Origin of the sequence: Blautia sp. MSK20_18, from assembly GCF_020553125.1 — a bacterium.
Lineage (GTDB): Bacteria > Bacillota > Clostridia > Lachnospirales > Lachnospiraceae > Blautia_A > Blautia_A fusiformis.
On the sequence record NZ_JAJCGR010000002.1, the window covers coordinates 115,344 to 230,686 of the forward strand.

General features: G+C 43.4%; 100 protein-coding genes and 1 riboswitch (2 of these 101 cut by a window edge). Of the genes, 19 read left to right on the forward strand and 81 right to left on the reverse strand.

The window, feature by feature from the left end:
- The 16 genes from pglX to LI091_RS01935 all read right to left on the reverse strand — a co-directional run.
- On the reverse strand, positions 1-2,000 hold the 5' portion of the coding sequence (gene pglX, locus LI091_RS01860; RefSeq protein ID WP_265190721.1) for a BREX-1 system adenine-specific DNA-methyltransferase PglX. It extends 1,585 nt beyond the left edge of the window; only the first 2,000 of its 3,585 coding nucleotides appear in the window; its start codon is at positions 1,998-2,000; the stop codon falls past the left edge of the window.
- A 10-nt stretch (positions 2,001-2,010) separates the two neighbouring features.
- A complete protein-coding gene (brxC, locus tag LI091_RS01865) occupies positions 2,011-5,559 on the reverse strand; it encodes a BREX system P-loop protein BrxC (RefSeq protein WP_265190723.1) in 3,549 nt (1,182 codons plus the stop codon).
- Between the two features lie 14 nt (positions 5,560-5,573).
- Entirely contained in the window at positions 5,574-6,134 is a 561-nt protein-coding gene (locus LI091_RS01870) for a DUF1788 domain-containing protein (RefSeq protein WP_148444865.1), read from the reverse strand.
- Between the two features lie 11 nt (positions 6,135-6,145).
- On the reverse strand, positions 6,146-6,751 hold the full coding sequence (locus LI091_RS01875) for a DUF1819 family protein (protein WP_265190724.1): 606 nt from the start codon (positions 6,749-6,751) through the stop codon (positions 6,146-6,148).
- A 14-nt stretch (positions 6,752-6,765) separates the two neighbouring features.
- Complete coding sequence (locus tag LI091_RS01880) at positions 6,766-6,984, reverse strand: helix-turn-helix domain-containing protein (protein WP_002578407.1); 219 nt, start codon at positions 6,982-6,984, stop codon at positions 6,766-6,768.
- 130 nt (positions 6,985-7,114) lie between these two features.
- Entirely contained in the window at positions 7,115-7,603 is a 489-nt protein-coding gene (locus tag LI091_RS01885; RefSeq protein ID WP_265190726.1) for a hypothetical protein, read from the reverse strand.
- Positions 7,569-7,970 carry a hypothetical protein gene (locus LI091_RS01890; RefSeq protein WP_265190727.1) on the reverse strand — a complete coding sequence of 134 codons (402 nt, stop codon included), beginning with the start codon at positions 7,968-7,970 and terminating at the stop codon, positions 7,569-7,571. The genes LI091_RS01885 and LI091_RS01890 overlap by 35 nt, the downstream gene beginning before the upstream one ends.
- A 120-nt stretch (positions 7,971-8,090) precedes the next feature.
- A complete protein-coding gene (locus LI091_RS01895) occupies positions 8,091-8,438 on the reverse strand; it encodes a TnpV protein (RefSeq protein ID WP_265190728.1) in 348 nt (115 codons plus the stop codon).
- Between the two features lie 43 nt (positions 8,439-8,481).
- Positions 8,482-8,814, reverse strand: a complete 333-nt coding sequence (locus LI091_RS01900) for a hypothetical protein (RefSeq protein WP_265190729.1) — start codon at positions 8,812-8,814, stop codon at positions 8,482-8,484.
- Between the two features lie 249 nt (positions 8,815-9,063).
- Positions 9,064-9,648 carry an AAA family ATPase gene (locus LI091_RS01905; protein ID WP_265190730.1) on the reverse strand — a complete coding sequence of 195 codons (585 nt, stop codon included), beginning with the start codon at positions 9,646-9,648 and terminating at the stop codon, positions 9,064-9,066.
- A gap of 13 nt (positions 9,649-9,661) precedes the next feature.
- Complete coding sequence (locus LI091_RS01910) at positions 9,662-11,029, reverse strand: MATE family efflux transporter (protein ID WP_174088525.1); 1,368 nt, start codon at positions 11,027-11,029, stop codon at positions 9,662-9,664.
- A gap of 210 nt (positions 11,030-11,239) precedes the next feature.
- Positions 11,240-12,553, reverse strand: a complete 1,314-nt coding sequence (locus tag LI091_RS01915) for a sedoheptulokinase (RefSeq protein ID WP_174088527.1) — start codon at positions 12,551-12,553, stop codon at positions 11,240-11,242.
- Between the two features lie 59 nt (positions 12,554-12,612).
- Positions 12,613-13,365 (reverse strand): response regulator, encoded by a 753-nt coding sequence (locus tag LI091_RS01920; RefSeq protein ID WP_114002165.1) that lies wholly within the window; start codon positions 13,363-13,365, stop codon positions 12,613-12,615.
- Complete coding sequence (locus tag LI091_RS01925; RefSeq protein WP_059086038.1) at positions 13,358-14,941, reverse strand: ATP-binding protein; 1,584 nt, start codon at positions 14,939-14,941, stop codon at positions 13,358-13,360. Before LI091_RS01925 ends, LI091_RS01920 begins: the two co-directional genes overlap by 8 nt.
- Before the next feature lie 85 nt (positions 14,942-15,026).
- Positions 15,027-15,674: a potassium channel family protein gene (locus LI091_RS01930; RefSeq protein ID WP_015527248.1), complete on the reverse strand. Its 648-nt coding sequence runs from the start codon at positions 15,672-15,674 to the stop codon at positions 15,027-15,029.
- Positions 15,675-15,693: 19 nt separating this feature from the next.
- On the reverse strand, positions 15,694-17,031 hold the full coding sequence (locus LI091_RS01935; RefSeq protein WP_114002166.1) for a TrkH family potassium uptake protein: 1,338 nt from the start codon (positions 17,029-17,031) through the stop codon (positions 15,694-15,696).
- Positions 17,032-17,344: 313 nt separating this feature from the next.
- On the opposite strand from LI091_RS01935, the gene bioB reads away from it, so the two are divergent.
- Complete coding sequence (gene bioB / locus LI091_RS01940; protein ID WP_110102912.1) at positions 17,345-18,316, forward strand: biotin synthase BioB; 972 nt, start codon at positions 17,345-17,347, stop codon at positions 18,314-18,316.
- Positions 18,317-18,417: 101 nt separating this feature from the next.
- On the forward strand, positions 18,418-18,963 hold the full coding sequence (locus tag LI091_RS01945) for a biotin transporter BioY (protein WP_015527251.1): 546 nt from the start codon (positions 18,418-18,420) through the stop codon (positions 18,961-18,963).
- Between the two features lie 80 nt (positions 18,964-19,043).
- On the opposite strand, the gene LI091_RS01950 is transcribed toward LI091_RS01945, so the two are convergent.
- The 8 genes from LI091_RS01950 to LI091_RS01985 all read right to left on the reverse strand — a co-directional run bounded on the left by LI091_RS01950 (position 19,044) and on the right by LI091_RS01985 (position 27,429).
- Positions 19,044-19,931 (reverse strand): putative ABC transporter permease, encoded by an 888-nt coding sequence (locus tag LI091_RS01950; RefSeq protein WP_174088529.1) that lies wholly within the window; start codon positions 19,929-19,931, stop codon positions 19,044-19,046.
- Between the two features lie 124 nt (positions 19,932-20,055).
- A complete protein-coding gene (locus tag LI091_RS01955) occupies positions 20,056-21,408 on the reverse strand; it encodes an MATE family efflux transporter (RefSeq protein ID WP_092068479.1) in 1,353 nt (450 codons plus the stop codon).
- On the reverse strand, positions 21,398-21,850 hold the full coding sequence (locus tag LI091_RS01960; protein ID WP_092068482.1) for a MarR family winged helix-turn-helix transcriptional regulator: 453 nt from the start codon (positions 21,848-21,850) through the stop codon (positions 21,398-21,400). The genes LI091_RS01955 and LI091_RS01960 overlap by 11 nt, the downstream gene beginning before the upstream one ends.
- 251 nt (positions 21,851-22,101) lie before the next feature.
- Positions 22,102-22,251, reverse strand: coding sequence for a hypothetical protein (locus LI091_RS01965; RefSeq protein ID WP_173733115.1), 150 nt, complete (start codon positions 22,249-22,251; stop codon positions 22,102-22,104).
- A gap of 145 nt (positions 22,252-22,396) precedes the next feature.
- Positions 22,397-22,705, reverse strand: a complete 309-nt coding sequence (locus tag LI091_RS01970; protein WP_015527257.1) for an MGMT family protein — start codon at positions 22,703-22,705, stop codon at positions 22,397-22,399.
- A gap of 107 nt (positions 22,706-22,812) precedes the next feature.
- The gene (locus LI091_RS01975) at positions 22,813-23,346 is read right to left on the reverse strand and encodes a methylated-DNA--[protein]-cysteine S-methyltransferase (RefSeq protein WP_044960460.1); all 534 of its coding nucleotides are present in this window, start codon (positions 23,344-23,346) and stop codon (positions 22,813-22,815) included.
- Between the two features lie 601 nt (positions 23,347-23,947).
- On the reverse strand, positions 23,948-25,633 hold the full coding sequence (locus LI091_RS01980) for a formate--tetrahydrofolate ligase (RefSeq protein ID WP_092068491.1): 1,686 nt from the start codon (positions 25,631-25,633) through the stop codon (positions 23,948-23,950).
- 73 nt (positions 25,634-25,706) lie between these two features.
- Positions 25,707-25,788: riboswitch (ZMP/ZTP riboswitch) on the reverse strand.
- Positions 25,789-26,028: 240 nt separating this feature from the next.
- Positions 26,029-27,429 (reverse strand): sodium-dependent transporter, encoded by a 1,401-nt coding sequence (locus tag LI091_RS01985; protein WP_114002172.1) that lies wholly within the window; start codon positions 27,427-27,429, stop codon positions 26,029-26,031.
- A 221-nt stretch (positions 27,430-27,650) separates the two neighbouring features.
- Here LI091_RS01985 and LI091_RS01990 point away from each other — a divergent pair, with 221 nt between their 5' ends.
- On the forward strand, positions 27,651-28,379 hold the full coding sequence (locus LI091_RS01990; protein ID WP_114002173.1) for a helix-turn-helix domain-containing protein: 729 nt from the start codon (positions 27,651-27,653) through the stop codon (positions 28,377-28,379).
- Between the two features lie 63 nt (positions 28,380-28,442).
- Here the strand turns inward: LI091_RS01990 and LI091_RS01995 are convergent, their stop codons facing one another.
- Genes LI091_RS01995 through LI091_RS02005 form a run of 3 tightly spaced genes read right to left on the reverse strand, consistent with a single transcriptional unit; the run spans position 28,443 to position 30,627 of the window.
- Positions 28,443-29,291, reverse strand: coding sequence for a 4Fe-4S binding protein (locus tag LI091_RS01995; RefSeq protein ID WP_110102924.1), 849 nt, complete (start codon positions 29,289-29,291; stop codon positions 28,443-28,445).
- 7 nt (positions 29,292-29,298) lie between these two features.
- Entirely contained in the window at positions 29,299-29,451 is a 153-nt protein-coding gene (locus LI091_RS02000; protein ID WP_015527265.1) for a CD1871A family CXXC motif-containing protein, read from the reverse strand.
- 27 nt (positions 29,452-29,478) lie between these two features.
- Positions 29,479-30,627 carry a TlpA family protein disulfide reductase gene (locus LI091_RS02005; protein WP_265190731.1) on the reverse strand — a complete coding sequence of 383 codons (1,149 nt, stop codon included), beginning with the start codon at positions 30,625-30,627 and terminating at the stop codon, positions 29,479-29,481.
- A gap of 205 nt (positions 30,628-30,832) precedes the next feature.
- On the opposite strand from LI091_RS02005, the gene LI091_RS02010 reads away from it, so the two are divergent.
- Together LI091_RS02010 and LI091_RS02015 are read left to right on the forward strand one after the other, a co-directional pair.
- A complete protein-coding gene (locus tag LI091_RS02010; protein WP_021977033.1) occupies positions 30,833-31,510 on the forward strand; it encodes a response regulator transcription factor in 678 nt (225 codons plus the stop codon).
- A complete protein-coding gene (locus tag LI091_RS02015; RefSeq protein WP_186582429.1) occupies positions 31,507-32,673 on the forward strand; it encodes a sensor histidine kinase in 1,167 nt (388 codons plus the stop codon). Before LI091_RS02010 ends, LI091_RS02015 begins: the two co-directional genes overlap by 4 nt.
- Positions 32,674-33,112: 439 nt before the next feature.
- On the opposite strand, the gene LI091_RS02020 is transcribed toward LI091_RS02015, so the two are convergent.
- The 4 genes from LI091_RS02020 to LI091_RS02035 form a co-directional block, all read right to left on the reverse strand.
- Positions 33,113-34,384, reverse strand: a complete 1,272-nt coding sequence (locus LI091_RS02020; RefSeq protein WP_173739315.1) for an MFS transporter — start codon at positions 34,382-34,384, stop codon at positions 33,113-33,115.
- A 441-nt stretch (positions 34,385-34,825) separates the two neighbouring features.
- Positions 34,826-35,950, reverse strand: coding sequence for a DUF362 domain-containing protein (locus LI091_RS02025; RefSeq protein ID WP_015527270.1), 1,125 nt, complete (start codon positions 35,948-35,950; stop codon positions 34,826-34,828).
- A 140-nt stretch (positions 35,951-36,090) separates the two neighbouring features.
- Entirely contained in the window at positions 36,091-36,558 is a 468-nt protein-coding gene (locus LI091_RS02030) for a DUF2284 domain-containing protein (protein ID WP_015527271.1), read from the reverse strand.
- Positions 36,559-36,623: 65 nt separating this feature from the next.
- A complete protein-coding gene (locus LI091_RS02035) occupies positions 36,624-37,496 on the reverse strand; it encodes a LysR family transcriptional regulator (protein WP_015527272.1) in 873 nt (290 codons plus the stop codon).
- A 155-nt stretch (positions 37,497-37,651) separates the two neighbouring features.
- Here LI091_RS02035 and LI091_RS02040 point away from each other — a divergent pair, with 155 nt between their 5' ends.
- The 3 genes from LI091_RS02040 to sdaAA are packed head-to-tail and all read left to right on the forward strand — an operon-like array spanning position 37,652 to position 40,436.
- Positions 37,652-38,872: a dicarboxylate/amino acid:cation symporter gene (locus tag LI091_RS02040; protein WP_021652178.1), complete on the forward strand. Its 1,221-nt coding sequence runs from the start codon at positions 37,652-37,654 to the stop codon at positions 38,870-38,872.
- 5 nt (positions 38,873-38,877) lie between these two features.
- A complete protein-coding gene (gene sdaAB, locus LI091_RS02045; protein ID WP_015527273.1) occupies positions 38,878-39,546 on the forward strand; it encodes an L-serine ammonia-lyase, iron-sulfur-dependent subunit beta in 669 nt (222 codons plus the stop codon).
- Between the two features lie 20 nt (positions 39,547-39,566).
- The gene (gene sdaAA, locus LI091_RS02050; RefSeq protein WP_015527274.1) at positions 39,567-40,436 is read left to right on the forward strand and encodes an L-serine ammonia-lyase, iron-sulfur-dependent, subunit alpha; all 870 of its coding nucleotides are present in this window, start codon (positions 39,567-39,569) and stop codon (positions 40,434-40,436) included.
- A 569-nt stretch (positions 40,437-41,005) separates the two neighbouring features.
- Here the strand turns inward: sdaAA and LI091_RS02055 are convergent.
- The 3 genes from LI091_RS02055 to LI091_RS02065 form a co-directional block, all read right to left on the reverse strand.
- Positions 41,006-41,365, reverse strand: coding sequence for a P-II family nitrogen regulator (locus tag LI091_RS02055; protein WP_092068522.1), 360 nt, complete (start codon positions 41,363-41,365; stop codon positions 41,006-41,008).
- 54 nt (positions 41,366-41,419) lie between these two features.
- On the reverse strand, positions 41,420-42,658 hold the full coding sequence (locus LI091_RS02060) for an ammonium transporter (RefSeq protein ID WP_265190759.1): 1,239 nt from the start codon (positions 42,656-42,658) through the stop codon (positions 41,420-41,422).
- Between the two features lie 234 nt (positions 42,659-42,892).
- Complete coding sequence (locus LI091_RS02065) at positions 42,893-43,618, reverse strand: conjugal transfer protein TraX (protein WP_265190733.1); 726 nt, start codon at positions 43,616-43,618, stop codon at positions 42,893-42,895.
- Between the two features lie 227 nt (positions 43,619-43,845).
- On the opposite strand from LI091_RS02065, the gene nudC reads away from it, so the two are divergent.
- A complete protein-coding gene (gene nudC, locus LI091_RS02070; protein ID WP_022426711.1) occupies positions 43,846-44,682 on the forward strand; it encodes an NAD(+) diphosphatase in 837 nt (278 codons plus the stop codon).
- Positions 44,683-44,886: 204 nt separating this feature from the next.
- Here nudC and glgP read toward each other — a convergent pair whose 3' ends face one another.
- Both glgP and LI091_RS02080 read right to left on the reverse strand, forming a co-directional pair.
- Positions 44,887-47,154, reverse strand: a complete 2,268-nt coding sequence (glgP, locus tag LI091_RS02075; protein WP_265190734.1) for a glycogen/starch/alpha-glucan family phosphorylase — start codon at positions 47,152-47,154, stop codon at positions 44,887-44,889.
- Between the two features lie 215 nt (positions 47,155-47,369).
- Positions 47,370-48,287, reverse strand: coding sequence for an AraC family transcriptional regulator (locus LI091_RS02080; RefSeq protein ID WP_250789342.1), 918 nt, complete (start codon positions 48,285-48,287; stop codon positions 47,370-47,372).
- A 285-nt stretch (positions 48,288-48,572) separates the two neighbouring features.
- Between LI091_RS02080 and LI091_RS02085 the strand changes: the two genes are divergently transcribed.
- Positions 48,573-49,787: an iron-containing alcohol dehydrogenase gene (locus LI091_RS02085; protein ID WP_250789344.1), complete on the forward strand. Its 1,215-nt coding sequence runs from the start codon at positions 48,573-48,575 to the stop codon at positions 49,785-49,787.
- Between the two features lie 70 nt (positions 49,788-49,857).
- Entirely contained in the window at positions 49,858-51,237 is a 1,380-nt protein-coding gene (locus LI091_RS02090) for an aldehyde dehydrogenase (RefSeq protein WP_237971885.1), read from the forward strand.
- Between the two features lie 57 nt (positions 51,238-51,294).
- Here the strand turns inward: LI091_RS02090 and LI091_RS02095 are convergent, their stop codons facing one another.
- The 8 genes from LI091_RS02095 to trpE all read right to left on the reverse strand — a co-directional run bounded on the left by LI091_RS02095 (position 51,295) and on the right by trpE (position 60,333).
- Entirely contained in the window at positions 51,295-53,388 is a 2,094-nt protein-coding gene (locus LI091_RS02095) for a glycoside hydrolase family 3 C-terminal domain-containing protein (protein WP_265190736.1), read from the reverse strand.
- 185 nt (positions 53,389-53,573) lie between these two features.
- Positions 53,574-54,347, reverse strand: a complete 774-nt coding sequence (gene trpA, locus LI091_RS02100; protein ID WP_059086055.1) for a tryptophan synthase subunit alpha — start codon at positions 54,345-54,347, stop codon at positions 53,574-53,576.
- Positions 54,340-55,524, reverse strand: coding sequence for a tryptophan synthase subunit beta (trpB, locus tag LI091_RS02105; RefSeq protein WP_015527286.1), 1,185 nt, complete (start codon positions 55,522-55,524; stop codon positions 54,340-54,342). Before trpB ends, trpA begins: the two co-directional genes overlap by 8 nt.
- A 1-nt stretch (position 55,525) precedes the next feature.
- Positions 55,526-56,173, reverse strand: coding sequence for a phosphoribosylanthranilate isomerase (locus LI091_RS02110; protein ID WP_021652161.1), 648 nt, complete (start codon positions 56,171-56,173; stop codon positions 55,526-55,528).
- A 107-nt stretch (positions 56,174-56,280) separates the two neighbouring features.
- Positions 56,281-57,075, reverse strand: a complete 795-nt coding sequence (gene trpC / locus LI091_RS02115) for an indole-3-glycerol phosphate synthase TrpC (protein WP_118753060.1) — start codon at positions 57,073-57,075, stop codon at positions 56,281-56,283.
- Positions 57,076-57,199: 124 nt separating this feature from the next.
- Complete coding sequence (gene trpD / locus LI091_RS02120) at positions 57,200-58,213, reverse strand: anthranilate phosphoribosyltransferase (RefSeq protein ID WP_173741438.1); 1,014 nt, start codon at positions 58,211-58,213, stop codon at positions 57,200-57,202.
- A gap of 57 nt (positions 58,214-58,270) precedes the next feature.
- Positions 58,271-58,849, reverse strand: coding sequence for an anthranilate synthase component II (locus LI091_RS02125; protein ID WP_173741437.1), 579 nt, complete (start codon positions 58,847-58,849; stop codon positions 58,271-58,273).
- A complete protein-coding gene (gene trpE, locus LI091_RS02130) occupies positions 58,846-60,333 on the reverse strand; it encodes an anthranilate synthase component I (protein ID WP_173722421.1) in 1,488 nt (495 codons plus the stop codon). Before trpE ends, LI091_RS02125 begins: the two co-directional genes overlap by 4 nt.
- Before the next feature lie 531 nt (positions 60,334-60,864).
- On the opposite strand from trpE, the gene LI091_RS02135 reads away from it, so the two are divergent.
- Positions 60,865-61,542, forward strand: coding sequence for a GTP pyrophosphokinase (locus LI091_RS02135; RefSeq protein ID WP_015527292.1), 678 nt, complete (start codon positions 60,865-60,867; stop codon positions 61,540-61,542).
- A gap of 17 nt (positions 61,543-61,559) precedes the next feature.
- On the opposite strand, the gene LI091_RS02140 is transcribed toward LI091_RS02135, so the two are convergent.
- From LI091_RS02140 to LI091_RS02160, 5 genes are all read right to left on the reverse strand, one after another.
- On the reverse strand, positions 61,560-62,543 hold the full coding sequence (locus LI091_RS02140; protein ID WP_092068556.1) for an AraC family transcriptional regulator: 984 nt from the start codon (positions 62,541-62,543) through the stop codon (positions 61,560-61,562).
- Positions 62,544-62,757: 214 nt separating this feature from the next.
- Complete coding sequence (locus tag LI091_RS02145) at positions 62,758-63,825, reverse strand: substrate-binding domain-containing protein (protein WP_265190737.1); 1,068 nt, start codon at positions 63,823-63,825, stop codon at positions 62,758-62,760.
- A 98-nt stretch (positions 63,826-63,923) separates the two neighbouring features.
- A complete protein-coding gene (locus tag LI091_RS02150; RefSeq protein ID WP_092068559.1) occupies positions 63,924-64,931 on the reverse strand; it encodes an ABC transporter permease in 1,008 nt (335 codons plus the stop codon).
- 3 nt (positions 64,932-64,934) lie between these two features.
- Positions 64,935-65,927, reverse strand: a complete 993-nt coding sequence (locus LI091_RS02155; protein ID WP_059086065.1) for an ABC transporter permease — start codon at positions 65,925-65,927, stop codon at positions 64,935-64,937.
- Positions 65,927-67,432, reverse strand: a complete 1,506-nt coding sequence (locus LI091_RS02160; protein WP_265190738.1) for a sugar ABC transporter ATP-binding protein — start codon at positions 67,430-67,432, stop codon at positions 65,927-65,929. Before LI091_RS02160 ends, LI091_RS02155 begins: the two co-directional genes overlap by 1 nt.
- Before the next feature lie 257 nt (positions 67,433-67,689).
- Between LI091_RS02160 and LI091_RS02165 the strand changes: the two genes are divergently transcribed.
- The 3 genes from LI091_RS02165 to LI091_RS02175 are packed head-to-tail and all read left to right on the forward strand — an operon-like array spanning position 67,690 to position 71,506.
- The gene (locus tag LI091_RS02165) at positions 67,690-69,255 is read left to right on the forward strand and encodes a response regulator transcription factor (protein WP_265190739.1); all 1,566 of its coding nucleotides are present in this window, start codon (positions 67,690-67,692) and stop codon (positions 69,253-69,255) included.
- Positions 69,252-71,075, forward strand: a complete 1,824-nt coding sequence (locus LI091_RS02170) for a sensor histidine kinase (RefSeq protein WP_265190740.1) — start codon at positions 69,252-69,254, stop codon at positions 71,073-71,075. Before LI091_RS02165 ends, LI091_RS02170 begins: the two co-directional genes overlap by 4 nt.
- A gap of 47 nt (positions 71,076-71,122) precedes the next feature.
- On the forward strand, positions 71,123-71,506 hold the full coding sequence (locus LI091_RS02175) for a DUF3783 domain-containing protein (RefSeq protein ID WP_265190741.1): 384 nt from the start codon (positions 71,123-71,125) through the stop codon (positions 71,504-71,506).
- A gap of 147 nt (positions 71,507-71,653) precedes the next feature.
- On the opposite strand, the gene LI091_RS02180 is transcribed toward LI091_RS02175, so the two are convergent.
- The 15 genes from LI091_RS02180 to LI091_RS02250 form a co-directional block, all read right to left on the reverse strand.
- Positions 71,654-73,072, reverse strand: coding sequence for an arabinose isomerase (locus LI091_RS02180; protein ID WP_118368701.1), 1,419 nt, complete (start codon positions 73,070-73,072; stop codon positions 71,654-71,656).
- Positions 73,073-73,090: 18 nt separating this feature from the next.
- Positions 73,091-74,494, reverse strand: coding sequence for a rhamnulokinase (gene rhaB, locus LI091_RS02185; RefSeq protein ID WP_015527297.1), 1,404 nt, complete (start codon positions 74,492-74,494; stop codon positions 73,091-73,093).
- A 271-nt stretch (positions 74,495-74,765) separates the two neighbouring features.
- On the reverse strand, positions 74,766-75,935 hold the full coding sequence (locus LI091_RS02190; RefSeq protein ID WP_265190742.1) for a substrate-binding domain-containing protein: 1,170 nt from the start codon (positions 75,933-75,935) through the stop codon (positions 74,766-74,768).
- Between the two features lie 145 nt (positions 75,936-76,080).
- Positions 76,081-77,058 (reverse strand): ABC transporter permease, encoded by a 978-nt coding sequence (locus tag LI091_RS02195; RefSeq protein WP_118608415.1) that lies wholly within the window; start codon positions 77,056-77,058, stop codon positions 76,081-76,083.
- 11 nt (positions 77,059-77,069) lie between these two features.
- On the reverse strand, positions 77,070-78,581 hold the full coding sequence (locus LI091_RS02200; RefSeq protein WP_118608416.1) for a sugar ABC transporter ATP-binding protein: 1,512 nt from the start codon (positions 78,579-78,581) through the stop codon (positions 77,070-77,072).
- A 21-nt stretch (positions 78,582-78,602) separates the two neighbouring features.
- Positions 78,603-79,577, reverse strand: a complete 975-nt coding sequence (locus LI091_RS02205) for an ABC transporter permease (protein ID WP_021652142.1) — start codon at positions 79,575-79,577, stop codon at positions 78,603-78,605.
- Positions 79,578-79,734: 157 nt separating this feature from the next.
- A complete protein-coding gene (locus LI091_RS02210) occupies positions 79,735-80,742 on the reverse strand; it encodes a substrate-binding domain-containing protein (RefSeq protein WP_022427197.1) in 1,008 nt (335 codons plus the stop codon).
- Positions 80,739-82,526 carry a cache domain-containing sensor histidine kinase gene (locus LI091_RS02215; RefSeq protein ID WP_195656875.1) on the reverse strand — a complete coding sequence of 596 codons (1,788 nt, stop codon included), beginning with the start codon at positions 82,524-82,526 and terminating at the stop codon, positions 80,739-80,741. The genes LI091_RS02210 and LI091_RS02215 overlap by 4 nt, the downstream gene beginning before the upstream one ends.
- Positions 82,523-84,139: a response regulator gene (locus LI091_RS02220; RefSeq protein WP_173733394.1), complete on the reverse strand. Its 1,617-nt coding sequence runs from the start codon at positions 84,137-84,139 to the stop codon at positions 82,523-82,525. Before LI091_RS02220 ends, LI091_RS02215 begins: the two co-directional genes overlap by 4 nt.
- A gap of 291 nt (positions 84,140-84,430) precedes the next feature.
- Complete coding sequence (locus LI091_RS02225; protein ID WP_015527305.1) at positions 84,431-85,432, reverse strand: aldo/keto reductase; 1,002 nt, start codon at positions 85,430-85,432, stop codon at positions 84,431-84,433.
- Between the two features lie 46 nt (positions 85,433-85,478).
- Positions 85,479-86,408, reverse strand: coding sequence for a 1-phosphofructokinase (gene pfkB, locus LI091_RS02230; protein WP_022427200.1), 930 nt, complete (start codon positions 86,406-86,408; stop codon positions 85,479-85,481).
- A 1-nt stretch (position 86,409) separates the two neighbouring features.
- Complete coding sequence (locus LI091_RS02235) at positions 86,410-87,462, reverse strand: galactitol-1-phosphate 5-dehydrogenase (protein ID WP_186582442.1); 1,053 nt, start codon at positions 87,460-87,462, stop codon at positions 86,410-86,412.
- Between the two features lie 2 nt (positions 87,463-87,464).
- Complete coding sequence (xylB, locus tag LI091_RS02240) at positions 87,465-88,982, reverse strand: xylulokinase (protein ID WP_265190744.1); 1,518 nt, start codon at positions 88,980-88,982, stop codon at positions 87,465-87,467.
- Entirely contained in the window at positions 88,982-90,007 is a 1,026-nt protein-coding gene (locus LI091_RS02245) for a LacI family DNA-binding transcriptional regulator (protein ID WP_147602915.1), read from the reverse strand. The genes xylB and LI091_RS02245 overlap by 1 nt, the downstream gene beginning before the upstream one ends.
- 34 nt (positions 90,008-90,041) lie before the next feature.
- Entirely contained in the window at positions 90,042-90,893 is an 852-nt protein-coding gene (locus LI091_RS02250; RefSeq protein WP_015527310.1) for a class II fructose-bisphosphate aldolase, read from the reverse strand.
- Between the two features lie 332 nt (positions 90,894-91,225).
- On the opposite strand from LI091_RS02250, the gene LI091_RS02255 reads away from it, so the two are divergent.
- Positions 91,226-91,672, forward strand: coding sequence for an RbsD/FucU family protein (locus LI091_RS02255; RefSeq protein ID WP_015527311.1), 447 nt, complete (start codon positions 91,226-91,228; stop codon positions 91,670-91,672).
- A 117-nt stretch (positions 91,673-91,789) separates the two neighbouring features.
- Here LI091_RS02255 and LI091_RS02260 read toward each other — a convergent pair whose 3' ends face one another.
- From LI091_RS02260 to glf (LI091_RS02270), 3 genes are all read right to left on the reverse strand, one after another.
- A complete protein-coding gene (locus LI091_RS02260) occupies positions 91,790-94,717 on the reverse strand; it encodes a C1 family peptidase (protein WP_265190745.1) in 2,928 nt (975 codons plus the stop codon).
- Positions 94,718-94,756: 39 nt separating this feature from the next.
- A complete protein-coding gene (locus LI091_RS02265; RefSeq protein WP_092068603.1) occupies positions 94,757-95,629 on the reverse strand; it encodes a hypothetical protein in 873 nt (290 codons plus the stop codon).
- A gap of 122 nt (positions 95,630-95,751) precedes the next feature.
- The gene (gene glf / locus LI091_RS02270) at positions 95,752-96,867 is read right to left on the reverse strand and encodes a UDP-galactopyranose mutase (RefSeq protein ID WP_059086081.1); all 1,116 of its coding nucleotides are present in this window, start codon (positions 96,865-96,867) and stop codon (positions 95,752-95,754) included.
- A gap of 249 nt (positions 96,868-97,116) precedes the next feature.
- Here glf (LI091_RS02270) and LI091_RS02275 point away from each other — a divergent pair, with 249 nt between their 5' ends.
- Entirely contained in the window at positions 97,117-97,443 is a 327-nt protein-coding gene (locus LI091_RS02275) for a hypothetical protein (protein ID WP_265190746.1), read from the forward strand.
- Between the two features lie 93 nt (positions 97,444-97,536).
- Positions 97,537-98,055 carry an Rpn family recombination-promoting nuclease/putative transposase gene (locus tag LI091_RS02280; protein ID WP_331463600.1) on the forward strand — a complete coding sequence of 173 codons (519 nt, stop codon included), beginning with the start codon at positions 97,537-97,539 and terminating at the stop codon, positions 98,053-98,055.
- 91 nt (positions 98,056-98,146) lie between these two features.
- Here LI091_RS02280 and LI091_RS02285 read toward each other — a convergent pair whose 3' ends face one another.
- The 14 genes from LI091_RS02285 to LI091_RS02350 form a co-directional block, all read right to left on the reverse strand.
- Positions 98,147-99,154: an acyltransferase family protein gene (locus LI091_RS02285; RefSeq protein ID WP_175442932.1), complete on the reverse strand. Its 1,008-nt coding sequence runs from the start codon at positions 99,152-99,154 to the stop codon at positions 98,147-98,149.
- A gap of 148 nt (positions 99,155-99,302) precedes the next feature.
- Positions 99,303-100,205: a sugar phosphate nucleotidyltransferase gene (locus LI091_RS02290; RefSeq protein WP_265190747.1), complete on the reverse strand. Its 903-nt coding sequence runs from the start codon at positions 100,203-100,205 to the stop codon at positions 99,303-99,305.
- 24 nt (positions 100,206-100,229) lie between these two features.
- On the reverse strand, positions 100,230-101,345 hold the full coding sequence (gene glf / locus LI091_RS02295) for a UDP-galactopyranose mutase (RefSeq protein ID WP_334301024.1): 1,116 nt from the start codon (positions 101,343-101,345) through the stop codon (positions 100,230-100,232).
- Positions 101,346-101,407: 62 nt separating this feature from the next.
- Entirely contained in the window at positions 101,408-102,469 is a 1,062-nt protein-coding gene (locus tag LI091_RS02300; RefSeq protein ID WP_092068621.1) for an acyltransferase family protein, read from the reverse strand.
- Between the two features lie 50 nt (positions 102,470-102,519).
- A complete protein-coding gene (locus tag LI091_RS02305) occupies positions 102,520-103,962 on the reverse strand; it encodes a flippase (RefSeq protein ID WP_173745888.1) in 1,443 nt (480 codons plus the stop codon).
- A 43-nt stretch (positions 103,963-104,005) separates the two neighbouring features.
- Positions 104,006-105,043, reverse strand: coding sequence for an NAD-dependent epimerase/dehydratase family protein (locus tag LI091_RS02310; RefSeq protein WP_092068627.1), 1,038 nt, complete (start codon positions 105,041-105,043; stop codon positions 104,006-104,008).
- Positions 105,044-105,093: 50 nt separating this feature from the next.
- Positions 105,094-105,822 (reverse strand): IspD/TarI family cytidylyltransferase, encoded by a 729-nt coding sequence (locus tag LI091_RS02315; RefSeq protein WP_092068630.1) that lies wholly within the window; start codon positions 105,820-105,822, stop codon positions 105,094-105,096.
- 76 nt (positions 105,823-105,898) lie between these two features.
- Positions 105,899-107,278, reverse strand: coding sequence for an O-antigen polymerase (locus LI091_RS02320; protein ID WP_092068633.1), 1,380 nt, complete (start codon positions 107,276-107,278; stop codon positions 105,899-105,901).
- A 48-nt stretch (positions 107,279-107,326) separates the two neighbouring features.
- On the reverse strand, positions 107,327-108,409 hold the full coding sequence (locus LI091_RS02325) for a hypothetical protein (protein WP_265190749.1): 1,083 nt from the start codon (positions 108,407-108,409) through the stop codon (positions 107,327-107,329).
- A 24-nt stretch (positions 108,410-108,433) separates the two neighbouring features.
- Positions 108,434-109,123, reverse strand: coding sequence for a LicD family protein (locus LI091_RS02330; RefSeq protein WP_237971833.1), 690 nt, complete (start codon positions 109,121-109,123; stop codon positions 108,434-108,436).
- Between the two features lie 333 nt (positions 109,124-109,456).
- Positions 109,457-110,581 carry a glycosyltransferase family 1 protein gene (locus LI091_RS02335; RefSeq protein WP_173761169.1) on the reverse strand — a complete coding sequence of 375 codons (1,125 nt, stop codon included), beginning with the start codon at positions 110,579-110,581 and terminating at the stop codon, positions 109,457-109,459.
- Positions 110,582-110,612: 31 nt separating this feature from the next.
- Positions 110,613-111,647 (reverse strand): glycosyltransferase family 2 protein, encoded by a 1,035-nt coding sequence (locus LI091_RS02340; RefSeq protein WP_265190750.1) that lies wholly within the window; start codon positions 111,645-111,647, stop codon positions 110,613-110,615.
- 11 nt (positions 111,648-111,658) lie between these two features.
- A complete protein-coding gene (locus LI091_RS02345; protein ID WP_059086096.1) occupies positions 111,659-112,483 on the reverse strand; it encodes a DUF4422 domain-containing protein in 825 nt (274 codons plus the stop codon).
- Between the two features lie 329 nt (positions 112,484-112,812).
- Positions 112,813-114,048 carry a zinc ribbon domain-containing protein gene (locus LI091_RS02350; RefSeq protein ID WP_265190751.1) on the reverse strand — a complete coding sequence of 412 codons (1,236 nt, stop codon included), beginning with the start codon at positions 114,046-114,048 and terminating at the stop codon, positions 112,813-112,815.
- A 311-nt stretch (positions 114,049-114,359) separates the two neighbouring features.
- On the opposite strand from LI091_RS02350, the gene LI091_RS02355 reads away from it, so the two are divergent.
- On the forward strand, positions 114,360-115,343 hold the 5' portion of the coding sequence (locus LI091_RS02355; RefSeq protein WP_021652266.1) for a tyrosine-type recombinase/integrase. The gene runs 126 nt beyond the window's last position; only the first 984 of its 1,110 coding nucleotides appear in the window; its start codon is at positions 114,360-114,362; its stop codon lies beyond the right edge, outside the window.

A 115,343-nucleotide genomic window follows, 5' to 3' on the forward strand; every position in this document is an offset into this window, starting at 1 on the left:
ATATTTATTCCAGATTCAAAGGCATCTGCAAAAGATTTTGTTGCCCAATACGCAATAATATCGTTTGGTAAAGATAAATATAACTCTTGTACCGTTGCATAATCTTTAGTTCTATAAAAAAATTTCTTTTGTTTTGCCTCTTCTGTTTCAACCGCACCTTGTCTTTCGAAGAATTTTTTATAAAATCCCTTATATCTATTAAGTGAAGTGTTAGAAACGACAAATGCCGTTGTTCCATAGTCAGAACCAAACATACCTCTTCCCAAATGAAGCATATTCACAATGTATTCGTTACATAGCATTTTATTTCTCAGATTTGAATAGCTTGCCAAAGACATCCATACTGGTATATTTATCATTGCATAATAGCCGTTCTTCGTTGTAAGCCTGATACATTTTTCCATAAAAACTGTACTCAAGTCAGAGCATGAATCTGGATATTTTTCTTTTACAAAATCTTGCAATTTAGCTTCTACATCACCTATACCTCGGTAAGGGGGATTTGTAACAACAACTGAATACTTTTCAGATATTATTTCTGCCACCTGTACCAACGGCAATAATTCTCTCAATGCCGTCTCACGGGACATATTTATATCTAACGTAATCTCAGCGAAACGGTCATACAGAACAGACCAATCCTGCGGTGTTACGGTTACAATCGAACCATATTCCTTTGCATCATGCAATTCTTTGATAATGGTATCCATAGCGACTGTGAGCTTCACATCGCCATTACAGAAATAGTCCACGGCAAATTTATCTACATGATTACTCTCCACGATGGCATAAACATGGGGCTGAATACCACGGCTGAAGAAGCGGCGGTCATACTGACGGGCTTTCATCATTACCGCAAAGTAAGCCAGCTGTGCCGCACGGTCATCAATATCCAGACCGTAAAGATTGTTCTCTACAATACTTGCCACCGCTTCACGGGTGGTATATCCGTAGGATTCATAAATCTTCATCAGCACATCAAACATATACGCAAGAATATGACCGGAACCGGAGCAAGGGTCAATGACTTTCAGCTGATCCGGTGTCAGTGCAGCGTATTCCTTGCGAATCTCTGCAAGCTGTGTCTGCACTTCCGGCTCCTGCTCGGCTTCTTCCAGATAGTAGTGCCATTTGGTATCTTCCGGGTCACGGTTTCCAGCAGCATAGGCAGACTGTTCTTCCTCTGTCGGTAAAAGCTGTTCTTTCACATCCGGGTGTCCTTCCAACCACAGGCGACCAAGGCTGTTCTCTACCATATAGCGAACAATCCAGTCCGGTGTGAAAAGCTGGGTTGCTGCAGGAATGTTTTCTTTTGTAATTTTCACATTCTTTTTCAGAGCTGCGAAAACATCGTCTTTTTTCTCGCTGTTATAATACTGATACAGCCAGCCAATGATCTGGACAGCATCTTTCCAGTCCTCCTCCGGTATCAGCTCAATCATCTGCTGAATCACACTGCCTTCTCGGAGCAGATTGTCCGGCAGAAGAAGCTCGGTGTAGTCCGCAATCTTCTGGAACATTCCCGGCAGAATCTTATTCAAAGCGTTACACTGCACAATCAGCAGATATTTATACAGTTCTTCGGTCTTTTCTGCATCTTTCAGCTCATAGACCTTTTCCATATCCAATCCATCCAAATCCATATGAATAGCTTCGGTTATAATCTGCGGCTTAAAATTGTTTTCCTCGTCCGTGAACACACGTACATGAGAGGGAAGATAGCCGTTGACTTCCATGAATCGCAAAGCAGAGAAGCGGTTGAACCAAGTGTAGGCAACCTCCTCCATGACCTGCTCATATCCTTTATCGTTAATCTCAGCAATCAGGGCCTGACGCTGTTTCTTTTCATCAGTAGTGAGGACTTTGCCGCCAATGCTGTCCGCATTGGCATCCTCAATGCTATCCTCTGTGATACCATATTCCACACCTTTCAGGGAAACACGGGCGATCAGCTCTGTTCTTGCCCAGACAGCAAATTTTTTAATTGCATTCTTGTCCATACTCGTCTCCTTAATTCAGCTTAATTTCGTCGCAATTCTTCAGCAACTGTTTCAGCTGTGAACGAATCTTCTCTACATAATCATCAATATCCGCATCCGTCTGTAAGGTCTTTGCCTGGAATACAACCTGACGGTTATAGGCACGGACAACCTTTTTCTTTGCCGGAGCAGCTTCTTTTCCTGGCTGTGTCGGCTGTACTGGTGGCTTCGGTGCAGGCGGAGCCAGAACAGACTCGATATTGCTGACCGTATCATCCTTGTACTGGCACATCGGCAGGAACATGGCATCCAGAAGGGCAAGGCTCTTTAATTCTGCGATTTTCTCCTTACACTGGCTAAAATACCGATCTGATTTTTCAATCAGATGGGATGCCTTGGAATCGCCGTTTGCGGCAGTGTGGGTGGCTTCCATACACTGACGAACCGTTTCCAGAACCTCGGCACGTTTTTCTTCCAGCATCTTATCATGGGCAGTACGAACCGTATCCATCAACGGATTTAATTCACGAATCCGATTATAGTTGAACTTGCTTCCGGTCTGAACCATGGTAATCAAACGGATGGTATTCAGTGCCTTGTGTGCTTCCTCATTTTCTGCAATACGGTCAAGGTCATCATGCAGAGATTTTTCAAACTGCACAGCCTGGTCGAATACTGTTACCTGGGTTTTGAAGAAGTTTTCAATGCCGTTGCTCATGGCTTCTTTATTGTCGAATAGAGCATCCTCTTTTTTCAGCACACGCTCAATCAGGGCAATATTGTCTTTCTTCTGAGAAAGTACATCATCCATCAGATGAATAGCTTCCTGCACCAATGCACGATCCGGGTATTTATGTCCGTCATAACAGGCATCCAGAGAAGCATAATAATCACGCTGTTCGGTAAACTTCTCCGTCACAAAGCGAATCAGACCATCTTCATCGTCCGGTACATCCATGATGTCGAAATACTCTCGGAGCATCGCTTTTACATCACGCATCATCGTAGCAGAAATGGTTTTACGCTTACTAATGGAAGTCTTGCCAATTTCACTCTTTTTACGAAGCATATCCAGCAATTTCGGGTCATCTGGCTGAATGGTATTGCCTGCATACTTGATGGTTACTTTCTGGGAATAAATCAGCTGTGCCGCAACCGCAGCAATGTCGATTTCTTTCCAGCCATACGGAATCGCACTGTATTTACTCTGAACATCTGCCATAGAAGTCGGCAGCTTTTTCGCATCCTGCATTTCCAGATATTCTTCCATAGCAGAAGCAGCATCACGGTTTGGCTCCATGCCCGGAAGTGCTGTTACCGCACCTGTCAGAATCGCAATAATATCTGCATCACTGCCTGCATTATCTGTAATCAAGTTGAGCTTGCTATACACATGGGCAACCAGATATTCAAGTGACTGGTCAATCTTACTCTTTGCATTTCCGGCTTTGATTTCCAGATGCTCACCGTCTACATAGAACTGTGCCCCCTCGATAGCATTTTGCAATTCGCTCATTGCACTCAGCTCATATTTTCCGGCTTCGTCCTGCTGGTCACTTATGATTTTCTGCACAGTTTTTGGAAGCTGGCTTACATTTCTCTGCTTTACATACTTGCGAATTTTCATAGCAGATTCCAGAGATTCATAGTAAGGTGTGTCAGCCAGGACCACGATTGCTTCGTTGCCTTTGGATTCTGCCATCAGACGATAATCCGTTTTTTCAATAGCATCGGTAGCAACAGTCAGGAAACGTAGACGCATACCGCCTGTTGCCACACCGACAGTAATACCATCTACCATTTGATCGAAGGCAAAGTCATATTTTCCATAACGGAACTTCTTAGTTGTGAAAATATCACCGTAAATCATCTGAGCAATACGCTCTACGATAGAAGCAGTATCCACATTGGTATCTCTAATTTCACGCTGAATGTCCTGTTCTTCGTCAGTCAGGAAGTTATAAGTATCACCGGTTCTGCCGATATAGTTCTGGCTCACCAGACGATCAAGACATCCACGAACAGCTTCGCGCATGATAATCTTATCCGCACGAATATCGTCTGCCATAAGGATTACGATATTGTCTAGATTAGAAGGAATATCATCAATATATCGGATCAAGTACAAAAGTTTCAGTACATCTACATCCTGCTGTTCGATGCCATCGCCGTTGTCAGCAGCTTTCTGGCAACGTTCAATTACTCGGCGGATAGAACCGTCCAGGAACGTGTGTACGGTATCATAAAAGCGAAAGAACGGCACAAGTGCATATTCATCCTTCTCCTGAATTTTCTGTGCAGCTTCCTGGAAACCGGACAGCATGGAACGCTCACCACCAGACAGGTGCTTACCGGAATTTCCATGTTTCCGGATTTCAGCAAATACCTTCTGCATGATGATAAACTGATACGGCACGAACGGGAAGTTCTCGGTAAATTCCCTTGGGCCGGAATAACCTTTAATATCCAGAATGGAACCGCTAAAGCTGAACAGGTTACGAAGAACAGAATCATTCTGCTCATAAACATCTTCCAGATTTTTAGCTGCTTCTGGTTTCTTTTTCAGAATACGTTTCTGGATGACTTCATCCACAGAGGAAGATGATAAACTCAGTCTTGTCTTAAAACGAGCCTGAATACGGGAGAACTCATCGGCACGAACTTTGATGATTTCATCAATCGCTTCCTGTCCGGTGCAGATCACCCAAATCTTTCCTTCACACTCACTTCCGATTTTTTCTGTCAAAGACTGGAGGTTCAAAAGCATATCGGTGTCTGTGCCGACATACTGACCAACTTCGTCGATCATAAACAGCAGACGGAAGTTCGCAGGTTTAGTATCCACATAGGCTTTCATATCTTCCACAAGCTGAGCAATAGATATTTCTGTTGCAGTTTTATCATTGAACCATGCCTTGGCATCGTCCTCACTCATATCCAGAACTTCCATTAAAGTCGGAATAATAAACTTTCCATTGAATGCAAAGGCACGGCGCATTTCCATCCAGGACTTGCCTTTCTTTTCTTCAAAAACTCTGCGGAACTTCTCCGTTTTTCCCTGCTGGTCGATATAACGCTCCATCATGGCAACTTTCAGATTTTCTCCGTAAAATCCCAGATGATTATAGAACATCTTTGCAAAAACACGAAGTACAGCTGTCTTGTTTTTATTGCTGAATCCCTCAATATCAATATTGAACAGAATTGTCTCCGTTGTTCCCTTTGTAGCACGGTCGATCAGCATAAAGGTTGCCGGATCGTCCTCAAACTTTTTACGGAAACGCTCTACACTGCGGATGCCTTTTACCTCTTTATTTTCCAGAAGGTAGGAAAGCATTTTCAGGAAGTGAGATTTACCACTTCCAAAGAAACCGGAAATCCAAACACCCATATCAGCAGTTGGCTGGTCGAAAGCATCACCGTAATAATTGAAGAACGTAATGAAATGTTTCTTCAATTCTCTGGTAATGACATATTCATTTAACTCCTGCTCGATTACATCATCAGCAGCCTGATCAACTTTAATAACACCATTGATTTTGCGGTTAATGTCATCCGCAAACATATCTCGAATCATCATAGCTTTATCCCCCCTTAATCTATGACATTGAACGCCCGGTAATAATCATTTGATGTCAGACGATTGAACAGTTTTACATGACGACCATCAAATTCACCCGGATACATCACCAAAATCGGAACATCCGAAAAATACGGTTGCAAGGCTTCCAGTAATGTATGGATTCTCATAAATGGAAATACCTCACCTACCCCCATCAGCATCAGCACATCACCCGGTTCGTGTGGCTCATACTGGATTTTATCAATGAACTCTCCATTGCCGATTGCGGAGTTAAGCTGCTCCAGAAGATAAGCACTTCCGTCAGCTTCTTCCATATCGGGAATCGCATCTGTGATGTCCATATCATCGCAGATAGAGAGAAATGTTTTATATAAATTACAAACGATCAAATGGCAATCTAAGGACTGATCGGTTTCCAGCTGATTCACAAAATGGCGGACAACCATTTCGTTCTCTGGTTCATAACAGAAGATTCTGATATTCACCTCATTGCTGAGTCCCTTGCCTTCCAGGAACTCTGGTTCCTGAATCAATGCCCGAACTTTGTCCAGGCGCTCTTTTATTTCACTCATCTGGTTACCTCCTACACAAAGCAATTAAACGCTGGCAGTACCGCCGTGTCGCCATTGCTTCTGATGGCATTCTCCAAAATAGGATGCAGCCATACTGGATTCAAATGATCTGCCCCCCGGTTGTCGAGATATTCTGTTTCAACAAGCACTCTGGCAATAATCTGTTTTAATTTTGTTATCGTACTATCGCTCCAGGAAGCTACGGTATCATTTTGTTCCTGTAAACGCATAAAAAATGTATTCAAATCTATCTTACCAAAAGACGTATCCCTTAATCTGTACTTCTCACCAATGACGGTCAGCATAAATTCCCAAACCAGTCGGCTCTGCTTCATCAATGCATACAGACAAATCTGTTTTGCTACATCCGTTGGCTGTGACGCAATCGCAGCAACCAATGAATCATCTTCCAGTGCATGAAGCCGTTTGATACAGGCTTTCGCCATGCGTGTAATAGATTTTTCAGTTGGATACTGAAAAAGATTCTGCTCTACAATTTCTTTTACAATCGCATCATCGGAATTTCCTTCTACCATTAGCTTTGCGGTAGAACGCATTTCGTAGAAAAGGAACGGCTCTCTGGTCAAAGACGCAATATAAGGATAAGAATGATCCATGTTCCCGTACCCCCTTACTGCTCCTCTTTTTTATCAGGAACAAATTCCATGATGTCTCCTACATCACAATTCAAAGCAGAACATATCTTTGACAGAATCTCTGTACTTACATTTTCATCTTTTGATAATCGAGACATCGTTGTTGTACTAACTCCTGTCATTGCACGCAAATCTTTCTTCATCATTTCTTTATCAATTAACAATTTCCACAATTTCTTGTAACTAACTGCCATTTTTTCACCTCAATCTTATTTGCTTGAAATACCTGTTCACATGGTATTTATCATCATATCATAGAAATGCGTTTCAAACAATCTAATCCATCAAAAATCATAATTAAATTCTGAAATATCGCATTTAAAATCACAAGAAACACATCTTAACAAGACAAGCTGAAAGTACAAATGCCACTATATATCCAATTCCACAGAAAAATTTTATCTCGTTTATTTTCTCTGATTGCAATTTTATTCTTTTTTTCAGTTTTTGCACTTCCTTCTCAGCTATCTTTCTATTCTGTTCCGCCTGATGCTTTAATGACCGTAATTGTTTTTCTGCTTCTTTTTGTTTTCTATATGCCTCATCAACAGCTTGCACAGATGATTTATTCACCTGTATCTGCAATTTAGAGTTCTGGTCCTGAACGTCTTTTATTTCTTCTTCGAGCTGCTCTTGCTCTCTCCTGCTCTTCAATCCGTTTCTGTTCCTCAAATCGTCGTTGTTCTTCTGAAGCGATTGATTCAGCTTCTGCGTTTCGGACAGTTCGGTTGTCAAATGATGAATTTCGTCGTTTAACTTCCGAATTTCGTCTTGCATTTCATGATTCTCGAAAAATAGCTTCTGTTTTTCCATTTTCAGCTTGTGTGTCCTTTCCTGAAATTTCTGGATAAACTCGTTCATCTTCTGATTTCTCACCTGTAATTCGTCCCTCTCCACCGTCACTTTCTCCAGCGTTTCTGCCTGCTTCTTCGCAAGCAGCTTCCACTTGTCGGTAGTAGGCACACTGACAGCTGCCAGTAAACTGAATAGCTCTCATTTCCTCTATAAAAGAATCTGCACTGAAATAATCCCCGTCATCTTCCTGCACCAGACAAAGTGCCTGATAACCTGACATTACAATATTTAACGCTATATCCTGATTGTCCACCAGAAAGATATAGGTCTGTGCTATCCCTTCTGGATTGTTTTCCATATAATGCTTCAAAAACTTCTTGTTCAAACTTATCACTTCCTTTCAGACAAAGAAAAAGACGCAAGCCATATTTTATGACTCACGCCTTACTTCGCTCACAATATTCTATTTTTATCAGTTATCTGCCAGATTGATTACTGGCAATCCTTATACATAAATCAATTCTTTCAGGATAATCTCTTCCGCAATCGCTTTGTGTTGATTAGCAGCTCTTACCCATGCCATCTGATCTACTTCTTTATCCGGCAGTGGTTCTTTTTCTTCCAACTGTTTCAGAATTACCTCTTCCCGTTCTCTGGCTGCCTTGTCCACTTCCAGAAGATGCTCTCCAATGGTATCCTGTAAAAGCATCACCTGATACGTTGAATTTCGATGGTTCTTCAGATAATCTCTGCGTAAGAATCCATATTTGCCAAGCTGCACCATCTGCTCACCGGATTTATAGGTGAGATTCGGGATCAGATATCCATTTACATTTGTATACGTTAATTTCATTTCATTAGCACTCTCCATTTCTCATCATTTTTTGATCACAAATTTACGACAAATCTGACACTGCTTTACAATACCAGGCAAAATGACTGATGCCCCGGAAAGCCTGTAAAATAGCCACTTTCGTGATACACAAGACAGGACAAAAACCGACTTCCATTATCAAGAGGTGAGTGCTAATTTTTTGTAAAGAATTTCGCCATGGAGATGAATTATACTGTTTCTTAATTTCAATCACCATAGATCCATCCTCTTTTGTTTTTTCTGATAAAATTTTGTACTTTGTTCCACTCTTTTTCAGCTGTGCTTTATACTTTTCATACTCCTGTACAGCTAACGCTTTTCCCAAATCCTTCTGATTGATTTCTTCAACTCCCATTGACTCCGAACGACTTAACTCGCCCAGTACTCTCAACTGTACAGCAGTTAATCACATCCGATCTACGCGTTCTTCCAGTTTCTTCTTAAATTCTCTGTCCAATATACTTTCGATTTCCATTAATTAATCCTAGATCATTCATGGCAAAGTCACGTACAATCCAGGATTACAAAGTCATCTGCTTTCGCTACTTACTCATGAATGCTCTCATCACATTTTCTTTAATCCACTTTCACCATGAGGATTTCATTATTTACATTCCATAACAAGCTTCTCACATCTGTCGTATCCAAGCTGTGAACTATTCAGACACAACGTATAATTACTGGCCTTTCCCCATTTCTGATCGGTGTAAAAATTATAATTCGTCATACGCCTTTTATCTGTATCTGCCATCATTTTGACAGCTTCCTTCTCTCCTACATTATACAAACCCATAATACGCTGTGTTTTTTCCGGCATATTCCCATGGATAAATACATTCAGTACATCATCCCTATCTTTCAGAATATAATCTGCATTTCTTCCGATAATTACACAAGATTCCTTATCAGCCAGTTCTAAAATAACCTTTCTCTGTGCCTCATACACCATGTCTTCTACTGATTTTCCTGTGATATCACGTCCGGCAAATGCATATGCAAACAAGCCTTTTTTCGGAGACAGTTCCGCACTTTCCTGAATATATTCCGGAGATAAACCAGACTTTTCTGCGATCTCATTGATAATGTTTTTATCATAATAAGCGAGTCCCAATTTTTTCGCTAATTCTTCTCCGATAAAGCGTCCGCCGCTTCCAAATTCTCTACTGATCGTAATGATTCTTTTTGCCATTTCCAATTCCTCCTTAATTCAAAACATCTACTTTATTTTTTCTGATTCTCTTTAAAAACACATATCCTACAAAACAGGAAACTATTTCCGTGATCGGAAATGCCCACCAGATCAGTGAAACTCCCATCTGTACATTTCTGACAAGCATAGAAAAGATTCCAGCCAGCGGCAGGATAATAATAAGCTGTCTCAAAAGCGAAATAACCAGCGATTCCACACCACCATCCAGTGCCTGATAAATGCCCTGATAAGCAACATTGATTCCTGCGAACAGGAAACTTATAGAAATCACTCTCATTGCTCCGATAAAATATTCTCTCGACTGTCCCGCATTAAACAGCGTTGCAAATGCCCCAGGGAAAATCTCTGTGATTGCAATTCCCAGAATCATTAACACAATTGTATAGATCAGACCATATTTGATTCCATCCTGAATTCTCTTCTTACTTCTCATTCCATAAGCAAATGCAATGATTGGGGTGATTGCATCTCGCAGACCAAAAGCAAGAAACAAAACAAACTGCTGTACCTTATAGAACAGACCATAGGCCGTCTGTGCTGACGGATCGAACTTCAGGATCAGGTTCATTACATAAACCATAATGGACATCAGCGCCTGAGCAATGATTGCCGGAAGTCCGATTGCATAGATCTCCTTGATAATTTCGCCATCTGGCTTCATATATTTCGCCCCATGCTCGAATTCCTTATTTAATTTGATATGAAAAATGAACAGTAATACTGCTGACGCTACCTGTCCAATTACAGTTGCGTAGGCTGCGCCTTTCACTCCCATTTCCGGACAAGGTCCAATACCGTAGATCATGATCGGATCAAGGATGATATTTACAACCGCTCCAACCACCTGACCAATCGTGGAATAAAGAGAACGGCCTGTTGCCTGAAGTAACTTTTCAAATAGAGAAAAGAAAATAATACCAAAAGAAATCACGCAGCATATCCTCAGATAGCTGATTCCCATCTCAAGTACTTCTGTATCTACTGTCTGCGATGAAATATATGCTTTCACCCCAAAGATACCAAACAATAAGCAAACCACATAAATGATCACTCCCAGAAACAGACTGTTTCCTGCTACCTTTGCAGCTTTTTTACTGTCTCCCTGTCCAAGTGTCCTTGCAAGAAGTGCATTGGTTCCTACACCGGTTCCGATCCCCACTGCCACCATAAGCATCTGCACCGGAAATACCAGTGTCAAAGCATTTAGTGCTGTCTCACTGCCTGCTTTCATATTTCCCACAAATGCACTGTCTACAATGTTATAGACTGCCTGCAATGCCATAGATAGGATCATCGGGATTCCCATTTGGACCATCAGCTTATTTACCGGCATCTCCTTCATCTTGTTGCTTTCCGCCATTTTGTTTTAACTCCTTTCTTTTTAGCACAAAAAAAGTGCGCACCTTGTCATATAAGCTGGACTTACGCTGACACGCTACACACTTTTTCATGGCGATATTCATTTTTACAAAATGAAAACGAGTAGCCGGTAAACTGGATTTACGCTTACTTGCTACTCGTTTCTTGTAATTATATTGCCTCTTTTTCAAAAAGTCAAACAAAATTTTTCTTACATTGCCGCAACCAACTTTCCCGCAGTAAGTGCAGCTCCATATGCAGCCTCTTCTTCATATTCAGGAATCTCCATCGGCATTTTGAACATTTCTTCTGCCAGTCTTCTCATCAGCGGGTTTCGGCGAATTCCGTTTCCGGAGCCAGTCAGGCGTGTGGCCTTTTTTCCGGTGAGCTGACACATCTGCTCATACTGCTCATGCAGTTCGTTAAGGATCCCACAGATCACACCGACCGTCAGTGCACCAGGATGAAAATTCTCTACACCGATCCCTGCGATCATGCCCCTGTGAGACGGATTACTTCTTGTCCCTGAAAAAGCTGTATCTACTTTCCATGCAGCTTCTTTTCCGTATTTTTCAATAAATTTTTCTGCCTGCTCCTGCATCCGGGAATACAGTCTTTCTTCAGTTTCTGCAGCTTCTCTGTAAAACTGTTCCAGCATCGCATACGCACGACCACCACACAGGGAAGCTCCCACGAGGATATAGCTGTTTTCGGTACAGGGGCGAAGCTCCACACTGCCGCTGCATTCTATAAACTTCTCTGTCACTAAGGAAACCTGGCTGCCGGTTCCTACATTCAGGAGCACGGTATCTTTAAGATTCCGGACGGAACCAAACAGACTCGCCTGATTGTCACCGATCGATCCCATTACCGGCACACCGGCTCTTGTTTCTCCGACTAAAAAATGTCCCTTTCTTACTTCCGGCAGATAAGAAGTATCTACGCCGGCCTGCTCCAGGGCTTCATACAGAAACTCCTGTTTTCGCAGGTCAAAGCAGCCCCAGCTTGCCGCCATGTCAAGTCCGATAACAGGGACAGTATTTTCACACAGCCGCATGGCAATATAATCACTGATCGTCGTCATCCTTACAGCATCCTTCGGGATCTGATCTTTCTTCTGAAGATAAAAATGTGTCACTAAACCATATCCGGACGCCGCCGCACCTACTCCCTGCAAAAGCTCTGCACAGGTTTTTCCGTTTTCCAGCGGAATCTCTCCGCTTCCATCCTGCCAGGTATAGAGAGGACTCACTGCCTTGCCGGAAGCATCCACATACAGCATTCCATGCATCTGCCCTGTAAACCCTATTCCATCTGGCAAACCATTCTCCTTCTGCTGCTTTATAAGAAACTCCCGGACGATCTCATAGATCCGTTCCGGATCCTGCAGCTTCTGTTCCGGCTTACTGCTCCGCAGAAAAGAATTATGCTCCACTGTTTCCTTTGCAAGCAGCTTTCCCGTTTCTGTGTCTGTCATTACGACACTGACTGTTGTTGTGCCGATATCAATCCCCATGATCTTCATCGTCTGTTTCCGTCCTTTTCTATGCTTTTTACTATAGAAACTGTCATCATATGAGATGATTATATTATCGTTTGAGGATTAATGCTATCTTTTTTGGTTTCCTGCTCAGGTTTCTCGATTCTGAGCATGCGATATCCAATTCCTATGTGCGTCTGGATATATTGTACACCGTTTTTTTCAGGCTCCAGTTTTTTCCGCAGTGTTGCCATAAAAACCCTGAGAGAAGCAACATCGTTTTCCGCGCAGCGTCCCCAGATCTGCTGAGTAATATATGTATGTGTCAATACTTTTCCAACATTACGGGATAAAAGGCAGAGCAACTTATACTCAATGGGCGTCAGATGCAGTTCTCTGTCCTTCAGGAATGTGCAGCCAGCCGTGTAATCTATCTTTAATCCACCATTTTCAAAAACAGATGTTTCCGGCTGTTTTCCTGACTGCGTTATGGCAAGCCGTCTTTGGCTGACACGGATACGCGCAAGTAATTCTTCTACTGAAAATGGTTTTGTGATATAATCATCTGCACCCGCATCCAGTGCCTCTATTTTGTCCATATCTTCACTTCTGGCACTGATCACGATGATAGGCATATTCGACCAGGTACGGATTTTCTTTATTACCTCTACTCCTTCCATATCAGGAAGGCCCAGATCCAGAAGAACGATATCCGGATTGTGTGATGAAGCCTCCAAAATGGCTGAAGCTCCATTTTCTGCAGCCAGATATTTATAGTCATGTGTTTTTAATGTGGTAACGATCAGGTTCCGTATGGGTCTGTCATCCTCAACCACCAGAATTAATGTCTTATTCATTTAATGTCACCTCGCTTAATGGTAAAGTAAAAGTAAAATTACATCCATGCGGAGCATGATCTGAAAGAACCAGTGTTCCATCGTGAGCTTCTATGATAGAGCGGCAAAGTGCCAGGCCAAGCCCCAGACTCCGTTGGCTGTCTGCAACGGTTGTTTTCCCTGTATAAAACATCTCAAAAATATGTGGCTTCATTTCATCCGGGATCCCGGGGCCGTTATCTTCCACGCTTACCTGTGCTTTCCCGGCTTTTTTGAACCCCCGAATGCTGATGACAGAGCCTGACGGCGTATATTTTATCGCATTATCGATCAAATTTACCAGAACCTGTATAATAAGATGCACGTCCATACGTGTAAGAACAAGTTCTTCACAGTCCGCCACGATCTTATACGCATCATGCTTCCGGCCGATATGTCGGAGTGACTCTGCTATTACCTCATCCAAAAGCTGATCCGTAAATTTAAACTTCAATCTTCCATCATTGAGCCTGGTAATGGAAAGCAGATTTTCCACAACTCCGATCAGCCACTCTGAATCCTCATGAATGTCCGTGTAGATCTGATACCTTGTAGCTTCATCCAGACGGTCACTGTTACTGAGAAGCATATCTGCATTTCCGGAAATAGAACAAAGCGGAGTACGCAGGTCATGGGAGATCGCCCGAAGAAGATCGCCACGCAGCTGCTCATTTTTTGCTAAAACCGCATTTTTTTCTTTTTCTATGGCATTTTGTACATTCTCCATTGCAAGTGCACATTCATTTATTACAGACAGCAGGATGCTGTATTCATAAGAGTCCAGTGTTTCTTTCTGCAGAGGGATCCCGATTACGCCATAAACATTATTCCCGCTTCGAATTGCCAGATATAAGCATTTTGCCTGTGAGAAATACTGTGTGGATGCGCCGGCACGCTGTCTGTTTTCATAAGTCCATCTGGCCGCCTGTTGTTCTTCCTGTGTCAGAAAATCCTCTGTGCTCTCTTTTTCCCCGGAAAAAAGCTTTCCTTCTGATAAAGTTCCATTTTCCACAACATATGCCGTGATGCTGCGGTTTAACAGGCGTATCAGCTGTGTACAGGTAACTCCGAGGATTTCTGTCTCACTTTTTGCCTTTTGCAGCAGACGATCCGTATCAAACAGAACCTGTGTGCGAAAGGCAATCTGTGAAGACAGCTTTGCATGCATTTTCAGCTTTGCCGCAAGGGTTCCTGTAAGTACAGACGAAATAAGCATTATGAAAAATGTCACCGGATATCCCACCGCGTATGTCTCAAAAGACATCCTTGGCTCCATCAGGAAAAAGCAAAATAAGAATACACTTAAAAAGGAGCCGGCTACACTGCAAAGATAACCATCTGTCACGATCGAAGTGATCAATACGCCCAAAATGTATATCGTTACAATATTTGTATCTGTAAGATCCAGTTTCTGAAACAGCAGGCCGATCAAAGTGCATACTGCAAATATAAAAACCGTCAGCAAGTAATCTTTTGCAGACGGTTTTTCCACATACCATGCAAATGGCCGTTTCGGATAGGTTCTGTTTTTTACTGTATCCTTCATTTTCAAGCTCATTCTGTCATTCTCCTTCTACTGCTGTTTTCTGGAATTATATCACGCAGCTGTTCTGTGGTCAAAATTTTTTCTTCATGGCAATGAGCTATATGCGGAAGCACTTCTGAAGAGCTCTGTATTCTCCTAATACCAGTAATTTATCATTTTCTGCAAAATATGTTTCCGGTGAAATTGCAATACTGAATTCCTCTTCATTTTTTACTGCCAGAATATTAATATTGTAGCGTTTTCTGATGTCAAGTCCACCCACTGTTTTTCCAACCCATTCTTCCGGCACTTCCACTTCAAAAATTGCATGGGAAGCGTCCACCTCCATATAATCCAGTATATGATCATCTGTATAACGGAAGGAGGCCCATTTTGCCACCTGCTTTTCCGGATAAACTACCTTATCGGCACCATTGCGTAAAAGAAATTTTTCCTGAACATCACGTTCAGCTCTGGATATCACCAATTTTGCACCCAGTTCTTTTAGAAGGGATGTTGTTTCAAGAGAATTTTGAAAGCTCTCTCCAATGGTCACAAAACAAATGTCATAGTTTCCAATTCCAAGGGACTGTAAAAATTCAGCATTGGTGCTGTCACCAATCTGAGCATTCGTCACAAATGACAGTACTTTGTCCACTCTTTCTTCCTTCCAGTCAACTGCCATAACTTCATGTCCCAGCTGATTGAGCTGCATGGCAATATGTCTTCCAAACCTTCCAAGTCCAATAAGCAATACATTTTTCATAATATTATTTTTCTCCTTCTTATCCAACTGTGATTTTTTCCAGAGGGAGCTTTGCATTTCCCTTATTTCTTCCGGAAAATACCGCATAGATCAGGGTCAGACCACCTACACGTCCCAGATACATCAGTATTATCAGCACGACTTGTGAAAAAACATGAAGTTCCGGTGTGATTCCCAGAGTCAGACCTACCGTACCAACAGCTGAAGCAGCTTCGTACAGACAATCTAAAAGCGGAAGGCCTTCGTACACACTGATCGCTATTCCGCCGCCAAAGAACAAGGCAAAATATAACATGGCTATTGTCGCTGCATTTTTTATCACATGATATTCAAGTCTTCGCCCAAAAGCTCCTGCATTTTCCTGACTTCGAAATGTCGCAATTGCATTTAAAATAAGTACTGAAAAAGTTGTTGTTTTCATTCCACCTGCTGTAGATCCCGGTGAACCACCAATCAGCATTAACAATATCATAACTGCTTTTGATGCCTCACTCATCTCTGAAATGTTTATAGTATTAAATCCGGCAGTTCTTGTCGTTACCGATTGAAACGTTGCTGCTAACAGGCGTTTTCCCATGGGTAATTTTGTCAGATCACAGATATAGAAAAAGACTGCCGGAAATAAGATCAGACATGCGGTAGTCATGAGAATGATCTTGCTTTGCATGCGGTAGCGTTTAAAGTTCAGTTTATTTGTATAAATATCATCCCATGTGAGAAAACCGATTCCTCCTGTAATGATCAACAGCATAATTACCAGATTTATAAGTATATTTCCTGAATACCCAGTCAGCGATGGAAACATACTGGAATCTGTCCCCAGAATATCAAAGCCGGCATTACAAAAAGCAGAGATTGAATGAAAAACTGACATCCAGATTCCCTTTTTTCCATAATCTCCCATAAAAACCGGCAGCAGCAACACCGTCCCTGCAGCTTCGATCAAAAATGTTCCCCTCAAAATAAACCTTGTTAGTCTGACGATTCCTCCGACTTTTGGAGCTGAAATTGCATCCTGCATGGTGCTTCTTTGCATGAGGGATATTTTCTTTCCGGAAAGAATGGAAACAGACGCAGCCACAGTCACTACTCCAAGCCCACCTGTTTGTATGAGTGCAAGAATGATCGTCTGGCCTGCCAGGGACCAGTAGCTTCCAGTGTCCTTTACCACAAGACCTGTAACACATACCGCCGAAGTGGCTGTAAAAAGTGCCTCATGAAATGGTGTGATCACTTTCTCCGCAGAAGAAAATGGAAGCATCAGCAGAACGGTTCCCAAAAGGATCACTCCTGCAAACCCCATGATAATCAGCTGAAAAGATGTCATATGTTTTTTCTTATATGATTTTTCCGGCATAAATGATCAGAACTCCTTATCAATACTTTTAACAGTGCTATCCTCGTAATGCATTTTATTATATATAACTACTTTCAAAGATAGTATAAAAGTCTCTGCTTCCGTATTAAGATTTTATAAAGATATGATATTGAATTGAATTGAGAATTATTTTAACCGAATCAAGGAAATTACCTGCTTTGATGATCCTAAGCATTACCTTAATACTACAGTTTTTTAATTGTAAACTCATTTTATATTTATAGTTGACATTCGATATTTCTCTGTGATAAAGTGATACCCGTACAAAAAAACTCAAAAGGAAGGTATTGACATGAACACTGCATCATGCGAAAAAGAAGCTCCATCGCTTTCCAGAGATGAAGCCATTGCAATTTTAGATACTCCGGACGAAGAACTTGAGGCACTGATTGACCGTGCCAGCAGTTTACGTTACAAATATAAGGGAAACCGGGTAAGCATCCACATCCTTACCAATGCCCGCAGTGGTAACTGTTCCCAGGATTGTGCCTACTGTGCCCAGTCATGTCGTTCCACTGCCGATATTGATAAATACAAATGGGTAGATGAAGACAAATTATATCAGGACAATGATTTCGTAAATGATTATCATTTATCCAGACATTGTATCGGACTGAGTGGTATGAAATTTACAGATAAAGAGATCGAGGAGCTGGCCCGCAGGATCCGCAAAATGAAAGAACACGGAACTCATCTCTGCTGCTCCATAGGCTTTCTCACAGAGCACCAGGCAAAAATGCTCAAAGAGGCTGGTCTTGACCGGATCAACCATAACCTGAACAGCAGCCGTTCCTTTTATCATAATATCTGCAGTACACATACCTTTGACCAGCGTGTCCGGAATATCCATATGCTTCAGGGACTTGGTTTCGAGATCTGCAGCGGCGGTATCATTGGCATGGGTGAAAGTAAGGAAGACGTTGTTGACATGCTTCTGGAATTACGTGAGATCCAGCCGGAAGCACTGCCGATCAACTTTCTTCTTCCGATCAAGGGAACTCCTCTCGGAAATGCAGATATTTCCCAGCTGACAACAGAATACTGTATGAAGGTCCTCTGCCTGGCAAGACTTCTTGTGCCTAAAGCAGATATCCGATGTGCTGCCGGAAGAGAAGTTTATTTTAAAGGCGAAGAAAAAAAACTGCTCAGTGTTGTAGACTCTATTTTTGCTTCCGGTTATCTTACAGAAGGTGGCCAGGGAATCGAAGACACTCTCAAAACCATTACGGATGCAGGATTCACCTATGAGATTGAATCTGCGTAAGCATCCTTATGGACATATGACCTATCATACACACTTACAGCATTTCATTACTTACCCGAACCAGTAAATATATTACCTTTTTCAAAGGAGGCTCTTTCAATATGAACCAGACAAATACTGTCTCTGCACCACGTACAAAAACCTACGAGATCACCATGACCGCTCTTATGGCAGCTGTCACTTGTATTCTTGCGCCGCTGTCCATTCCGATCGGTCCGGTTCCGATCTCATTTACCAATCTTGCCATTTATCTGTCCCTGTATCTTCTCGGATGGAAAAAAGGAACCATCAGCTATCTGATCTATCTTCTGCTTGGACTTGTAGGTCTTCCGGTATTTTCCGGATTTACCGGCGGCCCTGCAAAGCTGGCCGGTCCTACAGGCGGATACATCATCGGCTTTATCGTTATGGCTGTTATTGCCGGACTGGTAATTGACAACTGCCATAAGCCTCTGATCCAGCTCGTTGGTATGATCGCAGGAACAATTGTATGCTATCTTTTCGGAACTGTATGGTTCTGCATCGTTGCAGATTCCACTTTCAAAGCAGCTCTTGGAATCTGTGTAATTCCGTTTATCCCGGCAGATCTCATAAAAATGATCATCGCCATGATCATCGGACCAATGATAAAGAAACGGATCCGATAAGCTGAAGCTCTGATACGCCAAAAGAGGCAGCAGGAAATTTCCAACATTTCCTGCTGCCTCTTTATCGCGTTTCATTTTTCTTATCTGAGTTTTTTCTTCAGTTCCTGGATCAGTTCAAAATAATCTCTGTGCTTCATCTCCGGGAAAGCCTTAATGATTCTTCCCTGGCCGAATACCGTATGGTTTGTGATAGAGCTTGACAGCTCATCAAACTGTGCCTGAAGCTCCGCTTTCTTCATCCGAAGCATTTCGGCAGATTTTTCTCTCTGAGCCACAGTCGCATCTCTGAGCTCTGCCTTAGCAAGAGCAACCTGAACCTTTCCCTCTCCCACCTTCTGTGCTGTATCAATGGTAGTTGTTGCCAGAGTATCACTGAGCTTATCACTCACGATCCGCAAATCCGCACGTACCTTATCCAGTCGGGTAAGCTTCTTATTCAGTCCGCGGATCACCGCCACTGTTACAATAAGATCAGCCAGATACACCGCATACAGAATTGCCATAACAACCCATTCCAGTGTGGAAGGTGTATGAGAAGCCTGACGCTCCACATACTTCTGAAAAACCTTTACAACCATCACAATGGCAAGTCCCCATATCAGGGAAAACTCAAGACAGATATAGCCGTGAAAATTCAGCGGCTTATTAGAATAATCCCACCATCTTGCATGGAAGCATACATCCAGAAGCCAGCCGGCAACCAGCTCTACCACAGTTGCAAGAACGATCCCAAACAAAAAGATCATTCCCTCACTCATCTGATGTCCACCGCTCTGAAGCGTATTAAGCAACGCAAACACGGAAAGTACCCCAAATCCGTACACCGGGCATACCGGACCGTTGAGAAATCCCCGGTTTATAACCTTTCCTAAGGTTACTGCATGGAAGATAACTTCAACGACCCATCCTCCAAAAGAATAAAACAAAAAATACAGACATATCTGAAAATACGTCATCCCGCAAATCATCCTGTACTCCTCCTTTACAGCTGTCAAGATTCCGGCAGCTATTTCAGGGGTCAGTACCATCACCTCTGCCGGGGTGATTCTGATTATATCATATCACCCCTCTCATTTACATCCCTTTATCCGGTCATTCTTCCGAAACAATTTCTTTTTTCACACGGGTGAAGTACAAAAAGAATCCGATGTTCAGAATAATTCCCACTGTGGTAGATACCGGTGCTGCAAGACCGATCTTGGTCAGGCTGGCATCCGGCTGGATACTCATAAAGTACGCCATTGGAAGTCGTACCAGAAGCGTCTGGATCAGGCCCTGGACCATAACCCATATGGTCTGGTTGTTTCCGTTGAAATAGCCTATCATACTGAACAGAACAGCCGTTACCAGTGTCTCCGGTGCAAAGCCCTTCAGATAATCAAAACCCTTTTGGATAACGCCGGCATCTGTTGAAAAGAATCCTGCCAATACATCACCCTTCAGCAGGATCAGGATAAATACCAGGCATCCCACAGACAGGCCAACTCCAATTCCCGTAAGCATGGATTTTCTCGCACGTTTCGGCTTTCCTGCTCCTACGTTCTGTGAAACAAAGGAGGCCATGGACTGCATCAGGGAGCTTGGAACCAGCATGGCAAAGTTTACGATCTTACATGCAACTCCGTAACCGGAGGATGCTTCCAGACCCAGGCGATTGACAAATGCGCACAAGGCCAGAAATGAAATCTGTGTCAGGAATTCCTGAAGTGCCAGCGGCAGTCCGATCTTAAGAAAACGTCTGCACTGAGGATTCAGCCGGAAATCTTTTTTTGTAATGGTAAACGGAAGCTTCTTCTTTATCAGCAGAACTACTGCAAATACAACACTTAAGGCCTGAGCAGAAACCGTAGCAATAGCTGCTCCTGCTGCATCCATATGTAAGCCGGCTACCAGTACCAGGTCTCCGATCACATTTACAATACATGCCACCAGCACAAACAGCAGCGGAGATTTACTGTCACCAAGGCCACGGAAAATAGCAGACAGTAGGTTATACGCGACAATAAAGAAAATTCCGCTGCCACAGATCCGTACATAAGATGCAGTCAGCGCTACCGCTTCTTCCGGTGCCTGCATCAGCATGGAGATCGGATGTGCAAAGCCTACCATAACAATAAACAGCACGATAGAGATCATGGTAAAGACGATCGCAGCCCCACCGATAACGGAGCCGATCTGCTCCGGTCTTTTTTCTCCAAGATAACGTGCGATCAGAACTGTGATACCCATAGCAAACTGGATCACTACAAAGGTAACCAGATTCAGTACCTGACTTCCGGTGGAAACCGCTGACAGTCCGGATGTGGAACCGAATCTTCCAACTACAAGAAGATCGACCGCACCATAGGCAGCCTGCAGGATCAGCGCACCGAGTACCGGCATCATAAATGCAACCAGCTTCTTCAGGATATTTCCCTGGGTAAAATCTGCCTTATCATTTGTCATAATGTTCCCTCCTGTCACACATGATCTGATAAAATTTCCCGATGGTCCGGATCATATTGTCTGCTTCTTCTTCGGAAATCTCTGAAAGATAGGGCGCCAGACTGCTGAAATAATCCTGATCATACTTCCTGGAAAGCCTCTCTCCTTTTTCTGTTATGGAAATGTAAGTAACGCGCCCGTCATCCGGAGACATGAGCTTCTGAAGATATCCCTTTGCCTCCATTTCTTTCACTGTTCTGGTAACACCCGGACGCGGAAGGTTCATGGCATCACTGATATCAGAGAGCCGGATATCCTTTTTTTCTCTCTGCAGAGAATGGATCACATCCAGATACTGTATGTAGGATGGCATCACCCCCTGGGGCAGTGGCGGAAGCATATCCCGGATCCGCTTTGCCTGATAAAACGCATCAAACATCCGCTTGATCTTTTCATTTGTCATAAAAAAACTCCTCATATAATTATCTTAGTTAATTACCATTGATAATTATATGAGGAATTTATGGTTTGTCAAGCATGTTTTATTTTTCTGTTACAGAGTAGCTTTCTATTACAGAGTAACTTTCTATTAATCTATGCTTCTAATGCCTCTTTCAGAGAAGCTTCAAAGATCTCAAGTCCTTTCTCCATCTGCTCATCGGTCATGGTAAGCGGTGCAAGGTTCAGATATCTGGCCTGTGCCATCACACGCTCTCAGCTTAAATGTTCTGCATCCATAATAGAGGAAGACAGCTGCTCTGCGGCGTTTCTGTCCTTTTCCTCCAGCACGAGTTTCCGGCTGTCGTTGGTGACACTGGGATTTGTCAGAACTACGAATTCTCCTCCATGGATATAGTTATTCAATCCTGTATTCACTTTTGATGCACTGCAGGCAGTCTGCAAAATAGCCCCATCGTACAGACTACTCCAGACCGTTTTCCCCTGCTTTCAGCTTCAGAACTTCTGTAAGCTCCGGGATCTGCATCATATTTCTACAATTCATAAAACACTACTCCTCCCACTGATACTGCTTCATATCTACACATCCATTTGCCTTAAACTCCACACCCTCGTCTTCCAGAAGCATCTTCTGCTCTCTCCAGCCTGGTGCAGTACGCCCTGCATGGTTCACAACTCTGTGGCAGGGATACTTCCCGTAAAATTCTGCCATACCTAAGACTTTTCCTACAAGACGTGAATTTTTATCCCGCCCGATCAGCCGTGCGATCTGTCCGTAGGAGGCCACTTTTCCCTCAGGTATCTCTTCCACCACGGACAGTATCTCGTAGATTAAATCTTCATCCAGTATTTTTCCCATAATTATTCCTCCGAAATCCTGCTGGCAATTTTCATAGCATGCTTTCATAAATAAAATATCTGTCTTTTCGTGGACGCCTGCACCAGACCGTCCTCTCAGCCTGAGTTTTACAGTGCAGTTCCTTTCTTTGGAATAAACAAACGGCTCATATCTGTATGTTCCAGCTTAAGAAGTGAAATTTTTTTGTCAATTCCTCCGGCATAGCCCGTCAAGCTTCCATTTGTTCCTATGACTCGATGGCAGGGAATGATAATGGAAATTTCATTATGTCCAACCGCACCGCCTACTGCCTGGGCGGACATATGGGAAGTGTTTTTCATCACTGCAATTCTGCGCGCAATTTCTCCATATGTAATCGTCTGTCCATAGGGAATCTCCAGTAAAATCTGCCACACTGCCTTTCTGAATGTTGAACCGTTCGGATGAAGTAGTGGAGTAAAGTTCGGTTCTTCACCGAAGAAATATACATCCAGCCATTTTTTTGCTTCTGTGAGAATTTCCGTCTCCTGTTGGATATGGTCTTTGGGAAGTGTATTTGCAAAATATTTCTGTCCTTCAAACCACAGACCGGTAAGTCCGATTTCATCTGCGGCAAGTAAAATATCTCCGATTAGCGATTTATATTTGCATGTGTATACCATATTTCCCCCCACATTCATTTATCTCTACAATTTTTTCTATAGGATTCCTCTTAATTAACGCAAATGTCACATGCGCGTCCCCTCTGCACTTTCCTCTACATTGTGAGTTTTATCCCAACAAGCAGCAGGAGATTGCTGACATTCTTGACAATTTATAATATTATACCATTTTTGTTCTGAACATGCTATAATGCTGTTGCTGCCGAACCTCCAGCTGAAAGGATTAAACCACCTTACATAAACGAAACAAAAACCCCCGGAAGTCTCGACCACTTCCGGGGGTTTTGCTTTGCCCATGATAAGCATAATTACTTTCTTTAGCTACACACATCATAGTCCATTCACCGCAAAAAGTCAATTATTTTCATTCGAAATATGATATAATGCAGATACAATCCTGAATGAAAGAGGTGAACACCATGCAGAAATATGTTGCTTTGTTCTTTACCCTTCTGGCCGGGAACATTGTTGGCCACTACATCTGTAAATGGCTGGACCGCCGCCATGAGCAATAGACAACAATATAAGAAAAAGCGGCAGAACCTCTATTTTTGCAGGCTCTACCGCTTTCTATCTGAATTCCCCTCAAAAAATCTTTATATTAGAACAGTCCTGTGATCTTACCGCTCTCGTCTACGTCGATCTTGGTTGCTGCCGGTACTTTCGGAAGTCCTGGCATAGTCATAATCTCACCTGTCAGTGCAACAATAAATCCTGCCCCTGCGGAAATCTTAAGATTTCTTACTGTTACCTCGAAATCTGTCGGAGCACCAAGCTTTGTCTGGTCGTCTGTTAAGCTGTACTGGGTCTTAGCTACACAGATCGGGCAGTTGCCAAATCCAAGTGCCTCCAGCTGTTTCGCCTGCTTCTGGGCATTTGCTGTAAGAACCACTTTCTTTCCACCGTAAACCTTCTGTACGATCTGGTTCAGCTTGTCCTCGATGGAGCCTTCCAGTTCATAAGCATATGTGAAATCATTCGGCTCTTCAACAAGACGGATCACTTCCTCAGCAAGCTTGATTCCGCCTTCGCCACCTTTTGCCCATACCTCGGAAAGTGCTACGTTTACGCCAAGCTCCTTGCATTTTGCTTCCACAAAATCAAGCTCTGCCTTGGTATCGGTCGGGAATGCGTTAATAGCTACCACACATGGGAGCTTGTATACATTTTTGATATTGCTTACATGCTTCAGAAGGTTCGGGATACCCTTTTCAAGAGCCTCAAGGTTCTCATTGTTAAGATCCGCTTTTGCAACGCCACCGTTGTATTTCAGGGCACGTACGGTTGCTACGATAACAACTGCACTTGGTGTAAGACCTGCCATACGGCACTTGATATCCAGGAATTTCTCTGCTCCAAGGTCAGCACCGAATCCAGCCTCTGTGATCGCATAATCAGCAAGCTTCATAGCCATCTTTGTAGCGGTTACGGAGTTACATCCGTGAGCGATGTTTGCGAATGGTCCGCCGTGAACGATCGCCGGAACATGCTCCAGTGTCTGAACAAGGTTTGGTTTCAGGGCATCCTTCAGAAGTGCTGTCATAGCACCCTCTGCGTGGAGGTCTCCTGCTGTTACCGGTTTCTGCTCAGCAACCTTACCGTAAGTATATCCGATGATGATTCTGGAAAGTCTCTCTTTCAGATCTTTGATATCACTTGCCAGACAGAGAACTGCCATGATCTCAGATGCTACGGTAATGTCATATCCGTCCTCACGCGGCATACCGTTTGTTCTACCGCCAAGTCCGTCTACTACATTACGAAGCTGACGGTCGTTCATATCCACGCAGCGTCTCCAGGTGATCTTTCTCGGGTCGATATTCAGCTCATTTCCCTGGAAGATATGGTTGTCGATCATTGCTGCAAGAAGGTTGTTTGCCGCACCGATTGCATGGAAATCACCGGTAAAATGAAGGTTGATATCCTCCATCGGAACTACCTGTGCATAGCCGCCGCCTGCCGCACCACCTTTGACACCGAATACCGGTCCCAGGGATGGCTCACGAAGAGCTACCATAACATTTTTTCCAAGTCTCTGCATTCCATCTGCAAGACCTACCGTTGTCGTAGTTTTTCCCTCACCTGCCGGTGTCGGGTTGATGGCTGTTACCAGGATCAGCTTTCCGTCTTTTTTGTCTGTTTCTTTCAGAAGATTATAGTCGATCTTTGCTTTGTATTTACCATACTGCTCCAGATATTTGTCATCAATACCTGCTTTCTCTGCAATCTTGGTAATTGGCTCCATTGTGCACTCCTGTGCAATCTCGATGTCACTTTTAAATCCCATAATGTTCTCCTTTCTCCGCTGCAACCGTCTGCATCTTTTATCCCATAAAAAAGAGCAGTATCTGAAGTTTTTCAAATACTGCCCAGACGGTCGACTCATCGAATCTCCGGCTCCCTCGTGGTTATCCCACAACTCCGTCAGTCACCGAAGACTTTATTAATTTGATGATTGAATACTAACATATTTATTAGTACTTGTCAAGAAATTATCAAATTATTTTTTCACTTTTAAAGTGAGCTAAGTCTAATTTTCTGAATCATTTCCGTTCTATGTATTAGTTTTCTCTCCAACATTCGTACATATCTTTTTTCATCAAATCCTCTGTTATTTAATCGTATCTTGTACTGGTCATCCGTTAATGCGACTGTCCAGACGCCATAAACATATTACCACACTTATGAAATCAAATCTGCAAATCCTGTAGATACCAGGAATAATATCAGCATTACAACCGGCACTACATAACGGATCATAAAGCGATATAACCCTGCCCGTTTGAAGTGTTCCCCATTTCGTTCCACTTCTCCTATGATCCAGTCAGGGCCGATCACCCAGCCGATCAGAATGCTTGTCAAAAGTGAGATAAACGGCATCAGAAAACTGTTGCTGATATAATCCATCACATCCAGAAGCTGTCCAACGGAACCATTTGGCAGTTTAAGTTCAAAATACAGTTTGTTATAACCAAGGCAGATCAGTACTGCTGTAACAAGAGAATAAATTCCGACAGCACCACACATTTTCTTACGTGGTTTATGATAAAGTTCCATGCAGTTTGCAACCAGTGTCTCCATGACAGACACGCAGGAAGTCAGTGCCGCAAATCCCATCATCAGGAAAAATGCAATTGCCACCGGACGGCCAAATACTCCCATGGCATCAAAAACCTTTGGCAGTGAGATAAATATCAGGCTTGGGCCGGAAGCCATTCCATCCTTTCCGAGAAATACAAAAACAGCCGGTATGATCATCATTCCTGCAAGAAACGCAACGCCGGTATCAAAGATCTCAATCTGATTTGTTGCTTTATTTAAATTAACTTCATTTTTCACATAAGAACCATATGTGATCATGATTCCCATAGATACACTTAAGGAAAAGAATAACTGGCTCATCGCATCCAGAAGGATCTCCAGAAAGCGTTTTACCGTCAATCCATGAAAATCCGGTTTGAGGTAAACAGCCAGCCCCTGCATACCGGTGCGGACAGTTCCATCCGTATCAGTATGGGACAGTGTCAGTGAAAAAATGGCAATGATCACGATCAGAAGAATCAGCCCCGGCATAATGATCCTGGAAAACTTTTCGATTCCCTTTTCCACACCACGAAATACGATCCAGGCAGTCAATGCCAGAAAGATCAGCATAAATACAACAGGTGCAATATCTGATGTAATAAATGATGTAAAGTATACATCTGAAGCCGCATCTTTCCCTTCAGAAATAATATAAGTAAAAAAATATTTTACAATCCATCCACCGATAACAGAATAATAGGTCATGATCAATGCCGGAACCATAAACGTTAAATGTCCTAAAAATTTCCACTTTGGATCAAGAGATTCAAAAGCCCTCAATGCATTTTTCTTTGTCTTTCTCCCAAGTGCTACATCCGTTGTCAACAGTACAAATCCAAAAGTCAGTACCAGTACCAGATAAACCAGCAGGAAAAGTCCTCCGCCATCTTTGGCACAGAGATATGGAAATCTCCAGATATTTCCAACTCCTACTGCACTTCCGGCTGCCGCCAGGACAAAGCCTATTGAGCCGGAAAAGCTACTTCCTTTTTCTTTCATTTCAATTTCCCCTCTTCAAGTATATATTTGATATAGGCTGAAACCTTCAGCCTAACAGCCATATCTTACCTTAAATAAAGATAAGTGCAAATGGCAGAAGTTTCTTTTTACGAAATTTTATTTCAAAAAAGTTTCTTACTACTTTACAAAATACCGGTTTTTCCGATATAATCGTATACAATAAAAATTAATAAGAAAAATAGATAGTATGAGGAAACAAAATGAGTAATTTTACCTGTTATGTAGGTGAACAAATAAGAAAATACCGAAGAGCCGGAAAGATGACTCTGCAGGATTTGGCAGATGCCATCCATAAAAGTCGAGCTACCGTATGCAAATATGAAAATGGAGATATCTCCGTTGATATCGAAACTTTATATGAGATCAGCCAGATTCTCCAGGTATCTATGTCCCAGCTTACCACTGGTCTTCCTGAAACAGCCAGTAAACCGTCCAATGCACCGGGAAAAGGACAAAAAAGCCCATTTTTTCAGGCACAGCGGCTATATTTTTACTTTTACGATGGACGCTATCAGCGTACGAAGGATGGCGTCATCGATATTTATGAAAAAAAAGGCGAATCCGGAAAATACGAAGCAACCTTAACGATCTGTTCTGTTTCTGCCAACGGAAGAAGCAGTGAGATTTTTTACACCGGAAAAGTTCTTTACAGTGATATGCTGATCCGTTTTTCCTTTGTAAATCAGTATAACCCACTGGAAGAAGATCTCCTGTACATTTTTAATCCTCTGGAGCTTCGAGATTTTACAACAGGACTTTTGTGTGGGATTTCCAGTGCGGATCTGATGCCCTGCGCATTCAAATGTGTGATCACTTTAAAACCACAGGAGCTTACCGAAGCGTTCCGCCACCAGCTGCTTTTTACAAAAAAAGATCTGAAGCGCTGGGAACAGCTGAATATGTTACTGATAGATAATATGGAAAAGTAGTTTTCTGCAAAAAACGGTACACCTTATATTTTATAAGCTGTACCGTTTTCGTATTTTTCTGTATCAGGGTTTGCCTGCAAACCCACACCGGATCGCCTGTGTCGGACATATCTTTTTACATCTTCCACATCGGATACATTCTGTACTGTTTGGATTTTCCGTCGGATCGACCTCCATCTGGCAGATATTCCTGCATTTTCCGCAGTGAACACATTTTTCTTTATCTACTCTGTAACGAAAAACGGAAACTTTATTAAATACCGAATAAAAAGCTCCCAGCGGACAGATATACTTACAGAATGGCCGGTATATCATAATTGATAAGATAATGGTGATCACCAGGATTGTATTTTTCCACATGTACAGCCAGCCTACTGCACTTCGCATGGATTTGTTCAGCAGCACCAGAGGGATACCTCCTTCCAGTGTTCCTGCCGGGCAGATCAGCTTGCAGAAATATGGTGCTCCCTGGCCCATGATATCTACTACAAACATGGGAAGTATGATCACAAATACAAGAAAGATCACATATTTCAGTTTTCGCAGAAGCTTATCTCCCCGAAATGTCCGGATCTTCTTTGGAAAAGGAATCTTGTTCAACAGATCCTGGATCAGTCCAAAGGGGCAGAGAAATCCGCACACCAGTCTTCCAAGCAACGCTCCTACAAAGATCAGAAATCCAGCTACATAATATGCCATCTTGAAGTTCCAGCTTCCGATCACAGCCTGAAGGGAACCAATAGGGCAGGCCCCTCTTGCCCCGGGGCAGGAATAACAGTTCAGCCCCGGAACACAGACATTTTTCAGTTTTCCGGTATAGATCTTTCCAGTCACAAACCCTGATATGTGACTGTTTGTAAGGGCCGCCCACAATGCCTGGATCCCATGCCGCGGCCATTCATTTATTTTCATCTTCTTATTATCCAATGCCAATACACTCCATACAGATGTTGATCGCTTTTGTAAAAACTACAGACACCTCGCCCCTGCAGATTCCCAGTATCATCAGTAAAATCCCCAAAACCGCCAGAGCAGGTCCGATCCACCTGGATGCTGTTATTTTCCGAATCATTTTTTCACTCTCCGTAATGATCATCTTTTACTTTGAAACGTTTTTAAGCTCTTTTTCCACGATTTCCTTCCATTCGTCCAGTGTATGGCTTCCTGTATAGGTATCGCCTACAATGTTTCCATCTTTGTCAACAAAAAATGTTTCAGGAAATGCGGAAATCCCCTGCAGACGGCCATTCATCATAGTAGTATCCGGTATCAGGAACGGATACTCTGCTTTTGTTTTTTCCTGAAGAATGCCTGCTTTTTTTACTGCCTCCTCGTCCTGATTTCCCTTTTCATCTGTAGTATCAAGCACCACGCCTGCTACTCCGACGCCTTTCTCTTTCATTTCTTTATAAAGCTCCTGAAGTTCCGGAATCTCTTTTACACATGGTGAACACCAGGTTGTAAAAACATTTACCAGCGTCAGGTCATAGTCACTGAATACTTTTTCTGTATATGTTTTTCCATCTATTCCTGTTGTTTCAAATTTTCCTACAGATTTTACATCCTCCGGGTTGACGCTGGTATCCTGTGGCTGGTCAAACACGGAAATATTCTGATACGGTGTCATTTCCGTAATGTCGGTTTTGATCTTTTCCAGCTCCTTTGTCAGCTTTTCATCTGCATCTTTGTTGGTGCTCAGATAATATTTGTATTTCCCGTCACTGCTGTTTCCAAGCTCTTTATGCTCTGTACAGCCTGTGATCTCATCCAGCTTTTTCTGTGAAGCTTCGTCATAAACGCCAATTGTACCAATTCTGTCCAGACCTGCCACCCAGTCGTCATATCCTGTTCCCATCTTCTGTATTTCGGCATTTTTCTGTTCCTCTGTCATTTTGCTCCAGCTTACGTAGGCATATGTCACTGCATTGGTCTGATTCTCAAAATCTTCCGTGGTAAGCATTGCAATGCTCTGGTCCTTGATCTGCTTTAACAGCTCCTTCGAAAGTGAAAGCTTCAGTCCCAGAAACGGATATTCATAAGAATCCTGTGCCTTGCAGGTTACGTCGGAAGGCTTAAATGTACCTGCTACCAGATCTGATGAAACTGCCTCTCCATCCACCATCATTGCCGCTCCGGGATCTGCTGTTTCCGTGCTTTCCGCCGCTGTTACCGGCACGCTTCCAAATGCAGATATTCCTAATACCGCTGCTGCCATAAGTGCTGTTATTTTCTGTGTTCTTAATTTCATTGTTTATATTCTCCCTTCTGATATCACCGGCCCATATCCGGAACCGGCGTATATTTTATATGTTAATTTTGCTCTCTGTAGCCTTACTATATCATCCCCTGTATAAAATCTCTGTTAAGAAGTGAAAAAATTTACAGGAATTTTATGCTATACATGATATGATAGATAACAAAGCAAAATCAACTGTTTTTTAGGAGAATTTACTATGCATATATTGATAATCGAAGATGAAAAGCAGCTTTGCCAGTCTATTGCGGAGGGACTTCGCATGGATGGCTATGAAGCGGACACATGTTTTGACGGGGATGAAGGACTGGAATTATGTCTGGTGGAAAATTATGATCTCATCCTTCTTGATCTGAACCTTCCAGGCGTTGATGGTCTGGAAATCCTGCGCCAGTTTCGGGAATCCGATACTTCCACTCCCGTTTTGATCCTCTCTGCCAGAGGACAGATCCAGGACAAGGTTGAAGGGCTTGATCTCGGTGCCAATGACTATCTCACAAAGCCTTTTCATTTTGAAGAGCTGGAGGCACGGATCCGAAGTCTGACACGAAGAAAATTCATCCAGCAGGATGTATGTCTGCAATGCGGACGTATCAGCTTTGATACCCGTACAAGAAAGGCCAGTATCGATGGACTTCCTCTTTCTCTGACCCGAAAGGAAAGTTCTCTTCTGGAATATTTCCTTCTTCATCAGAACCGTATCATAAGCCCGGAAGAAATGATCGAGCATATCTGGGACGGAAGCGTCAACAGTTTCAGCAATTCCATTCGTGTCCACATTTCTTCTCTTCGAAAAAAGCTGCGCACGGCTCTCGGCTTTGATCCAATACAGAATAAGATCGGCCAGGGTTACATTTTAACGGAGGATATACAATGAAAAAAATAACCGGAAAGCTATCTCTTCAATGGCGTCTGACACTGATCACCGCACTGCTTATGACAGTCACCTGCATTCTGATGTATTTTTTTATCAGTCAGTCTGCAGTTGCCGGAATGGAGAATCTGGGAGATTACATGATACGGATCGATAACACAGACTCTGCTCCCATCACCTTTAATATGGATCCCTCCGTCTTATTTCCGGAGCTTTCCGATCAGCTGCAGCTAACAAAAAAACTGTTTCTCACCAAAGGACTCATGGTAACAGGGATCATCATCCTTCTCAGCAGCATCTGCACTTATTTTATCAGCCGTCAGGCATTACTTCCGCTTCGCAGACTCAGCCAGGAGGTAAACCAAATAGAGGTCCAGAACCTTTCAGAGGCTCTTGAAGTTCCTGCTACCAATGACGAAATTTCCCGCCTGACAATTTCATTTAACAAAATGCTCGCACGCCTGGATGAGGCCTTTACTGCCCAGAAGCAGTTTTCTGCCAATGCAGCCCATGAGCTGAGGACTCCTCTTGCCGTTATCCAGACAAATCTGGAGGTCTTTGCCCGCAGGGAAGCACCTGCTTTAAAAGATTATCAGGAGATTTTTGCCATGCTCCAGGAACAGACCGGGCGACTTTCCCATCTGGCTGAAATCCTCCTGGATATGACCGGTGTACAGACTGTTGAACGTTCCGAAAGGATCTCTCTGGCAGCACTGACGGATGAGGTTTTCTGCGACCTGGCTTCTGTAGCGGAACAGAAGGATGTTGAACTGATCCAGCAGGAGGGGGACTGCATTATTACCGGAAGCTATCTGCTGCTGTATCGCGCTGTGTACAATCTTGTGGAAAATGCGATCAAATACAATCACTCCGGTGGAAAAGTAACCGTAAATATCCATCTTTCCGAAGAAATAACAGATACATCCACGTCGGTCAATTATGTCTTTCTTGAAGTCTCCGACACCGGGATCGGCATTCCTCCCGAATATCAAGAAAAAATCTTCACCCCGTTTTTCCGTGTAGATAAATCAAGAAGCCGCGCTATGGGAGGTGCCGGCCTGGGGCTTGCACTTGTCAGTGAAATTGTCCGACAGCATAACGGACAGGTAAAAGTACTGGAAAGCAGCAAAAAAGGCAGCATGATTGCAATTATTCTGCCAGTCTGAACATGTTTGTATTACATTTACTTTATATGCTCATGAACGCAATCGCTTTGCGATCTGCGTTCAAATCCGAGTATATTTTCTCAACAATACTGTCTGTATCCATTTCGCAGGTAATAGCCTGTTCCCTGAGAACTGAAGAAAAATCTTTTTCTCTCCACCATCTGCGCATATCTTTTTCACCAAATTCTCTGTTTCTTGTATTATGTCGTCTCACGGTTTCTTCGAACGACAGATCAAAATAAACAGTCAAAAACAATATCTGATTTTCTCATCCTTTCGTTATCCTAGCAGAAATATCTGATTCCGGCAACTCAAAAAAAGCCTGGAAGAAATCAGCCACAGGCATTTTATTTCTTCCAGGTTTTTCTGTTTTCTGATTCTCAGTCAGCTGTCTTTGATCCGGCAGCTGATACAGCTCTGCATCCAGTTACATTCAGACTTATTCTGCCTGTGGTTTGCTTACCTGTGCTGTATCATTCTTTACTCCGGCAGATTTTTCGGCATGCTCTTTCACAAGATTCTGTCCAAGTAGAGTCAGGCATACAAATGCGATCACTGCAAAAACAGCTCCGATCCCAAATACCACGTTCATCTCATAACCTTTGCTACTCACCAGACCGGAGATCGCCGGTGCGCCAAAGGTTGCAAATACAATGCCGAACATGACAAATCCGTAATTCTCCCCGGTGTGCTTCATTCCGAAAATAGAGCTTGTCAGGGACGGGAAGCTTCCCATGATGCCGCCGTAGCAGCCGTACATCAGCACAACAGCAACCGTTACTGCTAGGGATCTTGATACAGCGAGAACTCCCATAGCGATCACTGCCACGATCAGCACTCCTTTGATGCAGACGATCCTTCCCACTTTATCTGCCAGTGTCGGAAGCACCAGTCTTGCTCCCGCATTGACAATGGATCCAAGCATAACGGCGCTGACTGCCACTGCAGACGGGATCCCAAGGTCGATCTGGTAGGTCTGGGATACCGGTGAAACCATAAAATAAGAAATCAGTCCAAAGAACATGGTCGCAAGAAGAAGATAAAAATTTCTTGTACGCATCATCTCTCCGGATGTATACTGCTTCATCTCCGATGTTCCGGACTTTGCCGCAGAGCCACCTGCGTTCACCAGACTCTTATCGGGTGCCTGAAAAAAGATGCCGCACAGAATCCAGGAAACTGCGATGGCTGCCCCAATGATCAGAAAGGTTTTCTGCACACCCTCTGCCTCCAGCAGCTTTCGACTCAGCGGCGCCAGGAAAAATCCGCAAAGTCCGTTGGCAGTTACCACAACACCGGAAGCAAATCCGGTACGGTCCGGGAACCATCTCTGTACCGTTGCCAGAATCACCGTGTAGATCATTCCCTGTCCAAATCCCTGCATCACTCCATAGGAGAGATACATAGGAAGCGGTGTGGAAACGATCAGAAATGCGGATGCCAGGATTCCTGCCGCAAAGGTCCCGCCTCCGATCCATACAATCGTCTTTTCCTTAAAGCGGTTCTGCATCCTTCCGCCTAAGATATTTCCGAATACAAAGGTGCTCAGTGCCAGATAAAAGCACATGGATGCCTGTCCCTGGCTCCAGCCTGCCTGCTCCATCACATAGGGCTGGTAAATAGACCATACATGGGGATATCCGGTAAAAAAGATTGCAAAAGCTCCGAATATCATAGTCAGCAGACGCTGTTTTTTCTGTATTCCTGTCATAATTTCCTCCTCTGAAAAAGATTTCAGGCCTGCTCTATATTCTCTGCTCACAGAATGCAGCCTGTTTCTGTCCACACGATCTGCACGTTTTCCTGCACATTAGCTCCGCTTATCTTTGATATTTTCGTATTTGCGTGCTTTTTCTCTTTGTTTGCGTGTTAAATGCGTGTTAATTATGTTGTGTGTATGTTATCACACGCAGTCTGATTATGCAATATAAATTTACAGCTTTTTCTGTTTTCTCGTTTTTGTCCAAATTTTCCTGTTATTTCTTTGTATATTATTCACAATGGCTGTGTTTCAAGCACGCATATGCACGCACATGTTTTTTATTTAAAAATACCGTCTTTATACGTTTTTTCATTTTATATTTCTTTATTTACGCAAGAAAGCACGCCATGTTGCAGGCGTGCTTTCGTGATTTTATATGATTTCTGTTTCTTATTTGATTATCTTCAGCTCATATTCCCTGGTTCCCAGGCCGATCTTTTCTGCCTGATCCAGGGTTGCCTTCCACTCAATATTCGGATTGGAATCCTTAAAGTGGTCATGGTGACAGTGCCATCCCGGCTCTGCCAGATGCTCTCCAAGCTGGCTGTTGGCGATCGGTGTTGCCTTCAGGCAGGCATCTGCACAGGCCTGATCCAGTGCAACCGGGTCAAAGCTTGCGAACATTCCGATATCCGGAAGGATCGGCGCATCATTTTCACCATGGCAGTCACAGTTAGGGCTGATATCCTGTACCAGTGCAATATGGAAATGGGGACGTCCGTGACAGACAGCCTGTGCATACTCTGCCATCTTGCGATCAAGAAGCTCGTTTGCACTGCTATTCGGATTGTATACGGCATCATAGCTGCAGGCCCCGATACAGCGGCCACAGCCTTTGCATTTATCGTAATCGATAACTGCTTTCTTGTTTACATATGTAATCGCATCACTTCCGCACTCTTTCGCACAACGGCGGCAACCACGACAGACATCTTCATGGATAGCCGGCTTTCCGCTGGCATGCTGCTGCATTTTTCCGGCACGGCTTCCGCATCCCATACCGATATTCTTCAGAGCACCGCCAAAGCCGGTTGTCTCATGTCCCTTGAAATGGCTGAGACTGATAAAAATATCTGCGTCCATGATAGCATGTCCGATCAGGGCAGTTTTGCAGTATTCTCCGTTTACTACCGGAACTTCTACTTCATCGGTTCCTCGAACTCCGTCACCGATGATGATCTGACATCCGGTTGTGATCGTGTTAAATCCGTTAAGATTTGCACAGTCCAGATGCTCCAGTGCATTCTTTCTGCTTCCCGGATAAAGAGTATTACAATCTGTCAGGAACGGCATTCCGCCCTGCTCCTTACAAAGATCTGCGACTACCTTTGCATAGTTCGGACGAAGGAATGCCATATTTCCAAGCTCTCCGAAATGCATCTTGATGGCTACGAATTTTCCATCCATATCGATATCTTTGATTCCTGCGGCAACACAGAGTTTTTTCAGTTTGTCCAGCTGGCTGGTTCCCACCGGACAACGAAAATCAGTGAAATAAACTGTTGATTTTTCCATTCTGGTTTTTCTCCTGCTGATTCTTTTTATGTAATTACATTTATTTAAACTCTACACGTTTTTTCTGTTTCTGTCAACGGATACTCGCATTTGTAAAACTCCATCTATTTCTCCCATATTCCTTTACAAAATCCTTCATCTTACCCATGGAAAAGAACCTGGGAAAAATAACGGATCATTCCGTCGCTGGTCCAGCATAGCATTCCTGCAGCGTCTGCCATTTTCTGTGCATCCACACAGTAAGCGGACATGCAGGAATTATGTTTATAAGGTCCCGCACTCATGATCAGAAGATCAGTTATTCCCTCTTCTTTCATCTTCTCTGCCAGCTGTTCTGTCAGTTTGTTATGAGCAAGTTTTGCCTTTTTGTAGTCCATAAGGCCATCCTGCATTGTCTGGAGTATCAGCGTTTTTTCGTATTTCAGCGCATGCTCTTTCATCTCCTCTACAGTGCCGCTCTGTGGTGGACATGCCGGGTTTTTATCATAATTCCCGCAAAGATTGTCCTCGCAGAAAACCCGGTATTCCGGCACAAATACAAGCTGATCGGTACTTATGACCGCTGCGTCGGAAAAACCAAGAGCTTTTGCTTCTTCAATAAGATTCATTTTTTTTTCTCCTGTGTTTTTCTTTTATAGTGCCACATTTTATTTGTTTTTACAAGCTCTGACTTTCACTCTGCCGCCAGACGGATAAACTCCTCCATCTCTCTCGTCTTAAACTTATTTTTATGGTAAAAGATCTGCCGGTACATGGATATCTCCACATCTTCCACATGTAAAAGGGCAATTCTTCCTTTCCGGATATCCCGCTCCACAGCCAGATAGGGAAGAAAGGAAAGTCCGTGGTTCTTTTCCAGCATGCGGATGATAAAAGCGGTATCGCTGATCTCCAGTACCGGTGACAGGGCCTGCTTCTTAAGCGCCAGCTGCTGATCCAGGGCCTGCCGATAATTGGCATTCTTTTCCGTGAGAAAAAAAGGCTCTTCCAGAATATCCTCCATCTTCAGCGTCTTTCCCGCAAACTCCGAATCTGCAGAGGCCACAAATACTACCGGCTCCGCCTTCTCCATGACCTTCACCCAGTTCTGGTCCCACCTTGGGGTATCCAGTATATAAATAAGATCCAGCCCGTTATGCTCCATCATCCGTATCAGCTGCTCCGGTGTATCAATAGTCACCTGCATATTTACTTTCGGGTGAAACTCACGAAATTTGCTGAGAACAGCCGGAAGCTTTGCTGTGCAGAGAGATTCAATAGTCCCGATATGTAATGGATTTTTCAGTTCCGCATCGTCATTCATTGACTTTTTTGCTTTATTTACATCATATAAGATCCGGCTTGCATGCCCCATAAACTCTTTTCCGGACGGAGTAAGCACCACACGCTTTCCGGTTCTGTCAAAAAGTCTTGTTTCCAGCTCATTTTCCAGAAGCCGGATCTGGACAGTGATCGCTGACTGGGTGTATCCCAGAACCTCTGCTGCCCTGGAAAAGCTCTGAAGCTGTGCTACATGTACAAACGTCTCCAACTGACGGATTTCCATGATTTTCTCCCTTTTACTATGAAATTTTTTCATCGTGATGATGAAATCTGTGAATTTGCCTTATTTTTATGTCAATGTTACAATACAATCACGAGGACGTCAATCGTATTTTTGTGCAAAATGAATAAATTCATACTTAGGAGGAAAGAATCCAAATGGAAAAGAAAAAAATCAAGATCGGACTTGTACCGAAGCTGATCATTGCCATCATCGTAGGTATCCTGTTCGGTCAGTTCCTTCCGGAAGGCTTCTGTCGCTTTGTTGTAACCCTTTCCGGATTTTTCAGTACCTTTCTGAAATTCGTCATCCCGCTGATGATCCTTGCCTATGTGACCATGGGTATTGCGGATCTTTCACAGGGTGCAGGGAAGCTTCTCCTGATCACAGTGGCTCTGGCTTATGGCTCCACTCTGATCGCAGGTTCCGCATCCTATCTGGTATCATCCAGCCTGTTCCCGCACTTTATGAGTGAAGGTGCACTGGATCAGATCGCAGCTACCGCAGACGCATCCCTGACACCATTTTTCTCTATCACACTGGAGCCGGTCATGGATACTCTTTCTGCTGTTGCCCTTGCCTTTGTCATGGGACTGTGCCTCTCTTCCATGCGTGGAAAAGAAATGGGAAACAGCCTTTATAACGGAATGAGTGACTTTTCCAAGATCATTGACAAGGTCCTTCATACCATTATCATCCCGCTGCTTCCGCTTTACATCTGCGGAACCTTCACAGATATGACTATTTCCGGAAAAACCTTTGCCATCTTAAGCATCCTCTGGAAGGTATTCCTTGTTGTTATCATCATGCACCTGATCTGCATTACGATCCAGTTTGTGATCGCAGGTACTGTCAGCAAAAAGAATCCTTTCACTCTGATCAAAAATCAGATCCCGGGATACACAACTGCTCTGGGAACCCAGTCTTCCGCAGCTACCATCCCGGTCAATCTGGAATGTGCCAAAAAGGACGGCGTGTGCGAGCAGATCCGCAACTTCGTAGTACCGCTCTGTGCAAACATCCACATGGCCGGTTCCATGATCACCATCACAGCCTGTGCTACTGCAGTCTGCCTTATGAACCAGCTGCCCATCAGTCTTGGGATCATCGTTCCGTTCATCATGACTCTCGGTGTTGCCATGGTTGCATCTCCCGGTGCTCCCGGTGGTTCCATCATGACTGCCCTTCCATTCCTTTACATGGTATTCGGAGCGGAAGCCGGGGATCCGGACGGTGCCATCTGTGCTATCATGGTTGCCCTTTACATTACCCAGGATTCCTTCGGAACTGCCTGCAATGTATCCGGTGACAACGCCATCGGCGTGATCGTTGACACCATTTATAAGAAATTTATTGCAAAAACACCACAGGAGAATTAAGCAAAATGTCTTTTATCAGTGTATTTGACGTTATGGGTCCCAACATGATCGGTCCTTCCAGTTCTCATACCGCAGGGGCTGCACGCATTGCTTTCCTTGCCCAGAAGATGATCACGCCGCCCCTGAAAAAAGTAGAATTCATCCTTTATGGTTCCTTCGCCAGAACATACAAGGGACACGGTACAGACCGTGCCCTCCTTGGCGGGATCATGGGCTTTTCCACAGATGACATGCGTATACGGAATTCTTTTGATATTGCCAGGGAACAGGGGATCGACTTTTCCTTTACTCCAAATGAAGCAGAAACCGATGTCCATCCCAACACTGTAGATATCCATATGGTCAATGAACAGGGACAGGAAATGACAGTCCGGGGGGAATCGCTGGGCGGCGGCAAGGTCCGCATTGTGGAGATCAACCACGTGAAAGTGGATTTCACCGGCGAATACAGTGCCATCATCGTGATCCATCAGGATACTCCCGGTGTTGTGGCCTACATCACCAGATGCTTAAGTGAACGTAACATTAACATTGCCTTCATGCGCCTCTTCCGTGAATCCAAAGGAACCACAGCCTATACGATCGTGGAATCCGATGGTCATCTCCCGGAAGATATCGTAGAAAGCATTCACCGGAACACCAACATCCATGATGTCATGGTTGTTCAGATGTAGGGAAAAGGAGGATGTGTTTTATGGATTTCAAAAATGCCAAGGAACTTCTTGCTCTCTGCCAGGAAAAAAAGCTTCCGATTTCCGAAGTAATGCGCCAGCGTGAGATCCTTCTCGGTGAAACCACTGCTGAAATCGTGGACCAGCGCATGGATCGTGTTCTGGAGATCATGAAGGATGCTGCTTTTTCCCCCATCAAAGATCCGGTGATATCTATGGGCGGACTGATCGGCGGTGAAGCCCGAAAGCTCTGCGAATTTCATGACCTGGGAAAAAGCCTGTGCGGAAATGTTCTCGGAAAGGGGATCACCTACGCTATGGCAACCCTTGAGACCAACGCTTCCATGGGACTTATCGTTGCCTCTCCTACTGCCGGCAGTGCCGGGATCGTTCCCGGAATGATGCTTGCTCTTCAGGAGGTCTACGGCTTTTCCGATAAAAAAATCCGCCAGGCACTATTTAATGCAGGCGCGATCGGCTATCTTGCCATGCGTAATGCAACAGTTGCCGGTGCTGTTGGCGGATGTCAGGCTGAGGTCGGAATCGCTTCTGCAATGGCTGCTTCCGCTGCTGTGGAGCTTCTTGGCGGCACTCCGCTGCAGTGTACCTATGCGGCTTCCACCGTTCTTATGAATATGCTCGGTCTTGTATGTGACCCGGTAGGCGGCCTGGTGGAATATCCCTGCCAGAACCGTAATGCAGCTGGTGTTTCCAATGCCCTAATCGCAGCGGAAATGTCACTGGCCGGTATCCCCCAGTTCATCCCGCTGGATGAGATGATCGATGCCATGTATACTGTGGGCAAAAAACTTCCTGCAGAGCTTCGTGAAACTGCTCTCGGCGGTTGTGCAGCCACACCGTCCGCCTGTGAAAAGTGTCATCTTTGCAGTTGAAATGCAACTATGGCAGAGAAAAAGCAGTTGGATATCTTATGCCCCATTTGTTGCACAGCTCTATATTGAATAATAACTTCATAGTTTGCTCAGTCAGATAATAAAACGGAGAATTCCTTAAATTTTTCTTTCGGGAATTCTCCGTTTTCTTTTGGGCATGCGGACATTTTACAGCCCTGCTGTTTTTTCTGCTGCCAGCTTCTGATTTTCTGGTTCTATTGGCTCCGGACCTCTGTTCTGACTTCTGAGCCGGAGCATCCTTTTTGGGATTCTCCTTCTCCTGCTCTTCTTGGTCCTGCTCGAATCCATCTTTAATGGATTTCTGTTTTTTTCTTATTTATTTCTTTGATTTCTTTTTTGTCATGTCTGCCTTATCTATTATTTTTAGTTTTCGTGTACATCTTATATATTATACTGGCCACATGCTATTTTTCATCAAATCAACGTAAAACTATTGTTAAATCTGTGGTAAAAAAGTCCTCCGAAAAATCTCAAGATCATATCTCCTGATATCCCTGTGATTTCCTGAAAGACTCTTTCACACATAATTTACATATTAATAAAACAATTTACAGAAATTCCGACTGCAGCGCATCGTATCCGGTCTCACCTGTACGGATACGAACAGCGTTACGGATCTCGTAGCTGAATATCTTACCATCGCCCGGATCACCGGTGAATGCTGCTTTCTGAATGGCATCAATAACTTTAATCTCCCAGTCTTCTGATGATACTACAATCTCAAACTTGATCTTCGGTTTCAGAAATACATCGATCTTGGAACCACGGACATATTCTGTATAGCCGCGCTGTGTTCCGCAGCCCATGATCTGGGTTACTGTAAAACCGTTAACCTGGATCTCATTTAACGCTGCTTTGACATCTTCCATTTTTTCTTCTCTTACGATTGCTTCTATTTTAATCAACATACTATAATCTCCTCTTTAACACCATCATTCACATTAACAGGAAATGGACTCTTATCAGTCAAATCCATTAAATGACGGATATGCATTCTCTCCATGCTGGGACGCATCCAGACCAACCATCTCTTCCTTCGGATCTACACGAAGCGGTGTAAAGATCCGCACGATCCCGATACAGATCAGCGTTCCCACAATAGCAACCGCAATGGTGATCACAATACTCAATACCTGCGCCAGGAACAGACGGTGATCTCCAAACACAAGGCCATCCCATTTTGCAACCGAGTTAATGGAAGTTTTTCCGAAGAGACCTGTTGCGATTCCTCCCCAGATACCACCGATACCATGGCATCCAAAAGCATCTAGGGCATCATCGATCTTCAGCTTCTGTTTCAGAAGGATCACAGTAAAGTAACAGATCGGGCTTACCAGGATCCCAATGATAAAGGATGCCCATACCGGTACGAAACCAGCTCCCGGTGTAATGGCTACCAGTCCGATAACAAGACCTGTGGATGCACCAACCAGTGTCGGTTTTCCCTCACGGATCACCTCGATCAGCATCCAGGTCAGCAGTGCGCAGGCAGAAGAAATACTGCTGGTCATAAAGGCATGTGCCGCAAGGCCATCTGCCTTCAGCGCACTTCCTGCATTAAAGCCGAACCATCCAAACCACAGCATAGCTGCTCCGAGAAATACAAATGGGATATTGTGTGTGCGATAGGTTGCTTTTGCATAGCCTCGTCTCTGTCCAAGATAAATGGCAAGAACCAGTGCACTGACACCGGAACTGATATGTACCACATTTCCTCCTGCAAAGTCCACAGAGCCAATGGCTGCCAGAAATCCACCGTCTCCCCAGACCATATGTGCCATTGGATAATACACGATCAAAGACCAGATCGCAATAAAGAAAAACAGTGCCTTAAAACGCATCCTTCCAACCACGGCACCGGTGATCAGTGCTGGTGTGATCATAGCAAACATCATCTGGAACGCCACAAATACCAGATGCGGGATCGTATCCGCATAAGGTCCCGGCTCCCAGCCTACACCATTCAGCGCAAACCAGCGAAAATCTCCGATGATCCCGCCATGATTTCCTCCAAATGCCAGCGAATATCCAAGCAATGTCCACATAACTACGGACAGTCCCATGATCGCCCCACAGGCCATCATGGTATTTACCACATTTTTCCTGCGGACCAGTCCTCCGTAGAAAAACGCAAGCCCAGGTGTCATAAAGAACACAAAGGCTGTACAGATCAGCATAAAGCCGGTATCTCCTGCATTCATCATTCATTTCCTCCTCGATTCCCTCAATTATTCTGCAACGCAAAAAGCGCCTGGAAACTCAATTTCCAGACGCCTTTGTCATGTCAGTTAGCATAGCAGATAATTTGTGGGTTTTCAAGAGTTTTTTCGCTATTTTTCTGTTTTCTTACAGAATTACTATGTTTTATGTGGATATGAAATTTATTTTCGGCAATCTATCCGGTTATAAATATTGGAGAGATTTTATTTTATCTCTTACTGTACTATAACACGGACTATGCTCAGGATCAGCAGATGTGCCGGATAAAAGATATAGAAAAACCACTTGGAAAACTTCGGTGCTTTTTCGGATTTTTTGCCATTATAGAAGCACAGGATGATGATTCCTGATGCTACGATCCCTGCTGCCGAAAGCAGAGCATGGATCATTGCCGGTCCGGCTGCCATTTTTTCCACGTAGGAGCTGTAGTTAAACAGCACAAAAAGGGCAGCACCGACTCCGAACGCTGTTATCAGCCTCTTCCTGTTCCCCCAGCTCTCATGGAACCAGATGGTAAAAACCGGTGCCAGGATCGCCCAGTCCGAACAAACGGATAGTAAAAGGAGCAGGATCAGAAGTGGAATTCTCCATTTACTTGCCATCATCTTTTCCTGAACAACCAGGATCATAAAGCAGATAAACAGAGTAAAGATCATATTCAGCTGTGAATTTCCAAAGGCTATCATATAGGGAACCTGGGAGATTCCGGCAAAGATCAGAAGCCTTTCACCGTATTTTCTCCGGGAATGTGTATAGTAAAAACCTTCCACAAGAAAATAGCACATGGTAATGGCTGTGAAGTAGCCAATGTCTATAAACACTTCCCACAGGATCGTGTTTTCCGGCAGAAGCACGTTGGCGATATGATTCAGAAGCATGGTAAAAATTGCCAGATATTTAATGGCATCCCGGGTCAGTCCCGGCTTTTCTGTTGTTGGCATGATCTTCTCCTTCTGTGCAGAAAAATTTTCAGATCTTTCACATCTTCTGCACAATATAATACATTTATCTTACACTGATTTTCTGACTCATACAACTTTTTTTGTTATTGCTGGAGTTGCCTTTTTCTTAAGGTAAGCTTATACTGTAGAAAGCGTGCTGTATTTTATATGGCAAAACTTCTCAGCAAACACTGTAAAACAATAAATTCGGAAAGGAATTATCGATCATGATCCAGGATATCGCACCACATACCTATCACAATGAGTACAAACCTGTGGCCCCGGATAAAGAAAGCCACATCCTCGCCTATGAAGAAGGAAAGATCCTTATGAAAAAAGATGGCGAGACTATGACTCTTCCAAGCTTTGGAGAGCTGGAAGGAAAAGTTGAAAACCTATATGAGAATTATATCTATCTCTTCTCCATTGACGAAGAGCATTTTTATCTGATCCCGGATCTTGACACCAGTCTCCTTCCTGGTTATCAGTTTGAGATCACAAGAGTTCTCCGCACAGCGGAGCCACAGTATCTGGCTTTCGCAGGAATCACCGGATATCAGCTCTTTCAGTGGTACAGCAAGCGCCGTTTCTGCGGCTGCTGCGGCAAACCGATGGTACATGATAAACATGAGCGCAAGATGATCTGCCCTGCCTGTGGAAACGGTGAATATCCGGTGCTTTCTCCGGCTGTGATCGTAGGCGTTACCAACGGCGACAAGCTGATCCTCTCCAAATATGAGGGCCGAAATCACACCCGCTACGCCATGATCGCAGGTTTTGCCGAGATTGGTGAGACCATCGAGGAGACTGTCCACCGTGAAGTTATGGAAGAGATCGGCGTAAAGGTCAAAAATCTCCGCTACTACAAGAGCCAGCCATGGTCCTTCTCCGGAACACTTCTGTTTGGCTTCTACTGTGATCTGGATGGCGACGACACTCTGACTGTAGACCACGATGAGCTTTCCATGGCCTCCTGGTTCAACCGGGAAGACATTCCGGATGAAGGAGATAATATCAGCCTTACCAAGGAGATGATGATGGCATTTAAGCATGGAAAAGCCTGAAGTATCGCTTGCCTGATTCCGTAAACAATTTTTCGTAACCAATTTCACAAAAAACACCGGCCATTCATCTGTACCATGTCCTGTCCAAGCTGCCAAATCATCTCTGACATCTCAGCCTCAGTACATATTCCGATGAATGCCGGTGTTTTTATTTTCTATTTTTCTATTTTTCTTCCGAGCCGGAGCAATCTGCCTAAAACCGTTTTATTTCTCCGGTGTCAGATGCCAGATATCTCTGTTGTATTCTTCGATGGTTCTGTCTGATGAGAAGTATCCTGCTTTTCCGATATTTACAAGCATTTTCTCTGCCCATGCGGTTCTGTCCTCATAATCGGACAACGCCTGATCCTTCACCTTCGCATAATCCTCGAAGTCAAGAAGAGTCATGAACCAGTCTTTGCTTACGATCTCATGATGCAGTCTTCTTAAATGCTCCTCACTTCCAATAGAAAGAAGCTCGTTTCCTACGATAAAGTCTACTGCACGACGGATGCGCTCGTCTTTCTCATAAAAATCTCTGGAGCAGTAGTCCGCCTTTTCATAGTGTTCGATAACCTGCTCACTGGACTCTCCGAAGATATAGATATTATCCTTGCCTACCAGCTGGCTGATCTCCACATTTGCACCATCCATGGTTCCCAGTGTTACAGCACCGTTGAGCATGAACTTCATGTTTCCTGTTCCGCTGGCCTCCTTGGAAGCAAGAGAGATCTGCTCGGAGATATCGCAGGCAGGGATCAGCTTCTCTGCTGCACTTACGTTGTAGTTTTCCACCATAACAACTTTCATGTACGGGGAAACCTCCGGATCATTGTTGATAAGCTCCTGTAAGCAGAGAAGCAGGTGGATAATATCCTTTGCGATAACGTATGCAGGAGCTGCCTTTGCACCGAAGATAAAGGTTACCGGGCGCTGCGGCTTCTCGCCTGCTTTGATCTTCAGGTAACGGTCAATGATGTAAAGTGCGTTCAGCTGCTGACGTTTGTACTCATGAAGACGTTTGATCTGGATATCATAAACACTGTGTGTGTTGATCTCTTCACCTGTGTTGGCTTTGATAAACTCCGCACATCTCTTCTTTGCATCCTGCTTGATCTTAAGGATATTTGCAAGAACGTCCTGATTTCCCTTGAAGCCAAGCATCTTGTCAAGCTCAAAGGAATCCTTGCGGAAGCCGTCACCGATCATAGATGTAATGTACTCTGTCAGCGGATGGTTGCAGTGAAGGAGCCATCTGCGGAAGGTAATTCCGTTTGTCTTGTTATTGAATTTCTCCGGATAGATCTCATAGAACTGATGAAGCTCTGTCTCCTTCAGGATATCGGTATGAAGGGATGCAACACCGTTGATGGAAAATCCGTAGTGGATGTCCATATGTGCCATGTGTACCAGGTCGTTCTTGTCGATGATGGCAAGATTTTCCTGCGGATATTTTGCTTTGATACGCTCGTCCAGCTTGCGGATGATCGGCATCAGATGCGGAACAACCTCCTCAAGATAGGAGATCGGCCATTTCTCAAGTGCCTCTGCAAGAATGGTATGGTTGGTATAAGCGCATACATGAGATACGATCTCGCATGCCTCCTCGAACTCGATCCCACGCTCCGTGAGGAGACGGATAAGCTCCGGAATTACCATACTCGGATGTGTATCGTTGATCTGGATCACTGCGTAATCGGCAAGGTCATGAAGATTGCAGCCTTTTGCTGTTGCCTCATCCAGGATCAGCTGTGCCGCATTGCTTACCATGAAGTACTGCTGATAAATACGAAGCTTTCTTCCTGCATCATCGCTGTCATCCGGATAAAGGAACAGTGTCAGGTTGTGGAGCAGATCCCTCTTATCAAAGGAGATTCCCTCACCTACAATGCTCTCATCTGCAATATCAATATCAAAAAGGCGAAGCTTGATCGCTTTGTTCTCATAGCCTGCAACATCAATATCATACAGTGTGGATTTCAGCATAAAGCCCTTAAATGGGACATAATAGGAAACGCCTGCATCTGTAAGCCAGCTCTCCGGCTGGATCCACGGATTCGGTGTCTCAAACTGAAGATGATCCTTAAACTCCTGTTTGAAAAGTCCGAGGTGATAATTAAGTCCGATTCCTTCTCCCGGAAGTCCCAGAGTTGCAATGGAATCCAGGAAGCATGCTGCCAGACGGCCAAGTCCGCCGTTTCCGAGAGATGGCTCCGGCTCGATCTCCTCGATCATGGAAAGCTCTTTTCCGTTTTCTTTGAGATATTTCGCAACTTCATCATAAACGCCCAGATTGATCAGGTTGTTGGAAAGAAGCTTACCGATAAGGAACTCTGCGGAAATATAATAAATTTTCTTTTTTCCATCCTGGTAGCCGCGGCCCTTCAGCTGATCCTTTGTCCAGGAGAGAAGTCCGTGATAGATTTCCTCATTTGTACAATCTTTTACATTTTTGTTATATTTGTCTTCAAATACTTTGCTTAATGTTTCCATTTTGATCTCCTTTCATGGATCTTGATGGGATGAAATATGTTTTTACAAGGTTGTTTGCTTTGTTTTTGATGATATTAGGATATCACGCATTTCTTTTCAAAAATATAACAATCCTGTCATGATATGCAAGATATTTGTCAGACTGTTTTTCACTTTTTACGGTAGCTCTGCATAAAAACGTAACCGATACATATGCGGTTGCTTCGGGAGCTTTCTCAGATCTGTCTCATACGCTTCCTGTACTTATGCGGTGAAACCTTATTGGACTGCTGAAATTTCTTTATAAAATAACTTGTACTGTTAAATCCCACCTGCATGGCGATCTCCGTCACAGGTGCATCGGAATGCGTAAGAAGATACTTCGCCTTCTCCATACGGAAGTCATTGATGTATTCCACCAGGGTTTTTCCCGTATACTGGCGGAAAAGCTTCATAAAATAATACTCACTGTAATTGGAAAGTCCGGAAAGCTCTGAAACGGTAAGATTCTCCTGGTAGTGAAGGCTGATATGATCCAGCACTTCCTTTACTGCTGCAAGGCTCTTGTTCTGCTCTGTGCTTACCGGGATAATATAATGCTTCGTCAGCATCTCATAAAAGAAATCAAAGAACAGCATTTTCAGCTTCACATAAAAATATGGCTTCTTCTCCGTATGACAGTCATGGATCTCCAGAAAAATTTCCCGTAGCTTCTCATATCCGGAATCTCCTTCTTCTATATGATGGCAGAATTCTGCCTTGTTTTCTATTAATGGTGATACCACACATTCCTGGCAGATATCTCCCGGCTGACCTGCAAGGAAGCCCAGGCTGAAAACCACACTCTTATAATAAAGAGGCTTCTTAAGATCCGTGCGCATACTATGGAGAACTCCGCAGTTCACGATCAGGAGATCCCCCTTTTTCAGGCGGATGCTCTCCCGGTTCAGTCTGGCAAAGCCACTGCCTTTTTCAATATACATGATCTCCATCTCACTGTGCCAGTGGTCATACAGTGCATGAAAAATCTCACAGTTCGCCATATAGGTTTCCACCGGCAGTTCAAAGGAACCGTGAGGGCTTAATTCTTTTAAATTATCATCCACTTCGGATACGTGAAGAGGATTTTTTTCGGATGTGTCTGTTTCTGGCATGATTTCCTCCGTGATCAATATCTATCCTGCGAACATTTGCCTTACGCTGGATATACAATCCTTGCATAATGATTCTGTTTGACTCCCTTAGTGTAAAGGATATTTACAACCATGACAATATTATATTTTCCTGTTTTCTTTTTTATGACGTTACGGTTACTCTGTTCTCAGCAACACGCTTCGCGATGCACTTCCATAAACGGCAACCTTGACTTTTCCCCTTCCAACTGCTATATATAATATTTAGAATAAAATAATTTGACTTTAAAAGGAACGAAAACTACCATGAATCCATTAAAAAAAGCTTACTGCCGGGTTTTCCAGAATGTCTTTAAATTCGCCCTTCCACTGCTTCCTTACCGCAATCCGAAGATCATCGGAAGCGTCAAAGGTATTCCGGAAGTTCTGGAAAAAAGAAACTATAACAATGTACTCATCATCACAGATGCAGGGATCCGAAGCCTTGGCCTTACAGAAAGACTGGAGCAGACACTGAAGCGAAGCTGCATCTCTTACCACATCTATGACAAAACCGTTGCCAATCCAACAACCGTCAATGTGGACGAAGCCCTTCACATGTATCTGGACAATGACTGCCAGGCGATCATCGGCTTCGGCGGAGGTTCCAGTATGGACTGTGCAAAAGCCACAGCAGCCCGCATTGCCAAGCCACACCAGTCTCTTGCTCAGATGAAGGGAATCCTGAAGATCCACAAAAAGCTTCCTCTTCTCATCGCCATCCCCACGACTGCAGGAACAGGAAGTGAAACAACACTTGCTGCTGTCATTACCGATGCAGAAACACGGCACAAATATGCCATCAACGATTTTCCGCTGATCCCACGCTACGCAGTCCTTGACCCGAAAGTGACTTTAAGCCTTCCGCCGTTTATCACAGCTACCACCGGCATGGATGCCCTGACTCACGCAGTGGAAGCCTACATTGGAAATTCCACTACACCTGGCACAAGAAAAAATGCCCTGGATGCGGTCAGACTGATCTTTGAAAATCTGGATACCGCCTACACAGACGGCAATAATATTGAAGCAAGACGAAATATGCTCCGCGCCTCCTATTTCGCAGGCTGTGCCTTCACCAAATCCTACGTTGGATATGTCCACGCAATTGCACATTCCCTCGGCGGAAAATATAATGTTCCACATGGGCTTGCCAATGCAGTGATCCTTCCTATGGTACTGGAAACATACGGAGATTCCATCACTCACAAACTTCGCAACCTTGCCGTAACTGCCGGTCTCTGCGATAAACATGAGGACGATAAAACTGCTGCCCGGATGTTTATTGATGCAATAAAAGATATGAAAAAACGCTATGACATCGGAGACTATATTCCGGAAATCCAGGAAACAGACATCCCGGAGCTTGCCCATTACGCAGATAAAGAAGCCAATCCTCTGTACCCGGTTCCTGTACTGATGGATGCCGGCGAACTTGAAACACTGTATTACAGACTGATGCCTCCGGCAGGCAATTGCTAAAACAGCCATTGGCATAGAAAGATTTTTTCGATATTTCGAATACAGTTTTTTCAGAAAGGACTACAATTCCATGGAAAAAGAACAGATCAACCAGCTTTTAGATAAACAGCGCCAGTACTTCTACTCCGGCGCAACTCTTGACCTTGATTTTCGCATCAGCGCCCTGAAACGTCTCCGCGCTTCCATCCGGAAACACGAAGATCAGATCCACGCCGCGCTGAAAAAGGATCTGGGAAAAAGTAATTTCGAAAGCTATATGTGTGAGACCGGACTGGTGCTCTCCGAGATCACACATATGCTAAAAAATATCCGCTCCTACACAAAAGAACAGACCGTTCCAACTCCACTGGCACAGTTCCATTCCCACAGTTTCCGCAAACCATCCCCCTACGGTGTGGTTCTCATTATGAGTCCGTGGAACTATCCGTTTCTTCTCACCATAGAACCACTGGTAGACGCCATTGCAGCCGGAAACACAGTCATCCTGAAACCAAGTGCCTACTCACCGGCAACAAGCGAAGTGATCCGTCTTCTCATCCATGAATGTTTCGATGAAAAATACGTTGCAACTGTCACAGGCGGACGTGCGGAAAACACACATCTTCTCAGTCTGCACTTTGATTACATCTTCTTCACGGGAAGCCAGTCTGTGGGAAAAGAGGTCATGAGAAAGGCTTCCGAACACCTCACACCAGTCACTCTGGAGCTGGGTGGAAAAAGCCCCTGCATCGTGGACAAAACAGCCAATCTCCGCCTTGCGGCAAAACGTATCGTATTCGGCAAGTTCCTGAACTGTGGCCAGACTTGCGTGGCTCCGGACTACATCTACTGTGATCCGGAGATCAAAGAAGCCCTGGTCGCAGAGCTTCGCAGACAGATCACACGCCAGTATGGAAAAGAACCACTGAAGAACCGGAATTATGGAAAGATCATCAACGAAAAGCATTTCGACCGTATCAACAGTCTGATCGATCCTGCCAAAACTGTCTGCGGCGGTGGTTCCAACCGTGAAACACTTCAGATCGAGCCGACAGTTCTTGATAACGTAACCTTCGAAGATCCGGTCATGCAGCAGGAAATCTTCGGTCCGGTACTTCCGGTCCTCACCTATGACTCTCTCGGAGGTGCCGTAGCAAAGATCAATTCCATGGCACATCCGCTGGCTCTTTATATCTTCACCGAAGATGAAAAAAATGCCCGGGAAGTTACTTCCCGATGTGGTTTCGGCGGTGGCTGTATCAACGATGTCCTCATACATCTGGCAACCAGCAATATGGGCTTCGGCGGCTTTGGTGAAAGCGGCATGGGATCCTATCATGGCATCGACGGCTTCCGGACATTCTCTCATTATAAGAGTATTGTAGATAAAAAGACCTGGATTGATCTTCCTATGCGGTATCAGAAATATCGGAAGATTTATGAGAAAATGGTACGGTTGTTTATGCGTTAGATATAAAGGGAGGGCGCTACCTGATGCATCGCCCTCCTGTTACTTTAGATTTTCTTATTATTTTTCCCAGATGATCTTTACCGGCATGATTCCGGTCAGTTCTTTGCTTTTTTCATCCGGCTGGCTGCAGCCTGCATAAATTTCAAATTTCTTTCCTTCTTCCATCCGTTTTCCTGTTTCATCTACTACAGTGAATGCTTTTTCCCATATTGGGATTTCTATTTTCCGGCATTCTCCCGCCTTCAGGAATACCCGCTGAAAACCGGCCAGCATCGGATTGGGAATGGCATTTTTGCTGTCGATATTTTTTACATAGATCTGAACAACATCCTCTGTATCATATGCGCCGTTATTCTGCACTTCTACCTCCACGTTTATCTTCTGTCCACATGTTTTGACCTCTGCTTTATCTACTGCCACCTTACTGTACGTCAGACCATATCCAAAAGGAAACTGTGCTTTTCGTTCCATATAGCGATATGTTCTGCCTTTCATGGAATAATCGGTAAAATCCGGAAGTTCTTCCAGGCTTTCATAAAATGTCACCGGAAGTTTTCCTGATGGCGAGATTTCTCCAAACAGTACCTTTGCCGCTGCCTTCCCGCCCTGGCATCCAGGGTACCACAGCATCATGACGGCATCAAATTTCTCTGCCGCATATTTCAGATTAAGGTCACTTCCTGCCAGCAGACAGAATACTGCCGGTTTTCCTGTGTCTGCGATTGCTTCCATCAGTTCTCGCTGTACTCCGGGAAGTTCAATATCTTCTTTATCTCCCGATACATAGCTGTTTCCGGTGTCTCCCTCTTCTCCTTCCAGTGTCTCATCCAGTCCCATACATAAGATCACCACATCGCTGTTTTCCGCAACCACCTTTGCTTCCGCAATACGATCTCTGGTAAACGCAAGGTGCTCCGTCCGGTCTCGGAACAGATCACAGCCTCTGGAAGTAAGGATCCTTACATCGTCTCCCACATAATCCTGGATGCCTTCCTGTATGGTAATATACCTGGAAGCTGTCCCGTGATAATTGCCGATCAGCGCCTGTCTGCTGTCCGCATTTGGTCCGATGATCCCTATTGTTTTCAGTTTTTCTTTATCAAGCGGAAGAATCCCGTTATTTTTCAGCAGAACAAAGCTTTTTTCCGCTGCTTTCTCCGCTGCATCCAGATGCCTGGGAGATTCTACCTCAAGATAGGAGATATGGTCATATTCGCTTCCATCAAACAACCCCAGCAGATACCTTGTGGTAAAAAGCCGCACTGCTGCCCGGGTTATGGTTTCTTCTGTGACAAGCCCCTTTTCGTATGCCTTCATAATGTGAAGATAGGTATTTCCACAATTCAGGTCACAGCCATTATTAATCGCCAGTGCTGCAGATTCAACGGCTGTATCCGTTACCATATGGTGTTCATGAAAATCACGGATCGCCCAGCAGTCTGATACAAAATGCCCCTGAAATTTCCATTCGCCTCTGAGTTTTTTCTGTAATGTGGGACTTCCGCAGCAGGGTTCCCCATTTGTCCGGTTATAAGCTCCCATAACCGCTTCTACTTTCGCTTCTTTTACCAGACCTTCGAATGCCGGCAGATACGTTTCTTCCATATCTTTTGCGGATGCTTCCGCATCAAATTCATGACGGAGTGCCTCCGGCCCGGAATGTACTGCAAAATGTTTGGCACAGGCTGCTGCCTTCATTGTATCCCCATTTCCCTGAAGTGCTTTTACAAAGGAAACTCCCAGTTCTTTTGTAAGATACGGATCTTCCCCATAAGTTTCATGGCCTCTACCCCATCGTGGATCACGGAAAATATTGACATTAGGAGACCAGAACGTCAATCCCTTATAAATATCTCTGTCACCGTTTACGGAATATGCATTATACTTTGCTCTGCCCTCTGTTGCCACGATACCGGCCATCTCTGCCACACTTTTCCGGTCAAAAGCTGCCGCCATTCCGATCGCCTGTGGAAAAACCGTTGCCTGCCCTGCTCTGGCAACACCGTGAAGTCCCTCATTCCACCAGTTATACGCCGGAATTCCCAATCTTTTTATTGCAGGTGCATCGTACCTTAACTGACTGGCTTTTTCCTCCAGAGTCATCCTGGCAACCAGCGCTTCTGCTTTCTTCTTTGCTTCTTCCCGATTCATCCCCAATTTCCTCCTCACCTTTTTTTATATCATCTATCATTTGGTCTCTGACTGTCAAGTAGATATTTCCTGCAATTTTTCCGGCCTCTGTTCAGAGCAGAAAAAAATTCTGCTTTACCCTTTCTTTGGGATAAAGCAGATTTTTATTACACTTTGTGATCTGTGTTGCGATTTCAGCCGGGAACTTATCTGATCGCATCCTTCATCTCTTTCACATAAGCCTTCACCTTCGGCACGCAGTCTTTGCCGTAGGCACCACAGAGCTTCACGATCGCAGATCCTACAATGGCACCGTCTGACTGATCTGCCATTTTTTTTGCCTGCTCCGGTGTGGAGATTCCGAATCCTACTGCACATGGAATGTCTTTCTGGGCTTTTACTAATTTCACCATAGCTCCGATATCTGTGGTAATGCTGGTACGCATTCCTGTTACACCAAGGGAAGATACGCAGTAAACAAAGCCTTCCGCCTCTTTTGCGATCATGGCGATCCGCTCATGGGAGGTCGGTGCGATCAGGGAGATCAGGTCAAGGCCGTACTGTTTGCACACAACATCAAACTCTTCTTTTTCCTCAAAAGGAACATCCGGAAGGATCAGTCCATCCATTCCAACTTCCGCTGCTTTCTTGATAAAACGCTCTGTTCCGTAAGAAAATACTACGTTTGCGTAGGTCATGAATACCATTGGGATTTTTGTATTTTTACGGATTTTTTCTACCATTGCAAAAACTTTATCTGTAGTCACACCGCCTGCAAGTGCCCGGACATTGGCTTCCTGGATTACAGGTCCCTCTGCGGTAGGATCTGAGAACGGGATCCCAAGCTCGATCAGATCTGCTCCTGCTTCTTCCATTGCATAAACCAGCTGCTCTGTTACCTCCAGAGACGGATCTCCGCAGGTTAAAAAAGGAATAAATGCTTTTCCGTTTGCAAATGCTTCTGTAATTCTCTTATTCATGAATATCCTCCCCTCTGTAGCGGGCAATTGCCGCACAGTCCTTATCTCCACGTCCTGAAATGGTAACTACCATGATCTTGTCCTTTCCAAGTGTCGGTGCGATCTTTTTCGCATAGGCCACTGCGTGGGCACTTTCGATCGCAGGAATGATTCCTTCTGTTCTGGAAAGATATTCAAAAGCCTCTACTGCTTCGTCATCTGTAACAGGAACGTACTCTGCTCTTCCGATATCATAAAGGTGTGCATGCTCCGGACCTACACCCGGATAATCAAGACCTGCGGAGATGGAGTATACCGGTGCGATCTGTCCGTATTCATCCTGGCAGAAGTAAGATTTCATACCATGGAAGATTCCGAGACGACCGGTTGCGATGGTTGCCGCAGTCTCCGCAGTATTCACGCCACGTCCTGCTGCCTCACAGCCGATGAGACGAACGTCTTTGTCCTCAATGAAATTGTAGAAAGTTCCGATAGCATTGGAGCCGCCGCCCACACAGGCCAGGACAACATCCGGAAGTCTGCCCTCTTTTTCCAGCATCTGCTCTTTGATCTCCTTGGAGATCACGGCCTGGAAATCACGTACGATGGTCGGGAACGGGTGCGGGCCCATAACAGATCCCAGTACATAATGGGTATCTGCAATACGGTTTGTCCACTCACGCATGGTCTCGGAAACGGCATCCTTTAAGGTTGCGGTTCCGCTTGTGACTGCATGGACTTTTGCTCCGAGAAGACGCATTTTGTAAACATTCAGTGCCTGACGTTCCGTGTCTTCTTTTCCCATGAATACCTCACATTCCATTCCCATCAGTGCTGCTGCGGTTGCAGTTGCAACACCGTGCTGGCCGGCTCCTGTCTCTGCGATGACACGGGTCTTGCCCATTTTTTTTGCCAGGAGCACCTGACCAAGTACGTTGTTGATCTTGTGGGCTCCTGTGTGGTTTAAGTCTTCTCTTTTCAGATAGATCTTGGCTCCGCCAAGGTCCTCGGTCATATGTGCCGCATAGTAAAGACGGGATGGTCTTCCTGCGTATTCATTGAGAAGCTCTGTGAGCTCACGGTTGAATTCCGGATCGTTTTTGTAATGGTTGTATGCTTCCTCAAGCTCCAGAACGGCGTTCATCAGTGTTTCCGGGATGTACTGTCCGCCATGGATGCCGAATCTTCCTTTTGACATGTTATATTTCCTCCTTTATGTTCCTTACTGCGTATACTGCTTCTAATATTTTATCCGGGTCTTTGTGACCGTCGGTTTCTACACTGCTGCTTAAATCTACTGCCCAGGGGTGAAGCAGATGTATGGCCGATTCCAGATTTTCACAGCCCAGACCTCCTGCCAGAAACCAGGGACGTTTGATCGCCGGTACCAGACTCCAGTCGAAAGTTTCTCCTGTTCCTCCTGCGCCCTGATCCAGCAGAATATAGTCTGCTTCCGAACGGATCGCTTTCTTTATATCTGCTTCTGTTTTTATGGAAAAAGCCTTTATCAGAAGCTGGTCTGTCATGGTCTTAAGCTGTCTGATATAATTCTCGTCCTCCTGGCCGTGAAGCTGTGCCAGTGCGATGGTTCCCTCGTTTAAAAGCTGTGCGGGAAGCTCCACCGGTGCATTGACGAATACGCCTACCGGCAAAATGCTATCATCCAGTTCTTCCCGGAGAGCCTTCAATTGCTCCACGGTGACGTTTCTTCTGCTTTTTGGGAATTCTACAATGAATCCTGCAAAGTCCGGTTTAGCCTGGTTCACTGCCTGGATATCTTCCGGGCGGGTCAGGCCGCAGATCTTGATCCTGGTTCTGCTCCCATGTTTCAACGGTTGTTCTCTCATATTCAGCCAATCCTGCCCTTTCTGTCTGCCCCTGCCCCTTCCTGTTTCGTTACTATTTGCTGCTGGTCAGCTCTGTTACTTATTTGCTCTATTCTTTCGTTTGGCCTTTATACAAGCGCTCCACCATTCAGATTTTCCAATGCAGCTTTCTTATCCGGGCTTCGCATCAGGGTCTCACCGATCAGGACTGCACCTACCCGGTTTCTTTCCAGGATAGCGATATCACCTGCGTTTTTGATTCCGCTCTCAGACACAAATACCACATTGTCCGGTGCCAGGTTTCGAAGACGGATGCTGTTATTCATATCAACCTTAAAGGTTTTCAGGTCACGGTTATTTACACCGACGATCTTTGCACCTGTCTTTAATGCTCTTGCCACTTCATTCTCGTCATGAGCTTCCACCAATGCATCCATTCCCAGAGTTTCTGCAAGCTCTCGGTATTCCAGGAGTTCCTGGTCATTTAAGATAGCACAGATCAGAAGTACAGCCGATGCGCCGAATGCTTTTGCCTGATAGATCATGTACTTATCCACAGTGAAGTCCTTCCGAAGGACCGGAATATCCACTGTTTCTGTGATCTCACGGAGATAAGTGTCACTTCCCATGAAATAAAATGGCTCTGTGAGGCAGGAGATCGCAGATGCACCTGCTGCTTCGTATTCTTTCGCAATTTCCAGATACGGAAATTCCGGTGCAATCAGCCCCTTGGAGGGGGAAGCTTTTTTTACTTCACAGATGTAGGACATGCCCGGCTTTTTCAACGCTTCCAGAAAGGACGGCTGCTGTGGTGCTTTTTCAGCCAGAGCTTTCAGCTGATCCAGGGGAAACTGAAGTTTTTCCTTCCGGATACGTTCTCTTGTTTTTTCTGCGATTTCTTCCAGAATGTTTTTTTCACTCATTCTTTGTTTGTCTCCTTGATATTTCAACACTCATTCGGCAATTTCAAAAAGCCTGACAGATTAATGTTTCCGTTCATATCTCTTCTGATAGGGATTGCCGATTTCTCTCCTGCCGCTATTATTTTCAAATCTCGTTACTTAATTTGATGAATTCCTCAAGCTTGGCTGCAGCAGCACCACTGTCGATCAGGTTTTCAGCCATCTTCACGCCATCTTCTATAGTCTTCGCCTTTCCTGCGATATAAAGTGCTGCACCTGCGTTCATGCAGACTGCCTGACGCTTCGGGCCTTTTTCGGTTCCGTTTACAATGGCTTTTGTGATCTCTGCGTTCTCTGCCGGTGTGCCGCCTGCCAGATCTTCTTTGCTGCAGCGTGTATAGCCGAACTGCTCCGGTGTGATCTCATAGGACTGGAACCATCCGTCCTTGATCTCGCACACAGAAGTCGGTGCGCTCATGGAGATCTCATCCAGCTTATCCTGCCCGAAAACTACCATTCCGCGGTTCACGCCAAGCTTCATCATAACCTGTGCCAGCGGCTCTACCAGAGACTGGTCAAAGACTCCCATCAGCTCCATGTTTGCGCCTGCCGGGTTGCTTAATGGTCCGAGGATATTAAATACCGTGCGGATTCCCAGCTCTTTACGGATCGGTGCCACATATTTCATGGCAATATGATAATTCTGGGCGAACAGGAAACAGATGTTGATCTTTTTCAGGATCTCTGCACTTTTTTCCGGCGGGATGGTGATCTTTACGCCAAGTGCTTCCAGAACATCTGCTGCACCGCTCTTGGAAGATGCTGCACGGTTTCCGTGTTTTGCTACCGGAACGCCACCTGCTGCGATCACAAGAGAAGATGTCGTGGAAATGTTAAAGGAGTTTGCTCCGTCACCACCGGTTCCTACGATCTCCAGAACATTCATATCGTGGAGAAGCTTGATGCAGTGTGCACGCATTCCGGCTGCTGATGCAGTGATCTCATCAATAGTCTCTCCTTTCAGGGAAAGTGCAGTAAGGTAGGATGCCATCTGTACCGGTGTTGCCGCTCCGTCCATAATCTCATTCATTACGGCTTCTGCTTCGTCATATGTAAGATCTTCTTTTTTTGAAAGCTTGATGATTGCTTCTTTGATCATTGTTGTTTCCTCCTGTTCTGTAACGATTCTATCTTTTATGGATTGCTGTTCTCGGTCTTATCTGTCTCTGATAACCTTCATAAAGTTCTCGATCATTGTTTTTCCATCCGGTGTCATAACAGATTCCGGATGGAACTGTAATCCGAATATCGAATATTCTTTATGCTCCAGTGCCATCACCTCTCCGTCCTCAGACTCAGCGGTAACAACCAATTCCTCCGGTAAGGTATCCCGGATAGCTGCCAGTGAGTGATATCTGGCTGCCGGAAAAGTTTCCGGAAGTCCTTCAAACATCCGGCTCTTTCCAACTTTATGTATCTCTTTCTGCTTTCCGTGCATCAGCTCTTTTGCGTAGGATACTGTCCCTCCGAAGGCTTCACAAATGGACTGATGTCCAAGGCAGATACCCAGGATCGGCAGCTTGTCTTTGAAATATTTTATGGATTCAATACAGATTCCCGCATCCTCCGGTTTTCCCGGACCAGGGGAAAGGATCAATGCCTCCGGCTTCATGGCCTCCAGCTCTTTGATGGTCACTTCATCATTTCTTACCACTTTGATATCCGGCTTCACAGAACCGATCAGCTGGTAAACATTGTAGGAAAAGCTATCATAATTATCGATCAGTACTATCATTCCAGTCCCTCCTGTGCAGTTTCGATTGCCTGTACAACGGCTCTTGCCTTGTTGCAGCACTCCTGAAATTCACTTTCCGGAATACTGTCTGCTACGATCCCTGCTCCTGACCGGATACAGATCTCACCGTTTTTCTTATAAACCAGGCGAATGGCAATACATGTATCCAGGTTTCCGGCAAAATCCAGATATCCGATAGCACCGCCGTAAATGCCTCGCTTGCTCTGTTCCAGTTCCTGGATGATCTGGCAGGCACGGAATTTCGGTGCTCCGGAAAGTGTTCCTGCCGGAAGGATGGCATCCACTGCATCCACCGCATCCCTGTCATCCCGGATCTGGCCGGTAACTGTGGAACCAATATGCATCACATGAGAAAAACGCTCGATGCACATATATTTTTCTACGTTCACGGTACCGATCTTACTGATCTTTCCGATATCATTTCGACCAAGATCCACCAGCATATTATGCTCGGCACGTTCCTTCTCATCAGCCAGGAGTCCTTTTTCCAGCGCCAGGTCCTCTTCTTTTGTCTTGCCTCTTGGTCTTGTTCCTGCAAGCGGGAAGGTACTTAATTCTGTTCCTGCAAGCCTGGCAAGTGTTTCCGGGGAGGCTCCTGCAATCTCAATATCATCACTGGAAAAATAAAACATATACGGCGAAGGATTGGTAGCCCTGAGAACACGGTATGTATTAAACAGACTTCCCTCTGCTTTCGCTCGCATCGGATTGGAGAGCACCACCTGGAAAATATCTCCTTCGTGGATGTAATGCTTCGCTTTCTCAACCATCTCACAGTATTTTGCTTTCGGGAACTGCGGCTCAATGGAAGATTTCAGTTTCAAAGACGGAAATTCCTTCTGTTTTCCGTTTCGGATCAGATCTGTCATCTCTTCTAATTTTGCTTCCGCCTTCTGATAGGAATTTTCCGGATCATCCGTCATCACACCGGTGATCAGAAGCACCTTCTGTCTGTAATGGTCAAAGGCGATCACCTGGTCAAAAAGCATCAGATCCATGTCCCGGAAATCCTGTACTGTCTCGTCGGTAAGCTCCAGCTTCGGCTCGCTGTACTTAATATAATCGTAGGAAAAATATCCTACCAGACCTCCGGTAAAGGTCGGCATATTTTCCAGCACTGGGCTTTTGTATTCTTTCAGGATCTCCCGAATAGCATCTCCCGGATGCTTCACCTGCTGTACGGTTTTTTCTTCAGTTCCGTCCTCATGGATCCTGCGGATCTGAAGCTTTCCGTCTGTACAGGTGATCTCCATGGATGGCTCATATCCCAGGAAGGAATAGCGTCCCCATACCTCTGTCTGGCTGGCACTTTCCAGAAGATAGCAATGTCTGCTGGCTGTGCGTAAGGTCCTCATGACTTCTACGGGTGTATAGCGGTCGGAATACAGCTCTCTGCATACAGGGATTCGCCGGTATTCGCCTGACTGTGCGAGTTCTTTGATTTTTTCTAATGTTGGATACATATACAGGCCCTCCTGAGTTTTTCATTCCTTACCGGAGGACGGGACATTCGTGATCTGCATTCGCTGCTTGCTCATGAAATCAAAGAAAAGCCCGTCTCCGACAGAATCTGGTTCTGTCAGGGACGAGCTCTAAATTCAAAATCACCCGCGGTGCCACCCTGATTCACGGTCTGACCCGTGCACTTGGCGGAATACCTTCATATTCCCGGCAACTGACGTATGCCCTCACGTCACAGAATACTTGATACCCGAAAATATCTTTCCCTGTGCCCTCTGCGGTCCATTTGATAAACTGCCTCTCGACCCGGCTCTCACCCTCCCGGACTCTCTGTGCGCGCATGAATATCTTTATCTCCGCTTCAACGGTTTAGTGGTTTAGTGGTTTACTTAATTAAACTTTTTCTATAAAATAGCACAGCTTTTCTGATATGTCAATACAAATGTTGAAAAAAATATCATTTTGTTCTATAATTGTATGAAAGTAATTGTTATAAATATTACATAAGAAAGGAGTTTCACCAGAAAAACACTATGGCTGAAAGAAATACAAACACCTGGCTGGATACCCCCGATCCACAGGTTTTTATCAAAAATTCCGCAAAATTTAATGATCTGATGATGATGTATCGATGTACGGTCCGTGAGGTACGCACCAAGCTGGAAGTCCTCAACGATGAATTTTCATTGGAATATAAACGTAACCCGATCTCCTTCATCAAAACAAGGATCAAAAAGCCGGAAAGCATTTACAAAAAGCTCAAAAAGCTCGGCTATGAGTTTACTGCGGAGAATATTCAGAATCAGCTGAATGACGTGGCAGGCATCCGTGTTGTCTGTGCCTTTATCGATGATATCTACACTATTGCAGACCTGATCACCAGGCAGGATGACATTACCGTCATCCAGGTAAAGGACTATATCAAAAATCCAAAGCCAAACGGCTACCGCAGTTATCACATGATCGTGGAAATCCCCGTATTCTTCTCCAAGGGAAAAACTCCCATGCGTGCAGAGATCCAGATCCGTACCAACGGTATGGATTTCTGGGCAACTCTGGAGCATCAGCTGCGTTACAAGCAGAATATCGAAGAAATGGACGGTTATGAGGATGTCAGCAATGAACTGCTGAACTGCGCCCGCACTGTGATCGATATGGATAACGAAATGCAGCGGATCAAAAACAAGATCGGACAATTCCATGATATTTAAAAAAACAGGTGAGGCTGTTACAGCCTCACCTGTTCTTTCTCACTGTTTTTCACCCGGAACGCCCGTGGTGTCATGTGATAATGTTCCTTGAATACCCGATGAAAATAACTGTTATTTTCATAGCCTACAGCCGCAATGATGTCACTGACAGGCAGATCTGTTTCACACATCAGCTCTACAGCCTTGTTCAGACGTTTTCTCTGAAGAAGTTCCTTGAAATTAAACCCTGTGCTTTTCTTGATCATCTTACTGAGGACATGCATGGGAAGATGCAGACGACCACAAAGCTCCGTCAGCGTAGCAGTCCGGTATTTCTGTTCAATATAATCCAGTGTTGTCATAGAGATCATATTTTCGTACTGATTGGGCAGACGCATCTCCACATACTGCACCGATTCTATCAGATACATGAATATCAGGCCCATTGTGGTCTGATTGATCCGCTCTCTGTTCTCCTCACCGTTTACAAGAGAATAGATGATATTTTCCAGAAGATTCTGGATCTGCAGCACTTCCGCAACCTTAAAATGAAGATATTCCCCACGCTCTTCATCCTGTCGCAGGACATTCACCAGAAAATCTGCCAGCATATTGTCATTGCCCGCCATGGAATAGGCCACATCAAAAAACTCCGGCAGCACCATAAAATTGATCGCAATATCATTCTGCCCCGCTTTCAGAATCTCATGCTTCGTAAACTGATTGAGAAAAAGCAGCTCGCCTTTGTTAACTATGACTTTTTTTCCGTCAATGATATTAGTCAGAGATCCCTCACACACATACAGCACTTCCACAAAATTATGCCTGTGAGCCGGAAAATACACAAAACGGGTGTGTGTACGCACAGCGATCAGCCTGCCTTCTTTCAGCATTTTACGGCTGTCCACAGTAAAGTCCCGACCGGATGTGTAGAGATCTCTATCCACCTCTGCTTCTCCATCCAGGATTTTTCTCTCTTCCTCTGTGATCTTTCTCAGCTGATCCAGTAATGCCTGCTGCATGTGTTTTGCTCCTTCATCTGTTCATGGTTTTCTATTCTGCTGTCCTCATTTTAACACCGCAGCCATAAGAGTACAACCAGAATCAAAAGACTGAAATTTTTTCGGAAACCTTCTATACACCAAATTCAAATATACGAAACAAGGCGGAGTCCGAAGACTCCGCCTTGTCCCAAAAGGATTTATCATATGATTATACAGTCAATCTGAGGATTGATTAGTACAGCTTAGCCATCTCCTCGATGTTGCTTGTATCGAATTTCAGAGGTGCACCAAGAACAACCTCTGTACCGCCGTCATCTGCCTCTGTTACTGTGTAGTCACCAAGGTCACCAGCTGTGAATTTGTCATCTTTAGCACCTGTGATGTCGCCGTTGATCAGAGCGATTGTTGTGTAAGCACTGAGTTTTCCAAGGCCCTGCATATCCCACAGATAGAAGTATGGGCAGGAATGATCTGCATCATCACCTGTGTACTCCTGCATCTCGGATGGAAGTCCAAGACCTGTCAGTTTACACTCAGAACCGTTATCCTGAAGATATTTAGCTGCTGCTGCGATACCAACTGTTGTAGGTGCGCAGATAACCTTCAGATCCTTGTAGTTCTGAAGAAGAGCTGCTGTCTGGTCTGTGGATTTCTGCGGCTCATCATCACCGTATACAACGTCTACAAGCTCAAGCTTGCTGTATTTGTCATCGCCTTCCATGATGGTCTTCATTGCGTCGATCCATGCGTTCTGGTTAGCGGACTGAGATGTAGCGGAAAGGATAGCGAACTGTCCCTCACCACCGGAAATATCAAGAACTGCATCCATAAGTGCCTGAGCAACTTCTTTTGTACCAGCCTGGTTTACGAAAATCTCACGGCTGTCTTTGTTCGGTGCGGAGTCGAAGGAAGATACCTTGATTCCCTCATCCATAGCTTCCTCAAGCTTAGCCTGAAGAGCGTTAACATCGTTAGCGGAAATACAAATTGCATCAAAGTCCTGGGAAATCAGGTTGTCAAGAACCTTGATCTGTGCATCAGCTGTAGCTGTCTCAGGATAAACGACCTGAACCTCGCCGCCTTCAGCCTCTACTGTCTCCTGGAAAGATTTCGCTGCGATCTCGAAGAATGCGTTACCGGCTGCTTTACCAACCAGAGCAATCTTTTTGTCTTTTGCGGAATCGCCAGCTGCTGCTTCTGTCTTAGTATCTTCGGATTTGTCATCTGCTGCAAGAACCGGGCAAACTGTACCAAGAACCATTGCTCCACAAAGGATTGCGCTAATTACCTTTTTTTTCATTGTTGTTCCTCCCTATAAGAATATAATTTTTTTATATGCTGCTGCCTCCGCTACACCAATGGAGACAGCTAACAATCATATGGGTTTCAAAAGTGATATTAGTTTTTCTTCATTGCGACTGCTTTTTTCACATCGCCGATGATATTCGGAAGAGCTACTGCTGCTACCAGAAGTACACCGATGATGAGAAGAATCACCTGAGCATTTACGTTCTTCTGTCCAAGGCCAACTCGTAAGCATACGATGATGAATGCAGAAATGATACCGCCGGCCAGGTTACCTTTACCACCTGTGGAGGAGATACCTCCGAATACTGCCATTGCAATGGCATCCATCTCAAATCCGTTACCGGTTGTTGTATTTGCACCGTAGGAAGAGGATACCAGGAATACTGCGCAAAGTCCGGACATAAGTCCCATAACTGTGTAGATGATGAAACGGATCTTCTCTACGTGAACACCTGCGTAATAAGCTGCCACACGGTTTGTTCCAATCGCATATGTACGGCGTCCGAATGTGCTCTTTCCAAGAAAGATCGCAAAAAGTACACCAAGGATCAGCACCAGGAAAAGAATATATGGAATATTTCCAACCTTTCCACCGATAGCACGGAAGCCATCTGTGTTTGTGATCGCAATACTTCCGCCGGCTCCAAGTGTTACCTCAGCGATACCACGGAAGATGATCTGTGTTGCCAGTGTTACGATCATTGGAGGCAGCTCCTTGAAACGGGTAAGGATAAATCCGTTAACCGCACCACAGAGGGCACCAACAACCAGTGCTGTAAGTACTACTACAATGAACGGAGCGTTTGTGTTGCAAACCATACAGCTTAATGTAGCGGAGAGACACACGATCGCACCTACGGAAATATCGATCTCGCCTAATACCAGGATGTACGCCATTGGAAACATCATGAATACCTCTGCAAGGTAAACCGGCATCTGACGAAGAACACTCTTCATATTATAAAACTCAGAAAATGATGCGCAGAAAATATTTACCAGGATAAAGAGAATGACCAGGATGCCTTCCCAACTGAATATGATGTGTTTCATCGGATTTTCCGGCACATTGTTAATACTTCTTCCAGATTTTCCAGCCATGATTTACATCTCCCTTCCCTTTAATGCGTTTTTATCTGCGATTCTCTGCAGAACAACGTTGATCACAACTACTACCAGGATGATAACACCCTTGATCATGTTCTGCCACAGTGAACTGATACCTACAAGCGGAAGAGCTTTTGCGATCGTTGCAAGGATAATGGAACCGAGGAATGCACCTACTACGGTTCCACGTCCACCGCTCATGCTTACACCACCGATAACGCAGGCTGCGATAACATCCATCTCACCGCCGTACTGCATATCAGGCATTGCAGAAGCATAAACAGATACCTGAAGTGCTCCGCCAAGACCTGCGAGGAATCCCATGATCACATATACAAGAAGGTTGATATTCTTTGCATTGATACCGGAAACCTGTGCTGCGCTTGCATTACTTCCTACTGCGTAGATCCTTCGTCCTGTTCTTGTCCATTTCATAAAGAAGAAGAATACCACATAGCATACGATGATCACCCAGATAACCTTGTTGATCCCAAGGAAGCTGGTTGTTGCAAAATTCTTAAACTCACCAAGAGCTGCGGCACTTGCCCACTCACCACCGTGGGAAACAAGATAACCCATTGCTCTGTAGATGTACATAAAGCCCATGGTTGCAATGATAGGCGGAACGTTTGCTCTTGAAATCACAAGACCTACAACCAGTCCGCAGGCAATACCGATCGCCATTGCAATGATGAAAGCAAGTAATGTACTTGTGATATGTCCGTATTTCAGGAGCATACCGATGGACATACCGGAAAGTGCCAGAGTTGACATGATGGAAATATCGATTCCGCCTACCAGCATGACACACAGCATACCAAGTGACATTACCATTGTTACTGCATTATTTTTCAGCATCTCCATGAGTGACTTCGGCGTAAGGAATGACGGGCTGATCACTGTGACAACGGCAAACAGCACGACCACGATAATTGCCAGCAGAGCCTCTCGGGAGCCTGTAATCTTCTTGATAACAGATTTCTTTTCCATTATTTAGTCCCCTTTCCAGTGCTCTTTTCCATGGACAGCTCAAGGATTCCTTCCTGTGTTGCCTCTCCCCTGTTCAGTTCACCTGTCTTACGTCCGTTGCACATAACGATGATACGGTCAGACATTCCAAGGATCTCAGGCATCTCGGAAGAGATCAGGATGATGGCATAGCCCTTCTTCGCAAGATCTCCCATGATCGCATAGATCTCGGCTTTTGCACCAACATCGACACCCTTTGTCGGCTCATCCATGATAACGACCTTCATTTCCTGAGCAAGTGCCTTGGCAACAACAACCTTCTGCTGGTTACCACCGGACAGTGAGCTTGCAGGCTGGAAAATATCAACAGCCTTGGTATCTACTTCTTCAAGAAGCTTCTTGGAAAGCTCTCTTTCTGCTTTCTCGTCATTGAATCCGGATTTTGCATATTTGCTGATGATCGGAAGGGTTACGTTTCTTCCAAGGCCCCAGCTCATGACAAGGCCCTGCTTCTGTCTGTCCTCAGGAAGAAGAATGATACCTTTTTCCATTGCTTCGGAAGGAGTCTTGATATAAACCTCTTTTCCCTCAAGGAAAACCTTTCCTTCGTCCGGATGGGTGATTCCGCTGACAGCTTCCATAACCTCTGTACGTCCTGCACCGACCAGACCGGTAAGACCTACGATCTCGCCTGCACGTACATTGAAGGAAACATCCTTGAAAAATCCTGTTCTGGAAAGATGTTCAATACGAAGCATCTCATCTCCCAGCTTAACCTCCGGCTTCGGGAACAGATCATTGATCTCACGTCCAACCATTGCCTTGATCAGATCTGCGTTTGTGATCCCGTTTACATCATAGGTTCCGATATACTGAGAATCACGGAATACGGTAACTCTGGAAGCCAGACGGTACATATCTTCGAAACGATGGGAGATAAAGATAATGGAAACACCATTCTCTTTCAGCTTGTCAACCAGTGTGTAAAGCTTCTCGGACTCGTTTCTGGTAAGTGCTGCTGTCGGCTCATCCAGAATGATGATCTTCGCATTTGTGGAAAGTGCCTTGGCGATCTCGACCATCTGCTGCTGTGCAACAGAAAGTGTACCCATCTCTGCTGTTGCGTCAAAGTCTGCATCCAGCTCCTTCAGGTACTTGTTTGCCTCCTGATTCATCTCTTTCCACTGGATCATATGATGTTTAATGATCTCATGACCCATAAAAATATTTTCGGCTACTGTAAGATGCGGATATGATGTAGGGTGCTGATATACGGCAGCGATACCTGCCTCCTGGGCATCCTTCGGACCTTTGAAGTCAACCTTCTGTCCGTTTAAGAACATCTCACCCTCTTCTGCCTTATGTACTCCGGTAATAACCTTGATAAACGTAGATTTACCAGCACCGTTCTCACCCATCAGTGCGTGAACCTCACCAGGCTTGAGCTGGAACTGTACATTATTCAGAGCTTTGACACCGGGGAATATCTTCGTAATACCTTTTAATTCAAGAACATATTCTGACACGGCTCTTTCTCCTCCCTTTCCTTTAATCTGATTATATTCTATCATCCGGCCCACAGGTTGATAATGGGAATATTTTTGGATAAGGGTAAAATATTCTTCTTTTCCCTGTAAAATATTACTCATAAACCATTGTCCCATTCTCGTATTTCTATATACTTTATGCTATAATGATAACGCTGACGTTACAGTTTTCTGGGAATATAAACAGAACTGTAAACGTCCGATTTACGAAGCTATGCTCGATTGGAGAATTGTATATGAAATTACTGATCGTCGATGACGAAGAACTTACGCGTACCGGACTGATCTCATCTATCGACTGGGATTCTCTGGGGATCACCGAGGTCCTTCAGGCAGATGATGGTGTGAACGGACTGGAAATGGCCAGACTGTATAAACCTGAGATCATTCTCTGCGATGTACGGATGCCGCGGATGACAGGCATTGCCATGCTGGAGCGTCTGGAGAAATTCCTGCCGGACAGTATCCCTATCTTTATGAGCGGATATTCTGACAAAGAGTATCTGAAAGCTGCCATCAAACTAAAAGCCATCAATTACATCGAAAAGCCTCTGCATCCCGAGGAAGTACAGGCGGCAGTTCTGGAAGCGCAGACTCTTTACAAACAAAAGCTCCGCTCCCATCGTGGTGAAGCGATCCATTCTCAGGAAATCGCTACCCGGCTGGCACAGCAGCTGACTCTTCCACCTTCCGATAACAACAAAATTGCAGATCTCTGTCTGGAACTGGGGCAACCGGAGCTTCTTGAGAACGGCATGAATTTTACCTCTGTGATCGTAAAGCTTAATGAATCTGTGGAGGCTTCCGGTATTTTCCTGGAAGATCTCCAGAACGACATTTCCTGTTTTCTGGAGCATTACCATCTGAAATGTCTTTTTGTGGAAAAAAGAGTTCAGTATCTGGTCCACCATATATATGGAAGGAATGCCCTTTCCCCGACTACCCTTTCCGCAGTGGGAAGCTATATTTCCAGACAATATGACACCTGCGGAAAGCATCTGATCGCAGCCGGAAATACCGTAACGGATATTTTCAGGGTTTATCAGTCCTACGCTTCTGCCGTGATCCTTCTGCAGAACTGTTTTTTCTTTCCGGAAAAAACATTTCTAACGGAAAATGCCATCCGCCTGCTTTCACCGAAGGGACCGGTTCCGGATTCCCTGCATTCACCGGAAAATACTTTTTCCAAATATCTCCTGGCCGGAGAAGAAGAACCCTGTTTTCAGTTTCTTGATGAGCTTTTCCGGTATTATAGCTGCAATCACACATTTATGCCTAACCAGATCCGTGATCTTTATTACCAGCTATTTAATACACTTTCGGCTTCCCGTAAAAAAAATCAGCTGGAAACCGAACTTCATGAAAAGCAGGATCTGATCGTAGATACGTTAAACAACGCCTTCACCTACGAAGAGCTTCACAAAGCTCTGAAAGAAAAAACCGCCCAGTATTTTGAAGATGCGAAAAATTCCCAGCCGGAAAATTCCACGATCTTTATGATCAAGGATTATATCAGCCGGAACTATATGAACGATACACTTTCCGTAAAAGATATCAGCGGCCATGTATACCTTTCCGCATCTTATGTATGCACTTTTTTCAAAAGTGAGACCGGACAGACTCTCAATCAATATCTGACAGAATACCGAATGGAAAAGGCCAAGCAGCTGCTTTCCGATCCCAAATACAAGATTTCCGAGATTTCTTCCAAGGTAGGCTATACGGATGGCAATTACTTCGGAAAAAGCTTCAAAAAATACTCCGGCTTTTCCCCGTCTGAATACCGGGAGAAAATGTCATGAGGGCCCTCTGGCGCCGTTTCAAAAACGGCTACCTGAATTTAAACCTGCAGACAAAATTCACCATTGCCCTGATCAGCATTGTGGTAATTCCTGCCTGTCTTACCGCCTTTCTTTTTTATGGACGACTTTATAGCATGGTGGTTTCCAATACCATCCGGCAGGAACAGGACGCCTCCGCAAAAACTGCACCTCTGATCGAACGGACTATGGATACGATCCTCGCTACTACCCGGAATATTACAGGACAGAATTTTTTTCAGGAACTTTTTTATATGCCGGTCAGCGATTCAGCAGAACAGCTTGCAACATCTAACCATGCCACTGATTTTAAAAATGCCGTTCAGCGTCTGACCACAGATTCCATTGTTACCGATGTACAGATCTATGTGGATTTTCCTGATGATCTGAAGACACTGGATACTTATCCCAACACTAAGAATATCCTTGCTCCCTTAAGTCAGGCGAAAGGTACCTACTGGTACGGTATCTTTCAGGGAAACCGGAACACCCAGGAAATGTTCTGTCCTTCCTTCTATCTTGGTCCCAGGGAAAAAAAGAATTATGGTGATATGGCATATATCTGCCCTTTAAGCCTTTATTATCACTCCACTGCCTATAAGGCTTATCTGGCAGTGTATTATTCCGATGACAAGCTTACTTCCATTCTTTCCGACAATCTATCTCTGGAAGGAAGTGTTTCATATATTGTAAACGAACGTGATGCCATTGTTGCTACCTCAGATTTGTCATTATCCGGAATCTACCAACTGGATTACGACACCATCAAGGCTTCCTTTATGTCTTCCAATAACTTCATTGAGCGGAACATTCTGGACACAAAGGTTTATGCCGGTTTTTACAGCATTTCCAATACGGACTGGTTTATGGTAACGGTCCTTCCTTCCCCGCCGCTGATCCATGCGAGCAACCGACTGATGGTCCAGATCGTACTGATCTATGCAGTTTTTCTGGTTCTGGCTCTGATTTTTGCCAATGTACTGGCTCATTCCATTACCGGAAGACTTTCTTCTGTGATCCGGCAGATGCAGACCGTCCGCCACGGCCCGCCTACTCCTATGGAAAGTCCACAGGCACATGATGAGATCGGTAATCTTATCGATACCTACAACTATATGACTCAAAAAATGGAGGAACTGATGGAGAAGCAGGCTAAGGCTGCAGAAGATCTCCGGATCGCAGAATTCAATTCCCTCCAGGCACAGATCAATCCGCATTTTCTTTATAATACCATGGATATGATCAACTGGATGGCACTGCAGGGACAGACCGATGAGATCAGTCACGCAGTGCAAAGTCTTTCCCGTTTTTATAAGCTGACTCTGAGCCGCAAAAAAGGAATCTCTACCATTGCAAGGGAGCTGGAGCATGTAACCATCTACGTGCAGCTTCAGAATATGCGCTACCACGACAGCATTGAGCTGATCACGGATATCCCGGATGAGCTTTCAGAATACCAGATCCCGAAGCTGACTCTTCAGCCTGTTGTGGAAAATTCCATTCTTCACGGGATCCTGGAAAAAGAATCAAAATCCGGAACTATTGTTATTACCGGATGGATGGAAAATGAGGATATTGTTCTTCTGATTTCCGATGACGGTGTTGGGATTTCGCCGGAAATCCTGTCAACTATCCTTTCCGGAAAGGGAAAAAGCCAGTCCGGCGGCACCAATATCGCAGTTTATAATACCCACCGGAGACTCCAAATTCTCTATGGAAATAATTACGGACTCACTTATTCCAGCAAGCCTGGAGAGGGGACGGATGTTGAGATCCGGTTCCCTGCACATCGTGAAAAGTAACTTACGTTCCACAAAAATCTTTATTCAGAAATGAGGTATGACACTATATGAATACACAGCCAGAAGCTCTTTTATATAATTTTAGCGACCCGGAACGGTTTCGCCAGATCCGCCGCTATCTGAACCGTCAGAAGGTTAAGACACGGATCGTCACTGCTCCGGAATTTCTTCATCCGCTGGGATATCTTTTTGAGATTCCGGGATTTCATCCCTCATCCCAGTTTAATCTGGGAAGCAATTTCAACAATGAGATGATCGTGCTGAAGGATTTTTCCAGTGCACAGATGGATGGTTTTCTTGCTTTTTTCCGTGAAAACCAGCTCCCGCCTGTTGCACTGAAGGCCATGCTCACACCGGTAACTCAGCACTGGTCTTCCGTCCAGCTGCACGATGAGCTTCTCAAGGAGCACACACTTATGCATAAAAAATAAATAAAAATCCAAAGCTTTGATCTGCCGAATCTGCCTGCTGCATTTCCGGCAGATCTTTTTTATCTTATTTTTCCCACTGAAAAAGGAGACCGCTCCGCGCAGTCTCCTTTTTTGAATATGTTTTAGGTTGAATACATAAGAAAGAATTTATCTTGTCACGATATCTACCGGTACGTTAAAGATTTTTGCAACCTTCAGGATCGTATCGATGTGTCTTCCTGTAGCAGCTGCCATATGATGTGTCGGGCCAGCCTCGCTCCAGCGGTTAACGAACTCTCTTGCTCCGCATGTGAAGCGTGTTCTCATGTTTGTATCACCGAAGGAAAGGATCGGTCCCTCCTCGTTTACGCCCTCAGCTACAACGAATTTGAAGTTTCCGTCTTTATCCTGAGTGATCGCAAGGTAGGTCACCGGACCTGTGTACGGATAGAACTGTGTCAGATATCCGCCGCCTGTTTTGCCATGGAATACTTTTACGATCTTCATGGTTGGCTTCTTGTCAGAGATGTCCGCGTCACCGCTTCCGGAATGTCCGATGATGCAGATGTCATCATTGAAGTCGATGGAGTACATCTCAGAAAGCTGACCTGTACCGGAAATTGTCTTTAAGATACTCATTGCCATGGCAACCTTCATGTCACCCTCTACCGCACATGCAGTACCCTGTTTGATCAGCATGGAGAATGCCGGGATCAGCATACTGTCAAGGACACCTGCTTTACCCTGTGCAAATCCGTCGTAATGGGAAGCGATCATTCCAAGATGCTCGTCTTTTACCCATTTCTCAAAAGCAACAACGTATTTGGCCATATCCCATACTTTCTCAATGGTGCCGCCGCCCTCAATATCGAATGTATCAAGGATATCCTGTGCTTTTGCACGGATTGCCTCCTCATCTGTAATATCATCAGCGATCGCCCACATCTTCTCCCAGTCGAACTGTTTTGTGTAGAGGAACATTCTGTTATAGAGGTTTGTCTCATCAATATACAGATCCATCATACCCGGATATGGTCTTCCGATCTGCGCAATGTTAGTCTCACGGAATCTTCTTCTTACCTGAGCAGCCTTGCACCAGTCTTCGATCTCAGCCTGAACTGCAGGATCTCCGCCTTCTACAACGCCTGTGATAACCGCATGTCTCTTGCCTGCTCTCTCAAGGTCAGCAACTGCCTCGCCTACAGCACCGCATGCATAGCCTTCACCCAGCCAGGAGGCAATGTCAGTGTGCTCATAATCCAGCGCTTTGATCTTCTGAACGTTTACAAGAACAACCGGAACATCCAGATCACGGATCGCCGGAAGCATGTTGTAGGATGTTGCGTATGTCAGCATCTGAAGAAATACAAGGTCAACATCTGCTGCACGGAACTTATCTCCTGCCACCATTGCCTGCTCTTTTGTTGTCACCATTCCGCCGTCAACGATCTCTACTGTATCCGGGATCGTTTTCTTGAATGCGTCGTACTGTGCCTCAAATTCCGGCACCAGTGACGGAAACTGCGGAAGATATGCGCCTAAAGCAATTGAAAATACACCAACTTTTGCCTTTGTGTTAACTAACATAATAAGACCTCCAATTATTTATGCTTTGTATACTTTAATACCGAAGGACTCATGGATGGTTGTACGAGCCTCCTCGATCGTTTTAAACTCCTCGGCCTTCAGCATCTGTGCTGTGATATTACCGATTGCAGTAGCCTCACCAGGGCCTGCATGGATTTCTTTCTTTGTAGCTTTTGCAGTCAGCTCATTTAAGTATCCTGCATTGGAACCACCGCCTACGATATGGATACGGCTGTAGGTTCTTCCTGTCATCTCCTCGATTTCTTTTGCGATCTTAGCGTAGCAATCTGCAAGGCTTGTATAGATAACGGTTGCAATCTCGCCAAGAGTTTCCGGAACCTGCTGTCCTGTTCTGCGGCAGTAGTCCTGAACCTCTTTTGTCATGTTCTCAGGAGAAAGGAAGCACTCATCGTTTGCGTTTACTCTTGACGGGAAGTCTTTTGCCTCCTCAGCCATCTCGCAGATCTGTGCAAAGCTGTACGCATCATCAAACTCATGACGTACAGACTGGATCATCCAGAGACCCATGATGTTCTTCAGATAACGGAAACGTCCTGCATATCCACCCTCGTTTGTGAAGTTCATCTCACAGCTCTTCTCAGAGCAGTCTGCTTCTTTTCTCTCGATTCCCATCAGAGACCATGTTCCGGAACTGATATAAATGAAATCGTCATCATTTGCAGGCACAGCCAGAACTGCAGACCCTGTATCATGTGTAGCCGGTGCTACAACCTCAAGATCAAAGCCAACTGCTTCCTTCACTGCGTCTGTTAAATGTCCGATGCTTGTGCTAGGCATGATCAGCTTCTGGAATATCTTTCTTGGATATCCCAGCATATCGATCAGCTCATAATCCCAGTCCTTGGTTGTCGGGCATACAAGCTGTCCTGTGGTTGCCTCTGTGTACTCGCAAGTTTTTTCGCCTGTAAGAAGAAAATGGAAGTAGTCCGGTACATGAAGAAGTGTCTCAGCCTGCTCCAGATACTCAGGATGTTTCTTCTTCACTGCCATCAGCTGATATACTGTATTGTAGATTGCTTTCTGGATACCGGTTCTTGCATACAGATCTTTCAGGGAAATTGTCTTATAAACTTCCTCGTCCATTCCCTCTGTACGATGATCACGGTAGCCTACCGTGTTGCCAAGAACCTTGTCATCCTTGTCTAGAAGCACAAAGTCAACACCCCAGGTATCAACACCCATGCTTACCGGGATCTTGCCGATCTCTTTACATTTCTTAAGACCATTTACGATCTCGTTGAAAAGGCGGTCAAACTCCCAGCAGAGCTCTCCATCCTTCTTAACCATGCCGTTCTCAAAACGATAGATTTCTTCCAGGATCATTTTTCCGTTTTCCATATGTCCCAGAATGTGACGTCCACTGGATGCTCCGATATCTACTGCTAAATAATATGTTGCCATTTTTAAATCCTCCTCAATATGTAAGCTTCTGATCACTTTCATATCTGATGTTGTATTTATCATACATCAGGATCCTTCCGGTGATAAGAACCTCTTTTGTCAAAAAAAGTGTCTTTATTTGCCAATAATACAGCGATTATTTATGAACTACTACATTATTTGTTTAAAAAATCCGCTGACTGAATCAGCCAGCGGATCTCTTATTTCATACGTCCGTGAACGCAATCCGCGTTCATTATAACTTCACGATCTTATCAATTATATGATTTGATTAGTCATAAAGGTTAGGAGCGATATTCTCGTCTTCCATATTTGTTGCATCATACCAGTAACCCTCTGTAGGAACATCCTCAAGCTTCTGGCCGTTTGCTGCTGCTGTCAGAGCGTAGATTGCATAGTATCCCATCATAAGAGGAGACTGTGTAACAGCACCAACGAGTGTGCCATCTTTAACAGCTGCTTTGATGATAGAACCAGCATCGAAACCAACACCAACTACATCACCGTTTGCCGGGTCAGAACCAAGAACGTTAAGGTTAGCATTTGCTGCAAGAACACCCTCTGCGGAAACCTGGTTGGAACCGAAGATTGCAATACAGTTCTCCTGGGAAAGGATTGCCTGTGCCTCTGTGGAGCAGAGCTCTACAGTTGTCTGTGCCGGAACAGCTACCTGGATAACAACGTCAGCGTCTTTAGCGTCTGCGTCAGCACCCTCTGCTGCGTTTACATAGAACTCGTTGCCGCTTACTGCAACTGTCTTTCCATCAGCCTGAAGAAGCTCGATCATCTTGTTGATGAATCCTGTACCACGCTGCTGGATATTCTGAGCTGTTGCATCCTGGTTAACCTCACCGATTACAACCTGTCCGTCAGCATCTTTAACAACGTCTTTAATGCTGTTGTACATATTCTCAGCTGCTACTGCACCAGCCTGTGCGTTGTCTGTACAAACCTCGCATACTACAGATCCCTCTGGAGCATCAGCGATACCTGTATCGAATGTTACAACCGGGATTCCTTTTTCTGCACATGTCTTAAGTGCATCTGTAACGGAAGATGTATCACAAGCTGCAAGTCCTAATCCAACAGGATTGGAAGCGATAGCTGTGTTGATCATGTTAACCTGGTCAGCGATATCGGACTCACTGTTCGGTCCCTGTGGTTTATAATCAACGCCCAGCTCCTTAGATGCTTTCTTCATACCTTCCTGAGCTGCATCCCAGTATGTGGACTGGAAAGATTTAACCATCATCGGGAACTCATAAGCTTCGTTTGCTTTCAGTCCGTCGAACTGTGCGGTAGGATCCTCAGCTGCTGTGGAATCTGCGGATTCCTCTGTTGCTGCATCTTCTTTCTCCTCAGCTGCAAAAGCTGCTGTTGCGCTCATGCTTGTTACCATTGCTGCACAGAGCATTAATGCCATAACCTTTTTTGCTTTCATATAATATTTCCTCCTTAAATATATTATATAGTTTTTTTATGTTCATACGCCATTGCTACCCCTTGGCGTTTCACATCTTTGATAATGGGTACTGTCACATTTCTCTGTGAACAGCACCCTTTTTCACATTATATCTCACTGCTTATCAGTGAGCTGCTTTTTTCTCTTTCAGGATATCAATCAGAACGGCTACGATCAGAACGATACCGGTGATGATCTGCTGCCAGTTTGCCTGCAGGCCAATATATGGAAGACCTGTTTTCAGAAGCATGATGACGAAGATACCAACGAATGTACCGATCACGGAACCATATCCACCGGTAGCTGCTACACCACCAACGAATACACCACCGATAGCATCCATCTCAAGTCCGGCACCAGTACCAGGCTGTACAGTAGGTGTTACTGCTGCGTATGCGATCGCTGCAAGACCTGTAAACAGACCGCAGACAACGTATACCATTACGTGATAGAACTTTGTATTGATTCCGGAAAGGGCTGCTGCCTCTTTGTTGGAACCGATTGCAATTGTATAACGACCGAATTTGGTGTGGTTCAGGATGTACTCCATAAGAAGAACCAGAATGACCATCCACAGGAATCCAAGCGGATAACGGGAAGCACTTCTTCCTGTACCAACAGTTACTTTAAAGATTGTGTGGAACCATCCACCATCCTGTGTAAGTCCCGGCCAAGGTGTCGCACTGCAGAGAGATCCGGCACCACGGGTGATCATACAGGTACAAAGTGTTGCCAAAAATGGCGGCAGGTTCATAACACCGATCAGTACACCGTTCAGTGCACCGACTGCGATACCAAGAACAACACAGATCAGCATTGCCAGAGCTACCGGGCAATTGTTGTTTCTGATCAATGTTCCGGCGATCAGTGCGTATGCTACCATACCAGTTCCGATTGACAGGTCAACACCACCAGTGATAAGCGGGAATGTAACTCCGATCGCCATAAGAAGATCGTAATATGAGAAATCCAGCATACTCAGGATCGTGGTGTACTGTCTGAATTCTTTACTCAAGCCTGAGAATATTGCACACAGGACAATGATAACGAGCAAAACAATAAATCTCTGATCACTTAAAATACTTTTTTTCTTCTTAGTCATGACTTTCCTCCTTAATCGATATTCCGTGTGGCCTTGTCCATGATGTTTTCCTGGGTTGCCTCGGAGATATCAATACATCCGGTAACTTTACCCTCACACATGATGATGATACGGTCACTCATTCGGAGAACTTCCGTCATCTCAGAAGAAATCATGATAATGGATTTTCCTTCTGCTGCCAGTCTGTTCATTAATTTGTAGATTTCGTTCTTAGCACCAACATCGATACCTCTGGTAGGCTCATCGAAAATAAGGATGTCACTGTCTCGTGTCAGCCATTTTGCGATAACTACCTTCTGCTGGTTACCACCGGAAAGGTTAACTACCAGCTGGTCTGTAGTAGGTGTCTTAGTTGCAAGTTCGTTTACATATTTCTCAGCAACTTTTTTCTCTTTTGCTTTGTTGATAAAGATACCATTGGTAAACTCTTCCATTGTTGCCAGTGTTGTATTCTCTGTTACAGATTTCTGTACAACACAGCCGTATCTTCTTCTGTCCTCTGACAGATAACCGATACCGTATTTAACAGCATCCTGCGGGCTGTTGATGGTAACTTCGTGAAGCTGTCCATCTTTACCCATAACAGAGATCTTACCACTCTGTTTCGGGTCTGCTCCGAACAGTGCTCTGGCTGTCTCGGTACGTCCTGCACCCATCAGTCCTGAGAAACCAAGGATCTCACCTTTCTTCAGTTCAAAGCTTACATCTTGAACCATCTTTCCTGCGTTCAGATGTTCAACCTTAAGAACTACCGGTGCATCTGCCGGAACTGCACTCTCCTGCTTCGGATCCTCATAAATAACACGACCAACCATCATGTTGATGATATCTTCTTTTGTACTGTCTTTTGTGATGAGAGTTCCTACGTAACCACCATCTCGCATGACTGTTACACGGTCTGTGATGGTTTTGATCTCATCCATACGGTGTGAGATATACACGATACCAAGATTTTTCTTACGAAGGTCACGGATGATCTCGAACAGATCCGCGATCTCTTTCTCGGTAAGTGCTGCGGAAGGCTCATCGAAGATGATGACCTCAGCTTTATGAGAGATTGCTTTTGCGATCTCACACATCTGCTGTTTTCCGACTGTCAGGTTTTTCATCTTTTCCTTCGGATTGATCTCAATGTTCAGATCCTGGAAAAGCTTCTTTGAATCCTCGATCATCTTTTTGTCATCAATGCGGAAACCTTTTTTCGGTTCACGTCCGATGAAGATGTTCTGAGCAACGGTAAGATCACCTACCATGTTCAGCTCCTGATGTACGATTACAACGCCGGCATCCTGTGCCTCACGTGTATTGTGGAATTCTGTTTCCTGTCCTTTGTAAACGATGGAACCTGAATCCTTCTGATAAATACCGGTAAGAACCTTCATCAGTGTTGATTTACCGGCACCGTTTTCTCCCATAAGTGCATGTACTTCGCCGCGTTTTACTTCGAAATTAACGTGATCCAGAGCATGAACTCCAGGAAAGGACTTATCAATGTCCTTCATAGTTAAAATAACTTCACCCATTGTCGCATCCTCCCTCTAAGATCAGTTCTTTCTGCGTCTTGCAGAAACGTCGATATAAACTGCAACGATAACGATGATACCTGTGATGATCATCTGCTGTCCTTTACCAAGACCAAATGCCATGATGCCCTGCTGAAGAAGAGAGATGATGAATACGCCGATTACAGTACCGCCGATGGAAGCAAGTCCACCAACCATGGATGTACCACCCATAACGCAGCCTGCAATAGCCTCATTGTTGTACTGATCGCCATAACCAGGCTGAACAGTTGTGTATGTAGCTACAAAGAAGAGTGCTCCAATACCTACCAGGAATCCGCAGATCACATAAGCAAGCATTTCCCATTTCTTTGTGTTAACACCGGAAAGGCGGACAGCCTCTTTGTTGGAACCAAGGCAGAGGATGTAACGTCCCGGTTTTGTGTTGTAAAGAACGATACCGCAGATAACTGCCATTCCCAGGAAGATAATGATTCCTACAGGGAAGCCGTTTACGGAAACGATATTACGGAACCAGCCGTTTGCATCGCTGGCTGCCGGCCAGCTTACAGACTGTGTTTTTGTGAATACAGAAGCAATACCTTTTGCAATGTTCATGGATGCCATGGAAATAATGAATGGTGGCACTGACATGTAAGAAACCATCCAGCCATTGAAAATACCAAAGCAGAGACCGATCAGAATGCAAAGGATCATGGCAACTGCACAGGGAACCTTGTAAGATGTCATGCAGTAACCGGATACCAGTGCACAGCAGAACATTACAGGTCCGATGGAGAAATCAATTCCTCCTGTAGCGATTACGAATGTAACGCCAAGTGACAAGAAGCCCAGGAAGTACACATAGTTCAAAGTAGACTTGATACTATCAACAGCCGGAAACTTGTTTCCAAGAACTACTTTAAAAACCAGGAACATAAGAATCAGAACACAGACAAGAAGTATTCTGTTCAATCCGAGCTTCTTAACGATTGGATTTTGTTTTAAGTTTTCCAATTTTTACCCTCCTCACGTTTTGCACGTATCTTGTGTTTTCTTGGTTATTATAATACCGTCAAAAATCAATAATTGTAATAGAATATCTTTCAAAAAAAGGTTAAATATTTACTGTATGGTAAATATTTAACCCTTTTCTTTGTGCATTTATGACTATTTACGGTGTAAGATCACCATATGTTTTTAACGTATTAAACGGGAAAAGCAGTTTTTCGATCTCACTGGTATACATATTGTCAGGAGTCACCAGCTGGCACCCGGAATTAATATTCTTCTTATAGTCTTCTCCACGCAGCATCTTAACAGTTTCCCGAACACCCACATACCCCATTTTAAATGCCTTCTGTACAACGATTCCCTGGAAGATTCCGTGTTCCATCAGCTGGACGGCCTCCTGTGAGCTGTCTACTCCCACCACCCTGATCCGATTCTCTGCTTTTGCTGCCTTTACTGCTCTTGCAGCACCTACAGAGGAATATTCATTCATTCCCGCGATCATCTTGAGATCCGGATATTTTTTCATCAGCTCTTTTGTAAGCTCATAGGACTTGTCATACTGAGAATCACAGTATACCACATCTACGATATTATCCTTCAGACTGCCAAGTCCTGTCCGGAAACCTTTTTCTCTTTCAACTGCCGTAGATACACCCTTTACATGTGAAACGATCGCAATCTGATCATCCGTTCCCACAAGATCCTTCGCAAACCTGCCAAGGATCTGTCCCGCTTCCAGATTATCGGTCGCAACGGTAAGATCCTGGACCTCTTCCTGTGTGTAGGAATCAATAAATGCGATATGTATTCCCTGTTCCTTTGCCTTCTTCAAAAGCTGGTCGGATTCAGTGAAGCTGGACGGCGAGATCAGGATCGCGTCCGGTTTTTCTTCTATTGCCCTTTCGATCAGCTTGTTCTGCCCAGCCACATCATTCTCTTCCTCAGGTGCCCATACGCGGATATCTGCATTATATTCCTTTGCAGCCATCTCCGCCCCCTGGATCAGTGATGTCCAGAAATCGTTGGTACCGTCCACAACCTTCGGAATATAGATCAGCGATAGTTTTCTCTCTTCTTCTACCTGTTTATAATAGACTATTCCGGCTACAAGCCCCGCCACAAGGCAGATGACCACTCCTAAAGTCAGGAGTTTTCTATGTTTTTTCATATTGATTCCTCCTGTATTCCCGGAATGGTGATCGTGGCAGTGGTTCCGACACCTTTTTCACTTTCATAGATGATCCCGTAATTTTCTCCATAATAAAGCTTCAGACGTTTCTGTACATTGTAAACACCCACACCATTGGAATGATAATTCACCTTATGCTTATCATAAATATGTGACAATGTTTCCTCATCCATACCTACACCGTTGTCGATCACCTGAAGAACTGCATTTCCGTCCTTCATAAAGCCTTTTACCTGCAAAAGTCCCTTACTCTCTTTATATTTCAGTCCATGATAGATGGCATTTTCAATGATCGGCTGGAGAACCAGCTTGATCAGAGGGATATTTAATATAGAAGGTTCTACATCGATCTCGAATTCCAGCTTGTCCTTGTAACGCATCTTCTGGATCGTAAGATAACCCTTGGCATACTCCACTTCCCTTGCAAGAGGAACCACTTCATCTTCATTACTGATGCTCTGACGAAGAAGACGCGCCAGGGATGCTGTCATCAGAACAACCTCTTCGTACTTTCTGCCCTCTGCCATCCAGATGATCGAATCCAGGGTATTGTAGAGAAAATGAGGATTGATCTGGGACTGAAGGGCCTTAAGCTCACTTTTTCTCTTTGCTTCCTGTTCCTTCACGTTCTGCTCCATAAGATCCTGTATCCTATGTGTCATCACATTGAAAGATTTCGTCAGGCTTCCGATCTCATTCTCTGAATCGATCTCCACATCTGCTCCGTCAAAATGCCCTTCCTGTACTCTGGACATGGAATCTCTGAGACGCTGAAGAGGATATGTAAGACTCTTTGCCAGAAATCTGGAAAAAAGCAGTGCCACGATCATCAGAAGTGCGGAAATAAGCACATAAATACTCTGTGCCTGATTGCTTTTGCGCAGAAGCTCGCTGACGCTCATACAGCCCACAACGGTCCATCCGGTTTTATTTGATCTGGAAATGGAATATAGCTTTCCTCTGTTTCCCTTTTCGGTACGCACCGTATCTTCTTTTGATTTCACGATCAGGTCGATATTCTCAGTCTGCAATTCATTGTAAAGCTGCTGCTGTTGTGGATGGTATACAATATTTCCGCTTTCATCCAGAATGAATGCGTATCCCCTTTTCCCGATCGTATTCTGATCACAAAGTTCACTGATGGCACTGTAATTCAGATCAATAAAAAAGACTCCCTCTTTCTCACCGCTGTTGGAAAAATTACGGATTCCCCTGCTTAAAGTGATCACCCACGGACGCTCTCCGCTGATGATATGCTGTACATGAGAAGATGTAAGAAGCGGGCCTTCCGGCTTATGTAAAGCTTCCAGATACCACTCCTGGGTGGAAAGCTTCAGATCCGGATTCACAGACTGTTTGCCGTCGTTGATCAGCTTCCGTCCATTACTTCCAATGATCCCAAGATTTCGGATATCACTTCGTCCATCCAGAATAGTCTTGAACTGATTGATCAGACGCTCTCTTGTTCCATTGTCCACATTTTCACCAAAAAGATATTGCTGTACATCCTCGTTACTGGAGATCATATAGGCTATATTTTCCATGTAATCAATATAGGAATCAATATTCTGATTCATCTGCTGCACGATATTCTGGGTGTAGACAGCAGAATTTTCAAAAATAGAATTGCGGGTATATCTCATGGAAACACCTGTTATGACCAGCACCGCACTTAAAAGCAGCACCGTCACTACCGCAAAGATCGCACTCTGGATACTCTTAAATTTTCCTATGATCTTTGCCGCAAACCGGATATCTCTCATTTACGTTTCTCCCTTGCATATTCTGTTGGTGTGCAGCCGGTCATTTTTTTGAAGGAGATCCCAAAATAATGGGGATCTGCAAATCCGACTTTCTCGGCAATTTCATAATTCTTCATAGTTGTATTCTCCAGAAGCTCCTTCGCCTTCTCCATGCGGGTACGGATCAGAACTTCTGTAAAAGTCTCTCCCGTAAGATCCTTAAAGATCGTACTGAAATAGCTTGTACTAATATTCAGATAGGAACAGATACTGTTCAGGCTTAAATCCGGATCCATATAATTCTTCTGGATATAATCCAGGGCAAGTCTGGCCTGACGCTGTCCGCTGGAGCTGTTTGCATCGGAAAGTGTCTGGAAAATCTCTCCGATATGATTCCTGACCAGTTCAACAGCACTGTCAAAAGAATTCTGCTCCGTAACCTGCTGCAGAAGTGCTTCTCTTTTGGAAAAAAGCCTGTTGTCCGGAACCATATCCTCACAGGTCTCATCTGCTGCACGGATGATCTGCTGAAGATACACGCAGGCACGACTCTTATCCACCCGCGCTTCCTTGATCTCAGAAGAGATCTGTTCCAGAATATGCTCTGCGTTTTCCTTTTTACCCACTTTCAGAGCAGCTGCCAGCTTCTCTACATAAGCTTTAATAGAAAGATTTTTTTCCTCCGGCTGTTCTTCCATATCAATAAGAAGGCTTCCTCCAAGAAGATAACGATATTCAATAGCTTTCTCTGCAAGTTCATGGGATGCACGAAGCTCCTGCTGGGTTCTGGCCCAGCTTCCCACACCGATAGAAATATCCAGCGACATCAGTTCCTTCAGCTTATCCTGGATCGTCCTGCAGATCTCCATGATCTTGTGTTCAAACTCTCTGGTACGGTTTCCCATGAAAAGAGCACCGACCTTGTTATTTCCGGCCTGATATGCCACTCCTGCTTTTTCTTTGCTGATGATCTCATCACTGATATTAAAAAGAACAAAAGACATCAGTGCACTCTCCTGGCGTTTCTCCGCAGTAAGCTGACTGCCGTCCGAATACAGATCCAGATCAAAAACAGCCACTCGATAGCATGCTGCCTCAAGATCGATTCCCAATGCTGCAAGCTCTTCCAGACTTTCCTGCCGTGTCTTGATATTATCCACAAAGCCCTGCAGCGCTCTGGAACGGATCACAATGGCGTTTTTCTGATAATTCTCGGAAGTCTGTGTCAGACGTTCCAGCTTCTCTTTTTCTTTTCTTTGCTGGTCCACTTTCTCTTTCATTTTTCCGATAACATTTCTGAGTTCCATGGCTGTCACAGGCTTCAGCATATATTCACTGACACCATACTGGATCGCCTTCTTGGCATACTCGAATTCTCCGAATCCGCTGAAGATCACGATCACGATGTCCGGATAATTGTCATGGAGAAAACGGCTCAGTTCCATACCATCCATATATGGCATAAGGATATCTGTAAGCACGATATCCACCGGATGGTTCTGCACAAATTCCGCTGCTGCTTTCCCGTTATCACAGTCTCCTACCAGCTCACAGTCCATTGCTTTCCAGTCAATATTCTCCCGGATCGCATCTCGAACAAGTATCTCATCATCTACCAGTAAAATACGATACATAATTTCTGTTGTCCCCCTCTGATCAGTTCCTATTATTTTTATTGCACATCCCCCTGACAGATTTCTTTTCCGGTCTCTGTCACTTTCATTGGTAAATATTACTGTTCTTCCTGTGAACAATAACTGTTAATTCTTTCTATATGGTAACATGTTTGGTTAAAATTTACAACGGAGTTTCTTAGTCTAAATTATAGCAATCCTCTTAAATGCATTATTTTAGAGGATTGCTATAGATACAAACAAATCCCGCATCCGACATATAGGACACGGGATTTTACTGCAACACTTTTATTATTTTACGATAACGCCATCCTCGTCCCAGAGGTCATGCCAATCCCTGGCACCATGCCACAGAAATACCTGTCCTTTTACAAGACGGTTGCCTTTTTCCAGAGTTGCGATGGTTGCCATTTCTTTCTCTGTAAGGGGATCCTCTGTGACACATTTCAGGTTGCTTGCATAGTTGTGCACAGAGAACGGAATGGAGATCTCTCCTCTCTGATGTGCCCACTTCAGAGCGATCAGAGCCGGATGAACACCATGTGCCTTTGCGATCGCCTGCATCTCCGGAACCTCCAGATCCGCAACATCCTCCGGGCAGATATCTCTCTCCGGTCTGCGTGGAGAACCGATCGGCATATAGCCTACCGGCTGGATGTTATGCTCTACCAGATAATCATAAAGCTCCTGCTGCTGGAAGCATACATGAAGCTCAAGCTCACAGGTTGCAGGTTTGATCTTCATAAGCGGAAGAACTGCCTCAAGCTTCGGAATGGTCATATTGGAAATACCGATGTAACGGATCTTTCCTTTTTCTACCAACGCCTCACACTGGCGGTATGTATCCATAAACTCCTCCACACTGAAGGGTTTGGAATCCGGATTTCTGGAATCCACATCACATCCCGGTGCATGATAGTTCGGGAATGGCCAGTGGATGAAATACATATCCACATAATCGCACTGAAGATCCTTAATGCTCTTGTCACAGGCTTCCTCTACTCTTCTGTGCATGTCATTCCATACCTTTGTCATGATAAAAAGATCCTTACGCTCTACAACACCTTCGTCAAAAGCGTCCTTAAATACCTGGCCAATCTCATGCTCGTTTCCGTAACATGCGGCACAGTCAAACATACGGTAGCCACTGCGGATCGCGCCTGCAACAGCTGCAGATACATCCTCTGCGGATACACGGTCGGAACCGAATGTTCCCATTCCGACACACGGAACCTGCTCGCCGGAAGGAAGTGTCACTTTCGGCACAATTGCCGGATTGATAACTTCTGCCATCTTTACATCTCCTTTTTTATAAAAATTTTCTTATTATAAGCTTATCTTATAAACGCCTGATCTCGATCTTCGGAAGAAGAGCCTCCATATCCTCCATCACAAAGAAGCCCGTTTCCTCGCGCATGGCTGCCGCCGCTGAGATCGCACTGGCTCTTTGCAGAGTCTCTTCCAGGGAAAGTCCCTCACTTAATCCAAGGGCAAAGCCTGCGATCATGGAATCTCCGCAGCCTACGGTATTTACCGCATCAATCTTCGGAACCACCGCACGGAAAATCCCTTCCTCTCCGACTGCCAGGGAACCATCTGCACCAAGCGAGACCGCCACGATCTCCACACCACCGGCATGGATGGCTTTCGCTGCTTCAATGATATCGTTGATATCGTCACAATGCTTGCCTGTCAGCATACGGATCTCATCAATATTAGGCTTGATCAGTGTCGGTGCTGCCTTGATCCCCTCTTCCAGAAGCTTGCCGCTGGTATCCAGGATCACTGGTTTTCCGGCGTCTTTCACAATCTTCACAAGGCGCTGGTAGGCACTTCCGTCAAGTCCCTTCGGCACGCTGCCGGACATTGCCACAACAGAAGCGTCTTTTACAAGCTGGCGGAATTTTTTCTCAAAGCCCTCAAAATCTGCCTCTGTCAGTGTAAATCCCGGCTCCAGGAATTCGGTCTGTACATGATTCACCTCATCCCAGATGTTGATACAGGAGCGGCTCTCCGCATCCACATGGTAAAAAGCACTCTTAATGCCAAAAGGCTTCAGGGCAGCTTCTATATAATTGCCTGCGTGGCCGCCTACAAAGCCGGTGGCAACCACTTCAGCACCGTAAATGGACGCCGGCTTGGAAACATTCAGTCCCTTTCCGCCGGGAACGTAGGTACATTCACGCACACGGTTCACTTCGCCCACTTTAAAATCATCCACTACATAACGCTTGTCAATGGCAGCGTTTAAGGTCACTGTCAGAATCATATCAGTCTTCCTCATTAGAAAGAAGGATCTTTCCTTTTACAAGGCCCGGTGTCTTGAACAGCTGGAATGCCTCCTGTGCCTGGCTCATCGGGATTTTCTTATAGATGAAGCCCGGGTCAAACTTCAGCTGGCCAGTTGCAAAATAATGCGCCGTCAGCTCCCACTCACGTCCCGGATACGGGGCACTGTAGGACATCCAGGAACCGGTAAGCTTGAACTCCTTACGGTTCATGTTCTCCCACTCCTTCGGTGTAAAGGTAAGGTTTTCATGAGGAGTACCGATGAAGCATACATGTGCCTTGTTTGCTGCAAGCTCAAATGCCATATGCATGGTAGGAACCTGTCCGGCTGTCTCAAATACGAAGCCGTAGCCCTTTCCACCTGTAATGGCCATGGCTTTTTCCATATATCCCTCTTCCTTTGTGTTGATGATCTCATCTGCGCCGAGACGCTTTGCAAGAGCAAGTCTCTCATCGCTGATATCAAAGACCACTACCTTCTTGGAGCCGAAGATCTTGGTCCACTGCATGGTGAACATACCAACCGTACCGCCGCCAAGGATCGCCACATACTCACCACCGTGGTAATCGTTCTGGAATACACCGTGGATAGCTACGGTTGCAGGCTCAAACATGGCTCCCTGCTCATATGGAACATTGTCTGCGAATGGTACTGCATTCTGCTCAGGAACCACTACATAATCTGCGTTTGCTCCCTGCTCTCTGGAACCGATGAAGCTGTAATGCTTGCAGAGAGAGAAATTACCCTTCTGACAGTCGTCACATTTCATACAGGGAAGAAGTGGTGCACCGGATACACGGTCGCCGACCTTCACCTTGGTAACGCCTTCTCCCACTTCCACCACATCGCCGGAAAATTCATGTCCAAGCACGATGGGATAAAAATGTACGCCGTGATTTAATACACGCGGGATATCAGATCCGCAGATCCCGGAATATCTTACCTTGATCTTCACATGGCCAGGTGTTACCTGGGGTTCTTCCACATCCTGATATTGAACATCCTCATTTGCTACTACTACTGCTGCTTTCATGATCACTTTTCCTCCTCATTTCTCATCATAGGTTCAAGAGATTTATAGAGATTTAAATAGGTTTTATAGGTTTTCTCATAAACGTCCCGGTTTTCCGGGTTCGGTTCATGTCTTCTTGTTTCCTTTACCGTAAGACGGATGGCCTCATCATAATCCTGATACATTCCAACACCAACACCTGCCAGAATCGCTGCACCAAGTGTTGTTGCCGTATCAGAGGACGGCACTACGATGGGTTTTCCTGTGATATCGGATTTGATCTGTGTCCAGAGAAGAGAATTTGCAGAGCCTCCCATTGCACGGAGAACTTCCACATCTGCTCCCGCTTCCTTTGCCACCTCAAGGTTGTGTTTCAGAGAAAGTGCTACGCCTTCCATACAGGCACGTACCATATGTCCCTTGGTCTTGGCAAAATCCAGTCCGTAGAATACGCCCTTCGCATTAGGATTCCAGATCGGGGAACGCTCACCGGACATATATGGAAGAAATACCACTCCGTCACTGCCTGGTGCGACCCTTTCCGCGATCTCATTGAGCTGGTTCAGAGAAGAGCCTTTTTCCCCTGCTACAGAGCGCTCATAATCTGCAAACTCACGTTCAAACCAGCGCATGACACCACCACCTCCGGTGGTTCCTCCCTGAAGGAGCCACTGTCCCGGAACCACGTGATAGCCAAGGATCAGTCTGGGATCTGCCTTGTACTCATCCATGCAGATGCTCATTCCGCCGGCCTGTCCGCCTTGCTCCTGTGTCTCACCCGGATGGATCACTCCAGCCCCCAGTGTTCCGCATGCCGCATCCAGACCACCGGCAACAACCGGTGTTCCCACAGCAAGGCCGGATTCCTCCGCCGCCTTCTCTGTAACTGTTCCCACAACATGATCACAGGCACAGATCTCAGGAAGAAATTCCATGGGAATCCCAAGCTTTCTGCACATATCCTCATCCCAGGCTGCCTTTCTCATGTCAAAGCAATGCAGGCCATAGCCCTGGGAAACATCCTGGCTCATCACACCCGTCAGCTTATATGCAATGTAGCTGTTAGACTGCAGGATCTTGTGGATCCTTTGGTACACCTCCGGGAGATTTTCTTTATACCAGAGGATCTTTGCAGTTGTGTAGGACGGCTGAAGGGAATTACCGGATATTTCAAAAATCTGCTCTGCCCCGATCTCTTCATTCAATCTGTCACAGATAGACTGTGCTCTGGTATCCATCCAGATCGGAGTGTTTGTCAGTACATTTCCGTCCTTATCCATGGCAATGGCTGACCAGCTCTGACCGTCAATACCGATGCCTGCGATCTCCTCAGGTGCTATCCCCACTTTTTGGATGGCCTTCTTTACCGCCTGACAAACAGCACTCCACCATTCTTCCGGATTCTGTTCTGCCCAGCCCTCCTTCGGATAGTAAACCGGATAATCGCCGTTGGCCGCAGCCACAACCGTTCCCGATTTTTCAAAAACCGCAACCTTACAGGCACTGGTTCCGATATCAATACCTAATAAATATGGTTTCATTATAGCTTCTCCTTCTCGTCCAGCACACAGACGGATTTTCCCATGATGATCTCTGCGCCAAGCTTCTCCGTGATCGGTTCTGTTTCTTCACTTGCAGCCCCTTCCAGCCGTTTCAGCATGATTCCCGCCACTTCTCCGGCAATCCCCTGTGTAGGCTGTGCCACAATGGTAAGCTTGGGATTGCATGCTCTGGCAAACTGCAGATTGTCAAAACCGATCATAGACAGCTGTTCCGGGATCTTAAGACCCAGCTCATTCATCCCGATCACCGCCCCCATGGTCATCTCATAGTTGGTAACAAACACGGCCGTCATATCCGGATTGTCCGCAACAAGCTTCTCAATTCCCTGCACACCGCCCTGAATGGTATAATCGCCGTGATAGATCAGAGATTCCCGTACCGGTATATTTTCTTTTTCGTATGCATTGCGGTACCCCTGGAGACGTTCCTGAGCTGTGGAAATTTCCTCCGGTCCGCCAATGATCCCGATCTTACGGTGTCCTGCCTGAAAAAAAACTCTCATTGCGTCCTCAGCCGCCTTCTCGTTGTCTACAAGAACACTGTCACAGGAAAGCTCCCGGATCCTGCGGTCAATGAGTACGATGGGCTTTCCGGTTTTCTGGAATTTTTTCAGATGATTGCCTTCCGCATCCACCGGCATGCTGATGATCCCGTCCACACGCTTCCGGCTTAAAAACTCCACTGCATCCCGCTCCAGTCTCTTATCGGTACGGCAGTCACAGACAATAGTCGCATATCCGTGACTCCTTAAGACATCCTCCATTCCTGTGATGATCTCCGCGCAAAAGGTATTGTTAAGCTCCGGGATCACCACGCCGATGGTCTTGGTAGCATTAGTCTTAAGCCCTCTGGCCACCTCATTGACCTCATAATGCAGCTCCTGAATGGCCTCCTCGATCTTTATTCTGTTTTTTTCTCTTACGTTTCCGCCGTTAAAATAAGAAGAAATCGTTGCAAGCCCAAGTCCGGTCCGCCTGGCAATATCTTTCATGGTTGCTGCCATACTGATCACTCCGTTTCTGTTTTTTTACAGAAGATCATTCTGCCTTTCCATCACAGCCGCAAACCTTCATACGCGCCTCAACCAGCTCCTTCACTGCCTGGATCGCTTTCTTTCCGTAGGCCTTCGGATCGATGGTGTTCTCATTCTCTGCAAAGGTCTCCTTCACTGCCCTGGAATATGCAGCACGAAGCTCTGTTGCAAAGTTAACCTTGCAGATACCACGTTTTACACAGTCGCTGACATCCTCATCACTGAGTCCGGATGCCCCGTGAAGAACAAGGGGGATATCTACGACTTCGCGGATCTCGCTTAAGCGTTCCTTGTCAAGAACCGGTGTTCCCACATAGAAACCATGTGCGGTTCCGATGGCAACTGCCAGGGAAGTAACACCTGTACGCTCCACGAATTCCTTCGCCTCCTGCGGGTCGGTGTTAGTGTCTGCCTCAGCCTCAAGATCATCCTCTTTACCACCGACCTTACCGAGCTCAGCCTCACATGGGATATCCAGGGCTGCTGCCACATCCGCAACTCTCCTGGTCTCTCTGATATTATCCTCAAAATCCAGCTTGGAACCATCGATCATCACAGAAGTATAGCCTGCATGCATTGCCTGCATCGCAAGCTCAAAGCTGCTGCCGTGGTCAAGATGAAGGCATACCGGAACGGAAGCCTTGGCTGCCTCTGCTGCTACGATCGCAGCGTAAGTCTCAACCGTACCATATTTAACAGTAGAAGGTGTTGTCTGGATCATAACCGGTGCTTTCAGCTCCTCAGCTGCCTGGATGATCGCCTTCACCATCTCCATATTCTCTGCGTTGAATGCTCCTACTGCATATCCGCCCTTCTGTGCCTTTAACAGCATTTCCTTCGATGTAACCAGTGGCATAATCTTCTCCTCCTTGTGTTTGTTTTGTATTATTTCCTCATTTGGTTCAGAAACCGAAACGTTTCCGTTTGAGTTCATCATAGCGCTCCTTACGTTTTCTGTCAACCATAAAATTTTCATCATTTACAGGAAAATATTCCCTTGAAAAGGAGACCAAATACCGTTAGATTAATTAATAAGAGTTCTAAAGCCTGTGGCCGGGCAGGTCTGTCTGATACTACCGGCGTCATAACAGTTTCGGAAATCCATGTATCCTGTTCTGATCATCTGAGCCTGATGCTATAATTTCCGAAATGCTGTAAGTACACAATGATCTTAGGAGGATATAAACTATGTTAAAAGGAATTCCAGAAATCTTATCACCAGAATTACTGAAGGTTTTATGTGAGATGGGACACAGTGACCGTCTTGTTATCGCTGACGGAAACTTCCCTGTAGAATCCATGGGAAAAAATGCCATCACCATCCGCTGTGACGGACATGGCGTTCCGGAGATCCTGGATGCCATCCTGAAGCTCTTCCCGCTGGATACTTATGTAGAGCATCCGGTAAACCTGATGGAAGTAATGCCTGGCGATAATGTGGAGACACCGATCTGGGATACATATAAAGAAATCGTTTCCAAACATGACGAGCGTGGCGAAAAAGCCGTCGGAAACATCGAGCGTTTCGCATTCTATGACGAAGCAAAAACTGCATACTGCATCATCTCCACAAGTGAGAAAGCACTTTATGCCAACATCATGCTTCAGAAAGGCGTTGTGATCAACAACGACTGATCTTTCTTTTGAACTGCCTGATATAATCATATATAATACACATATTCAACCAAAACATAAAACGCCCGGATCTGGATTGAAACATTCCAGATCCGGGCATTTTATATTTTGACACGTTTATCTCTTTGCTGCTTTTGCGGCATATCCTCCGCAGAGTACTTTTCCACCGGAGGTTTTTATCCCTGCACGCACCGCATAGTAATACATTGTTCCCTTCTTTGCGGTCTTATCCTCAAAGGAGGAACAACTGCCTCCGGAAACTGTACTGATCTTTTTCCATGAACCCTTTCCGGTCTTACGGTAGATCTGATAGCAATCTGCTTTCTTCTGCGCTTTCCAGCAGATCTTCAGCCCCCTGGAGGTCTTCCTGACACTGGATATCTTCTGAAGTTCCGGATAGGACAGGATATAGCTGCTTGCCTGATATCCTCCGAAAACTTTTTTCCCGTCTACATTCTTATATGGCCTCACAGCATAAGCGTAGGAGGTGATTCCCTCAATCTTCATGTCCTGCCAGGACAATACTTTGTTGTTAACGGTTCCGATCCGAACCCAGCTTTTCCCCTGGAGCTTCCGGTAGATATGATAGCCACTGGCTCCGGAAACCTTCTTCCAGGATACCCTGTTACATGGTCCGCTGACAGCTTCAGCCACTGCACGGGCCTTTCCCAGCTCCGCTTTTGCTGATAACGGCGAAGATGCGGCTCCATAAACAGTCTTCTTTCCGGAACACACATAAGAAGCCCGGATACGATACGTATAAGTGCTTCCTGTTTTCACTGCAGTATCCTGCCAGGTCACTACATCTGCTGTCACGGTTGCCATTTTTTTTGAATTTCCGCTTTCATCCCAGCGATAGATAGCATAACGATTGCAGCCGGGAACTGCTTTCCAGGAGATCCGTATCCTGTTAAATGCCTTGGAAACCAGTTTTACACCTGTGGTCTGACGAAGCTTCACCGTAACCTTACAGGTAGCCCGGATTCCCCTGGCATTTTTTCCGTAGCAGGTTATGGTTGCTGTTCCCGGATTTTTTGCAGTAACAACGCCACTTCCATTTACAGCAGCCACACTGGTATCTGAGCTTTCCCAGACAATGCCGGAAGCATCCATCTCGGATCTGGTAGCCGAAGCATTCAGTGTTTTCTGATCTCCGGAATACAGACTTATCTCAGACGAAGAAAGCTGCATCCTCGCCGCACTGCTCAGAGTCCTGGTATGCACCTTGATCCTCGGCGTTACCGATGGATTAAATTCAACTGCATCCATCCAGGTATCCTCCGCATTATATCGCAGAAAGCTCTGACCGGATACGATAGACGGAGAAAAGCTGCACCAGCCATAACTGACCTCTGCCTCCACACAGTATTTTATATATGTGCTTCCTGCATTTGTCACCACAATAGAATACAGACTGTTCTGGCTGAGCAGGACCTCCGGGATCTGAAAAGTCATAACCCCAGCCATCGGCTGACTGCAAGAAACCGGTGTGGAATATGCCGGTGTTCCACTGGTAGGATCACTGGCATCCTTCAGATTTGTGTATACCTGCACAGTATAGGAATTATTGGCAGACATGGAGCTAAGAGTCACCTCACCAAGCGATTCCGCTTTTCCGTTTCCTGCACTGGCACGAAAAACCGTGGACAGCTGTTCTCCCGCATACATGCGGATGGAGCCAAGCCCTGACGTTCCGTCATAAAAATAATTGTTGCTATATTTCGGTGTATTGACAGCCGTAGCCGCAACCAGCTCACTGACAGACTTATCCTCATAAGACATATAAAAATATCCGGATTTTCCCCAACCTGTACCCCAGCTGTTCTTGACGATCCAGGCTCCGTCTCCCTTTACCTTGGAAGATGCCCGGAAATTCTTTGCAGAATAATTGTCATCCCAACCCACCACTGTAACTACATGATTCACGTTCTTGGTGCTGGTAGGATAGGAATAGGCCGCTGTACTTGCATTGTAATAGGCATTCTGTGCATTATACATCACAGTAACTGAATCATTTGCAACCAGAAGCTTCTTCATGGCATTTACGGAATAATCGGAAAAATAGGCATTTTTCAGATAAGCAGCTGCATTGTACGCTTTGGATGCCGCCGGAGTCACACCGGTTTTCTGTGTATGCGTGGAATCTGTAGCCAGAGGCACATCCGTTTCTGTTGTCATTCCGGACCAGGTGCTCAGAAACATAGAAGCCAGAAGATCATTTCCGCCCTCATGATAATCTGCGTTTCCTTTATCATCTGTCCCCATATGCTTATTGACATCCCCGTAGGTATTTCCAAGCGGGTCATTCTTTCTGTTTGCAAAAAAATACGCCAGATGCTCTTCCGACAGATCATAAGTTCCAAGGCCCTGGGTCAGAAACGAAGTTTCCAGAAGAGAGGCCATTCCAAATGCCCAGCACATACCGTAGGGCTCCTGATTCTTTACGGAAGTGACATATCCCTGATCCGCTGCATTATAATAGGACGGATAGGCCGCAGCTCTTCCCATCGGTACCTCATCCACATCATTTCCGATCTCCACGGCGGTGGAATAAGAGGTCAGATTATCAAAGGGTGCCAGCTGTTCCTGCTCCTCTTCCTCCGTAAGCGGACGGCCCTTGATATATTCGATGCCGGACTCACCACTGTCTGAGGCATCCCCGAAGCTCTCCTCACCGTCGCCAAAGGTAGCCTCCTCCTGGGAATCTGAAGACGATCCTTCTGATATTTCGGGAGTTTCTGTATCCTCCTCGGAGCTCTGCAAGGCTATATCCTCGGTATCCCCGTCGGCTGCCTCTGCAATATCCTCGGTCTGTTCATCAGGGATACCGGTGTTCTCTGTGGTATTCCCTTCTACGGTCTCCGTCGTATCCTCTGCTTCCGCCGACTGCGTCTGTGTATCTTCAGACCATTCTTCATTGAAGCCTTCCGCAGAATCACTGAAGCCTTCCACATCGGCTGCCATGACCGGAACCTGGTTGCCCGCAACTGCCACACACAAAAGAAGCGGCAGTAATTTCTTCCTGACAAGCTGTAATCTCTTCACAAAATTCTCCACTTTTCTTATATTGATCTGATTTATCTGTTAACGTTTCTTCAAATGATAACCCAGAATTCCGATTACTGCAAGTACTGTTGCGATCCCGATCCAGATAAACGGACTTTTATACCAGGAATTTTCTTCTTTAAAGGATGTCGCAGCTGTGCCATTGACCGGCTTAGTGACAGCTTCATCCACAGATTCCCCACCTTCTGTTGTTCCATCCGCTGCAGGCGGTCCCTGGACCTCGCCGCTCTGAGCCTGAGAACTACCTGTGCTGGCCGACGCCGCAGGTGGCCCCTGAACCTCACCTCTCTGAGCCTGAGATTCATCTGTGCTGGCCATCCCTGCAGACGCTCCCTGTCCTTCGCCATTCTGAGCCTGAGAGCTGCCTGTATTGTCCGTCCCTGCAGACGTTCCCTGTCCTTCGTCATTCTGAGCCTGAGAACTGCCTGTGCTGGCCGTCCCTGCAGACGTTCCCTGTCCTTTGCCGGCTGCGGAATCCTGCGTATCGGATGCGTCTCCCTGATTCACTGCAGAAGTCTCTTTCTCCGTGCCCCCTGCGATTCCGGCCTTCGCCAGCTCCGCATCCTTTGAGGGCCGCAGCTCCTCCAGCGGCACATAACCGTATCTGCCATTATACTCTGTATATCCCCAAGTCTCACCATTCTTCTCTGTCTCCCCTTCGATATGCAGGACAGTACCATCCCTTACCGTCTTATCATTGAGCTTTTCACCTTTTCCGTCGGTGGACGGATAGATATCCACACCAACTCCACCGGAATCCACAGTCATATAATAATCTGTGGTATCCGCCGGAGCCTCCACCTTCACCACAACCGACTTGTCCGCATACACCGGAACACTCATACTCAGCACCAGCATTCCTGCCAGAAGCACACCTTTGCACCTTTTCATTGCTCTTTCCTCCCTCAAAAAATCTCACTGCCATTCTATGCATAAAATCCCCTTATATTTCTCTTTTGCCTTGGCTCCGAAATATAAGAGGATCTTATCATTAGTTATATCCAGTATCTTTTTTATGCAAGCTCCCGCTCACACATATCCAGCGCAGAAGCGATCACCGCATCCATGTCATAATATTTATATTCGCCAAGACGGCCGCCGAAGATCACCTTCGGTTCCTTCTCTGCAAGCTCCTTATACTGTCCGTAAAGCGCTCCGTTCTTCTCATCATTGACCGGATAATACGGCTCATCTCCAGGCTTCCACTCGGAACTGTATTCCCGGCTGATCACCGTTTTCGGAAGATCATTACCCTCCTCATCCTTTCCGAACTCAAACCATTTATGCTCGATGATACGGGTCCACGGAGTCTCCACATCCGTATAATTCACTGCTGCATTTCCCTGGAAATTAGGTTTATCCAGTGTTTCATTCTCAAAACGCACAGAACGATACTCCAGAGTTCCCAGCTTATAGTCAAAATACGCGTCGATGGCACCTGTGTAGATCACCTTCTCCGCCATTGCATCGTACTGCTCTTTTTTCTCCAGATAATCCTCATTCAGCCGTACCTCGATACCGTCCAGCAGATTGGCAACCATCTTCGTATAACCACCCACCGGGATTCCCTGGTACAGCGCATTGAAATAGTTATTGTCAAAAGTCAGACGCACCGGAAGCCTCTTGATGATAAAAGCAGGAAGCTCCGTACATGGACGTCCCCACTGCTTCTCTGTATAGCCCTTGATCAGCTTCTCATAAATATCCGTACCTACAAGACTGATAGCCTGTTCCTCCAGATTTGAAGGTTCCGTGATCCCTGCAGCCTGCCGCTGCTCCTCGATCTTTGCCGCAGCCTCTTCCGGAGTCACCACGCCCCACATCCTGTTAAAGGTATACATATTAAACGGAAGACTGTACAGCTCCCCGTGATAATTGGCAACCGGACTGTTGGTAAAACGATTGAAGGTGGCAAACCGGGTGATATAATCCCAGACCTTCTTATTATTGGTATGGAAAATATGTGCACCGTATTTATGCACATTGATCCCTTCCACCTTCTCTGTATATACATTTCCCGCAATATGCGGACGCTTGTCGATCACAAGCACTGACTTCCCGGCACGCTTCGCCTCCTGTGCAAAAACCGCACCGTAAAGACCGGCACCTACGATAAGATAATCGTACATTGATTTCATTCTCCCTGTTCTTTCATTGATGCTGTTATTTTAACACCGAAAAAGGGTAGCTGGCAAGAAGCTACTGTAAAATCCCGGTAAATCTTATATAAGAATGTTGTCAAACAGATCTCCGCAAGCTGCAAAAATGATAAAATATCAGATATCCGCTTCTCAAACACCAAAATGTATGATACCCTGTAACTGGATCAGATAATAAACTACTCTGATCACATAAACAGATCGAAGGTGGTGAAACCTATGGGTACAAAGGATACCATCACCAAAGATTACATGGCTGACAACCGCGTTTTTGCGGATGTGTTCAACCATATGCTGTACAAAGGAAAAAACGTCATAGACCCTGACACGCTTCATCCACTGGATACCACAGCTCTCGCTGTCCCCTACGGATCCGGCATTTCAGAAGTTCCTGTCCAGAAATTCCGGGACGAATTCAAATCTCTTAATGTTATGCACGACGATTCAAGGATCTATCTTCTCCTGGGGATTGAGAACCAGTCGGAACCTCACTTCGCAATGCCGGTCAAGAACATGGTCTATGATGCATTAGAATACGCAGGGTAGGTAGAAAATTCCGCCAGATCCCACAGAGAAGCGAAACAATGGCCTTCCACATCCGGAGAATATCTCACCGGCTTCTACAAGGATGACCGGCTCATCCCAGTCATAACCACGGTCGTGTACTTCGGTTCCGACACCTGGAACGCTCCCAGGAGCCTCCACGAAATGCTCTCTGTCCAGGACCCCGAAATTCTTTCCATGGTCCCGGATTACCGGATCAATCTCTTCTCACCTGCCGAGATAAAGGATGAAGAGCTTGACAAACTCCAGAGCAATCTCAAAGAAGTCATGCTCTTCATCAAATATTCCAAAGATAAACGGAAGCTCCAGGAGCTTACATCACAGAGTCCCGGCTTCCGGTCACTCGAGCTCAAAGCAGCCCGGGTCATCGACTCCATAACCGGTATCAACTTACGTTTCACAGAAACAGAAGGGAGGGTTAATATGTGTCAGGCTGTTCAGGAAATGTGCGATGATGCACGTGCCGAAGGCCATCAGGAACAAGCTATGCTGACAGCACAGCGTATGCTTCAGGATCCAAGATTCTCTCCTGAAGACATCTCCAGATTTTCAGGCCTTTCTCTTGAGGACGTGCTGAAATTACAGAAGAAATAGTTCGTATTGAAAATGCTCAGATCCTTTACAGAGGATCTGAGCATTTTGCTATTCTTCTGACCAAGGCAGAAGCCGATTATTATCTATTACCCTAAATCAGCTTTTTTTGTAATTTTACAATTGTGTATGTCAAAAACAAACTTATCAAAATACAAAAAACATAATTTTGAAAATAAAATGTCTTTATCCCTATAACATTCATAAGTGCTCTAATTGCAACATGAGTCAAATATAATTCATAAGACATTTTTCCAAACTGCTCCAATATCTTTACAATTCTTTTAGGCATCTTTCGCATACTTACAGCAATACAATACAGCAAAAAAATCCCCCAAAAACACATCAAAATCCTAAATCCTAGTTTTGACACAACTATTTTGGTTACCGGTAAAAAGCCGCACAGCATTATCATTACTCCAAATAAAATTCCCATTTTATCTATATTATTAATACAAGCATTCTGGTAAACTTTTTTTCCACACCAACACCCTATGAAAAAAACAAGAAATCTTCCCAATAGAATTTCTATATTTAAATTCAATACAGGAGCTACAATTCTCGGTAAAAATTGAATAACTAAAGCTATAATAAGAAGAATTAACAGTTGCCCCCAATCTGACCACTTTACATGCAATATCTTATAAACAAATGGATAAATTAAATATGCAAAAACAATAAATAACACATACCAAAAGGTTCTTGTCCCTTGTGTAAAAAATGTAACAAAGCCAAAATCAAATGCAAACATCTTGACACCTTTTTGCATGATAATAAGATCAATCACAATCCAATATGGAATAGCAACCATAAGATAAGCTGGCAAAATTCTCTTTATTCTCTTCTGAAAAAAATGCAAAATATTGGAATCTTTTGACATCGAAAAATATAATCCAACGCCGGACAGAAAAACAAAGAACTCAACTCCAACACTACCAATGAATGTGTTATACAACTTGCCTAAAAATCCCAATCCCCCTCCGGATAAATTTGAATTTGCTATATCTTCAAAAAAATGAAATATCATAATTGAAATTATCGCCACACCATAAATTGCATTACGATTTTTGCTAAATATATTCCAATTATCCTTCGAATTCATCACCGATATATTCATCACAATGTTCCTTTATTTCTTTATATATTGGGGCCATTTGCAAATGATTCTATATTCTTATATGCCTTCTATATAAAATAATAGTAACATTATCCCCATTTACTGACGGTCTCGCTTTTATACAAAAAAACTCTTATAAATCAGCAAAAAGCTCTTCTCTGTAAATTCCTTTTTCCAACATCTCTCTGAAACTATCCTTCACTGCAGCAACATCCTCTTTATAAGTCATACCATACCAAGTATCATTGGTACGAAGAACCTTTACGGATATCCTTCCTTCTGCCAGAAGTTCTCCAATAAATGTTGGAATCAAAAATTCCGCCTTTATAAGATTCTCCGGGACCACTTTTTCAAAAAAATATTGAAAACCACTTTCCAGCGTTTTCAGGAACTCCGGTGCCAATCCCCACATATTCATAGAAACAAGTGATTCTGTATCCAGCTTTACGCCGTCCGCCTCGGCACCTTCTGCATTCTTTACAATATTGGAAGTCTCCACAATCTCCGTCAGATTATTATACTCATCCATTTTGCAGATGCCACGTGTCACACCACCATTATCAGACAACGTATTCTTCAACACAAAACCAGCCATGCAGGACTGGCCTCCTTTTACAAGATAATCATGAATCTCACGGAATCCTTCTTTTCCATAATAATCATCTGCATTGATCACAACAAAAGGCGTTGTCAAAACATCCTTTGCAGCCAGAACCGCCTGTCCGGTACCCCAAGGCTTCGTACGGCCTTCCGGAAGTTCTCCCGGAATATCGTTGATATCCTGGAAAACATACTCCACAGTAACAGAATGCGCCTTGCAGACCGCCTCGATCCGATTCCCGATCACATCCTTAAATTCATTTTCAATATCCTTTCGGATAATAAAAATCACCTTGTTAAAACCTGCTTCGATTGCGTCATGAATCGAATAATCCATGATGATATGGCCCTGTTCATCAACCGGCTCCAGCTGTTTGATACCACCGCCAAAACGGGAACCGATACCAGCAGCCATGATAAGTAATGTTGTTTGCATTTAATTTCCCCTCATTTCCTGATCTTAATGCAATTCTTTTTCACAGCGGTCTAATACAGCCGCAATAACCTGATCCATGTCATAATATTTATATTCACCAAGACGTCCGCCAAAAATCACATTTGTCTCAGCTTCTGCCAGCTTTTTATACTCTGCGTAAAGAGCTCCATTCTTTTCATCGTTAACAGGATAATACGGCTCATCCCCCGGCTTCCACTCAGAACTGAATTCTCGGCTGATCACTGTCTTAGGAAGATCGTTACCTTCCTCATCCTTACCAAATTCAAACCATTTATGCTCAATGATACGCGTCCATGGAGTTTCCCGATCCGTATAATTCACAGCTGCATTTCCCTGGAAATTCGGTTTATCCAGAGTTTCTGTTTCAAAACGCACGGAACGATATTCCAGTGTACCAAGCTTATAATCAAAATATGCATCGATCGGACCTGTGTAAACTACTTTTTCAGCCATCGCATCTAATTCATCTTTGTTTTCCAGATAATCTGTACTCAAACGAACCTCAATACCTTCCAGAAGATTTGCTACCATCTTCGTGTAACCTCCAACTGGGATACCCTGATACAAAGCATTAAAATAGTTATTATCAAATGTCAGACGAACCGGCAGACGTTTAATAATAAACGAAGGAAGATCCTTACAGTCACGTCCCCACTGTTTCTCGGTATAACCCTTGATCAACTTTTCATAAATGTCACGTCCGACCAATGAAATTGCCTGCTCTTCCAGATTCTTTGGTTCTGTAATTCCAGCTTCTTTTCTCTGCTCCTCAATCTTCGCTGCAGCTTCCTCCGGTGTTACCACACCCCACATTTTATTAAATGTATACATATTAAAAGGAAGACTGTAAAGTTCCCCTTTATAATTAGCGACCGGGCTGTTTGTAAACCTGTTGAACTCTGCAAACTGAGTGATATAATTCCATACTTTCTTGTTGTTAGTATGGAAAATATGTGCTCCATATTTATGTACGTTAATACCTTCTGTTTTCTCTGTGTAAACATTTCCAGCAATATTCGATCGCTTGTCTACTACAAGAACTGTCTTTCCTGATTTTTTTGCTTCGTGCGCGAAGATTGCTCCGTATAAGCCGGAACCTACTACTAAATAATTGTACATCATTTTAATTTCTCCCTGTTATCAATTTCTTTAGTTACATCTTTAACTTTCTATCTGCCTTATTAATATAAATATTTCAAATTAAATTTTTTTAATATCCATGTAATACCTATTGCTATTATTGGTGTTATAACAATTCTTGAAAAATATATTATTGCTGCCCCGAACTCTGAACCAAAAAATTCAATTCCACAAAAACGATAAAACCAAAATAAAAATAAATAATTTAATGGTTCTGCATACAAATATATTCCCATTCCATAGTCACTCAATGACTTTATTGCTCTACCATTTATTTTTATATGCCTTACTATATAGTTTAAAACTATCAACATAAAAAATGGACATACAATATACGAACTCAAAAAATGGAAAAAATGAATCTTTACTATTTTATCGACAATAAAAGATAAACATACCAGCCCAAACAAACATAATATCGATGAATCTTTCCAAATATTATGTTTTTTCAACCACTCAATCATATTTTCCAATCTATATCCCAGATAAAACCATAAAAGATAATATAAAGGATCTCCCAAAACGTGATATTGATCCAATCCTTTATATAAGATTACTCCTATGCACCAACAAAAGCTAACTATAACTATTTGCTTTTTTGTTTCTAATTTACAAACAAAACTTGCAATGACAAACACCAAAAACAAACATTCTAAATACCATAAATATACACATGAAGGAAAAATCAACTGCAATAGCATTCCCTTTATACTAACACCATGGTAATAACCCGAAAAATATTTAACAGGTAAATTCCAGAAAATCCATACAGCAATAAATGGAACCAGTAACCTTTTTGTCTTTTTTATAATAGTTCCCCTGGTATTAATATTCTTTTTCAATGAAAAAAGACTTCCAGATAGCGCTATAAATGCTGGCATATGAAATGTATAAATAAAATTTGTTAAAATGCTTGTAATTTTATGAAACATTGTATCAGATATAGACGCATCTGACATCATAGTTCCGTAATTAATGCCTCCAAATTTTGTAGTTATATTATAATATGTCCCGTGACCTATAACTACCAAAGCTACCAATATAATTCTTAATATATCCTTATCTTCTTGCCGATATATGTTGTTTTTGTTTACATTTTCCATTCTTTTTATTTAATCTCTCCCTTTCATCATTTAATGCAACAGATATTATATTATATTATTTTATTTTTTATTGTATTAAAAATTTCAAGAAACAGTTCTTCTTTCAAAATCAGTAATACAAATCCATATGCACCAAAAAAAAGAAGTGATGATATTACTAATGAAAAAAAACATTCTAAATTTAATATTTTCACCCACAAAGATACAATACTACCGACAGACAATGCAATTAATATTTTTATATAATGTATCTGTCGAAAAGTATTCAAAATTTCATCTTTTAACGCATAAAACTGGACAACAAAAACTGCAAACTCAGCAACCAATGTACCTATTGCAGCTCCCGTTGACGCATAAACCGGGATCAATAGTGCATTGATAATGACATCCACGACAGCACCAACAATCTCAGAATATAATACAATTTTCTCTCGTCCTGTTGGTACAAGTATCTGAATTCCAAGTATATTTGTAATACCAATTAATAAAAGAGTTGGCATAATCACCTGCATGGGTATAATAGAGCCAACATAATTATTACCTGACAAAAAGAAAATCCCTTCTTTTGCAAAATAAATAAAATATACAAACAAAGGTGTTGCCATTAAAAAGACAAAATTCAATGCCTTTCTTGTAATTCTATGAAACTCTTTCAATTCTCCTCTTTGTATATAATAAGATGCTCTAGGCAACAATACTGTCCCTAATGATGTTACAACACTCACAAGGATTACTTTAATTTTTACTGCTGCATTATAATATCCCACATCTGTATCTGTTGTCATAAATCCCAACATTACCGTATCAAGATTTGTATATATTGTTGTTGCACATGACATAGCAAAGAATATCAATACTGGTTTTAGGTGTCGTCTAAAATTGTAATTTCCAACAGGCTTCAGATTTATAAATTTATGTGCATTAATCAAATTTAAAATATTCGATGCAGAAGCTGCAAAAATTGTTATTCCACCATAAATAACATAATCCGTCTGTTTATGTACGAGAAAGAACATAAAAATCAGCGCGATAAATTTGAAAATAACTGATCGTACTGTGATATAAGTATACTGTTCCAAGGCTTTATATAACCATTCCATGCCGATAGATGTCAAAATAATGTTAAAACTCAATATTACATACAATTCTTTTTCACATCTAAATTTAGATACATAAAACAACAATATAATCAATACCATATAAGAAATCATACTCATGATTATATTAATGATCAAAAGTTCCTGTGCCACCTTGGAAAGTTTCTCACGATTATCCCTAACTTTTGCACACGCCCGAATTCCATATGTAGGAATACCTAATTGAGCAAACATAGAAAAATATGTAATAACAGATGTTGCCATCGACACTTTTCCTGTTCCAACTGGCAATAAAACTCTTGATACATACGGAAAAGTTATCAATGGAAAAATGAAAGAAGACATTGTCAGAATTATATTCATAACAAAATTTAGTTTTATTGATTTCTTTTTCATTTATTTTTTCTACTCTCTTACTTATAAGATTTTCGTACTTACTCTATATTTCCTCAATCTTCATCTGTTCAATCATTCTCTTATATGCATCCTCTAAGCCTATTTCTGGTGTCCACCCTAAAGCTTGTAATTTATCAGAATTTAACTTCATTTTCGTATCTTCTGCATAACCAAATACATTATCTTTAGGAATATCGTATATTACTTTAATTTTCCCATTTGAAATTTTATCCGCAACCATATGCGCCATTTCTGCAATTGTAGTATGTGATTTTGGATTTGCCACATTATATGCTTCACCATTTTCTCCGCAAAGTAAAATTATAAATAATCCTAAAACACAATCTCGAGTATAACAATAATTTCCTTCCGATAATCCTCTCGTATGCAATACTATATCTCTTCCTGAAATTACGCTTTTAGCAAATTGAGCAAATACACGATTCTCCCCTGGCAAAATTCCTGCGCCAAACGTTTGTGCTAACCTAGCAATCTTGACTTTAACTCCGTATTCTCTCATATATGCAACACACATATTTTCGCATAACCGCTTACTTTCAGGATAATTACTACGTACTTTCAATGGATTAATGTAACCAATCTTATCTTCTGTTATCTCTGTATCAGAATTATTAAATGTTCCATACATTTCCATTGATGAAATATATACCATTGATTTACATTTATTTTTACGAGCAAGTTCTAAAATATTTTTTGTACCCTCTATTGCTGTAGATAATGTCTCTACTGGTTTTTCAATCATTAATTTAGATGTTGTTACAGCAGCACAATGAAAGATCCAGTCAACTTTTTTATTAACATTAATAGGAAATGTGATATCACCAACAATAAGCTCAATATTGTCCAACTCATGTCTACTATATAATTTATTTGCTTTTTCAATATTTCTCACTAATGCAATAATATGAATACCTTCTACTGCTATAAGCGCTCTTACTATTGAAGCTCCGATAAGCCCAGTTGCCCCAGTTACCAGAACAGTGGTTTCCTTCAGCTGCTCATACTGTAACGGATATTTTGCGATATATTGCAAATCATCCTCTAGCGGTCCTTTTCTCATCCAGCATCTCCTCCTTTAATTTATTTTTCTTTATAAGCTTTTTATTATCCTTATTCAAGCCCATATATTTGCTCATTTTCTTTTGCTTCAAGAATAGCTCGCATAGTATAAAAATCTTCTGGTGTTGTAATTTTAATATTTTCTCCTGGTCCATCAATCAGATAAAGATCATATCCATATCTTTGCATCATTGTGCAAGAATCAATACAATTCTTTTCACCTTCTGAAAGTGCTTTTTCATGAGCTTTCAAAATATCATCTAGCCAAAAACTTTGTGGAGCTTTGGCAACTCTTGAATTGTTCCGACTTGGGACATAATCAATTGTTGCTGTTCCCTCATTAACAACAAGTATTGTCTCTTTTACTTTAGCTGTTGTGATTGCAGAACCATATTTAATCACCGATTGAATATTATCACTAATTACTTTCTCATTAATCAATGGTCTAACGCCATCATGAATTAAAACAATGCTTTTTTCATCTTTTGCAATCTGTTTTGCAGATTTAAGACCATTGTATATGGATAATTGACCTGTTTCCCCTCCAGGAACTACAGATTTTACTTTTTCAATACGAAATTTATAAAGAAGTTTATTTAAATATGGAATCCAATCTTTTATACACACAACCACAATCGCATCTATCATAGAATGGTTTTCAAAATATTCCAATGTATGTATTATTATTGGTTTATTATACATTTCAAGAAACTGTTTCGGTCGATCTTTACTATGCATACGGCTTCCAACACCTCCAGCAAAAATCACTGCAATATTCATCCCTTGAACCTCCTAGTCTCTAGCTCGTGTTAATCAAATTCAATTATCTCTTGATTATTTGTCCATTTTTTTTGTTCTAATTTGTTCCCATTGGTATTACTGTTTTCTTTTGCCTTTTGAATTTAAGTTTAATCCCATGTCTATACTCCAATGCAACTCCTTTATCAATCAACACCTTATATAATATAAATGTGACTAACAAGTGCTTCACAAAACCTATTGATGCTACCGTTTCGTAAAATCTGTCTGAAAAAATCAACATAATTAAATCATTAAATAAATATGCATATATTATTATTGTAAAAGGTTTATTGTTATATATTTTTCTATAAGCACAACTAAAATATAAAGCAATTATTGCCATAAGCGGTACAATACCATCATAACCAAAATCATAATAAAACTGATAAAAAGTTGTATATACATTACCAGTATTTAATCCATTATGTTTTAAAAATGGAAGATCTAATTGATATAAATATTGACTTATTCCATATTTTCCTCCCAAGTACGTATAGATATTACGAAACACTTGACTTCCCCACAATTCAGGTGTATGACGAGTTCCTTGTAAATACGTATCCAAATTTTGTATTGGAGCTCCAATATATACATAAATTGATTCCAGAATTAGATTTAAAGTGCTATTCTCACCCGTACGATTCAAAAGCATATTGATTCCGATAAGTAATAAAATTATTCCAAAAATAATACCTACAATTTTAAATAATAACTTTGTAAAATTTCGACGTTTATTAAGTCCAAAACATATTACCGTTATTATCAAAATTGCAGTTATCATCCTAAATAATGCAGTTCTACCACCTGATAACATCTGATCAAATGCATAAATTCCCAAATATATTATCTGTATAATTTCTATTTTTTTCTTTACGGCTAAATTATTAATTAAAATATAAAGCAATACATATGCATATGCAGTTATCCAAACAATACCATGTCTATATATAAAAGATGCAGAGACTGCCTTTTCAATAAAATTATTATAATTGAACAGTGCAATGACATGGTACTTGCCGGCTATATCAAAAATTGATGAAGTACTATACCCAAACGCAGCTACAACATCTTTTATATATTTAGCATGATAAAACACTACTAGAACTTCCAAAATAAGAAATACTAGTTGAATCAAATAATTTATAGAAATATAATTTCTAGAATGTTGTTCTCCATAATTTCGAACATCAACTCTTTTCATGTTAAAAAAAGCACTAACAATTCCAAATGAAATCGTTCCTAAAGCAATTACTAAAATAGTCTTCAAATGAATTTCTACCTTGTACATCCTTACAAAAAAAAGGCACAAAAATTCTGCAATTAAAAACATTTCACAAAAAACGCAAAATGGAGAAAAAATATCTGCATGAGTAATTAAATACCCAAACATTAAAAATACAATTGTTACTAAAATAAGTACTATAAGATTAAACATTTTCACCTGTTCCTCATATATTAGAAGTTCAATATAACTTCACAAATATTATATACTTTGTTTCATTGCACTTTTTAAGAAATATCCTCTTCTTAATTTCCCACCAATTTTGCACGCATTAGCTTTTAATGTTTCATATTCTTCATCGAGCATATTGTCTATTATGTTTCTAATTTCATCTGTTGACTTTATTGTTATTCCACAATGATTTTTCTTAATAAAATTTGCTAATGCAGCTTCTTCCCATATAATTATAGGAATTCCAGCTGCCAAATACATTGATGTCTTATGCGGATTATTAATTTTAAGATAATCTCCATAAACTCCAGTACAAGTAGCACTGCTGTCCCCATCCCAGACCAAGCCAAAACTACCTTGTAGATTATAAATTAATTCTTCTGGATTAAATGCCCCAACATAATTTGTATTTGAAGAAGCTTTTTCTCGTTCAAAATTAATTCCATATAAATTAAAGTTACAATTTTCCGGTAAATTATATATATATCCAGCCTTATGTTTACTCAATGCTCCCGCTATGATAACTGGACCTTTTCTGCTTAAGTTTCTCTTTTCTAATAATTCTTCATTATAATTCTCAACTAAATAATCAAATATTCCTAATATATCCATTTTATCTTTATGTATTTTCCATTTTTCATGCATAAATGACTTCATTTTTTCATTATGCACAATGATTTTACTGCAATTCTTAAATGAACTAATTTCTTCAAATCTCATTCTAATTTTTCGAGATAATGGAACATCATTTCTTAATGTAAAACGAATTGCCTCAACGTCATGTATGATTATTGAAGTATGTATTCCTCTTTTTTCCAAATTTTTTATAAGTAATGAAAACAGCATTGTATGTTCTAACAATGGAAACTGAATATATATCCAATCATTTTTTTTTATTTTTTTTAATGCATTCTTCCATAACATATAAACATCATAATGTGCTTTTATTTTTCCTAATCTTGTTTTGTTTTCACGTCCTTCTATCAGGCATGGAATCTCAATTTTTTTTAAATTATTCCACTTAAAAATAGTTTCTACATCTTGTCTGGCTTTAACTCCAGCTGTTTTTTGTATCAACTTATGTTTATCGGTTTCCACAACATAATAATTCATTTATTATATCCGCCTTTCCCTCAATCATCCCTCAATATAAGCATCAAACTCATGATTTATCCGCTTACTTTCTGGCGGAAGTTGCATATAGTCTCCATATATTTGTGTCAAATAAAACTTCCAACATGCTGGCGCATGAAATTTTTTCCCACAAAATTCCACATCATTATATGGTAAGTATTCTTTCTTTTTCATTCTTTCATTAGGACCCAAACTCCAAGCAACTCCACCAATATACTCCTGTTTGTCAAAATCATACTGATGAGCCAGTTTATCTAATTTTCTCCCAAATCTTTCTGGTGTATACATTCGCAAAAAAAGAATCATCGGTATTTTAACTATACTTCGTACAAAACCTTTTCCTTTTCCTATAGTTGCACTGCATCGATTAATCCATTTTTTTAATGGTTCCGCTTTACTCAACAATATATCACTTTCTTCCTTATCATCCGGAAGACCATCCATCGGAAAAATATCAATCCACAAATGTTGATCAACATTTGAATATTCATTTTTTACATAGGTTCTTGTATCAATAATTTTGGCAAATGGCCAAAAACTATTTCCCATCTGTAGACTGATTAATTTATAATATGGTCGAATATTTCCTTTTCTTAATAAATCATGTAATTTATCAAAATCTGGACGTGGCATTAATAAATCAACATCATCATCCCATGGAATAAACCCTTTATGGCGTACTGCTCCTAACAAAGTTCCTCCCGATAAATAATATCTCAGCCCATTCTGATCACAGAATGCCGCAAACTCACATAATATATTCAAAATATACTTTTTAACTTCCGTATTATCTAACTTTCTCATACTTTACAGAGATAAAACACAAATCTCTTATCTCACTGTCCTTTCTTTAATATATAAAGGTTAAATAGTTATTGTGCGATATATATCCATAAAACGCGCTCCTATCTTTCTTCCCTATTAAACGTCTCATAGAAATAGCCTTATTGTCTGATTGTCTGATTGTTTTTTTTATTTTCTCTTTATCAGTCCATTATTCCACTACCGTTTCTTTTATTTTTAAACTTATTTGTTCACCACACCATTCAACAATAATTTTTCTAATTTTTTTGCTTCAGTATGAATTTCGTATCCTCGCATTGTAAAATTATCCACTATCTCCTTTTGGGACACTCGGTTTATATTTTCTTTGATATTTAAAATTTCTTCTGCCCAAGACTCCGCTGAATTTTCCAAATTCCAAAATATAAATGATGGATTAATTTTAACTTCTTTAGGAATTACACTGTCAGATGCTAACATAGGTACTCCATTTGCCTGAGCTTCCATCGCAGCCATGCTGAGGCCTTCAAATTTAGATGGAAACAAAAACAGATCGAATGTACTCAACCATCCACATATGTCTTTCTGAATTCCGGCCATATATACATACTTATTTAGTTTCTTTTTATCAATCTCTTTTTCAAGCTTTGTCCTGTCTTCTCCATCACCTATTAAAATCAATCTTACTTTTGGTTCTTTTTTTATAAGTTTTTCAAATATGTCTAAAATAAACATTTGATTTTTTTGGAAATGCAACCTTCCTATATTTCCTATGATATAATTTTCTTCCCACTTCAAATCTCGCCGCAATTTTTTTCGCTTCACATCATCAAAACAATATTTTTCTACGTCTATCGCATTACTGATAATAATAGATTTTTTTATTATTGAAGAATCATAAAACCATTCCGAAGCTTCTTTTGAGCAGCTCCAAAAATCCGTTACATAATAAGCAATTCTTTTTTTATTATATTTATGTAAAATTCCTCTTAACCTGCTATCCATATTTTGAGAATTATGGCTATGTATAATTCTTCTTTTTATCCCATATTTTTTTGCCATTTTCAGATAATCAATATTGGCAAGACTACACACATTCACCCATATTGCATCATACTTAGAGGCATTATTTTCAAAAAAATTTTTTAATTCTTTTTTGTATTTTTTATAATTTTTACTTCTCGCAGGAAAATGAAAGGTTTGTGAACCATTGGAAATAATTTCTTCTTCGAAAGCGATTTTATTATATGAATTACATAAAAAATCAAAATGAAAGGTATTCTTATCCATGTAATGATAGTAATTCATAATAACACTCTCTACCCCACCTGGATTTTCTGTCATACCAAAAACTAATATTTTATACATAGGTTTCCTCACAATTTAATGTTTGACTATTTTAATTTCTACTTTTTTCGTAAATATAATTTTGATATGCCCGCACAATATATATGATACTTGCAATATGAACCAATTTATATTTCATAAAAAAAACAGGCAATGTTCTCGCTGAAAAATTATTCTTTATATGGAACTTTTTTATCGCATCTTTGAATACAGGTGTATTTATAATTTTTTTTATATGCTCTATTTTTTTTACATAATTTTCTTTATTATTAACGCAAAATATACCTCTAACACAGGCTATATTTAAATGCATTAAAATATAATCATTAAATGCCAATTGTACATTTTCATGTTGTTTTTCAATATACTTACTCGTTATATTCATAGCTTCAATATATTGAAGTACTTTTTTATCTGCGTTACTCCTCATCGTAGACTCATTGTCTATAGAATAATGGTAAAATATCGTATCACTTATGCTAATTCTGGAACAATGCATTAAATAATGTAATGTAAAATCACTATCCTCTGAAAGCTGCATTTTTGTATTAAAGCCAATTCTATTTTCATAAATAATGCTTTTCCTAAAAATCTTTCCCCAAACCTGCATGAATTTTGTTGGATTTGCGATCATTTCCAACTTTATTTTTTCTGCAGAGTCATTAAAATAATATGTTTTCTCTTCTTTATTGTTTATATAATTTGCTCTATTACCAATCTCGTAACTATATACATACAAATCCGCTTTAGCATTTAATATATCTTCGTAAATATATTTTTTGCTTTTAGATACTATATAATCATCTGCATCGACAAAGACAATCCATTCTCCTCTGGCGTTTTTCAATCCTTCATTTCTAGCTCTTGACACTCCTTTTTCCGAATGAATTAGTTTAACATTTTCTCCATATTTTTGAATTAATTTTAATGCAACACTATTGGTGTAATCAGTTGATCCATTTTCAACAATCAATATTTCACATTTCTCCATGTTACAAGTATGTGTAATACTTTCCACAGCTCTTTCTAATGTATCAGCCGCATTATATGCTGGAATAATATATGAAATTAATATTTTTTCATTCATAATCCTCTTATTTAAAAGCTCCCTTCATATCTTTTTCCAACAAACTTAGCTTTTAAAAACGCTGTACTCTTTTTCCACCAATTAATCTTTTCCATATGCTGGTAAGGCAACTCTTTAATCTCATTTTTCTTAATTTTTCCTAGTTTAATCTCACCATCAAGCCACACATTAAATATTATCTCGCTTACTCTTCCATAAAATCGCCCCTGAAATGCTGATAATTCCTGTGGATCGATGCGTTTTTCTAACTCGAAGAGAATATCAAATAACCATTCACAATAATCATTCAGATATCTTTTTTGCATGATCATCATATTGAACATATATCCGTAAGTGTGTTTTACAACTTCATCATAACTTTTCAGATAGTCGGGATATTTTTCAGCGATTATCTCTCTGGTGATATCTAATTGAGATGCATAATGTGTATGTTCATAATGGGAATATAAGGTTTCTATATAATACTTTCTTTTTTTAGGTACAAAAATTTTATATTTTTCCAACATTGGGCGCAGCTCATTATACGTAAGAACACCTTCAAATGGTGCCTTGGTTTTCTTTCCAAAATGGCGTCTGTAATGTGCCAATCCTGTATAATCCGTGTCAAGATTTTTCCACGCCCAATATAAGCCTGTAAGCTCACAATACGCAGCGTTTTTGTTTGAAATGTTTTCTCCTGTATTATCTTTTTGATACCCTAAATCCAGCGGATTTCCATTCTGATCTGTTTTTCCCTCTGCGCCAACATGCAGTGGAAGATACATTGCATCTTGAGGCATTTCATATTTTTTATGTGTTGCTACTATAATTTTTACTGTAGGCGTATTCTTCGTCATTTCAATATTTCCTTACATGCTTTCTCTCTTTTTTCTATTCATCCTCCATATGCAAGTTTTTATTTTTCATAACTTCGAATACACTCCCCAACTCAAAAGCCGGCACATTCTTCGCCGTGCCCACACCTTCTTCAGGTACACACACGACAGGCGGTATTCAACCCGACGGTGTTTATCACTGATATACACCGTGTTTTGCTTTCGCTTTCTTTTTGTCAGCACGGCAAAGCCGATGCACTGACTTTATGACATCTGTTTTCTGACATGCCATAAGGTCAATCCACCTGCTCGCTTTTCATACTGATATTCTGTTTCCTTTGTTCTTCCCTTCATGCTCTGCGTCCAAACTGTGTCAGGCACTTTTTCCCGAGATTTCTCACAGCATTCAGATACCGATTCGTCTGGTGTCCGTTGGCACAGCAGCATAGTTCTGTTCTGGTGTCAGTCCGAATGATTTCTACACCACACTTTGCACAAATTTTGCTGATGCCGGTGGCGTGGACTTCGATAACAATGATTCCGTTTTTCCAGGCTTTGTAGTCCAGGTACTGGCGAATCCTGGTGCTTAAGTGGAGCGGGCCCCAGTTTCCTGAGCCTTTCATGACGTTTCTGGAATATTCCTGGTTATAACGTGGAAGTACGATCACAGAAACGTCCTGCTCTACAGCAAAACGTAAGATCTGGCTTGTGACCTGGTGTCCATAGTGTTCAGAAAGATGTTTCAGATGCATCCAGTATTTCTGATCAACTCTGCCTGTCTGTCTGCCTCCGGTTGCTTCCTGGGACTTCTGGATCTTTTCCAGAAGCTTTCTGCAATGGTGGCTGTATTCATTTCCGCCTTTCCAGAACTTCACTGCGATCTCCTGACCGGTTCCGTCCAGAACAACGCCTGCTGCAAAGGCATCACTGTTTGTAAACTGAATACAGAGTATCCTGCATCCTGCCTGCATCCTCTGACGTACGGTTGCTGTATTTTCATTGTTCTGCCGTACTGGAACATGCAGCATGTCATATTTGTATTCAAAAACTACGGATGGTGACATGAGTCTGGCGTTTTCCGGAAAGTCTCTGCCTGACAGCCGGCAATGCATCCAGGTCCATGTGTCTCCTGTCCAGACACGCAGTGTGATCTCTTTAGCGGAAAAGTCCTGATACATTCCTTTGTAATAGGTAACTGCTGCATTTAGTTTCTCTGCTCTGCCGATCTTCTCATCCTGGGCAAAACGGCTGAGATAGCTTTTGGCTGAAGCAATTCCCTCATTGGCTGCTGCTCTTCGAAAATACAGTGGAACCTTTTGCCAGGGGAGAGGATCTGATGGTATGCGTCCGCCTCGCCCCGGAATGCTCATGATCTCCAGCTCGCGTAAAGTCTGCTGGCTTCCCATTTCCCAGAGATCCGTATGATTCAGAAGCAGGTTGTAATAAAATTCAGCGATCCGGTTATAAAATTCCTGTGTGGTCCGTAGCCATTCCGGATGTCTACACCAGAGATGCAGTCGCCAGGTTGTGATGCTGTAGCCGCTTTTTCCGGTGTTTTCTTTTTTTCCGGTTTCCGGTTCTTTCATTTTGGTTCTCCGTTTTTTGCAAAGAAAAATCATTATAGTATAACTTATCTAAATTATTATTTTTGTCACTTATCATTTTCATAAGCGACAGGTGATTTTCTCTCAAATTGCATAGTTTTTGAATCTTAATCAATGATAGCATTGCACCCTGTCACTGTCAAGATACGAAAAATGCACCACTTTCGACCAAAAATGCAGTTTTTTTCGGTTAATTTTTTTTATATACGACAAATTTTTCTTTTTTTCGCTTATTAGTGGTCACAAAAATGGTCAGACTTTTGCTATAATAGTGCGAAAAGGAGACTACGATTATGCCTAGAAAAGGGGAAAATATCAGAAAAAGGAAAGACGGAAGATGGGAGGCGCGCTATGAAAAATGTCGTGACCAGAATGGACGGATCCAGTACGGATATCTGTATGGTCGTACATACGAGGCTGTAAAAAAGAAAAAGCTGGCTGTTTTATGTCAGAATAATCTTCAAAACTCTCCGGGAAAGTGTTATGTATTTCGAAACCTCAGTGAAGAATGGATGTTATCCATGCGTTATGCTGTAAAGCTCAGCACCTATGCCTGCTACGAAACACTTCTTGATACACATATCCTTCCGGAATTTGGTGATATGCCGCTGAGATACATCTCTTCTGCTTCTGTATATGCCTTCTCTGAAAAGCTGAAACAGCAGGGGCTTTCGCCACGTACCATCAAAAATCTTCTGATCCTGTTCCACAGTATTTTACGCTATGGTGAAAAACAGGGGTATCTGAATCTTTCACAGCTGGAATTTCGGTATCCCAAAATAAATACCAGTCCTTTTCAGCTTATTTCTCATGAACATCTCACAAAGCTGATCACAGTTCTCTCTGCTGAGGACTCAGAATTTCCCATCGGCATCCTGCTATGTATTTATACAGGGATCCGCGTTGGCGAGCTCAGCGGCATCCGTTGGGAAGATATTGATTTTGATAAAAAGCTGCTACATATAAGGCGAACGATCTCACGGATAAAAAATCTTGATTATTCTGGTGAATCTGATGACGAACCCAAAACCGTTTTAATGATAGGTCCTCCTAAATCAGTCTCATCCATCAGGGATATTCCAATCCCTGATTTTTTATTGAAAAAAATGAAGCGGATTGCTGCTGAACCTGATTCATACCTGCTGACGGGTACGAATCGTAAGTGTATGGAGCCCAGAAATATACAGCGTAAATTCCAGAAGCTCCTTCAGCAATGTGAAATCCCCAGTATCAACATTCATTCTCTCCGGCATGCTTTTGCCACCCGTTGTACGGAA

What these genes read in the sequence shown, in the direction of transcription:
- LI091_RS01935 (WP_114002166.1), bottom strand. Translation starts at nt 17,031, where the DNA reads ATGCCGGAAAAATCATATAAGAAAAAACATATGACATCTTTTCAGCTG.
- trpC (WP_118753060.1), bottom strand. Translation starts at nt 57,075, where the DNA reads ATGAGTGAAAAAAACATTCTGGAAGAAATCGCAGAAAAAACAAGAGAA.
- LI091_RS02285 (WP_175442932.1), bottom strand. Translation starts at nt 99,154, where the DNA reads ATGAATTCGAAGGATAATTGGAATATATTTAGCAAAAATCGTAATGCA.
- nudC (WP_022426711.1), top strand. Translation starts at nt 43,846, where the DNA reads ATGATCCAGGATATCGCACCACATACCTATCACAATGAGTACAAACCT.
- LI091_RS02055 (WP_092068522.1), bottom strand. Translation starts at nt 41,365, where the DNA reads ATGTTGATTAAAATAGAAGCAATCGTAAGAGAAGAAAAAATGGAAGAT.
- LI091_RS02320 (WP_092068633.1), bottom strand. Translation starts at nt 107,278, where the DNA reads ATGTTTAATCTTATAGTACTTATTTTAGTAACAATTGTATTTTTAATG.
- xylB (WP_265190744.1), bottom strand. Translation starts at nt 88,982, where the DNA reads ATGAAACCATATTTATTAGGTATTGATATCGGAACCAGTGCCTGTAAG.
- LI091_RS01975 (WP_044960460.1), bottom strand. Translation starts at nt 23,346, where the DNA reads ATGGTATACACATGCAAATATAAATCGCTAATCGGAGATATTTTACTT.
- LI091_RS02215 (WP_195656875.1), bottom strand. Translation starts at nt 82,526, where the DNA reads ATGAGAGATATCCGGTTTGCGGCAAAGATCATAGGAAAATTTAAGAGT.
- LI091_RS02065 (WP_265190733.1), bottom strand. Translation starts at nt 43,618, where the DNA reads ATGCCAACAACAGAAAAGCCGGGACTGACCCGGGATGCCATTAAATAT.
- LI091_RS02005 (WP_265190731.1), bottom strand. Translation starts at nt 30,627, where the DNA reads ATGAAATTAAGAACACAGAAAATAACAGCACTTATGGCAGCAGCGGTA.
- rhaB (WP_015527297.1), bottom strand. Translation starts at nt 74,494, where the DNA reads ATGGCAACATATTATTTAGCAGTAGATATCGGAGCATCCAGTGGACGT.
- LI091_RS01960 (WP_092068482.1), bottom strand. Translation starts at nt 21,850, where the DNA reads ATGACAAATGAAAAGATCAAGCGGATGTTTGATGCGTTTTATCAGGCA.
- bioB (WP_110102912.1), top strand. Translation starts at nt 17,345, where the DNA reads ATGAACACTGCATCATGCGAAAAAGAAGCTCCATCGCTTTCCAGAGAT.
- LI091_RS01920 (WP_114002165.1), bottom strand. Translation starts at nt 13,365, where the DNA reads ATGAATAAGACATTAATTCTGGTGGTTGAGGATGACAGACCCATACGG.
- LI091_RS01870 (WP_148444865.1), bottom strand. Translation starts at nt 6,134, where the DNA reads ATGAGTGAAATAAAAGAGCGCCTGGACAAAGTTCGGGCATTGATTCAG.
- LI091_RS02085 (WP_250789344.1), top strand. Translation starts at nt 48,573, where the DNA reads ATGAATCCATTAAAAAAAGCTTACTGCCGGGTTTTCCAGAATGTCTTT.
- LI091_RS02125 (WP_173741437.1), bottom strand. Translation starts at nt 58,849, where the DNA reads ATGATAGTACTGATCGATAATTATGATAGCTTTTCCTACAATGTTTAC.
- trpE (WP_173722421.1), bottom strand. Translation starts at nt 60,333, where the DNA reads ATGTATCCAACATTAGAAAAAATCAAAGAACTCGCACAGTCAGGCGAA.
- LI091_RS02350 (WP_265190751.1), bottom strand. Translation starts at nt 114,048, where the DNA reads ATGAAAGAACCGGAAACCGGAAAAAAAGAAAACACCGGAAAAAGCGGC.
- LI091_RS02235 (WP_186582442.1), bottom strand. Translation starts at nt 87,462, where the DNA reads ATGAAAGCAGCAGTAGTAGTAGCAAATGAGGATGTTCAATATCAGGAT.
- LI091_RS01945 (WP_015527251.1), top strand. Translation starts at nt 18,418, where the DNA reads ATGAACCAGACAAATACTGTCTCTGCACCACGTACAAAAACCTACGAG.
- LI091_RS02020 (WP_173739315.1), bottom strand. Translation starts at nt 34,384, where the DNA reads ATGACAGGAATACAGAAAAAACAGCGTCTGCTGACTATGATATTCGGA.
- LI091_RS02200 (WP_118608416.1), bottom strand. Translation starts at nt 78,581, where the DNA reads ATGGGTGAAGTTATTTTAACTATGAAGGACATTGATAAGTCCTTTCCT.
- LI091_RS02345 (WP_059086096.1), bottom strand. Translation starts at nt 112,483, where the DNA reads ATGACGAAGAATACGCCTACAGTAAAAATTATAGTAGCAACACATAAA.
- LI091_RS02175 (WP_265190741.1), top strand. Translation starts at nt 71,123, where the DNA reads ATGAATACACAGCCAGAAGCTCTTTTATATAATTTTAGCGACCCGGAA.
- LI091_RS01885 (WP_265190726.1), bottom strand. Translation starts at nt 7,603, where the DNA reads ATGGAAAAACAGAAGCTATTTTTCGAGAATCATGAAATGCAAGACGAA.
- LI091_RS02340 (WP_265190750.1), bottom strand. Translation starts at nt 111,647, where the DNA reads ATGAATGAAAAAATATTAATTTCATATATTATTCCAGCATATAATGCG.
- LI091_RS02060 (WP_265190759.1), bottom strand. Translation starts at nt 42,658, where the DNA reads ATGAATGCAGGAGATACCGGCTTTATGCTGATCTGTACAGCCTTTGTG.
- LI091_RS02250 (WP_015527310.1), bottom strand. Translation starts at nt 90,893, where the DNA reads ATGCCACTGGTTACATCGAAGGAAATGCTGTTAAAGGCACAGAAGGGC.
- LI091_RS02310 (WP_092068627.1), bottom strand. Translation starts at nt 105,043, where the DNA reads ATGAGAAAAGGACCGCTAGAGGATGATTTGCAATATATCGCAAAATAT.
- LI091_RS02010 (WP_021977033.1), top strand. Translation starts at nt 30,833, where the DNA reads ATGCATATATTGATAATCGAAGATGAAAAGCAGCTTTGCCAGTCTATT.
- LI091_RS01985 (WP_114002172.1), bottom strand. Translation starts at nt 27,429, where the DNA reads ATGAAAGAAAAAGGAAGTAGCTTTTCCGGCTCAATAGGCTTTGTCCTG.
- trpA (WP_059086055.1), bottom strand. Translation starts at nt 54,347, where the DNA reads ATGAATAAGAGAATTACAGAAGCATTTGCAAACGGAAAAGCATTTATT.
- LI091_RS02140 (WP_092068556.1), bottom strand. Translation starts at nt 62,543, where the DNA reads ATGCAGCAGGCATTACTGGATCAGCTGAGAAAGATCACAGAGGAAGAG.
- LI091_RS02220 (WP_173733394.1), bottom strand. Translation starts at nt 84,139, where the DNA reads ATGTATCGTATTTTACTGGTAGATGATGAGATACTTGTTCGAGATGCG.
- LI091_RS02080 (WP_250789342.1), bottom strand. Translation starts at nt 48,287, where the DNA reads ATGCCAGAAACAGACACATCCGAAAAAAATCCTCTTCACGTATCCGAA.
- sdaAA (WP_015527274.1), top strand. Translation starts at nt 39,567, where the DNA reads ATGGATTTCAAAAATGCCAAGGAACTTCTTGCTCTCTGCCAGGAAAAA.
- LI091_RS01880 (WP_002578407.1), bottom strand. Translation starts at nt 6,984, where the DNA reads ATGGCAGTTAGTTACAAGAAATTGTGGAAATTGTTAATTGATAAAGAA.
- LI091_RS02305 (WP_173745888.1), bottom strand. Translation starts at nt 103,962, where the DNA reads ATGAAAAAGAAATCAATAAAACTAAATTTTGTTATGAATATAATTCTG.
- LI091_RS02265 (WP_092068603.1), bottom strand. Translation starts at nt 95,629, where the DNA reads ATGAAAAGGTGCAAAGGTGTGCTTCTGGCAGGAATGCTGGTGCTGAGT.
- LI091_RS02035 (WP_015527272.1), bottom strand. Translation starts at nt 37,496, where the DNA reads ATGGAAATCCGTCAGTTGGAGACGTTTGTACATGTAGCACAGCTTCAG.
- LI091_RS02300 (WP_092068621.1), bottom strand. Translation starts at nt 102,469, where the DNA reads ATGGAAAATGTAAACAAAAACAACATATATCGGCAAGAAGATAAGGAT.
- LI091_RS01980 (WP_092068491.1), bottom strand. Translation starts at nt 25,633, where the DNA reads ATGGGATTTAAAAGTGACATCGAGATTGCACAGGAGTGCACAATGGAG.
- sdaAB (WP_015527273.1), top strand. Translation starts at nt 38,878, where the DNA reads ATGTCTTTTATCAGTGTATTTGACGTTATGGGTCCCAACATGATCGGT.
- LI091_RS02090 (WP_237971885.1), top strand. Translation starts at nt 49,858, where the DNA reads ATGGAAAAAGAACAGATCAACCAGCTTTTAGATAAACAGCGCCAGTAC.
- LI091_RS02255 (WP_015527311.1), top strand. Translation starts at nt 91,226, where the DNA reads ATGTTAAAAGGAATTCCAGAAATCTTATCACCAGAATTACTGAAGGTT.
- LI091_RS01955 (WP_092068479.1), bottom strand. Translation starts at nt 21,408, where the DNA reads ATGACAAATGATAAGGCAGATTTTACCCAGGGAAATATCCTGAAGAAG.
- LI091_RS02040 (WP_021652178.1), top strand. Translation starts at nt 37,652, where the DNA reads ATGGAAAAGAAAAAAATCAAGATCGGACTTGTACCGAAGCTGATCATT.
- glf (WP_334301024.1), bottom strand. Translation starts at nt 101,345, where the DNA reads ATGTACAATTATTTAGTAGTAGGTTCCGGCTTATACGGAGCAATCTTC.
- LI091_RS02225 (WP_015527305.1), bottom strand. Translation starts at nt 85,432, where the DNA reads ATGGCAGAAGTTATCAATCCGGCAATTGTGCCGAAAGTGACACTTCCT.
- LI091_RS01895 (WP_265190728.1), bottom strand. Translation starts at nt 8,438, where the DNA reads ATGAAATTAACGTATACAAATGTAAATGGATATCTGATCCCGAATCTC.
- LI091_RS02150 (WP_092068559.1), bottom strand. Translation starts at nt 64,931, where the DNA reads ATGGCTGGAAAATCTGGAAGAAGTATTAACAATGTGCCGGAAAATCCG.
- LI091_RS01990 (WP_114002173.1), top strand. Translation starts at nt 27,651, where the DNA reads ATGAGTAATTTTACCTGTTATGTAGGTGAACAAATAAGAAAATACCGA.
- LI091_RS02095 (WP_265190736.1), bottom strand. Translation starts at nt 53,388, where the DNA reads ATGAATCGGGAAGAAGCAAAGAAGAAAGCAGAAGCGCTGGTTGCCAGG.
- trpB (WP_015527286.1), bottom strand. Translation starts at nt 55,524, where the DNA reads ATGTCAAAAGGAAGATTCGGCATCCATGGCGGACAGTACATCCCGGAA.
- LI091_RS01970 (WP_015527257.1), bottom strand. Translation starts at nt 22,705, where the DNA reads ATGGGAAAAATACTGGATGAAGATTTAATCTACGAGATACTGTCCGTG.
- LI091_RS02110 (WP_021652161.1), bottom strand. Translation starts at nt 56,173, where the DNA reads ATGAGAGAACAACCGTTGAAACATGGGAGCAGAACCAGGATCAAGATC.
- LI091_RS01875 (WP_265190724.1), bottom strand. Translation starts at nt 6,751, where the DNA reads ATGGATCATTCTTATCCTTATATTGCGTCTTTGACCAGAGAGCCGTTC.
- LI091_RS02315 (WP_092068630.1), bottom strand. Translation starts at nt 105,822, where the DNA reads ATGAATATTGCAGTGATTTTTGCTGGAGGTGTTGGAAGCCGTATGCAT.
- LI091_RS02145 (WP_265190737.1), bottom strand. Translation starts at nt 63,825, where the DNA reads ATGAAAAAAAAGGTAATTAGCGCAATCCTTTGTGGAGCAATGGTTCTT.
- LI091_RS02015 (WP_186582429.1), top strand. Translation starts at nt 31,507, where the DNA reads ATGAAAAAAATAACCGGAAAGCTATCTCTTCAATGGCGTCTGACACTG.
- LI091_RS02335 (WP_173761169.1), bottom strand. Translation starts at nt 110,581, where the DNA reads ATGTATAAAATATTAGTTTTTGGTATGACAGAAAATCCAGGTGGGGTA.
- LI091_RS02025 (WP_015527270.1), bottom strand. Translation starts at nt 35,950, where the DNA reads ATGGAAAAATCAACAGTTTATTTCACTGATTTTCGTTGTCCGGTGGGA.
- LI091_RS02190 (WP_265190742.1), bottom strand. Translation starts at nt 75,935, where the DNA reads ATGAAAGCAAAAAAGGTTATGGCATTAATGCTCTGTGCAGCAATGGTA.
- LI091_RS01930 (WP_015527248.1), bottom strand. Translation starts at nt 15,674, where the DNA reads ATGAAAAATGTATTGCTTATTGGACTTGGAAGGTTTGGAAGACATATT.
- LI091_RS02275 (WP_265190746.1), top strand. Translation starts at nt 97,117, where the DNA reads ATGGGTACAAAGGATACCATCACCAAAGATTACATGGCTGACAACCGC.
- LI091_RS02135 (WP_015527292.1), top strand. Translation starts at nt 60,865, where the DNA reads ATGGCTGAAAGAAATACAAACACCTGGCTGGATACCCCCGATCCACAG.
- LI091_RS02290 (WP_265190747.1), bottom strand. Translation starts at nt 100,205, where the DNA reads ATGCAAACAACATTACTTATCATGGCTGCTGGTATCGGTTCCCGTTTT.
- LI091_RS01995 (WP_110102924.1), bottom strand. Translation starts at nt 29,291, where the DNA reads ATGAAAATAAATGAATGGCCGCGGCATGGGATCCAGGCATTGTGGGCG.
- LI091_RS02180 (WP_118368701.1), bottom strand. Translation starts at nt 73,072, where the DNA reads ATGTTAGTTAACACAAAGGCAAAAGTTGGTGTATTTTCAATTGCTTTA.
- LI091_RS01950 (WP_174088529.1), bottom strand. Translation starts at nt 19,931, where the DNA reads ATGATTTGCGGGATGACGTATTTTCAGATATGTCTGTATTTTTTGTTT.
- LI091_RS01910 (WP_174088525.1), bottom strand. Translation starts at nt 11,029, where the DNA reads ATGGCGGAAAGCAACAAGATGAAGGAGATGCCGGTAAATAAGCTGATG.
- LI091_RS02325 (WP_265190749.1), bottom strand. Translation starts at nt 108,409, where the DNA reads ATGAATTATTATGTTGTGGAAACCGATAAACATAAGTTGATACAAAAA.
- LI091_RS02245 (WP_147602915.1), bottom strand. Translation starts at nt 90,007, where the DNA reads ATGGCAGCAACCATGAAAGATATTGCCAGGCGGACCGGACTTGGGCTT.
- LI091_RS02170 (WP_265190740.1), top strand. Translation starts at nt 69,252, where the DNA reads ATGAGGGCCCTCTGGCGCCGTTTCAAAAACGGCTACCTGAATTTAAAC.
- LI091_RS02165 (WP_265190739.1), top strand. Translation starts at nt 67,690, where the DNA reads ATGAAATTACTGATCGTCGATGACGAAGAACTTACGCGTACCGGACTG.
- trpD (WP_173741438.1), bottom strand. Translation starts at nt 58,213, where the DNA reads ATGATCAAAGAAGCAATCATCAAGCTTTCAAAAAAAGAAGATCTTACA.
- glgP (WP_265190734.1), bottom strand. Translation starts at nt 47,154, where the DNA reads ATGGAAACATTAAGCAAAGTATTTGAAGACAAATATAACAAAAATGTA.
- LI091_RS01925 (WP_059086038.1), bottom strand. Translation starts at nt 14,941, where the DNA reads ATGAGCTTGAAAATGAAGGATACAGTAAAAAACAGAACCTATCCGAAA.
- LI091_RS02155 (WP_059086065.1), bottom strand. Translation starts at nt 65,927, where the DNA reads ATGGAAAAGAAATCTGTTATCAAGAAGATTACAGGCTCCCGAGAGGCT.
- LI091_RS02000 (WP_015527265.1), bottom strand. Translation starts at nt 29,451, where the DNA reads ATGATTCGGAAAATAACAGCATCCAGGTGGATCGGACCTGCTCTGGCG.
- LI091_RS02030 (WP_015527271.1), bottom strand. Translation starts at nt 36,558, where the DNA reads ATGAATCTTATTGAAGAAGCAAAAGCTCTTGGTTTTTCCGACGCAGCG.
- glf (WP_059086081.1), bottom strand. Translation starts at nt 96,867, where the DNA reads ATGTACGATTATCTTATCGTAGGTGCCGGTCTTTACGGTGCGGTTTTT.
- LI091_RS02210 (WP_022427197.1), bottom strand. Translation starts at nt 80,742, where the DNA reads ATGAAAAAACATAGAAAACTCCTGACTTTAGGAGTGGTCATCTGCCTT.
- brxC (WP_265190723.1), bottom strand. Translation starts at nt 5,559, where the DNA reads ATGATGATTCGAGATATGTTTGCGGATGACATTAACCGCAAAATCAAT.
- LI091_RS01905 (WP_265190730.1), bottom strand. Translation starts at nt 9,648, where the DNA reads ATGGCAAAAAGAATCATTACGATCAGTAGAGAATTTGGAAGCGGCGGA.
- LI091_RS01915 (WP_174088527.1), bottom strand. Translation starts at nt 12,553, where the DNA reads ATGAAGATCATGGGGATTGATATCGGCACAACAACAGTCAGTGTCGTA.
- pfkB (WP_022427200.1), bottom strand. Translation starts at nt 86,408, where the DNA reads ATGATTCTGACAGTGACCTTAAACGCTGCCATTGACAAGCGTTATGTA.
- LI091_RS02195 (WP_118608415.1), bottom strand. Translation starts at nt 77,058, where the DNA reads ATGACTAAGAAGAAAAAAAGTATTTTAAGTGATCAGAGATTTATTGTT.
- LI091_RS01900 (WP_265190729.1), bottom strand. Translation starts at nt 8,814, where the DNA reads ATGGGAGTTGAAGAAATCAATCAGAAGGATTTGGGAAAAGCGTTAGCT.